The organism is Moraxella nasicaprae (assembly GCF_025643275.1).
Classification (GTDB): domain Bacteria; phylum Pseudomonadota; class Gammaproteobacteria; order Pseudomonadales; family Moraxellaceae; genus Moraxella; species Moraxella nasicaprae.
Map to the genome: position 1 here is coordinate 230,686 of NZ_CP089977.1, position 115,343 is coordinate 346,028.

A 115,343-nucleotide genomic window follows, 5' to 3' on the forward strand; every position below is an offset into this window, starting at 1 on the left:
CAAAGACCAACTAGACTTAATGCAAAAACAAAGTGAATTAAGTGCAAAACAAGGTTTGGAAATATGGGGAAAGCCCTTAAATACAATTCATATAGATAGCGACAAAGCAGGAAAAGGTTATTTTTTGCGACACCGCTTTTTAATGAGACGAGAGCATACAGGTTTATTATTTCAATGCTTTTTCTATAAAACAGATAAAGACGATTGGCAATTTCATACAATAAACTGGAACGACCAACCTTATCTATTTTTTGATAATAGAAGCACCAATTAGTTATATTTTTAACCCCAACCCTAGCTAGGAGTTTTTTATGAGTAATATCCCAAGCGATTTAAAATATGTTGCCAGCCACGAATGGCTAAAACTTGAAGATGACGGTATCATCACCGTTGGTATCACTGACCACGCCCAAGATTTGCTTGGCGATGTGGTCTTTGTGGAATTGCCAGAAGTCGGTCGCACCGTATCTGCTGACGAAGAGATTGCCGTTGTTGAAAGCGTCAAGGCAGCCTCTGATGTCTATGCCCCAATCGCAGGCGAAATCGTTGAAATCAACGAAGAGCTGGTGGACAGCCCAGAGCTTGCCAATGAAGACCCTTATGGCAAAGCGTGGTTCTTTAAAATCAAGCCAGAAAATGCGTCTGACTATGACGGCTTGATGAGTGCTGATGAGTACGAGGGTAGTTTGTAATCTGACAAAAAATAGCGTAGGTTTGTGGTAAATTTACGCTATTTTTACAAAAAATAAAATGGACCCAAAAGTTTTACAGCATTTTATCAAAAAACACTTTGCCAATATCAATGCCGAAGATTTTGTTAAAATTTACTATCGCAATGCGGACGATGTAACCTGCCGTATCTTAGTTTTGGATAAAGACAAAAATATTATCCAAGATGAAATTTGTGAATACAATTCAAATGGAAAGCATATTGCTGATATTGTATTTGCACCAGACCACACCACCATTATTGGTATGCGTCAATATACAGAAAATGGTTTTAAAGACTTTCGTAGAATTGACAACAAATTAGCTTTAATGCAAACCCAAACAAACGAATGGCTTGAACCAGACAAAAAAGCAAAGGTAAGTTTTTATAATGCAAATGGCGATTTAGTTTATTATGATATTTTTGAGAAAGATGATGATTGCGGTATGGTCATTATGGGTTCTTTTGACAAAAATGGCACACAATTTTTTTGGGACAATTCGCCTGATGAAGTAAAATTGTTGCAAAGTTATTCTGATTACTAATTTTTTATCTAAGGACAAAATATGAGTTTTAATACTTTCTCCGACCTATTTTACGAAAACGCTTTCGTACACCGTCATCTGGGCAATGACCAATCTGCCCAAGACAAAATGCTAAAAACCGTTGGGGCAAATAGCCTTGATGAGTTTGTGGACAGCGTGGTGCCGTCATCGGTGCGTTTAAATAAAGATTTGGACTTACCGCCTGCGATGAGTGAGCATAACGCCCTAGCCAAACTTCGTCAAATGGCGGACAACATCACCGTTGCCAAAAGCTATATCGGACAAGGCTACTCGCCCACTCGCTTACCTGCGGTCATACAGCGTAATGTGCTAGAAAATCCCGGTTGGTACACCGCCTACACGCCTTATCAAGCCGAAATTGCCCAAGGGCGTTTGGAAGCCTTGCTTAATTTTCAGCAAGTGTGCATTGACCTAACCGGAATGGACTTAGCAGGGGCAAGCCTTTTGGACGAAGGCACAGCAGCAGCTGAGGCAATGGCAATGGCACAGCGGTGCAGTAAATCCAAATCCAGTCAGTTCTTTGTGGACAGTCGCACCTATCCGCAGACCCTTGATGTCATCAACACTCGTGCCAAATATTTTGGCTTTGAGGTCGTGGTCGGCGACTTTGACACCGCCAAAACTGGCGAGTATTTTGGGGCGTATTTTCAATATGTCGGTAAAGATGGCGATGTTGCCGACTTGACCGAAGTTATCAATGCCGTTAAAGCCAAAGGGGCGTATGCCATTGTCGGGGCGGACATTATGAGCCTTGTGCTACTTAAATCCCCTGCCGATATGGGAGCGGACATTGCCTTGGGTAGCACTCAGCGTTTTGGCATTCCAATGGGCTTTGGTGGCCCGCACGCAGCCTACTTTGCCTTTAAAGACAAGGACAAACGCCAAGCCCCTGGACGTATTATCGGTGTCAGTAAAGACGCACAAGGTGGCACGGCTCTTAGAATGGCACTACAAACTCGTGAACAGCATATCCGCCGTGAAAAGGCAAATTCTAACATTTGTACTTCACAAGTGCTACTTGCCAACCTAGCAGGTATGTATGCCGTCTATCACGGTGCAGAAGGCTTAAAGCGTATCGCCAGTCGTATTCACGCTTTGGCGGTGGCGTTCGCTAAATCATTTGAAAAAGCACCACAATTAGGTATAAAAGTTGTTCATAATGTATTTTTTGATACAGTTTTAATCAAATTTGATAATGATGAGATTGCAGACCAAACATTTGAACAAGCCAAGTCAAAAGGTTACAATCTTTATAGACACGATGCGTTTCGCATTTCAGTTTCATTTCACGAATTAAGTGATGAGACTGATTTTAAAGAATTGTGTGAAATTTTTAGAACTATTGGTTCTTTGGATAAAGTGGAAAATGTTTTGGGCGACTTAAACCGCACCGATGAGATTTTAACACACCCAACCTTTAACAGCTATCACACCGAACATCAGATGTTACGCTACCTTAAATCTTTGGAAGACAAAGATTTGGCGATGAACCGCTCAATGATTTCGCTGGGTTCTTGCACAATGAAACTAAACGCCACCAGCGAGATGTTGCCGATTACTTGGAATGAGTTTGCAAATGTACACCCATTTGCCCCAAGTGAAGACACCAAAGGCTATATTGAGATGATTAAAAGCCTACAAGAGCAGTTAAAAGCAATCACAGGCTTTGACGAAATTTCAATGCAACCAAACTCTGGGGCAAGCGGTGAATACGCAGGACTTCTTGCCATTCGCCGTTATCACGAAAGCCGAAATGATAATGACCGCACGGTCTGCCTAATCCCCCGCTCGGCACACGGCACCAACCCTGCGACCGCTCAGATGATGGGAATGCAAGTGGTGGTGGTTGCCACAGACGAGCTTGGCAATGTGGACATTGACGATTTAAAAGCCAAATGTGAACAGCATAGCGATAAACTTGGGGCGTTGATGATTACTTATCCGTCCACGCACGGCGTGTTTGAAGAAGGTATCAGAGACATTTGCGACCTTATCCACAAACACGGTGGACAGGTGTATATGGACGGAGCGAATATGAACGCCCAAGTCGCCCTAATGCGTCCTGCTGATGTGGGGGCGGATGTTTTGCATATGAATTTACACAAGACATTTTGCATTCCACACGGTGGTGGCGGGCCGGGTATGGGTCCGATTGGCTTAAAGTCGCACCTTGCCCCATTCATCGCAAGCCATACGGTCAATCCTGTATTTAATGCTCAATCTGGTCAAGGGGCGGTATCGTCCGCCCCCTATGGCTCGGCAAGCATTTTGCCAATCTCGTGGATGTACATCACGATGATGGGGCGTGATGGTTTGCTTTCTGCGACCAAGCAGGCTCTTTTGAACGCCAACTATGTGGCAACCAGCTTGAAAGATGACTATCCTGTGCTATACACAGGCAAAAACGGACGAGTGGCACACGAGTGTATCATTGACATTCGCCCCCTAAAAGAAGAAACAGGCATCACAGAGACCGACATTGCCAAGCGTTTGATGGATTATGGTTTTCACGCACCGACAATGAGTTTCCCTGTGGCTGGTACGCTGATGATTGAGCCAACCGAGTCTGAAAGCATTGATGAGCTTGACCGCTTTATTTCTGCCTTAAAACAAATCAAACAAGAAGCGTTAAAGGTCAAAGCAGGGGCGGACGGTTGGACAGCCGATAACAACCCGCTGGTAAACGCTCCGCACACCCAAAGCGTGATTGTGGGCGAGTGGGACAGACCGTATAGCCGTGAAGTTGGGGCGTTCCCCTTGCCTTATGTCAAGGCTCATAAGTTTTGGCCTTCGGTTGGGCGAGTGGACGATGTCTATGGCGATAAGAATTTGATTTGTTCTTGTCCTAGTATTGATAATTATGAGTAAGCGTTACTTGTGATTTGAAATAAAAAAATGCCGTCAATTTGTAAGGGTTGGCGGTGTTTTTTATTATATATCAATAGAACTTTAAAATTATACTCAATTCAACTCAAAATAAGACATCAGCCCACCTTCAATACTCTCAAACTTTGACAGATGACTTCTAAGCCATCTCTTAATAGTTGCCCAAGTGTGTTCTATGGGGTTTAGGTTAGGTGAATAAGGTGGGAGTGGCAAGATAACATGTTTGCATGTTGTGTTATTAGCAAGTACCTGTAACTGCTTCATTCTATGAAATCTTGCATTATCTAAGATGATGATACAAGGTCTACCTGTTTGCTTGGCGTGGTTGTCAAGGCTAGGTAGAAGCATTTGTTCAAACCAAGTTTCAAATAAGTTGCTTACCATTGTGTTTTGATAGATAAGTGGAGCAATCAAGTTTTTGGCTTTGTTACCAATTTGTCCAGCAACCAATGATATGCGTTGATAATATTTACCACTCACCTTATCATAGACTTTTTGACCCTTTAAACTTCTGGCGTGGGTGCGGTGTAGGTAAGTGTCAATACCAGTTTCATCTACATAAACAAGCTCGTAGTCTTGTATGCTTTGTAACTGTTTTAGCCTGTCTTGATAGTCTTTGATTTTGTTTGGGTCTTGTTCTTTGTAACTTGTGGTCTTTTTTTATGGGTAATACCAAGAGAGCGTAAAGCATAAAAGATGGTACTTGTACCACAATTAAAAACTTCAGCAATTTCATACAAGTAAGCATCAGGGTTTTGCTCTACATAAGTTTTAAGCTTATTTCTGTCCACTTTAACACCACGATTGCCACCACTTTGACAGGACAAATCACCTTGTTCTTGTTTTTTAATCCAAGCATACAAGGTGCTTCTTGAAATGTTGTAAGCAGTACAAACTGTGCTAATATTACCACACTGCTCTAAGTAGGCTAAGGCCTTTTGTTTAAGTTCTATTGAATATGCCATAATAGCGATATTTTAGCATAGATTTGTAGGGTTTTAAAGTGAATTTAGTATATATACCCAACGAACCTAAAAATTACCACAAGCCGTAGGTGCGTATAACGCACCGTTTTTTGTCTAGGATATTTAATGGTGCGTGTTACGTACCTTACTTCCAAAACTGATTTTGTGGCAATTTTGCGGTTCTTTAACTATACCACAAATTTATTTTTGGCGTAGGGCGTGCTGATCACGCCCAATCATAGACCCCACCAAAGGGCGTGTGCAACACACCCCTGCAATTTGTGGCAAAAATCGTATTCGGTTGGTATATATCGCCACTACTCCATTTCACTGACACCAAAATTGGACAACAAATAACACTTATCACATTTAAAATCATACCTATCGTGCAATGGTTCTTTTAATAACCATTCGCCCCCACATTTTGGACATTTGCGATTTTTTTCATTGGACAAAATATAATATTGATATAGGTCATAATAAACAGGTTTGCCTAATTTTTCTTTTAAAATTTGACAAATCTCCAAACCCTGTTTGGATAATTCAGAATTAACATCGCTCATTTGGGTTAATGCCCATTGTTCGCCAACAACGCAACGCATTTGCAGACTGTCGCAATCTTGAAAATCTTTTTGCCAACAAATCAGATTATAATAATTTTCATTATCTTGGTTGGTTTTTGGCAAATAATGAATGGGAATGGGTTGAAATTCAAAACTTCTAATGGGCGACTCATTGGTATAACAGTGCGTGGTTAAAATAAGAGCATTTGTTTCATTTAGCTTGGCAATATCCAAACTTTCAAACTCTTTACCCAAAATTTCTATTTTTAAATCATTAGGATTTAATTTTGATAAAGTTTTCTTGATAGAAATATTATGATGCCTCTCATCTAAACTGTCGTTATTAAAAATATTAACAATCACACAAAGACAATCATTTTCTATAAAATTGGGATGTGTGCGACAATCAGCAATTTGACCATTTTGAACAAAAGCCACAATCAATCCATACAAAATATCATCGGCATTGTCTTGATGATTATCATAATCAATTTTGGCACAAAGTTTTAGGGATAATTTGGCGGTGTACATTTTATATTCCCATGATAATTTTAAAATCAGCGTTGCGGTATAAATTCTATGGTTGGTAAATGAGCTTTTGTACCATTGTGTTTATGATAATATTCCAATAAACTTTTTAATAGGATTAAAAAATCATTGGCTTTATCTTGATTGGTGCCAAAATCCTGCACAGTAAATTGTTTTTTCTTGTAAAATACCTTATCATCGCCATAAATCAAATATTCAATCACCACCAAATAATAACAATAATTACCCCTGCCTACTTGGACCGCTTCAATATAGCTATGATAAATGTCTTTAAAATAGATGAGTTGAATGCGGTGATGGTTGAGGTTAAAAGGACTTCTTTTAATAACGGTGATTTTTTCATCATCAATCAATACATCTTTTAAGTTATTTTTATGTTGATAAAACATTAAAATGGTAAAAGATAATAATGCAGTAAACAGTATTAAATCCCAAAGTCTTGTATCAGATAATAATAACAGCAAACAAAACACTGTAATAATCATCAATAAAATCACAGCAATGGTGCTAATTATCACAAAAAATTTTGAATGTTGTTTGCCTATTGGTAAAGTTAAATTGGCAATGTCATCATCAGTTAATAATTCATTCGCCCAAATATCATCGCCTATAATTTTGGCAATATCCAAATGAATGTCTGCAACTCGCCCTGTCATATTGGGCGGAATGGGGGCTGTGTGGCGAATGGGGTTATTGATGGTATTCATAGGAAAATTACTATGGTGGTCTTTGATAATATTAGTTAATTTTACTCATCATCAAGTGATGGCATTCTTATGAACAATGAACTTTCATCAGAGTGTATCATCATTCATTCCCATGGTATAAAAAATAAACCCCATAATCTTGGGGTTTATTTACAGTCAAGTCTTATTCATCATTGGCTGAGTTAATGCGTTTGATGTTTTTATTAACCGTAGTGGCATCGCCATCAACCGTTGTACCGCCAAATGAGCTTTTTCCAAATGGCGAACCACCAAATGGCGAGCCTTGCCCAAACGGATTTTGACCACCAAATGGACTGCCACCGCCCATTTGTCGTGCCATCATTTGCATCATCTTATCTTGATTTTTTAAGGCATAATTTTTGGCGGCATTGGTCAGTTTGGTTTGTACCATAGGCAACATTAGCACCGCAGCAATAAGGTCGGTCAAAACACCAGGCAGTAGCAGTAAAATGCCTGCAATGCCTAATGCCACAGATTTGGTGATGGTGCGTTCAGCTGGCTGATTGGCAGGATTGGGAATCACACCATTTTGCATTGCCTTGACTTGCTGTGCCATTGGATTGAGCGTACCAGCGGCTTTTTTAATCATGCCAATACCAATGACCGCCGCCACAATAAACCAAAAAAATACATACCAGCCACTGACAAACTGGGCAATCAGATACCAAAGAAGCATCTCGATGATGAACCAAATTAAAGCAATGCCAACAACAGCACCCATAACTTTTTCCTTAAAATATACCTACAAGCAATTAAAAATGCGTTATACTATCAAACTATTTGGGCAAAAGGCAAATTTTCAAGTCCAAAAATACAAAAGCACACGATTTAGCATAAAATAGTACAAATATGACACTTATCATCGGCATCGATCCAGGCTCTCGCATGACAGGCTATGGCATCATTCATACACAAGGCGATAAAATCAGCTACCTAGATGCAGGCACGATTCGCACCAATAGTGCCAATATCAGCGAACGCATTGCTCAGATTTTTGGTGGCGTAACTCGCATTGTTAAGCACTATCAAAAATATAGTGACACACCCATGCACGCCGCCATTGAGCAGGTTTTTATGGCATCAAATCCAGACTCCGCCCTCAAACTAGGGCAAGCCCGAGGGGCAGCCATTGCCGCCCTAACCGCTTTGGATTTAAGCGTTTCCGAATACACTGCACGACAAATTAAACAGGCGGTCTGCGGTTATGGTGCTGCTGATAAAGAACAGGTCAGTGCGATGGTTTGTCGCATTTTATCACTGCAAGTCACGCCACAAGCAGATGCAGCGGACGGTTTAGCCTGTGCCATTTGTCATGCTCATTCTAGTCATTCCATGCACAAACTGCTGGGCAATACCGCCCTACTGGGTCGCAGCAGTAGCAAGAAAAAAGGTCGCTGGCGGTTGGCTGATGATGATTTGTTGCTATTTAAAAACAAACATCAGACCAATGATGAATAACAAATCCATCAAGTCAGTCCAAACCAACATCGAAGACAAAAAACGGAGCAGTTTCCACCACTCCGTTTTTTATCACTTAACCAATTCTGTCTCCACCGCCATGTCAAACAAATACACAGGCTCGTGATGTGGTTTTGGGTGGTTAAACGCCTTAATGCGTATGATTTGGCGTAAACTGCTGTCGTGCTGATAACCCTCAATCTGTCCATAAAAGTTTCGCCATGCCCCAGCCCCTGTTTTGATACCAAGCTCATCATAATGCACATTACGCACCCGCAAACACTGCTGATTATGACCTTGTTTATCCACACAATAGACGGTCTGTGGCTGAATCTCCCAAAATAGCAAGACAGGGTCGCCAAATTTGGCGGTGGGTGTCAGCTTACCCTGCCAAGTCAAAATCTCAACACCATTTGTCTGAGTTAGGGTTGCTGTTTCGCCATGACTGTCCTTAGTGATGGTTAGGACGCTATTTTGTAATCTTTGATGGAATTTATTTTCAATACTGCTTAGGTCATCACAAAACATCTGCGTGGACATCATGGCACCAAGCGTTAATTTTCCCTGCGTGAGCTGATAATCGCCCGCATAGGTATTACAACCCAAAGAATAAGAGATGTTTTGTTCATCAAATCTTAATATCGATTGTTTTTGATTGATGACCGATGAAAGAGTCTGAATATCCGCCCCTTGTTTTTGTGCCTTGACCAAAACCCATTCATAATCCATCAAGGTCTGAATATCTGCCAACATCGCTTGACTGCTGATATCGTGTTTGGTTTGCACGACTTGACTGGATTTTTGTCCATCTTGAATTGCTCCGCTGACACTATCGCCAACCTGATGGCAAGCACTAAATGACATACTGGCAATCAGCGAACTGGCAAGCAACAAAAAGATTGACTTGGGAACAAGCGTATCAGATTTAGCAGGTCTATGCAGATGATTCATGGGAATTGGGTGTCAATTTATTGGGCAAAATGTTATGATGGCAAACCGCAGGCTGTACAATTAACGCACTCGTCAGCCAATGCCACTATTAAAAAAACTAAATCAATTTATTGGTAATTATTGTAGCATTTTTTCCCATGAAAAAGCTGGTAGTTTTGTATGCTTTGTTCATCAACTTGTGATGTTTTGTAACTGTATTGCTGATTTTTTAAACAAAAAAATTGATTAAATTTTCTTAATAAATTATCCACTAGGCAAGCTGTTATTATTTTGCTACAATGGCGGATTAGTTTTTTATCAGATGACATCATGAACGAAACAAATCACCCAATGCCCTTACAACGCCATTTCACCCCCAAAACCCTCAATGAATTGGGTTTGATTGGCAGCAGTCTGAACATCAGTCTTAGCTATCAAGAAACCATCATCGCCAAAAGCGGTATGCAAAAACTGCTAAGCAAACTTCCCTTGATGGATAAATCACCCACCACCTCCATGGATTTGGATTTAAGCTGTTTGTTATTTGACATTAATCATCAGTTTATGGAGGCGATTTGGTATGGACGATTAAGAAATGACAACCAGAGCATTCGCCACAGCGGAGATGCCTTATTAGGTGCGAAAAATTTCGAACAAAGCCTGATTAGCCAAGAGGAGATTCGTCTGCGTCCTGATGAGTTTGACCCTGCCACCCATCATCTGATTTTTGTGCTATCTAGCCATCATCGCCAATCTGTTCATCTTGCCAATAAAGGTGTTGTACAGCTTAGCGATAACGAAAACAACATCGCTGATAGTGTGGCACTCAGTGACCTGCCAGAATCACAAGCGTTTATTTTATGGCATCTGCACAAACACGAACAAGACTGGCAAGTCATCGCACCCATGCAGCCCATAACAACTGATTTTGTTCGTGCTGATGGCATTGAACAGCTTGCTTGGAACATTAAGCAGTATTTACACAACGCCTCAAATCGCTGGTAAACTCATACCAAATCACGCTTTTGCCATCATCTGCCCACTATTTTTATTTGATGAGATGATGCTTAGATAAACCATACTTGAACCAATTCGACCAAATAGCCCAATAAAAAAACCCGCCTAGATAGACGGGTTTTTTTGTGTGGCATCTGCGATTAGAATTTGTATTCTAGACCGCCACCGATGCCAGCACTACGAACTTCGGTTTTGGTTTCGCCAGAACCAGTTTCGTTATTTAGGTAAGCACCGTAGATGTGACCTGTGGTTGCTTTGTTGAATGCGTATTTACCACCAACAACCAAGCGTTGCGTGTCAGCATCTTTAACGCCTTCTACATCAGACACGACATCAACTTGGGTGTATGCAGTCCATGGAGTTTGGGTTTTTAGCTGACCGCTAACAGTAAAGGCATTTTCTTTACCAGCTGCATATTTGCCGTGTTGATACAACGCACCAATGGTTGCTGCTGGGGTTGCGTCAAATGCACCACTCACACGAGTGAATTGATTGTTTTTGCCAGCACGGATATAAGATGCACCAGCACGGAATGGTTGATTTTCTGGCTCGTACTGAACAGCCACACCGAACGCATCACGACCCAAAGTATCTGTTGTATCATTTTCATCTAGGGTGTACATGGCAGATGCAGTGATGCCATTATAAGTAGGTGCTACATAAGCAAAAGTGTTGTTAGCACGAGGAGAGTCGAATGACGCTAGAACATTGTCACCGCCCAATACTGCACCGTCTGTCACATTAGCATAGTCCACACGACCATCGATGGCACTTAGACGACCAGCCAATAGTGTACCGTATTGCTTATTGCTCACACCCAAGTAAGTGTCACGAGAACGGAAGTTTTTATCTTGGTCAGCATCAACATCAATGCCGTATTCTAGTTGATAAACCAAATCAGTATTGCCAGTTAGAGCTTCTGAACCTTTAAAGCCAATGCGAGAAGCATTTGAGTTTAGCGTAAAACGACCATCTTCACGCTCGCCACCTTTGACCTTGCTGGTGTTTACATCTAGGGTAAGGAATGCTTTACCATATACAGTTGGTGCAGCTTGTGCAGCAGTAACAGATAGTGCTGCGATAGCAGTTGCTAAAACTAATTTTTTCATGGGTTTCTCCACTCTAAATAGGCATAATGCCCTACAAGATAACTTGTCACTCATCATCTGGCTATAAATCAAAAAATGATTGTTTGCGTAAGATGATTGGCCTTTTTTAAATTCAATCACAGCAATAACACAAAATTACAGGAAAGTTGCAAATGATTGACAAACTTCATTGTTGTGTCCAATAGCATACCAAGTTTGAAATATTTTGCAATACCTTTTTTGATAAAAATCATCAAAATTCAAGTAAAAAAATAATTTTATTATATAAATCAATCAGTTATGATATTTTATTTTTTGATAAAATTTTAATAAATTTAACCAAAAATGTTCTTCATGCGTGCTGACAAATTGATTTTTTGACAAAATTACATTATTTGTTACATCTTTTCATCGCCAAAAACTTGACTTTTTATCAATCACAGATAAGAGAATTGATGAATTTTTACACAAAATATTACCCTTTTATGTCTATATTTTATCAAATATTGCTCAAAAAAATCATTTGCCATCAGCAGCTTCACGGCATCGATGCGGCTGATGGTTTGTCCGCCACATCAGATAGTATGATGTTTGTCAGTCGTGATGTCATCAATAGACTTTGGTAAATTATTTCATGGCAGACTTTGCTATTTTATGATTTAGCCCATCAAAATTTTATGCTATACTTAGCTCCATCATCAAACCCATCAAGACAACCAATATCCATCTAATTCATTGATTTTAAAGAGTGTTTTTATGAATCAAGCCAGCGATATTTTGCCAGAAGACGACCTAAAAGTCATCACCACCAATGCTCGTGCCAAGACCGACATTAGTCATATCCATGAGTTTTTGGGCTGTCAAACCTCAACCAAATGGCTGGAAGTTGCCAAAAAGAACCTACCCCTACTCATGCAAGACCACGCTAACTGTGAGAAAAAAGCGGCTGGCACAGCAATGAACCTGATTTTTCGCTATGAATTTCATCGAGATTTGCAAGAAAGTTTGGCACAGCTGGTGCGTGAAGAAATGTTACACTACGAGCAAGTCATTACTTTGATGAAAGAGCGAGGCATTGATTGGTTCCATTTGCCAGCAGGTCGATATGCCAAAGGATTATTAAAACACAAACGCACCTTTGAGCCTGCGGCAATGGTTGATGTACTGATTATTGGTGCATTCATTGAAGCTCGCTCATGCGAACGCTTTTCGGCATTGGCAGAAGTGATTGATGACGAAAAACTGGCACGATATTATAAATATTTATTAAAATCAGAAAGTCGTCATTATGAAGACTATATCCGTTTGGCTCGCTCGATTTGTGACGAGGACATCGATGCACGAGTGGCGTTTTTTCGTGAAGTTGAAAAAGAACTGATTGACAGTCCTGATGATGAATTACGATTCCATAGTGGTGTACCAACATTTAGCTAAACATCAAAGCCCAATTTATTGGGCTTTTTTATGGATTGAGCGATTGTCTTATACTAATTTTATGATAGAATCTAGCACAAATTGAATGACAATAACCATCTGATGACTGATTGAGAGGTGCATGGTGAGGCGTTTGACTCTGGCTGATTATCTATTTTTTGCTCTTGACCGTGCAAAACAGCCCATGCATTTGGCGGGTGTTTGTTTTTTTGAATTACCAACCAATGCCCCTGATGATTTTGTTAAACATCTACTCAAAGACATTGACGATGCTCGCCTGCCCAATTTTCCTTTTGACCAAAAACGCCATCAATGGATTTTTTGGCAAAATATCGAAGAATTTAACCCCCAAGAACATTGCCATTATCATCGCTTGCACACGGGTGATGATTTGGAACTGATGACACTTATCTCATCTTTACATGGCGAAAAACTCAATAAAAACAATCCATTATGGTCGCTACACCTGATTGATAATCTTAATCCCAATCCCCAAAATCAGGCTCGCCGATTCGTACTGTACCTAAAAATGCATCATGCTTTGGTTGATGGTGTGGCAGCCTTGCGTCTATTTCAACGCTCATTGTCATCATCGCCTGATGATAAAAATGACTTACCTCCTTGGGCAAAAATCGTCAAAAAACGCAAAGCCAGTTTTGCCAAACATCGCCTACCTTTGAGTCAATTGCTCAAAAGCCAATGGCAAGGCATCGCTCCTGTGGCTCGTCAGCTGGTGCAAGATGTCAAAGATTATTGGCACAAAGACACTCGTTTTATCAGTAGTCTGACCGCCCCTAAAAGCATACTCAATCAACGCATCAGCGACCAAAGATTTTTTGGATTATATACCGCCCAAAAGCAACGATTTGTTCAAATCGCTCAGCGATTTGGTGTCAGCACCAATGACGCTATTTTGGCAGTATGTGGCGATGCACTACGCCGCTATCTGACCGAACAGGGTCATTTGCCAAGCCAATCATTGATTGCTTTTGTGCCAATCTCACTTCGCACCAACGACACCAGTTTTGGCAATCAGATTTCTTTTGTGCCTGCCAATCTAGGGACATATCATCAAGATGCTCAAACTCGCCTGCAACAAGTCCATCAAAGCATGGAATACAACAAAAATAAACTTGCTCAGTTTGGTTTTGGTGAGTCGCTAAGCTATTTAGCAGTCAATTATCTATGGGCAGGCATCAATCTGGCATCGGGCATCTACCCACAAAAACAAGCCTTTAATCTGGTGATTTCCAATGTGCCAGGTGATGATGAGCCTCTGTATCTTAATGGGGCAAAACTGACGGCAATGTATCCAGCCTCCGTGCTGTTTGATGGGCAAGCACTTAATATCAGCTTTTGTAACTATCAAAATACACTAGATTTTGGCATCATCGCCTGCCCCATCGCCCTGCCCAACATTGAAACACTGCCAACCCACCTAGAACAAGCATTGGTGCATTATGAGCAATTATCATGAGCATCAATACTGCCAAGAGAAAAACCACTTTCCAAAGAAAGTGGTTTTTTAGGAGAAACTATGAACAAAATCAATGATAATAAAGTAATCACGCACTCAATGCCAAAGGCTCAGCATTACCTTGTGATAACTTTGCCAATACCGCCAAAATCATCTCGGTAGTAATCGGCTTTTCTTTGCCTTTTGACAAAATATTCATCACGGCAGCTGGGGTCTTTTGGGTTGCTTGCATGGTCGTTATCCTTATTACAAAGTCATCGGTAATGCACCAAAGCACATCTTTTGACTCATCAATCTATGTGAGTTAGTATAGCCTAAGCACCCCATCTGCACAACCAAAAATCATCAATTTCACCCCATAAAGTGTAAACACTTGTTTCATTTTTGACATCTTTTGTCATACATTTTCAAGCTGTAACAAATCAGCTCAAAACAAAAAACCAGCCAAACAATGACTGGTTTTGACTGGTTTTGCTCAATCTTGGCATATTAGCCAATCAAAGCATTTTCCCAAGTAGGAATGACGGTCTGCATTAGTGGCTTTAATAATTTCATGTTGCAAGCAAAAATAGAGCCTGTGTGCATGGCATTATTTGCACCCTTATGGTCAACCACCACACCACGAGCCTCATTCACAATCAATTCGCCAGCAGCAATATCCCAAGGCTTGATGCTCATCTCAAAATAACCATCAAAACGCCCTGCCGCCACATAACATAGGTCAAGTGCCGCTGAACCCAAGCGACGAACCTGACCGCCATTTTCACAGATGGCTTGTAAGCTGGCAAAATGCTGACGAGCAAAACTGGTGCGTACGCCATCAATCATGCGTTCATAAGGATGTCCTGTGGTAAACAAACCGCCTGAGATGGTCTTGCGGTCGCTGACGGTCAATCGACGCTGATTCATCAATGCACCCTTGCCACGACTGGCAGAAAACAGCTCATCACGCACAGGGTCGTAAACTACGCCATGTTCGGTTACGCCATTTTTTTGGGCGGCGATGGAAACACAAAAATGTGGCACACCATGCACAAAATTTTGAGTGCCATCAATTGGGTCAATCACCCAGCACCACTCAGCATCATGCCCCTTGCCTTCTTGCAAGCCAAATTCTTCGCCCAGATAAGAATGATTTGGATAGCTTTCTTTTAGGGTAGCAATGGTCAGCTCTTCGGCATAACGGTCAATTTGTGTTACCAAACCGTCCAAACCTTTTGACTCCACTGCCAAATCTAGGCGGTGGCGGTTTTGGTGGGCTTTTAAAATCTCACGACCTACTTTTTGGGCAGCTTGTGCCGCCATGACAACCATCGGTTCCATAATTCACCTTGCAAATATTTTTTGGTTAAATAGCGATTTTGTATTCATCATACAAAAAGAAGTGTCATTATATCCTAAAATTGGATTCTTCGCCATCAGTTATCAGCAGATTTTTTGGTCAGCTGATTTAGGCGATGTAAAATACCTGCTTGATTCAGACCGCACTGGGCAAGCTGCTCAGCATGACTGGCATGAGCAATGAATGTATCTTCAATGCCAATATTAGTTATCTTACCTGCATAGCCTACCTTGACCAGATACTCATTCACTGCCGAACCTGCACCGCCTGTGATTTGGTGTTCTTCAACCGTGATAAACCGTGTCACTCCCTGACGAATGAGCGTATCGATAAGCTGGCTGTCCAGCGGTTTAACCCAACGCATGTCCACCACCGTCATCGGTATATGGTTTTGCTTGATAAAATCTTGACTGGCTGCCAATGCGTCATGCAAACGGGTACCAAAAGCCAGTACAGCAAATTTATCATCTGCCAGTTGTTCAAAGTCATCTGTCTGCCAGACCACGCTTGCTTGTCCGATGGCAAAATGCTCATCATCACAGCCGACAACCCTACCCACACCTTCGCCACGAGGATAACGCACCGCTGCTGTGCCTTGATGGCGATAACAAGTGTTTAGCAGTTGATGGCATTCATGCTCATCGCTTGGTGTGGCAATGATGACATTGGGAATACAGCGTAAATATGCCAAATCAAACACACCTGCGTGTGTCGCTCCATCTTCGCCTACCAGCCCTGCTCTATCAATGGCAAAAGTCACATCAAGATTTTGTAATGCCACATCGTGAATGAACTGGTCATAGCCACGCTGTAAGAAGGTGGAATAAATCGCCACCACGGGCTTGATACGACCGCTGGTTGCCATACCTGCCGCCAAAGTCACGGCGTGCTGCTCAGCAATCGCCACATCAAAAAAACGCTGCGGATAGGCTTTGGCATATTCAACCATGCCAGAACCCTCTGCCATGGCAGGTGTAATGGCAACCAGCATATCATCACTGCTGGCGGTGTGCATGAGCCAATCGCCAAATACTTGGGAATATTTTTTCTTAGGAGTAGTGACGGTATGAGCTTTATCAGATGATGAATCCGCCTTGGGCAGCTTGCCAATCGCATGATAGCCAATGGGGTCGGCTTCGGCTGGCAAAAATCCCTTACCCTTGACCGTATGCACATGCACCAACACCGCTCCTGTCAGATTTTTGGCTCGTTCAAGCACGGTCATCAGCTTGGGTAAATCATGCCCATCAAACGGCCCAAGATAAGTAAAGCCAATCGCTTTAAATAGATTATCAGCAAATAATTTATCGCCAATCTTTTCGGCAATCTTATCAGGTAAAGGCGATAGTGGCGTACCACTAAAAATCTCACCCAATTTTTCGCCAATCTTGCTAGGCAGACGGCTTGATACATCTTCTAAGGCCTCATTAGCCATGTGCAAATAGTGGCGAATGCGACGGTCATCAGTCGAAATGTCTCGCTTGGTCATCAAGATATTGCCATGCTTGTCAATATCCATCGCCAACCCTCGTTGCCATAACTTTGCCAAATGACGACTAAATCCACCGATTGCCTGTGAAATTGACATGTCATTATCGTTCAGCACCACCAATAAATCAGCGTTTTGCTGAACGGCGTCATTCATCGCCTCAAACGCCATGCCACCTGTCATCGCACCATCGCCAATCACTGCCGCTACTTTGCGAGATTCGCCAAGCAGTCTAGACGCCAAGCTCATGCCCAACGCTGCTGAAATTGATGTGGACGAATGCCCCACCCCAAAAGTATCATACTCGCTTTCGCTGCACTCTGGAAAAGCGGTCAAACCTCCTTTTGAGCGAATGCTGGGTAATTGCTCACGGCGACCTGTTAGCACTTTATGCGCATAGGCTTGATGCCCAACATCCCACACCAGCTTATCATAAGGCGTATCTAGGACTGTATGCAACGCCACTGTCAATTCAACCACGCCCAAATTCGCCCCAAAATGTCCACCACTCACCCCTGTTGAATACAACAGATAAGCTCGCAGTTCATCGGCAAGCTGTAATAGCTGATGTTGGGATAACTGCTTTAAATCAGCAGGTGACGCCACCGTGTCCAAAATTGGCGTATCAGGACGCACGGTTGGCAGCTCTTGAAAGACTTTGGCTTGATGGGAAAGGTTGGTGTTCTGGGCTAAATCTGGCATGATTACTTGTCTTTTTCCAATAAAATAATAGCGGTGCATTTCATCATCGATGATAGTGTGGCATAATATGCACACAATGAACTAAATCACTATTTTACAAGATAGGTTGTATTTTTGCTAGAAAAACGCCATATATTATTGTCAAATTTGCGTAAATTTTCTTGCACACTCATCATCAATCATTAAAAAAACACCTTAGGGGGCATATTTGTACCAATTCATCACCAAAGCCAACCTGCCTACCATGCATGGCGAATTTGAAATTCATATTTTTGAAAACGAAGACAAACAAGAACATGTTTTATTAACCAAAGGTTTGCCAAATCACGACAACGACACCATACCGCTGATTCGCATTCACTCTGAATGCCTAACTGGCGATGCCTTTGGCTCATTAAAATGCGATTGCGGCCCTCAGCTGAATGCTGCCATGCAAGCCATCAATGCTCATGGCTGTGGGGCGATACTGTATCTACGCCAAGAAGGTCGTGGCATTGGATTGACCAATAAAATTCGTGCCTACGCTCTACAAGACCAAGGGCATGACACCCTAGAAGCCAATCTGCTGCTTGGACTGCCAGCCGATGCTCGCACTTATGAAATGTGCGAAGTGATGCTAAAATCGGTCGGTATCAAACAAGCTCGCCTTTTGACAAATAATCCCAATAAAGTCAAAGGTCTGACCGACATGGGCATTGACATCATCGAACGAGTGCCACTCATCGTTGGTGTCAATCCACACAATCAAGACTACCTAAATGTCAAAGGTCAAAAGATGAGCCATCACATCAGCCAGCAGGATTTAGACCATTAACTTGTTTGTTCTAGCTTAATATCAGGAGAAAATATGCACAGCACCGCCAAATTTGACGAACGCATCGCCCAAGTTCGTGCATTTTTATTGGAGTTGCAGACCAATATCATCACCGCCCTAGAACGCCAGGAGTCTTTGGGAGGTGTTGATGGCAAAAGTGACACCAAATTCATCAAAGATGAATGGCAACGCCCAGAAGGCGGTGGCGGTATCTCTTGCGTACTTCATGATGGTAAGGTCATCGAAAAAGCAGGCGTGATGTTTAGTCATATTCACATCAATCAAATGCCAGCGTCCGCCACCACCAGACACCCTCAGTTGGCAGGAGCCAAAGCTCAGGCATTGGGTGTATCGTTGGTTGTTCACCCAAAAAACCCACATGTTCCCACCAGTCACGCCAATGTCCGACTGTTTGTTGCCACGCCCGATGATGGTAGCGAGCCGATTTGGTGGTTTGGCGGTGGTTTTGACTTGACACCATTTTATCCTGTGCTTGATGATGTCAAGCATTGGCATCAAGTGGCATTTGATGTCTGTCAGCCTTTTGGCGATGGGGTGTATGACCAGTACAAAGCATGGTGTGATGAATATTTTTATCTAAAACATCGTGGCGAGTGTCGTGGTGTGGGCGGGCTGTTCTATGATGATGTCAATACCGCCAGCACAGGGTGGGATTTTGAGCAATGTTTTGACTTCATGCAAGCGGTCGGTCAAGGCTATATTGACGGCATTATCCCCATCTTTGCCAAGCGTCAAAACACCCCTTACACTGCCGAACAACGAGACTTTCAGCTGTACCGACGAGGTCGTTATGTAGAATACAATCTGGTGTATGACCGTGGCACGCTGTTTGGTTTGCAGTCCAATGGTCGCACCGAATCCATCTTGGTAAGTATGCCACCACTAGCGGCCTGGGAGTATCGTTTTGAACCCAAGATTGGCACACCAGAGCATGAACTGACCGATTTTTATCTAAAACCAAAAGACTGGCTGTCTTTATCATCATAATCGCCCAATCAAGAAAACCGCTCACGCCTTACATGGGCGGTTTTTTGTCTGTTCATCATATGATTAACCCTCTTTTTGATTGATTTTTTTAACAATGTCGATATTGGTTAATCCAATGTCATTTAACAAACACATAAAAATCATGCCACAATGTCATCAAAACAAAACCACACCATCATCATTTTTCATAGTTGATAAAACCAACAACACCAAACATCACAACTTAGCAACCTAAGCCCGCCTGCTGTCATTGTAATATTATGATTGGATTTGAGTATAAACTGTTAAATTTGTTTTAATTTGGTTAAAAAATGGGCTTTTTATCCATTTTTTAGCTAAAATAGTTCTTCATACTTATCCGACCATCATCGTGATGATGTGTTAATGAACTTCTAGCCACTCCAATCGAGGAAGCCATGAAACTAACTAAATTTATCCTAGCAGCCACCCTATCAAGCCTTGCCTTGGTTGGTTGCACCAAGAATGAAACCACCGCCAGCGAATCTACCAGCATTAAAGCTCGTCAAGATTTGATGCAAGATTGGCGTGGGGCAAATGAAGCCATGAAAGGCATGATGGAAAATCCTGCAAGCTTTGATGCTGCCACTTTCAAAGAGCGTGCCGACAGCATTGCCAATAGCACCGCTGAGATGTGGAAGCACTTTGAGGGTGATGCCAACAAAGGTGGACAAGCACAAGATACAGTTTGGACAGACGCTGCTGCCTTTAAAGCAGAAGTTGACAAATTTAATGCCGCTGCTGCTGAATTATCCGCTGCTGCTGCCAATGCAAAAAGCCACAGCGATGTTGAAGCACAATTTGGTGCTATGGCAAGCACTTGCGGTTCATGCCACAAACAATTTAAAAAATAATCCAATCCAAAAAAACACCAGCAATCTTGTTGGTGTTTTTTTATTAACGCCCAAAAAACCACCAATAATATCAACTTTCTATCAATATTTGCGACAAAATTACAGACTTAGACCAATTTTTTTGCTACACTTAGACTTATTTTGTTTTATCAAAGATTTTGGTCGCATGGTCGCACTTTCTCAGCTTTTACCCACACAGTTTGTGCTGTATGCCGATGATGGCTACGCAAGCCATGTGGTGCGTCTTTTGCTTGAAGAAAAGCAGCTGGAATACGAACTGATGTTCATCGATGATGACCGTCCTGATGAGTTGGCAGAACTCAATCCTTATCGCACCCTACCCGTGCTTGCCAATCGTGATGTTGCCTTGTATGAAATGAATATCATCTTTGAATACCTAGAAGAACGCCATCAGATGCCAAAATTATTGCCGCACACCCCAAAAGAGCGTGCCTTAGCACGAACTTTGGCATGGCGACTACAACAAGATTGGCTGACCAACGCTTATACTCTATTGACCCACCCAGACAGTTTTGATGTACAGGCGGCAGAGAATGCCAAAAAATCTTTATCCGATTCTTTGATTACGCTATCGCCTTTATTCGGACGACAAGAGTTTTTCTTATCCGATGAATTTGGCTGGTGTGATGTGCTGATTTTGCCGTTACTTTGGCGATTGCCACAGATGGGTATTACCCTACCCACCCATCTATGCCGACCACTCATCGATTATCAAAACAGGCTATTTAAACGACCAAGTTTCATCAAAAGCATTGCTTTAACCATTTGATTTTTAAGGAAATATAATGACAGCCCCAAAACGCCCTTATTTTGTTCGTGCCATGCATGAGTGGCTAGAAGACAATCATTTGACCGCTTATCTGATGGTTGATGCCACACACCCTGACTTGGTCGCCCCCATTCAATACGCCCAAGATGGTCGCTTGGTGCTGGCGGCTTCATATCAAGCCACTCACGCCCTGCATATTGATAATGATAGCATTAGTTTTGCTGCTCGTTTTGGCGGTGTCTCACAAGATGTCTGGATTCCCATGTCAGCCTTGATGGGTATTTATGCCAAAGAAGAGCCTGAGCATGGACTATTTTTTGACCCAAACGAATACGCCGATGTCACGCCTGCCAGCCAAGAAGAAAAACCTGCCAATAAAGGCGGATTGCGTTTGGTGGATTAAGTTTCATTTTCCCACAAAAGCCGTCCAATGCGTTGTGTTTTTGGATGACTTTTTTGATATAATAAACCGTTTTATGTTGGCATGCCCACCCAAAGTATCATGATGGGGATTGATTTGCCAGTTTTTGCTAGTTTATTTTGAGGTTTTCATGAGTTCTAATCGCAAAATTCTTGTCACCAGTGCCTTGCCTTATGCCAACGGCCCGATTCATCTGGGGCATTTGGTGGAATATATCCAAACCGATATCTGGGTTCGTGCCATGAAAGCGATGGGACATACCGTAACTTATGTCTGTGCTGATGATGCACACGGTACAGCCATCATGCTAAAAGCCCAAGATAATGGCATTACCCCAGAAGAACAAATCGCCAATGTCAAGGCATTGCACGAAAAAGACTTTGCAGGATTTGGTATTGGTTTTGATAATTATCACTCCACACACAGTCCTGAAAATGAGCAGTTTTCTAGCCAAATTTACACCAGTCTTGAACAAGGTGGCTACATTTTTACCAAAGATGTAGAACAACTGTTTGACACCCAAAAAGGTCTATTTCTGGCTGACCGTTTTGTCAAGGGCGAATGTCCAGAATGTCACGCCCAAGACCAATATGGCGATAACTGCGAGGTATGTAGCAGTACCTATAACGCCACACAGCTCATCAACCCTTATTCCACACTCAGCGACTCCACCCCTGTGGTCAAATCATCAAAACACTACTTTTTTGATTTGCCCAAATTTGATGATTTTCTAAAATCATGGACCAAAGGCGATGGTCGTCTGCAATCTGCCATTTACAACAAACTCTCCGAATGGTTCGAGGCAGGTCTTGCTCCTTGGGATATTAGCCGTGACGCTCCTTATTTTGGTTTTAAAATTCCTAATACACCTGCTGGCGAGCCTGACAAATATTTTTATGTTTGGCTGGACGCACCCGTAGGCTACATGGCAAGCTTTAAAAATCTTTGCGATAAAACTGGCATGGATTTTGATGAATACTGGCGTAAAGATTCAAGCACTGAATTGTACCATTTCATCGGTAAGGACATTGTTTATTTTCACGCCTTGTTCTGGCCAGCCATGCTCGAAGGTGCTGGATTTCGCACACCAACCGCCATCAATGCACACGGATTTTTGACGGTGAATGGCGAGAAGATGAGTAAATCTCGTGGTACTTTCATCAAGGCAGAAACTTATCTTAACCATCTAAATCCTGAATATCTGCGTTATTATTTTGCCAGCAAATTGTCTGCAAGCGTTGAAGACATCAATCTTGACCTTGATGATTTTATGCAAAAAGTCAATTCCGACCTTGTGGGTAAAGTGGTCAATATCGCCAGCCGTTGTGCAGGTTTTATCCACAAAAACAATGCTGGTGTATTGGCAGATACACTCAGTGAACCAGCATTGATTCAAGAGATTATCGATGCTGGCGATGAGATTGCCAAAGCCTATGAGGCTCGTGAATTTGGGCGTGCCACTCGATTAATCATGGCGTGTGCTGACAAAGCCAATGAATACATTGACCTACATAAACCTTGGGCATTAAACAAAGAAGGCAAAACCGAACAAGTGCAAGCAGTTTGTACGGTGGCATTAAATATTTTCCATAAATTAGTGATTTATTTATCGCCCATTTTGCCAACCTTAACCAGCCAAGCTCGCACTTTTCTTAATGTAGATAACCTAAACTTTGCCAGCCGTCATCAGCATCTAACCGCTCATGCCATCAATGCCTTTGTGCCTTTGATGAGTCGTGTTGAAAAAGACAAAGTTGATGCCATGGTTCATGATTCCAAAGAAAATCTGGTCAACCAACCAGCCGCCTCTACAACCAATAAAGCGAGCAAAACCCAAGCGGTTAGCCAAAATGACACCACCATCAGTATTGATGATTTTGCCAAAGTAACCATGAAAGTGGCTCATGTCATTGAATGCAATGCCGTTGAAGGTGCTGATAAACTGCTACAATTCACCCTAGATGTTGGCGAAGAGCATACTCGCAATGTGTTTAGTGGCATTGCCAAATTCTACAAACCAGAAATGCTGACTGGCAAAAAAGTTGTCTGCGTCACCAACCTAGCACCACGCAAGATGAAATTTGGCGTTTCAGAAGGCATGATTTTATCTGCCGAAAAAGACGGACAGCTCACCGTCATTACCCTGCCTGATTCTATGCCAGTCGGTGCGACTTTGGCATGATGATTTGCCCTGCTTAGGCGGGGCTTTTTGTTATTTTATGAGAAAAATCATACACTTGGATATGGATGCTTTTTTTGCCAGTATTGAGCAAAGAGACAATCCTGCCTATCAAAACAAACCTCTCATCGTTGGTGGCAATCCCAACGGTCGTGGCGTGGTTGCAGCCGCCAGCTACGAAGCAAGACGCTTTGGCATTCGCTCAGCCATGAGCTGTTTTGAGGCCAAGCAACGCTGTCCAGAGGCGATTTTTGTACCACCAAGATTTGAGACTTATCGTGCCGTCAGCGAACAAATTCAAGAAATCATGGCACAGCTTAGCCCCATCATCGAGCCTGTCTCGCTAGATGAGGCGTATCTTGATGTTAGTCATCAAGACAACCATCAAGGCTCAGCAACTCTGATGGCAGTATGGCTCAAAGATGAAATCTATCGACAGACCCATCTGACGGCATCGGCAGGCATTTCATATAATAAAATGCTTGCCAAAATTGCCTCTGACATCAACAAACCCAATGGCATCACCCTTATACCACCCAATCATGCCCAAGCCCTGATTGACGCCTTGCCCATTGAAAAGTTTCATGGCATTGGCAAGGCAAGTGCTTTAAAATTACATCAAGCAAATATTTATCACGGTCTGCAACTTCGCCAAACTCCTATTGAACATCTGGTTGCAATGTTTGGCAATAAACGGGGTAAATTCTATCATCAAATCGCTCATGGCATTGACGAACGAGAAGTAAAAGCCACCCGAATACGAAAATCGATTGGCTCGGAAACCACCTTTGCTGAAAATCTACAACAGACTGAGGTGCTGCTTGATAAAATCTTTCAACAAAATCAAGAGGCTTTTGAGATTTTACAACACAAACAATTTCAAGCCCACACCATTACTCTAAAAATCAAATACGCTGATTTTAGCATCATTACTCGCAGTCATTCGCTCAAAACTCCTTTTAAAGATGCTCATCACAGTTTTTTGTGGCTCAAAAAATTGTTCGAACAAGTCCCCAAAGAAAAACCAATCCGACTGGTCGGTGTGACTTTTTCTAATTTTAGCAAACATGCCCCTAAGCAGCCCAGCTTATTTGATGAGCTGTCTGTCTAGATGGTTTGTGCCAAATTAACAACTCGTTGATGGCAATAAATGGGCTGAGCAATGCTTATAATGCTTAAATTGACACCAAAATAAACACATCATTACCAAGCCTATTTTGTGGTTCGACAAGCTCACTTTGAGCAAAAAACCTTTGTCTGGTTTTGAATAGAATTGACTATATTAACCAAAGGGCATGAACACCATCATTGATAAGCCACCCAATAAAATAATCGCCCATCATCTGCCATGATGAGCAATCGCTTTGGATAACCCTGCCAAGTATCATGCAAACACCCTAATGCTGGCGATTTTTTTGAAAAAACATCATCAAAATAATCACCAATAGGTACACGCCCTGCCCAAATACGCCCTGCACACTTGGATAAAACCCCAACCACTCAACACTAGGTAAATCAATGATGGTGCGTGGCAAATGATTGGTTAATTGCAATGCCAAAATACTCACGCCCAAAATCTTAAAACCAAGCACATAAATGGTCACTGTCAAAATTTTAAAGAGCATGGGAATGGGTAATTTGACAGAAGTTTTTAGTAAAATTACCGCCACAATCGCCAAAATCAATAGTGTCAAACCAATACCAAGGATAAAATCTTTCATCAAAATGTTTGGCAAAATCCCCACATAAAACAAAATCGTCTCCGCTCCCTCACGAAATACTGACAAAAAAGCAAGTAAAAACAATGAGATAAAACTACCTGTACTCATCGCTTTACCAAGATTTTGTTTAATATAGGCATTCCACGCCCTAGTGGACGACTTAGAATGTAGCCATGCCCCCACGCCAATCATCATCGCTACTGCCACGATACCAACCACGCCCTCCAACGCTTCACGATTTGCTCCACCTGTCAGCTGTGGAAAAAGACCGTACAAAGCAACCGCCCCCAGTACACTACCCACCAGCCCCAAACTTACGCCAGCATAAATCCATTTTTTGGCTGCTCTTTGACCGCTGGCATTTAATGCCGTGATGAGTGCCACCACAATGAGCAATGCCTCCAAACCCTCACGAAGCAAAATCAGCATGCTATCTAGCGAAGTGTAGCGTGCAGCAGGATTGATGGCTTGTAACTCTTTGATGATATTGGTTAATTTTTCTTGGCTTGCCGTATCGCCTTTTGCCATAATGATGGGAATTTGGCTTTCGATTTGGGTGTATAAGGCAGGATTTCGGGTAGAAACTTCGCCCTCAAACACCACCCAACTCTGGATAAATTGCCCAATCTTACCCTGAGCGTCTGCTACTTTGCCTGCCTGCAAATCATCAAGACCGCCTTGCAATAGCCTAATGCCATACGCCAAATCAATGCTTTCATCTGCCTGTACACGCATTGGCTTGCCCAGCACATAGCCATCAATCGCCTCTTTTAGCGTGGCAAATTGACTATCCATTTGAGCAAGATTTTGGGTCTCGATTGCCACACGAAGCAGAGCCATCGCTGTTTCAATCGCTCCATAATGCCCTTTTTGCGTGTTTCGCACCACTCGTTCATTAGCAACCCAAATGCGGTTAAACGCATCATAAGCAAGGCGTAAATTATCCACATCGCCATCGCCTCTAAATCGCTCAATCGCCTTAGCTAAATCATCTAAGGCAGGCTTAACCTTCTGAGCAAAACGCTCATTTGCCTGTGTATAATCCACAGGATTTTGTGCTTTTTCAAGTGTATATAAAGCGGTGGAAAGATTGCCCAGATGTTCATCGGTGGGGTTTTGTAACGCTGTTTGAAAAGCTGACAACACCGATTGTCTTAATGCGTGATGCTGACCGTCAATATTAAGTACATCAAATGCCTTGTAGCTTTTTTGCAGTTCGCTGCTTGCCTGACTTATCTGTCCATCTTTAACCAGACTCATCGCATCAGAAATACTGATAAAAATAGGGCTAAAATTAACCTTTTGTGATTGAGCGGTTTGTTTTGGCAAACTGGCTTGAACAGATGGGCTGACTTGCCGCTGATTGAGCGTGTTATCGCTGGCAAATACTGGATTAACCAGCAATAAAGGCAAGGATAATCCCAGCCGCCATAATATTTTATTACTTTTTTTCATCATTGATACCACAAACCTAAAACATTAAAACATGAACGCAAATCAGCACATCATCAGCCGCATGAATATATTTAAATCATCATCTTAAAAGATGATTAAATCATTCAAACAATGCTTGCCCCAAATAACCACCTTCGCTGACACCGCCAAAACACGCAAAAATCCCAGAGCCAATGTGTGTGGTGTATTCAGTCATCTTATCGACATTGCCAAAAGCAGATTGAATGGCACTAAACTGCATTGGTGTCTTTTGGAAACTGATGAACAAAAGTCCTGCATCAAATTGCCCACGCACAATACCACTACTATACGAATAAGAACGACGCAATAGCTGCAATCCTGTGCGTTTGGCAAGCCCTGCATGAGAGTCTTCGCCAAGCAAATAGTGACCTTTCTCATCTTTGCCATGCACATCAAGGGTGGCAAATTCATCACTTTGCCCAATCCCTGCCCCACTCTCACGATGTCTACCAAAAGTATCTTCCTGCCCCTGCAAAGAAGTTCTATCCCAAGTTTCAAGATGCATCTGAATCAGGCGAACCACCAAATACGACCCGTTTTTGAATGCCCCTTGGTCAATCCATAGCCATTTGTTGGCATCTTTTAGAGTTTCTTTATTTGCCGTGCCGTCTTTGAAAGCAAATAGATTGCGAGGAGTGTGGCTACTCTCATCGTAGGCATTATAGCCTGATTGCGACCATTTCATGGTAATTGTTGAGCGAGCCTGACGCACCAGCTGACGCACAGCATGAAAAGCAACCTGAGGGTCATCAGCACAGGCTTGTATGCAGATGTCGCCTCCTGATAATTCAGGGCGAATCTGGTCTCGTGGGAATTTTGGCAACTCTGCAAATTCGGGTGGTGCTTTATGTGTCAAATTTAGCTTCGCTAAAAACGAAGGACTTACCCCAAAAGTCAAGGTCAAACCATACGCCCCCAAACTATCCGCCTCGCCTGTGTCAGTCGGTGGCAAATGTGGGTTTTTATCATAAGGCTTGATATTTTCCCCACGCATCAATCTGGCGGCATATTCCGTCCAATCTTTGAACATTTGCTTGATTTCATCAAGGTTGGTGCTATGCAAATCCATCACCAAAAAATAAGCATGTCTTTGAGCAGGTGTCACAATACCCGATTGGTGCTGACCATAAAATTCATGGGTCAAATCCGCCAAAGGCTGTTTGCCATTCGCATCAGGACTTGATGTCGCCACAGTCTCGCTGGCTTTTTGGGTGCAAGCCCCAAGTGTCGCCACACCCAGCAAACTGGCGGTTTTTAAAAATGTTCTGCGATTTTGCATAAAAAACTCCCAATTCCTAGTGAATAGATGACCACTCATCATCTTGATTCATCTAACATTATCCAGCTCATCCATCCCAAGCCTAAAAATATCATGAATCTGCGATGATTTGTCCGACCATCATTCAATTTTTTTAAGTTTTATTTTGCTTTTAATATAGATAATATTAAAAATATAAAAAACAAAAAGCACCAATCTTCATCGGTGCTTTTTGCATGGCTTACTGCATAACAATGCCCATTTGTGATAGTGGCTCGCCCAGTTTATTGACGCTTTCGGCAAGCTGAGCGATTTCTTCTTTGGTTAATTGGTCATAAGCCTTGTAGTCTTTATCGCCCACTTTTTGCCGATTAAGCAAGGCGTAAACATCGGCAAATTTGGCTTTTAAATCCGCCACTAATTGTGGATTTTTGCTTTCTAGTTTTGGGGTGAGGATTTGGAAAATCTTATCCGCTCCCTCAATATTGGCACGAAAATCATACAGGTCGGTTTTTGAGAAAATCTCTTCTTCGCCTGTGATTTTGCTGGTGGTGACTTCATTCAACAAATCCACCGAACCTTGAATCATCAACTCAGGCGTTACTTCGGCGGTTGGGATTTTGGCTTTTAGCTCTTTGACATCGCTTAGCAGTTTGTCAGCAAGCTCTTCGGTGCCTTTGGTGGTGTTTTGTGTCCATAGAATTTTTTCGATGGTATGAAAACCTGTCCACACCTCGCCTGCCTCAAGGTCAGCCTCACGATTATCAATGCGTGGGTCAAGGTCGCCAAAACTCTCAGCAATCGGCTCTGAACGCTCAAAATACATTCTCGCCAAAGGATACAATGCTTTTGCTTCGTCCGTCTTGCCCTCTTTAAGCAAGGCAACAAACTTTTCGGTATCGACAACTAATGCGTCAATCTGAGTTTGTACCCATGCTTTATATTCAGCCGTTTCTTTGCTAAGGTCTGCTGTGGCAGCTTGCTCGGTGGTGGTCTGAGCAGCTTGCTCGGTAGCTTCTGATTGTGCTGGTTTGGTTTCTTGTGCAGGCTTATCACACGCTGTCAAAAACAAGCAAGAAGACACAGCCACTGCCAATAACGAAAGTTGTAATTTCATAAAATATCCTTAGTAATAATGAAAAAGCAATGTCATTATAAACTTAATAATAGTAATTATCAATATCAATCATCAATTTTTATCAATGACGCCATCTGGCAAACTTTTTTATTTAGCAATGTATCACACATCAGCAATATTTGATTGGAATTTTTAATCAGATTTTCATGAAATATCTTAAAAAATCTCAAATAAAGAAAAAGTATTCATCACCGCAAAAGTTGAGCCAACATAAACGCTTATCGCTTTTTTGGACTGTCTTGATGATAAAAACTTGGTTTTATAAAAAAATCACCAAATCCATCGCCAATCCTTACACCTTAATGACATCAAAATCGTTTGCCAATATCAACCGCCCATCATAGACCGACTCCACCTCCGTGCGTATGTGTCCCATATTTGGTGACGGATTATCAGGTTCATCAAACAAAGCAAATCTGGCACTAAAATGCGTCAAAATCAACATCGGCACATTTGCTTGACTGGCAAATTGACCCACCTGCAATGCACTGCTATGCATCGGGTCGATGATTCCTTTATCCAAGATTTTTTGCTTAATCTGTGCCGTATAGGTCGCTTCATGCACCAAGGCTTTTGCTCCCACCACCATGCTATCAAGCAAATTTGGTTCATCATTATCGCCTGCGATGACGATTTTATTTGTGATGACTTTGTCGTCTCGCAGTTCATCGACCGACCAAGTGCCGTACGCCCCAAGCTCAACCATCTTATCTTGGCAATGCAAAATCTTGCCCCAAAGTCGATTTTCAATGCCCAATTGTGTCAATTTTTGGGTATGAAGTTGTCGCTGATGATGGTACTGTGTGATGGCAAAGGCATAACTTTCACAGCGGTGGCGTAACGGCGTGGTACAAATACCAAGCCACCAATGCGAATCTAGGCGAATGAGGTATTCATCAGGCAAATCTTCTATATATTGCCAAGTGATTGGGTAACTTAGGGTCAGTTGTGTTAGCTCAATCAATGACTGCATCAAGACATGGATTACTTTGGGTGCAATGATGGTTAGTGGCTGCTTTCGTCCATGCATGGCAAGCGATGCCAGCAAACCAGGCAAACCGTAACAATGGTCGCCATGCACATGCGTGATTAAAATGGCGATTAAATTTTTTGGTCGCAGTTTGGTGTTCATGAGCTGATGCTGGGTCGCCTCCCCGCAATCCACCAATATCCAAGGCGTGTCTTTTCCCAGAGCTTGTTGCCTACCAAGTAATGACACCGCCAGTGCTGAGACATTACGATGGCGAGTTGGCACGCCACTTGATGTGCCTAAAAATTGAAGTTGATATGAATGTGGTTGGCTCATTATCATCACTCTTTGCATATTTATGGGCAAAAATCAGACTGATTGATTTGCTTATTGGTTTGATACCATCATCATAATGAGGCTGATGTTTGGTAAGGTTTGATAAAATTAAAAAACGAACAAAAATTCTCATCTTTGTTCGTTTTTTCGCATGATTGATGATGGACAATCAATTAAGCATTATCAAAACGCTTTTGAGCTTCGTCCCAATTCACCACATCCCAAAACGCCTTGATGTAGTCTGGGCGTTTGTTTTGATATTTTAGGTAGTAGGCATGCTCCCACACATCAAGACCGATGATTGGTGTACCTTCACAGCCAGCCACCGCTTGACCCATCAATGGGCTGTCTTGGTTGGCGGTTGAAACCACAGCAAGTTTGTCGCCTTGTTTAACCAGCCACGCCCAGCCTGAACCAAAACGAGTTGCCGCTGCCTTTTCAAAGGCTTCTTGGAATGCTTCCACTGAGCCAAAATCACGCACGATGGCATCTTTTAGCGAACCGCCAAGCGTTGTGCCAGTTTTTAGAATGCTCCAAAATAGGCTGTGATTAGCGTGTCCACCTGCGTTGTTACGCACCGCTGTTTGCTTGTCGGCTGGCAGTTTGTCAAGGTTGGCGATGACTTCTTCTGCTGGCTTGTCCGCCCACTCAGTACCTTCTAGGGCAGCGTTAGCGTTATTCACATAGGCTTGATGATGACGGCTGTGATGAATTTCCATCGTTTCTTTATCAAAATGCGGTTCTAGTGCATCATAGGCATAGCCTAGCTCTGGTAATGTAAATGCCATAATAATATCCTTTGATTAGTGAATGATAGACCAAATGCAGTCTGCCTACTAATATAGTGATAAAGCGGTATAATTTCAAGATGATTTTTTGGTGCTGATGAAAAAAATGTGTTTTATTAACCAAATCATCACTTTGTTTGATGGCTATGCTCCCCAAAATTGCCATGCACAGCTTAATGCAATCAGCACAAACATCACTCTTCCCACGATGGCATTATGTCTAAATGCCTTAAAACAATTAAGTCGTTCACGGGTTTTGATGAGGCGGTATTGATAATTCATCATCAATATGAATGGCAGCAAACAAATCACTAAATAAAGATTTAACAAATCATGCAATAAAAACATCATGATTGCCAAAAATAGCCCTTGCAATGCCATGATAAAATGCACATCATTTTTGCCAAACCATGTTTCAAATAAAATGGCGGTGGATTTTACCCCAATCTTAATATCATCGTCCTTATCACACATGGCATATTGGGTATCATACGCCACCGTCCAGCATATATAGGCAATAAAGGTTAGCCAGCCTGTTATCCCAACCTCTCCAATGCCTGTATTGATACCGCCCATCTGACTATTGACCGCCACAAATGCCATTGGCACCGCCCACCCAAAAGCCGCCGCCAATACCACTTGGGGCAAATGGGTATAGCGTTTCATAAACGGATAAATAAAAGCAAGAATGACCGCAATTAACGACCAATAAAAAACTTGTATCGGTAAAAATAATAACAAACACGCCGACAACAATGCCAAGCCCACAAAAGTAAATACCGCCGTTTTGGCTTTTAAGCGTCCATCTGCTAAGGGGCGACCCTTTGTCCGCTTAACTTTTCCATCTACTTTACGGTCAGCAAAATCATTAATCGCACAACCAGCGGAACGCATTAAAAACGCCCCCAATGAGAATATCACAACAAGTTTAAGGCTGGGCAATTTGCCATATTGACCACTTGCCAAAAACAATGCCCAAAGCGTTGGATAAAGTAATAATTCTGTACCCACAGGTTTATCAAGGCGAATCAGTTCACACCAAGCAATCAATTTTTCTTTGGCGGTCATTGGGGTGTGGGTTAAATGGTTTTTCATAATTAAAAAATATTACTTATTTTTTGCCAAATGATGTACTTCTACTGCTTCGGTTAGTCTTAGTTAGCCATATACATCAAATCTGATGACTTCATTATTAAAACTTTGATTGGGTGATTTATCGGCAAAATTAGGAGCAGACAAGGGGCGTTTAATCACCAGTTTATCGCACTTTGCTATGGCGGTATTAAAAAGTTTTAATTCATCATCGCTATTTGGCGGATTAACCATCAAATGCAAAATTTGCATATTTTTATTAACCGCCCCCTTGTAGCTGTCATTGGGAAACATTGGGTCAAGGTAGATTAAATCATGTTTGACACCATCATTGATAATCTTATTACTGTCGCCAAAGACAATCGTAATTCTCTCCATCAGTTTTTGCCAATTTTTATGTTGGCTCATTTTTATTTTTTCAAATATGAGCATTAAAAAGACAATGGGATTTTGTTCAATGAATGTTACCCTTGCCCCTGTACTTGCCAATATCAATCCATCAATGCCAAATCCTGCCGTGCCGTCAATCACACTCATTTCTTTATTTAATTTACACGCCTTTAATAACAGTTCATTATTTTTCCCAGAAGAGACAATGCGTTGTTGTAGGCTTTGCCAATTTAGGCAAGTTTTAATCAGCTCATTATCAATCATTTGAGATAACATTAAACTTTGTTTATCAAAAAATACAATGGGCAAATGATTGTCCAAACTGATATTTTTTAAAAGTTTATTATCAATCTTTGGTACTGTGATAACAGTTAAATCAATGGGTAGCTGATATTGATTGATAACTTCATTGATAATCTTATCATCATTATGGATTGATAAAAAACACGCCTTCATCAATTAACCCTCTATGGCATAACCAAAACCAAAAAAAGCAATTAAAACAATAATCCCTGTAACAATTCTTAAATAAGCAAAAATCATAAAGTCTTTTTTACTAACCCACGCTACCATAAAGCGAATGCAAATTAACGCAATGATAAACGAAGTCATAAAACCGACACCCAATATCGCCCAATCATTCGCTGTTTGCATTGCCTCTTTGTGTTTAATAAGCCCAAGTAATGCCGCCCCCATAATCACAGGAATGCCCAAAAAGAATGAAAACTCCGTGCCAGCCGTGCGAGAAGTGCCAAATAATAACGCCCCAATAATGGTCGCTCCAGAACGAGAAGTGCCGGGGATTAGGGCAAGGCATTGTGCCAAACCGATTTTAATGGCGGTTTTAAAATCGATTTGTTCGGCGGTTTGAGCGATAATGGGGCGTTTTGTTTTTTCGGCATAAATAATAAGCACCGCACCGACAATCAGCATAATTGCCACCACCACAGGGTGAAATAATTTTTCGGTAATAAAATCTTCAAATAACAAACCAATGACCATGACAGGCAAAGTAGCAATGATGAGCGATAATCCTAATTGACGGGGTTTTTCTAATCCTTGTGCCTTACCTGTTAATAAACCCATTAAGGCATTCCAAAGTCTGCCCCAATAATCATACACTACTGCAAGCATTGCCCCCATTTGAATGACGACAATAAACAAAGCCGCTTTTTCTTTTGTCCAAAAGTTCATCAAATCTGCCGACAAAATCAAATAGCCCGTACTAGAAATCGGCAAAAACTCGGTAATGCCCTCAACAACGCCCATAATAAAGGCTTTGATAAATAATAAAATGTCCAAGTTAAATGACCTTAATGTGTTTTAATTAAAAATTTGATAGGGTTTTTAATATTTGGGCGAATTACAATTCGCCCCTACGGTTCATTGGTAAGGTGCGTAATAGGCACCTTACGATTGATTTAAATTTTCTTTTTCTTGAATGTTTTTAAAAAATTCTTTGGCTTCCTCCCAAACATCATCGCTAATTTCAGGATAATCATCAACTTCTCGCCAAAATTCTCCACCCCATTTTAATTCAAGATAAACACCAACAATCATTAAAACAAGCATTGAAATTCCAAGAAATAATTTAATCATTTGCTTTTCCCCTGCTCTGCCAAAGTTTTCCAAGCATTATGGCGTAAATAGACAGGTAAGGCATTTTGGGCAGTAACACCGCCATTGGTTAAATATTCTGCATACGCCATTTTGCCAATATCACAAGCAGTCGGATTTAAGTCAATTAACTGACCGTCTGTTTTGATAAATTGACCGCCATTACCGATAATAAAATCAGCCTTTATTTCATTATCATAAGGCAATAAGGCTTCATCGCCAATTTGGGTTAATTTATCATTTTCAATTTGATAAAAACAGGCATAAACTTCATTTTGGCGAGCGTCAATACAACTGGCAATCACAGCATTATCAGAAATGCTATTTTGCATAACAAAGGTATTGGCAAGCGTTTTTAGACTTGATACCCTCACACAAGGCAAATCAAGGGCGAACGATAAAGCCTGCACCACCGCCGTATTGATACGAATACCGCTAAATGCTCCCGGCCCTCGATTAAAGGCAAGCACATCAACATCATCAAGCGTCATCTGATGCTGGCTGAGCAGATTATCAATGATTGGCAATATGGTTTCGGTTTGTCCACGATTGCCCAAAATCGTTGTTTCGCCAATCACACCATCATTATTTAACAGTGCCACCGAGCATTGTTCAAAAACAGTATCTAATGCCAATAATATTGCCACACGCCACGCCTTTTTTAAATCATTACTTTAAAATCAATATACTAAAATACAACAACACCCAATGGTGTCTTGGGTGTTGTACCAGATACGCCATCAAAAACGCTTTTTAAAGTTTGGAGGTAACTGACTGCCCAGCTCTTGCATTTTTTTCTGCATTTCTTCCATGCTGGGCATTTCGTTGGGATTTAGCCCTAAATCTTGCATGGACTGCCTCATTTGAGCCATGTCTGGTGCAGCATCTTGACCACCCTTACCGCCAAACAAAGGACCTGACGCCATGCCACGAGTCAGACCTTGTACTGCTTTCATCATTTTGCCCAGACCCTCGGGACGACTAATCATCTTCATCATGCGAGCCATCTGCTTGTGCTGTTTGAGCAGGCGGTTCACATCTTGGATTTGTTTACCTGAACCTGCGGCAATACGGCGTTTACGGCTTGGTGTGATTTTATCAGGATTTTGGCGTTCAAAAGGCGTCATCGAATGGATTAAGGCTTCCATTTCCTTAACCTTTTCCTCAGGCTTTGCCTCTTCCATCGCTTTTTGGATATCAGCACCGCCTAAGCCTGGCATTTTATCCAAAAATCCAGCCATGCCACCCAAATTTTTCATTTGTTGGAATTGGTTGAGCAAATCTTCAAGGTCAAACTCCCCACCCTTTTGGATTTTTTTCGCCATGCGTTCGGCTTGCTCACGGTCGATTTTTGCCTCAACCTCTTCAACCAGCGACAACACATCGCCCATGCCCAAAATACGCTGAGCGATACGCTCTGGGTGGAACAGCTCCAACGCTTCTAATTTTTCGCCACGACCCAAAAATTTGATGGGTTTGCCTGTAATGGCTCGTACTGATAAGGCAGCACCACCTCGTGCATCGCCATCGGTTTTGGTCAAAATCACGCCTGTCAAAGGCAAAGCATCATTAAAGGCTTTGGCGGTATTGGCAGCGTCTTGACCTGTCATACTATCAACCACAAACAAAGTTTCCACAGGATTGACAGCGGCAGCAAGCGATTTGATTTCGTCCATCATCTCATCATCAATGTGCAAACGACCTGCGGTATCGATGATTAAAATATCTTGGTATTGTAATTTAGCCTCGTTAATCGCACGATGGGCGATGTCTAACGGCTTTTCGTCAGGGCTTGATGGCACAAAACTTGCCTTAACCTGCATTGCCACCTGTTCAAGCTGCTTAATCGCTGCTGGACGGTACACATCGGCAGAAACCAGCATGACTTTTTTGTTATGTTTTTCTTGCAAAAATTTGGCAAGTTTACCTGCGGTTGTGGTTTTACCAGCACCTTGCAGACCAGCCAATAAATACACCATGGGTGGCTTGCCTGTCATTTCCAGCGACTGATTGGCAGCACCCATCATTTCTGACAATTCGTCATAGACGATTTTAACAAAGGCTTGACCTGGTGCCAGCTCTTTTAGCACCTCTTGACCCAAAGCCTGTTCTTTGACTTTGGCAACAAAATCCCGAGCCACAGGCAAGGCAACATCCGCCTCCAATAGTGCCATACGCACTTCACGCAGTGTGTCTTTGATGTTGTCTTCGGTCAGTTGACCTGTGCCTGCAATATTACGCAGACTGCCAGAAAGTCGTTCGGTTAGAGTATCAAACATAAGCGTTCCGTTAAAATTTAATCATAATCAATGATGGCAATGAATGTAGCTAACTGGCATCAAATACACCCATCAACTCAAAGCTCCAATCATCAATATCGTTACCAATATTGGCAAAAATCTATGCAATATCCACCATGATATCATCAAGCCATTCTTATTGTGCGTAAGTCTAGCATTGATTAAAGCCATTTGCAACGAATGAAGAACATTATCCCAAAAAATCAAGCCTTTATCATCTTATCTTGCTTACCATTCATTTTTTATGCCTTAAAAATTTATCTTAATTTGATTTGATGGATTGCCTTGGCTAATCCTTAATGATATTACGGCTAAAATTAACCGTATTTGCCCCCAGTACGATGTTAATTGCTAATGCCATCATATTTCCTTTGGGTAATAAAAAACCCACCGATGAGGGCGGGTTTGGTCAATGAGTTTGGTTAGGCTGTGATAAAGGGTTGTAATTTTTTTAAACCCGATGTATCAGCTCTTAGAATCGCCTGCCTCCCATCTCCTGCTTTTAATGCAAGATAGTGGTAGGTTTTATCATCTGGTGCTGTGAGCAACCCAAGTGCCAATGTACTCAGCCCCAATCCAACCGATCCAGTTAAAGCAACCCCAGTCGCTACAACGGTTCCGACCTGATGAATGCCCCCAAGTAGCGATTGAGCGGTTTCTGTTTTATCAAGTAGATGTAGCGTTGTTCCTGGCTGATTAAGGATAATTTCTGCATTTCCTGAAAACAGCCCACGCTTTTTCGGAAAAATCAGTGCAGGAGGTAGGTGATTATTCCGTACAATCATGGGCATATTCTTGTCAAAATCATTGGACTCAAAGACTGTTATCATAACCATTTAATGCTATTTGCATTGCTTATTCATTCCATTTTGATTATAAAATTAAACAAATCCAAAAACAAGTATTATTCAATCCTTCGCTCCAAGCCCTGCAATCAGCCGTGCCATACACGCATCAAGTTCAGCTTGTCGCTCTGCTTGATACTACTCAACAATGTTAATTGCTAATGCCATCATATTTCCTTTGGGTAATAAAAAACCCACCGATAAAGGTGGGTTTTGTAAATCATGTTGTGATTTAAGAAATGTATTTTAAAAACTGCTGATATTTTTTCTTATCAAGCTGCACAACAGCAGATTTGCCATCAGTAAATTCAATATGAGTAACATAAACATCTTTGGTGTGGTTTGGTAATTTGCTGCCAAACCACAATGCCGCAAGTGCAGGAAAGACACCTGCACCAAACAGCATTGCTCCCACAGTCATGCTTAATGCACCATTTTGAACTGAATTTGCCAAGGTTTTTACTTTGTCAGTATCAACCAGTTCAAATTTTTTTACTTGGGTGGATAAATTATATACTTGGCTTTTGTTTGTTTCTTTATCGGTCATGGCAAAGAAACGACCAGTTGAAGCCCCGCCATAAAGCACAAAATCATCAGAATGCAATATCTTGATACCAAACATAGCAAATCCCATCAGCAAAGATTGTCTGTACCATACTAAGTTATCCTAAAATTCAAGCAAGGGCAAGCAAATGCCTAATGCAAATAATACTGTTTTTTGGCACGGTGCTTATCAAGGAATGCCAAAACTTGCTTGCGTCGTTCAGCAAAAGGCATTAAGCTGCCTGCTGCTTGTTCATTCTCGGAAGTTGGCAAGGTCTTTTCGTTTCTGACACAATAAATTCTGTCATTGACATATATTCAAAATGACATTAGAATATATGTCAATAATCAATCTTAAAAAAGGTACTATTTTATGTCATATTTGAATACCACCGAACTACTTCAAAATCAAGACACTTGGAAACGCTCACAAGTACGCCTGCCCAACAGCCTTTATCAAGTGGTTGCCAAATATGCAGAAGAGCAAAGTATGTCTTTAAATACTGCCATCATTCATCTTTTGGACATAGCTTTGGTTGAAGCCAACGCCAAAAAGCAAGCTCTAAACAACCAATCAGAGTCATAAAACAAGCGGGTGTTTTTGCCTGTTTTATGGACTGTTGGTAAATTTACACTTGCTTTGCCTGATGCTTGGCAAACATCGCCATCAGAGCTTCGGCATCTTTTTGGGCTTGCACTTGTGCCTTATGCCGTTCGTACTCTTCACGCATTTCATCGGTCATGGGGTTTGGGTCAATGGGCAAAAAGTCGCTGATGGACACCCCGTCATTACCCAGCTTGGCATACAATAGATGGGCGGTCTGAATGTCCTGACGAAAGCCGCCGAAGGGGTCTAGGCGGTCGTAGGCTTGCCATTCGATGAGTTCATTATAAGACAGCTCATCTTCAAGCTCGCCTACGGTGCGCTCTAATCAATGATGTATATTGACCGTTTGTGATTGATTCATCAGCCTTGCTTTTGTTAATTATTCATATTTATCTTGTATTTTGACTATTCATCAGTTCAAATCTATGATAAATTAGCAAGCATTTCCATTAACATTGCACCATGCCCATTAACTTAATCACCCAAATGTGTGCTGATGAGCTTGATGGCAATAAAAGAGGTTTGTGTGCTGATTGTTTTTTTGATGACCACCATCATCTATTCCACCAGCAGTGTGTATCTGACACATACACTACTGCAAAAAACTACCCCAAATAAGTTTGGGTTACTGGGTTTCTTGATACTCGGTGTGTGCTTGCACGGTTATCTACTATATCCACAAATAATGACTTTACATGGCTTAAACTTCAACCTGTTTAACACATTGAGCCTAACCAGTCTGTTTTTTGTGATTTTTTATGTGCTATTTGGATTGTATCGCCCCATTTTAAGTTTAGGGATTTTGGCAGTACCCATCGCACTGGCTGGTGTTAGCACAGGTTATTTTGGCAAGGCAAGTTACCAACCGATTGCCAGCCTTAATATCGGCTTGCAGCTTCACATTTTGTTATCGTTTGCCGCTTACTGCGTTTTATTGATGGCAGCCGTGCAGGGTTTTATCCTAAAATTACAAATCAAAGAACTAAAACACCAAACCATTCATCGCTTTTGGGTCAGTCGTCTGCCTGCCTTGCAAAGTATGGAAGGTCTGCTGTTTGATATGATTTTGATGGGCTTTGTCATTTTAAGCATTGCACTTGGTTTTGGATTTGTGGCAACCTATGACATCTTAGACCAGCACATCGCCCATAAAATGTTTTTTAGCTTGGCAAGTTGGGTTGTGTTTGGCATTTTGATTGCAGGGCATTATCTGCATGGCTGGCGTGGTAAGCGTGCGGCAAATTTCACCATTTATGGTTTTATCTTACTTGCCATCGGTTTTGTGGGTTCAAAGGCGGTGCTGGAATTGATTTTGTAGGTTGATGCTTTATTTGATGGCAGACGCTTCATCAATTTGCACAAAAAACAACAAAATATTGCCAGCATCGATTGATTTATCAGAAAAAGCCATAAAAAATAGCTTTATTTTTTCACAAATTCGCAGATTTCCTACTTGAAATCTGCCATCATATCTCCATTTATTAGCTTATGCTTATCTTTCCCAATTGTAGCTTTTTGTAGCCAAAGGGATTTTTACTGGTTTTCTGGCATTGAATGTTATAGAATGCCTGCAACTTTCACTAAGTTTTTAATGAAATTATGAAAAATTTAACCACAAAGTTCTCGCTAAGCATCTTGGCAATGACACTGACCGCTCAGGCTTTTGCCGAAGTAAAAACCACCATCATGCCAGCAGGCGGTGTCACTGTGACCGTCCAGCCAAGCACCCAAGGTAGCGAGAAGTTCACCCAAACCACCCAAAGCACAACTTATGCCAAAAGTGGGACTTTTTATAACGCCAATAACAATCAGACCAATTATAGCTCATCAGCATTTAGCTCTTACTCAACAGAAAACTACTCCAACTATTCATCATATAGTGGCAGTGCCAGCAGAGACAGCTACGACCATCTCATTCGTGACGCCGCAGCTCGTCATGGCGTTGACCCTGCGTTAATCAAAGCCATCATTCACACCGAATCAACCTTTGACCCTTATGCCAGATCTCGTGTTGGTGCAGCAGGTCTAATGCAACTGATGCCTGCCACCGCTCGTGAAATGGGCGTCTGGGATGTGTACGATCCTGCTCAAAATATTGATGGTGGCACCAAATATTTAGCATTTTTACAACGCCAGTTTAGCAACCAAAATCATGTGATTGCTGCCTATAACGCAGGCCCTGGCAATGTACGCAAGTATGGCGGTATTCCACCATTTCGTGAAACTCGCAACTATGTCCAAAAAGTCAATGACCGCTATAATAACATTTATAGCCTAGATGCCAGCCTGTATTCTGGCTCAGGTCGTTATTCAAATCTGGCGATGAACACACCAGTTGGTGGTACGACCGTTACCCAAACCAGCAAGGTCATCAGTTCATCAGGGGTTAATTTTGCCGCACCACAAAACCCAAGCGTGAATTACACTGATGGTCGAGTGTTTATTTCGAGCAACCCTTAATGTCCATCATTTAGACTTTGTTAATTTTTTGTGAAAATATGGGCAAAATTGGTCATTTCTGATTGGTTTTGCCTTTTATTTTGACAAATCGCCCAAAAATAATAGACACATTCTTCGTATTACCTACCCGCCAAGACCAAACCGCTTGGTCGGTTTTTTTAAAAGGAATCCCTATCTATGATGCGAATTGGTTTATTTCTACTGACCAACCTAGCTGTAATTATTGTATGTAGCATCGCTTTTGCTGTGTTATCGTCAGTTTTTGGTTTAGGCAGTGTTCATGCAGGTGGTGGTCTTAACTACGCCAGTCTGATTGTGATGTGCTTTGTCTGGGGCATGGTTGGCTCGCTGATTTCATTGTTCATGTCAAAATGGTTGGCAAAGAAATCCACAGGTACTGTTGTGATTGAAACGCCACGCAATGCCACCGAACAATGGCTGGTTGATACCGTTGCCAAACAAGCCCGTGCGGTTAATATCGGCATGCCAGAAGTTGGTATTTTTGACAATCCTCAGCCAAATGCCTTTGCCACAGGCTGGAATAAAAACAACTCATTGGTTGCTGTCTCAACAGGACTGCTACACACCATGACCGCTGATGAAGTAGAAGCGGTACTGGCTCATGAGATTGGTCATGTCGCCAATGGCGATATGGTAACTTTGGCACTAATTCAGGGTGTGGTCAATGCCTTTGTGATGTTCTTTGCACGCATCATTGGTAACTTTGTTGATCGTACAATATTTCGTAATGAAGACGATGCTCCTGGCATTGGTTATTTTGTGACCAGCATCGTGATGGATATTTTGCTGGGCATGCTGGCTTCTGCCATCGTAATGTGGTTCTCTCGCCGTCGTGAGTTTCGTGCTGATGAAATGGGGGCAAAACTTGCCAGCCGTGATAAAATGATTAGTGCTTTGAACGCTTTACGCCCTGCCGAAAGCCGCCCTGATACCATGCCAGAAGGCATGAGAGCCTTTGCCATCTCATCAGGTCAATCACAAGGATTTAGTATTGCCAGCCTGTTTCGCAGTCACCCAACACTAGATGACCGCATTGCAGCCTTGCAAAAATTACCACAAAACTGATTGAACAAACCCAAAAAATCCATCAATGAGTTGATGGGTTTTTTAATTTTTAATGCTTAACACTCACTCCCTTTATCTGTTATACTATACTGACAACCCAATGAATGAAAATTGACAAGGATTGGACAATGCGTCATTTATTTGCCACTACATTGCTATTTACCGCCCTATTGCTTGGTACAACTGCTCACGCAAGTGACCCCAAACCTGAACAATGGCTGTATCAAGATTCGCCTTACGATAAAATCAATGGAAAAAATTTATTTCAAACCACCGCCATACGCAATATTACAAACAAATTACCGTCCAGTACAGCAGGCGTCATCAAAAGAGCCAGAATGTCACAAGATGTCATTTTGCAAAGTAAAGTTCTTTATGTGCAGATTTGGGATAAAAATGAAACAGATACGACAGTTCATTTATTTTATCACATCAAAAATGGGAAGTTTTGGGCATATCATCAACAGCAGGATAACTCCATCAGATGTTATGCAAACAACCATGATGATATGACAAACTTTGAATTAGCAAACTTAGATTATATCCCCACCTCACAATGCAAAAAGTATAAAACAAAAAACCACCGCTCATGGTGGTTTTTTTATATATCAACTGACCTTAAATGATATTTCCCCCGCCTCATCAAGCAGCACCGACACTTGACCGCCGTCAGCCAATTCGCCAAACAGTATCATAGATGCCAATGGTTTTTTGAGTTTATCTTGAATCAGTCTTGCCATAGGTCTAGCACCCATCAAACGGTCATAGCCATGCTTGGCAAGATATTCACGAGCTGTTTTATCCACCGTCAAAACGACATTTTTGGCAAGCAGCATCTCTTGTAATTCACTGACAAATTTATCCACCACAAAATCCATCACCATGGGCGATAATGGTTCAAAATTAACCATCGCATCAAGCCGATTGCGAAACTCTGGCGTAAAGGTGCGTTTAATCGCTTCGCCATTGTCGTGCTGATGATTTTGTTCGGTAAAACCCATTGATTGACGGCTGATGCTATCCGCCCCAACATTACTGGTCATGATGAGTATGACTTGACGAAACGACACCGTACGACCATTATTATCGGTGAGCATGCCGTTATCCATCACTTGTAATAACAGGTTAAAAACATCAGGGTGAGCCTTTTCCAATTCATCAAGCAACAAGACGCAATGAGGAAACTGCTGAATTTTTTCAGTCAATAAGCCACCTTGATCATAGCCGACATAACCTGGCGGAGCACCAATGAGTCGTGATGCGGTGTGCGATTCCATGTATTCTGACATATCAAAACGCACAAACTCCACACCAAGCATGAACGCCAGTTGTTTGGCAAGCTCCGTTTTGCCCACACCTGTCGGACCTGTGAACAAAAATGAGCCAATCGGTTTATTGGGATTGCCAAGCCCTGCTTTGGATAGCTTGATGGTGTCGCTCAATACCTCAACCGCCCTATCTTGCCCAAAGATGACTTGTTTGAGCTGATGTTCTAATTGGGCAAGCTGTTGTTTGTCATCACTGGCGATGCTTGATGGTGGAATACGAGCCATCTTGGCAATGATGGTTTCAATCAAAGTACTATCCACCATTTGCTCATCTTTGGGATTAAGACGCAAATAAGCACCTGCTTCATCAATCACATCAATCGCTTTATCGGGTAAAAAACGCTCATGCAAATGCTTGACTGACAGCTTGACTGCCGTCTCTATCGCTTCATCGGTGTAAGTAACCTGATGAAAATTCTCATAATATTTTTTTAGACCCTGCAAAATCTGTATCGCCTCTGCCACCGATGGTTCTTTGACATCGATTTTTTGGAAGCGTCTGGATAAGGCGTGATCCTTTTCAAAAAGCTGTCGATATTCAACAAAAGTTGTCGAACCGATACATCGCAACTCGCCACGAGATAAAGCAGGCTTAATCAGATTGGAAACATCGACATTACCATCGTTGGACGCACCTGCCCCAATCATCATATGAATCTCGTCAATGAATAAAATGACATCAGGCTTATTTTTTAGAATATCCAATAAATTTTTAATTCTTTTTTCAAAGTCGCCACGAAATTTAGTCCCCGCCACCAAAGAGCCAATATCTAAGCTATAAATCGTGGTCTGTGCCAGCAGGCTTGGGACTTGCTGATGAACGATTTTCCACGCCAGCCCTTCAACAATGGCGGTTTTACCAACACCAGCATCACCCACAAACAATGGATTGTTTTTGCGACGACGGCATAAAATTTGTATCGCTCGCTCAATCTCATCATCACGCCCCACCAAAGGGTCAATCTTGCCAAGCTGGACTTGTTCGTTAAGATTGGTGGTGTAGGCGGTCAAAGGATTGATTTTTGTTTCTTGTGCCACATCATCTTGGGTGAGTTTCTCAGTAAACTCTTGTCTATCTAGCTGAGAAATGGTTTTGGTCAGCATCAAGATATCCAGCCCCAAATCCTGCAAAAGCTGATTGGCAAAGCAATCAGATTCTTTGAAAATCGCCACCAACACATCGCTGGGTGCGACTAATTTTTGGGTTTGGCTTGCTTGTACTTGATAAATTGCCCGCTGTATGATTCTCTGCACACTCTTGGTTGGTTTGGGATTAACATTTTCTTTACTGATGAGATAATCTTGAAAATAATTGGTCAGATGCTCTTTGATTTTTTCTTGCTCAATCTGACATTCTTTGAGCACCAAAGATACTTTGTCATCATCAAGCAAATGCCACAGCAAATGTTCGCTGGTCATGAGCGAATGCCCAAGTCTTTGGGCATGGTCAAGAGCAGATTGATGAATTGCTGAAAACTCTGGACTAAACACAACTTATTCCTTAATGCTTATCATGCTGGTTCGATGGTGGTTAAAAGTGGATAATTTTCCTCTTCGGCAAGCAAATCTACTTCCTCAACCTTCATCTCAGCAATCTCAAATGGCAATGTTGCCACCACCGCTCTGCCTGTTTGATGCACCTTCATCATCAGCTGGTAAGCCTGCTCAGTATTATGCTCAAAAATATCCATCAGCACATACATTACAAACTCCATCGTGGTGTAATTATCGTTGTGCATCACGACCGCATACATAGACGGACGGCGAACCTGTGTCTGCACTTGACTTGTCACCGCCACATCGCTGTCGGTATCATGCTCTGCCATTGCTTGTGTTTGATTACAAAAAATTGATTGAATATAAAACATGACTCATCATTCATCAAAATAAAAAGCTGCAAGCATGCCCAAGACACACTTACAGCTCATCAAAACCCAAAGATTATTTGTCGTTTTTGACGATTGGGCGGTTGCTGGTATTCGGCATTTCGGACAGTGATGTTGGTGCATCAGAGACGATTTTACCGATTTGCCAGTTGTATAATTGTTGTACTTTTTGCGTGCCAGCAGTCAGCTCCAACTTCATCTGCTTAGGTTCAAAACCCTCTGGCATCACGAAACGACCACGAATATTTGCCACGCCCTTGATGTCGTAGCTTGATGGTTCAAGCGGAATCTCCACCATGTTGGTTGAGTTAAGCAGGGTTAATTTTGGAATCATTTTGACCGCTTGTCCTGAAATATCAATCATCGCCACATCAAAACGATACTCAAAAGTATTTTGTGGCAAAGAGATAATCTCTGATGCGATGATGTTTAATGCCACGCCACCCTGTTCTGCCACCGATGACTTTAACAGTTCATTGACTTGTTCAAGCTGCAAATTGGTTGTCTTTAAATCTTCAATCTGAGTACGCAAATTATCCAGATTAGACATACTGACATCACGCTCCTGATTGGCAGTGGCAATGTCTTGTTTTAGTTTGGTGTTTTCTTCAATCAAAGCACTGGTATCAGCACTAACAGCGGCTGGTCTGTTCTCGTCTGCACTATGCACACCTTGACGATAACCAAACTTGTAGCCAATGACTGCCACAACCAAAGAAGCAAAAATCAACGCCAATAAGAACAACGCCAAAATCTGACCTATTGCCCCGCGCTGATTGCGTAAATGATGAGAATGAATTGTTGGCATAAAAAACCCAATTGATATAAATATTTCAATCCCACTATTATAGCAATTTTATGCAAAAAATAGGATATTTTTTGTTAAAAAAACGAAAATAGTACAATAATTCTCATTTTCACCAATAGAAAATGGATATTTTAATGGTACTGACCGACATCAAGCCTAATACAACAAGCATTGATTGAGCATCGCAAGCATTAAACCCCCCCAAAAAATATCAGGGGGTCATATTTTTTATAATTGATATTCATGCACCGCATCAATAAAGGCTTTGGCATGGTCTGGATTCGACCATTGCGTGATGCCATGTCCAAAATTGGCGATGTATCCTGTCTTGTCAAGCACATACGCATCATCAAGCATTCGCTCAACCTCTTGCTTGATACTTTGTGGACTGCCATAAATGGTGGCGGGGTCTAGGTTGCCTTGCAGGGCTTTTTTGGCATTTAGAGCATGCAAAGTATGTCGTGCCTTATCCAGTGGCATCGTCCAATCCAGACCCAATACATCAGCCTGACTGTCTGCCTGAATATCTAGCCACAAACCACCACCTTTGGTAAACAGCACCACAGGAATGCTTGGGTGCTTTTGTTTTAAGGCAGCGACAATCTGACGATTGTAAGCATGGCTAAACTTGGCAAATTGACGATGTCCCAATGCCCCACCCCAACTGTCAAAAATCTGCACAATCTGAGCACCAGCAAGGATTTGTGCGTCCAGATAATCAATCACTGCCTCGCTAATCTTGCCCAATAAAGCATGCAGCAGTTCTGGTGTTTGATACATCATTTGCTTGGTGTGACGAAATTCACGACTAGAACCGCCCTCAACCATATAGGTTGCCAAAGTCCAAGGCGAACCTGAAAAACCAAACAGCGGCACTTGTCCATTTAGTGCCATGCGAATGCTACTGACCGCTTTCATCACATAGTCAAGCGATGAATTCATGTCAATTTTTGGTAGATTGGCAATGTCTTGTTCGCTACGCACCGTCTTAGATAGCTTAGGACCTTCGCCAGCTTCAAAATACAAACCCAAATCAAAAGCATCTGGAATGGTCAAAATATCACTAAACAAAATCGCTGCATCAAGCTCAAAACGACGCAACGGCTGCAAGGTCACCTCTGTTGCTTTATCGGTGTCTTTGCATAGACTTAGAAAGTCGCCCGCCAATGCTCGCACTTCTTTGTATTCTGGTAAATAGCGACCTGCCTGTCTCATCATCCAAACAGGCGTGGTGTCCACTGGCTCAAAAGCGATAGCACGCAACAAGCGATCATTTTTTAGGGCTGGAAATTGCTGGTTTGTCATCACAAAACTCTCAATCTGTTCACAAAATCAATATGGTGCGTACTCGACCGCCACATCATAATCATCTTCGTCAAAATCGTCCTCATCGTCCACGATGCCCTCTCTTTGAGCTTTACGCATCGCACGATAAGCCTCTTTTTGGATTTCGGTATTATGACGCACTTCTTCTTCAAGACGGCAGAATCTGGCAGCTCGTTCATTGGCAAATTCTGGGTCTTCAAGCTCTCGCTCTTGCTCTTCTTCGATGGCACTCATTAGATGAAATTTGACCGCTTCTACACCATCGCCTGTCAATGTTGAAGTGCGAAACACCTCGCCTGTCCAGCCCAAGCGTGCAATGATGTCATTACAAACTTCATCTTGCTCCTCATCGTGCAGTTGGTCGATTTTATTTAATACCAAAATCTGTGGCAACTGTGATAATTCATGAGAAAACTTGGCAAGCTCATTAAGAATAATCTTGGCATTGTCCACAGGGTCGCTGCCATCAATCGGCTGCACATCAATGATGTGTAGCAAACGGCGAGTACGAGCCACATGTTTTAAAAACCGAATGCCCAAGCCTGCCCCATCAGATGCACCCTCAATCAAGCCTGGAATATCTGCCATCACAAAGGATTGGTGCGTACCCACATCGACCACACCCAAGTTAGGCACAAGCGTGGTAAATGGATAATCAGCCACTTTTGGGCGTGCTGCTGACACTTGGCGAATAAAAGTTGATTTACCTGCGTTAGGCAAGCCAATCAATCCCACATCAGCCACCACTTTAAGTTCTAGTTTGATGTTTTTCATCTCGCCAGCAAAACCTGGTGTTGCTTTTCTTGGGGCTTGGTTTGTGCTGGATTTAAAGCGAGTATTACCAAATCCACCATCCCCACCTTTGGCAATCAAGATTTTTTGACCTTTTTGGGTTAAATCGCCAATCACCAAATCAAGGTCGGTATCAATGATGGTTGTGCCAATCGGTACAGACAAATAGACATCATCTGCCCCTTTACCTGAGCAGTTTTTACTACCACCATTCTCGCCTCGCTTGGCTTCAAATTTACGAGTATAACGATAGTCCACCAAAGTATTGGTGTTATCATCAGCAATGGCGTAAATATCGCCACCTTTGCCGCCATCGCCACCATCAGGACCACCTTTGGGGACAAATTTTTCACGGCGAAAACTGACAATACCATTACCACCATCGCCTGCTTTAACGCTAATCACCGCCTCATCAATAAAACGCATAATCTATTTACTCTAAATTTTGATTAAATTATCGTCTATTGTAGCACAGTTTTTGAATTTGCACGAGATGGCAATGACATTGATAAAATTCAGGTTACCGCAGTTAATCTATTACCCAAACAAACCTTAGAAAATACCTTTAAAAATACTATGACCCTAATGATGGGCGTGGTGCTCCAATTTCCACGATGGCACGCTTGGCATTGCCTTTGGTGCAAGGGGGAGTGGTTGGGCTTCTGCTCATTATGAGCGTGGCGAACAGGTTATTAACCTTACTAAAACAAGGGGTGCTGGCTCTCTGGCACATGAATGGTGGCACGCCCTAGACCACTATATGAAAAATGGCGATGACCTACTAACACGCCATTTAAACGCCAACAGCACCGCACGACACCAAGAGCTTATCGCCTCAGTCCGTGAATTAGTTAAAGATATTCACAAATCGGAATTATACAGCCGCTCGCTCAAAGCAGACGCATACCGCAGTCAGCCCTACTTTGCAACCGATGTGGAAATGACCGCTAGGGCATTTGAAGGACATATCCAACACACCCTATCTAAAATGGGGATTAAAAATGATTTCTTGGTAAATATCAAAGCTGAAAAAGACTGGCAAAAGAACTTGGACGCTTATCCCTACCCCAAAGCGGAAGAATTAGAACCACTTGGTAAGGCGTATAATGCCGTTTTTGACACACTCAAAGAAGTGGATAAAGAATTTATACCAACTCACTATGAGCCTGAACAGATTATCCACGCTGATACTTTGGCTGTTACAGAAGCTGAAAAGACAAAAGAAAACCAGCCTTTTGCATTGGATGCACAAAATCAGGACAATACTTACTCAAACAGTATTGATAACGCCATACAAGGCAAGCCACTAGAGAGTGCCAAAATTTGGGTGGGTAGAACGCCACAAGTTTTGCAAATGCTAGGGGTGCAAGATTTGCCTGTGTATATTCATAGAAAAACCGTATTAAAAGACGCTATCAGAAAACACAATATAACCGCAGATGATATAAAAGCAATTCCAAGTCAGCTTGAAAGACCTATTGCGGTAATGAAATCAGCACAGACATCCAGTAATCCAAACGCTTATTTGGTTCTGACTGAACTGATCGAAAAAGAAAATGGGAAAGATAAGCCTGTTATTGCTGTCTTGTCTGTCGCTCAAAAAGAAGACAGTATAGAAATTAATTCAGTATATGGCAGAAGACAAAGCCAAATTGAAAGAGACTTGAATAATGTGCTGTATTGGGATAGCAAAAAAGGTCAACAATTTATTGATAGCTTCGGGTATCAATTACCCCCCTCGCTATCTAATGCCGACCTTTTGCATCATTATAAAACAGAGAAAGATTTAAGTCAATATATTTTGAAAGCAAATCTTGACAAAGATTACCATGCTAAAATTATTGAGGATAATGTTAAAAAAATCTTGCAGGATTATACAAAAGATATTATTAGATTTAATTCCAGCATTGACAAAGTAATTGGTGGCAGTTACGGGCGTGGCTATGTACCTATGGGAAGAACACCTGATGTGCTGAAAATCTTGGGTGTGCCTGATACAAAGGTTAGAATAAAGGAACAACACCTTGAAAAGGTAATGGCAATCCATCTTGGCATTCCTGATGGTAAATACGAAACGCCACACAATGTAACGCCTGACACTTTGCGAAAAATCCCAAGTGAGATACACAATCCAATTGCTGTATTTAAATCTTCCACAAGGGATAATTCTTATTTGACTTTAACAGAACAGCATGAGCAAAAAGCAACCACTGGTGAAAATTCGCCAATCGCTGTGATTTTCAATGTCAATGCTGGCAAAGATGAAATTGATATTATCAATATTGGCAGCATCTATGGGCGTTCACAAAATCAGCTTGTCAAAGATTTTACAGAAAATTTACTGTATATCAATACAGAAAAAGGTCAGAAATTTCTGAATACCGAAAGGCTTCAATTGCCGTGGGATTTTACATCAGATACTTCTAACCTTTCCCAAGATTATAAAACAGAGAAAGATTTAAGTCAATATATTTTGCAAGCAAATCTTGACAAAGAACGCATCGAGCAATTTTTACAAATTGCCACAGAAATCCAAGCCAAGATTGATAACGCTCCAAATAAAGAGCTGTCTGCATTTGCACAGGTTATCTATGAAGATATTCAAAGCGTCCATGATAAGGCTCAAAAAGAAACAGCCCCAACCTTTGATGAATTGGAAATTGCCAAGCGGCATCTTGAAGGACTAAATTATTCTTTTGAAAAAAAATAGCACCTATTATCAATTTGGCGGGCTAATCAATTATGCCAAAATGTCCATTTATCACGAAATCGATCGCCAAGACTGGCAGAAAGTCGATGATGTGCAGGTATCGTATGACAGCATCCAAGATGAAGCCAGTCATCTGTATTCTATCAAAATCAATGGTAAAACCTATGAATTATCCAGCCAAGATATTAAACAAAGAAATTTTGATGCAATTAAAGCTGACTTAGGATATGTGGTGCATAAACAACATGATGAATATCTACAAAAAATTGCAGACCAAATCTTAGAGCATGAACAAATTATCCGCGCTGACACGCTGGCAGTTATTGGTGCTGAAAAGACAAAGGAAAGTTTAGAGCCAATTATGGAAAACCAAGAAAACAATCCCCTTAATATTATTGCCAAAGATTTTAGCGATGACCCAGCCTCCAAAGAAGTACAAGATAGAGTTATGGCGTTAGCTAAACAGCACCCACAAGAACTAATTAAAATTTATACAGAAATGAGTTCTACTTTTAACGGTCGCTATATCGCTTCTGATATGATGAAAGAAGTGTTTGAGGATTTTAATCGATCGCCAGCTCATCGCAACCAATTTAATAACGCCGTACACAATTCGGCAGCCACATTATCCGCCTTACATTTTGAGCAAATGATTAACGAGCCAGTTATAGATGGACGTGATACAGTCGTATTTTTAACAGGTAGCCCAGGGGCTGGTAAAACTTCATCGGTAATGAATAATGACGGCTTAGATGAAACAACCAAAGTAGTTTTTGAAGGGCAACTAGCCAATGCTCATATTAGTAATGCACCCATACAAAAAATACAACAAGCCTTAGATAACAATTTAAAAGTTAAAATTGTTGCGGTTAATCCATTGCCTGAACAAGCCTTAGAAAACACCTTTAAAAGATACTATGATCCCAATGATGGGCGTGGTGCTCCAATATCTACAATGGCACGCATCCAAGGCAATACTTATGACGGCTTAAAAGCCATACATGATAAGTTTGGTGATAAAGTAGAATTGCATATCGTTGATAAACCAGACGGTAACAAAAACACTATAAAATATACTGGCTGGCAACATTTAGATGTGCTAAAATCACAAGGTGCAGAAGCTGAAATTGCAAAGCGACTGGAAAATCATCTTATCAACCACTATTCACAGGGAAAAATTAATTATGAATGCTTCAAACAATCAGCAGGTTCAGATGAACGAGCAAAACAACTCATTTCAAGCTTGGATAGATCGCACCATCGAGGGACACAAGAGAATGGCAACAGACGAGAAATTTCGTCAGGAAGTCGCCAAGAAAGCCACACCCAGCAGGGAAGAAGTTCAAGCCCTGTTAGCCAAGCACATACCCACATTACAAACAGCCAAACCAAACCTAATTTAAGCACTCAAAACACCTATATCAACTGCCCCTATACCGAGAAAGACCAAGCCAAATCACTAGGGGCAAAATGGGACAATACCAATAAGTCTTGGTATGTACCAGCAGGTCTTGATTTAAATAAATTTGAAAAATGGCTGACTTCTGAACAAGAGAAAAACACGAAAACACCAACCAATCAACAAAACAAAATCTACCTATACACCACCCCTGAAGACATCCAACAACTGCAAGAGCTAAAAGCTCAGGGCGTGGTTGCTTTTGATATTACACATAAAGTTTGGTATGCCAAAGAAGCTGACAATCCAGCTGTAAAACAATGGCTAAATAGACCAAACATCCCCACTCCACAAGAGTCATTTGCAGAATACCTTAAAGCCAATGGTATTGCTGTTGTTGGTGAACACCCTATTTTAGATGGTAGAGCTCACCGTATTAGCAATAAAGGTTTAGCTGATAAAAAACACGCCCTATTGAGCGTGTTTTTGTTAGAACAAGTTGGTTTAGTAGCGGATACCTGCCATCTCTTCGGTAACACGGATAACCTGTGTGCTATAACCCATCTCATTATCATACCACACATACAAAGTGGCACGATTATCAGTAGCGATGGTGGCTTTGGCATCAAAAATAGCCACTTTCTCAGAACCCACAAAATCAGTCGATACCGCTTCTGGCGAGTCTGAATAATCAATCTGCTCTTGCCATTGCAAACTTTGGCTGGCTTGCTTGATGAACGCATTCAAGGCTTCGGCTGAACCAACTGCTTTTTCGAAGTTTAGGTTTAAAATCGCCAAAGACACATTTGGTGTTGGTACACGAATGGCGTTGCCAGACAGCTTACCTTTTAGCTCAGGAATGGCTTTTGCCACCGCAGAAGCTGCACCTGTGCTGGTCATAACCATGTTTAGTGGTGCAGCACGACCACGACGGTCTGCTTTATGATGGTTGTCCACCAGATTTTGGTCATTGGTAAAGGCGTGCACCGTTTCCATATGACCGTTGATGATGCCATACTCATCGTGTAGCACTTTTAGGGTTGGTGTGATGGCGTTAGTGGTACAGCTTGCTGCTGATACGATGGTGTCATCGCCAATGGTTTGATGGTTCACGCCATACACGATGTTTTTCACTTCGCCTTTGGCTGGGGCGGTCAATAATACTTTTGCCACACCTTTGCTTGCCAAATGCTTGCCTAGACCTGCTTCATCTTTCCATTTGCCTGTGTTGTCAATCACAATGGCGTTATTGATGCCATAAGCTGTATAATCCACTTCACTTGGGTCGGCGGCATAAATCATTTGGATAAAGCGACCATTAGCGATGATACCATTATTGGCTTCATCAACGCTCACACTGCCATCAAACCAGCCGTGTACTGAGTCTCTTTCTAACAAACTGGCACGCTTGGCAAGGTCGCCTTCACCTGCTGGACGCACGACAATTGCTTTTAGCTGCAAGCCAGTTTCAGAGGCTGGGCGACTCATCAATAGGCGTGCCAAAATACGACCGATACGACCAAAACCATACAACACCACATCAGTAGCTGGTGCAACACCCGCCTTAAAATCAGCTGCTGTCTTGCCAGCCTTAACCGCCTGACCCAAATCGATACGGGCGGTGCTAATGCCTGATTCAACCAATGCTTGGGCAAGTTTTAGCGTGTCAGCAATCGCCACACCGTGCATATCATGCAATGCCAAAATTTGAGCCACTGATAATGCCACACGCTGACCAAAAAATGAGATTTGCACTTCTTTGGCAGCCAACAAGCTCAATGCGGCAATCAACGCAGCAGCATCTGTTTCTTGAACCTTACGGCTTGATAGATGATTGGCAAAAACTGTCATAAGATTTTCCTTTATTTTATGAGTGGAACACAAAAGTAACGCCTAACTTTTTCAAATTGTAAATCAAAAATTGCATTTTGGCAATCGTAATTCATTTGAAAAATATACATATTTTTTATATGAATATATAAATCAGACAGCCCACCGTCCATCATCTTTTATCATGCGTGTGCCCGCTCATCTGCCAACCAAGTCAAAATTGCCGCATTGGCCTCTGGCAACGCATCTTGACTGGCTAACAAGGTATCTTTTGACAGCCACAGCAACGCCTGTCCTTCTTGTCCCACTTGGCGATTGGCAAAAGCTGCATATTGCTCATCATTCATCATCGCTTGACAAATATGCAATCGCACGGATTTGTCATCATAATGATGCTCAATCTCCCCCATAAAAACCAGCTGGTCGGTTTTTAAAGATAGACCCAACTCCTCCATGACCTCTCGAATCACAGCATCAAAAAATGACTCGCCTGCGTCTATCTTACCACCAACAAATTCCAGTTTACCACCTTGATGTTGATGCAATGCACGCCTTGCCAATAAAAATTCATCGCCATATCGCAAGACCGCCACCGCCACTTCGATGATTTTTTTGTCAAAATTGACTGCATGCTGGGTTTGATTTATACCGTTTATCATAAAAAATATACCGTTTATCTAAAAGTTGACCAATTTTATCAAATTTTGCATTTTGTATTTGCAATCTTTGAAAAATTTGCTATCATAACAACAAATGATAATTATTATTGTTTAGTAACAAGTATCATTCTAGCAAACAAGATACCAGCCAAACAATCATTATCATTTTCTTGCGTCCATAGACGCAGTGTGTTCATTTAAAGTTTTAGTTTAAGCCAATGCGGCTCGGGAAAAAACCCGTTACCCGCCAACAGAAGGAAAATCGCCATGACTATGACCATCGCTCGCTATTTTAGCAACCGTGATAGTGTTCGTTTGCCAACACTATACTCTCAAAATCTATTTGCGATGACCAAGGAAGTAAGAATTGAACACCAAGGGGAGGAGTATCGCCTTCGCCTAACTCGCAACAATCGCTTGATTTTAACCAAGTGATTCATGGATTTTATCTCTTAATTTCTCCAAAGCCAAAAAGCACCGTCATCATCTGGCGGTGCTTTTTGGTATCGATAAAACAAGCCTGACATCATCAATGAAAGATTAAAACTTCCAGCGATAGATGACATCAACCAAATTTTCGGTCGCACTGGTTGCCTCGATGAACACTCGGCGAGTCAGTTGATAACGCATCGACAGTGATGATTCAGCATTAAACACCCCAATGCCATAGCGAATGTACAAATCAGGTGTGATATAGCCTGTCACATTCACATTGGTGTCAGAAGCACTGCCTGATGCGTCAAGTGTCAAACTTTGTAGTCCCAATGCTTGTCCAATCTGATTGGTCAAATTGCGAGTGCCTGACAAGCCAAAACTTAGCCCTGCTGCTGCCAACTGATTGGTGACCTGTGAGCGAAAACCCTGCTCGGTAATCTGAGCGTCTGCTGACTGGCTTAATCGACCCGTCACCAAGGCATTCATTGCTTGCTGCTCAGTCAATCCTGCGTCATTAAATACCGTAATCACAGGGCTAGATGCCGTACCACGAATACGCACCCCAATGGTCTGACCTTCGATTTGTTTTTCGCCCTCGATGGATAATTGTGGGTTGAGCAAATCTCGATTGAAGCGAATTTGAGCATAATTTAGCTCCAAATTCTGACCAATACCATCAATCTTGGTGCGTTCTGATACCTGAACAACACCACGAGCTTGCATCACGCCACGCCCCACTTGGGTTAGATGCAATGCACCTGCCAATGGTAATTTTGCCCCAAAACCACGAAATTCCACCTGATTGCCCAAATCAACACCGATATTGGCGTTAATACTCCAAGGCTCAACCACCGCCAAAATCTTATCCACATTGCCACCCAAACGACGGTCAAGTACCGATACATCTTCGGATTCGCCAACAATCTGAGCGGTTGTCTCAGGCGGACGCAAAATCGCCTGTGGAATACTGACCACGCCCTGAATATCCACATATTTTTGCATTGGACGGACAATAATTTCAAAATCAGGGTTGATTTTTGCAGTAACGATTGGCAGCTTATTAACTTCCAGCTCCTGACCTGTGATACTCATTTTTGCCTGAATGTCTTTTTGCCAATCAAGCTCGCCAGTCAGCACACCCCGACCTTGTCCAGCATCAAATTCGCCTGACAATAAGGCGTGATTGCCATCAATTTGGGCAGCTGCTTGGATATTTTGTAATGCCATCGGCACGCCTGCAATCGCCAAAGCACCATCTGACAAATTTGCCTGACCATGAAATAACGGCTGTCTGAGCGTACCGCCTAATTTACCAGCAACATCAATTTTGCCCGTCAAAGTTTGCAGACTTGGGAAAAATGGACGCAATACCGCCAAATTCATCTGACTAAGCATCAAATCGCCTGTGATTGGCTTGCTGTCCTGATAAGGATTTAGCGTGATGTCTGCATAACCAACCCCTGCCACACCCGCCACATCGGTATGAATCTGCAACCCAGCAGGCACGCTTTTGGCAAAAAATGACACTTGCTTATAAGGCATCTCCACATAGCCTGTATCATCTTGATTTAGCCCAATCCGTCCATCATCAGAATACAGCACCGCATCTACCGTAGGAGTTTTGCCTTGTTGCCATTGCACTTTGGCACGACCATTAAGCAATGAATACCACTGAATATCGCCAGGCAGTGCTGCCGAAAAAATCTGCGTATCTAGATTTTGGACGACCAGATTGACATTACCCTGATTTGGCGACAGCACCAAAGTGTCTTGTAGGCATAGTACGCCTTGACCATCATAGATATTTTTGCCAGTCTGCCAACAATGTGCAGCAAGCTGGACGCTATTATCATTAAGCCCATACGAAAACTCGGTCGGTTGTTTTTGGGCAAGCACACCAAACTTGCTTGATACACGACTATCTCTTAGTACACCACTGTATCGCATGGTTTTTTGGTGGAATGAACCTTGAACGGTGGTTTGTGCCTCAATGTCGGCATTTTTTGTGCTGGCGGTCAAAATATGATTATCCTGCGTACCTGCAAAGTCAATACGAGCTGACTTGATGACCTTGCCCATCACAATGATGTCACTGCCCTGCACCAACAACTGACTGACTTCATTGCCCAAATTGACAATTTTGCCAATCGCCTGAGCCTCTTGAACAACCAAACTTGGTGTACGAATCTGTGACAAATTCATGTCCACATACAAGGTTGGTAGTGCTTGACCGTCATTGATGATAATCAGACCACCTTGAATCACACCACGAGTTTTGTCAATAATCTGACCCAAATCAGTGATGTTAATGCTGGTGATGATTTGCTCATCATTGCCATGCATTTTTAGCTGATTATCGCCCAGCTTGATGTGCAGATTATCCGCTCGAATCGTATGAATGATGCTTTGTATCTGACGAGCATTGCGATCAAGCTGTCCACGCAACGCCAAAATGCCTTGTCTGGTATTGGCTTTGCTGGCGGATTTTTTTAGATTATCTAAATAAGCATTGATGTCTTTTGGTAACGACAGCTCGGCAATGAACAGCCCCTTTGCTGACATGGGCTGACCATTAAGCATACCCTGAATGTCCATCTTATCGATGATGATTTTTTGGTTATGCTCCTGCCAATGTCCACGACTATTTAGTACACCTGTTAATTGACTGTTTAAATTTTTAACAAATTTACCTGCATTAAATCCTGCCAATCGAGCCTGAATATCCCAAGCAACACCTTTGGATACATCTACCCAGCCTGACACCTGCAAATCACCTGCCACGCCTGTATGCTCAATTTTATCAATCACAAAATGATTATTTTTGCCTGTTGCGGTCAGTTTTAATTTACCCTCTGGTAGATTTTTATTGATGACATTGCCATCAAAATCAACGGATAGCTCGCTGATTTTATCCTGATAAAAACTACCTCGACTGCTGACATTGCCCGACACGACGGCAAGCAGGTGTTCATCATCAATGAACTTAGCGGTATTAAATTGATTGAGTGCCGCCTTAATATCCCAAGAAATCTCCCCCTTGGCATCAAGACTGGCTACACCCACAGTCTGTGCCGAAGCTGGTGAATGTATATCGCTGGCATCAAGATTAAATCGTGCTGACGCTGACTGCAATTTTTCGTTGCGATATACACCCGTACTCATGACATCGCCAGACATCAGCACTGCAAAACGCTGGTCATCAAGCAGTTTACTTGTGTTAAATTTATGAAGTTTTGCTTTAATATTCCAACCAATGCCATCTGTCAAATCCAGCTCACCTGTGGCTTGAATATCTCCATGCTTGCTGACCACATTACCCTGCTCAATGGTCAGTTTGGATAGATTACCGCTGGCACGAATGTCTAGGTTTGCCGTATCAAGCTGCGGGAACATGGACTGCTGTGTTTGACCTACAAAACTGGCAGAAAAATGCTGCAACTCATTGTTTTTTAGATGAAGGGTTGCCTCTGACTTACCCGCAATATGCACACTATGCCATTCATTATTTTGCTTGATGCGTGCAGATAAATCGCCATCACTTAGCTGCACTTCATGCACCATCACGCCTTTATCTTCACGCATTCTGCCTGTAGCAACCAGACGACCTGTCAGTTGCTCAATCGGTGTTTTATCATCGCCCAGATAAGCATTGGGCAGTAGTTTTTTGGTGTGCAGATTTGCTCGCCAAGTCAAAGGCTGATGCGTGGTGGCAAAATCAATCGAAGCCACGCCAGTCAAATCGCCCATCACCCCTTGATAATCAAGGTCTGTAATGTGAATGCGTTCGCCCTTATCAATGTTGGCGGTGAGTTGATAATGACCTTTTGGAGCGGCATGAAGCTCATCAATATCAGCCGTTGCTTGAATGTGAGTTTTGCCCTCTTCTAGGCGGATACTGACATTGCCAGCACGACTGTCAATCACATCAAGCTGTGGCACATGATGTCGTTTTAGATGTTGCCAATCGGCTTGGATTCGCCAAGGAGCATTGGCTTGATTTTGCTGCTGTGCCAAAGTTGCATTGATATGCTCGCCATCTTTTTGACGAAGTTTAAATTCAAACTTGGTATCGCCTGCTTTATTAAGCAGTTCGTAACGCATACTAAGGCTGCCGTCCAGATATTCGGGCAAATAAGCCTGATAATCGGCATACTCTGCTGGCATGACTTGGCGGATTTTAAATTTATCGCCTGTAATGTGTGCATCAAGCTCAAACTCATCAGACCATTGCATCTTGCCGTTGGCGGTCAGAACACCGCTTGGCGTGTGTGCCTGCAAAAATGGAATATCCATACCGCCATCACGCACGATACCACGACCACGATAACGACCCTGAGGAATATCCTTGCCCACAAGGTCAGTATCAATGCGAAGCTCAATGTCAGACACCACGCCATCGGCGATGATTTTACCCTTGCTAAGCGTGATGTGCTGTTCTTCGGCGTACGGCAAAACCACTTTGTCAAAATCAAGACTTGCGTGAAATGGCGAACCTTCGTCCAAACCCTGAGCCACAAATTCGCCCGCCACTTCATAGCCATTATAACGGCTAGCCACCTTACCCACAGTACGTTTTAGCGTACCGTCTGCCTTGACGGACAATCTGTCAAAATAGACTTTTTCTAATGCTAAAATATTGATGTCTGCATCTAGTTTTAGGGGATAATCTCCCGACAAATCAATCCAACCATTCGCTTGGCGAACATCTAGCACATCGCCATAATCAAGTTGAGTATCGCTGACTTGAACCTTAGAATCCGTCCAAGTTACTTTTTCGCCTTGAATGTTGTGCATTTCAAAAGGCGTACCGTCTTTTTGGGTATAATAAAGGTGCTTAATACTGACATTGTCTAGATATAGACTGACAGGTGTGGCGATGGTCGCATAATCAAACGGCTCGCCTGTGGGGGCTTTTTTATTATGGATTTTGATGGTGTTGATTTGTGGATTGACCAAATGCACCTGACGAGAAAAAATCGCTCGCCAGCCAAGCTGAACATACGCCTTATCCACATGAACCGTGATGTCTTCGCCAGCATCAATATCAATATCACTGACCCAGACACCATCTCGCAGATTGCCCTGCTGATAGTTTAGATGAATGCCCGTTTCGCTGACAATTTTGTCTAACAAAAATTGCGAACCACGCTGTGTGCCTGCCATATAAAATAGTAGCGACACCAACAAAATCATCGCCACCAATGCCGTCACCAGCAGACGAATCAAATAAATGAACCATTTAGGCTTATTTTGGGTAGGCGACGCCACATCCGTCTGGTGATGAGTCTGATGAGAATCTTGCCTAGCCATAACAATCAAGCCTTTTTGTGAATAACATTAATTTTATTTTTTAAAATATCGACGGTGTATCTTTGGGTAATCAATCGTCCGTCATTAAAACACAAATAAGTGCATTTATCAAAACTTTTTTAGAATGGTGTACCAATAAAAAAGTGCAACTTAATCTGCGTGTCTTGTTCTTTTAAGCCTGTGGCAACATCGACACGCACCTGCCCCACAGGAGATGCCCAGCGAATGCCCACGCCTGCACCCACTTTGGTTGGCGTGCTAAACTTCTTGTCATAAGCACCGCCCACATCGCCAAAGACCGCCAAGCGAAAATCCTTCATCAATTCATAATTGTACTCGACACTACCCACCGCCAATGCCTGACCACCTGTCAAGTAACCTTTATCAGATACAGGCGATAGACTGCCGTGATTATAGCCTCGCACGCTTTGGTCGCCTCCTGCAAAAAATCTCAGCTTATAAGGCACGGCATCAAAATCATTCGTCCAAATATAGCCTCCTTGCAAGCCAGCCACGACCTGATGAGCCCTATCCTTGCCGTAGGCATTATCCCCAAAACTATACACACCGCTCACACCTGCTTGAACGATGGCCATATCTGCATCACTGATGAGTTCTTTACTACCCACTTCCAAAGAATAATTTTGGCGATAGCCACGCAATGGATTGACCAAGTCATCAGCAACAGTCTTATGTAATGCAAATCCTGCCAATAAAGCCTCTTGGGTTGGCTTGCCATCTCGAAAATTGACGGGCAAATCCTGCCAAGTTGATGGGTCTGCTTTGGTTTCTAGCTCATCTAAGCGATAACGCAATGAATAACTGCGATTCCAGCCATTTTTATTGATGATATTACGACCAATGCCTTGTTCTAGCGTTCTGGTTGTCAGGTCAAATCCATTGGTTGATTTACCCACCACCTCCTCAAAATAGCTGAGACTGGCTTGCAATTTGTCATTGATGGGGTGACTAAGTGGTCTGCTGGCATACAGCTTAATACCTTTTTTATCTTCGGATAAGCGTACCTCTGCACCTGCCTGATAGCCATTGCGATTGATGAGATTATGTTCAAACTTGGTAATCAAGCGTGTGCCACTGTCCGACCCCCAACCCAGACCAATATGAGCATCACGAGGCTTATCAGACATCACAAAAATGTACAAAGGAACTTTTTTGTCCTCATAGACCGCTTGGGCGGTTTTTTTGCCAGCCAGTTCAGGCTTACTAACCCCTTCTGGCAAATCCAGCACATCTTTACTCTCATCTGGCAAGATGACTTTGGCAACATGCTTGATGGCATCACTGACCTTACCAAGTAGTGAGGTTGATTGATTTTGTGTCTGGTCAATCGGTAGCAGTCTATCATCAGGCAAATCATATAATCGCTGTGCTTTTTGGGCAACCAGATTGAGTTTGTCTTTGATGACCTCAGAAGCACTAAACTCAATCGGAGCAATGTCGGCCGTGATACCATCGCCCAGCTCAACCATCTGTGTTACGCTCTCTTTGGGCTTGTTGCTTTCATCAAATTCCACGCCTGCCACAGGATTTTTTTGAGGATAAATCGTCTCGGTATTAACGGCATTAAAATAGCCTGTCGCCAACAAACTGTTGGATAATTCTCGTACCGCCTGTCGATTATAAGCATCGCCCAGTTGAAAATTTAATAATTTTTTCAATAGTTTTGGCTTTACAGGCAACTTATCAGGGTCGGTGGTCAGCATACCCGTATCAGGGTCAATGGTAAAAAACACCACTTCATCAAACTGATATTGCACCCCTGTGTCATAAATCAAACTGACATCAGCAATATTGTCTGGCAAAACCACATCGACTGATTTGTTCAACCATTTTCCGTCCAAAAAACCCTGCTCACCACTGATGGTTTCGATGGCGGACTTACTGGCTTCATACTTGCCATGATGAAATACATCGCCTGCTTGTAAAACATTAGAATTAACCACAGCTTGATAATCGGCATTATTCTGCCCATCGCCACGCACTTCCAAGACACGGTTATCTACCTTGACAGGGTCGCCAAGCTGATGAATGATAAGATTGACTTCGCCTGCTTTTTGTTTTTGTAAACTAAAATCCACCGAATAATAACCCACTGCACGAGCAGCCGCCTGCACCGCTTGACGCATTCTGGGTAATGAACCATTAAAGTCAGTTACTGATTCTTGGGTGATGTCCTCCAAAGCGGCTTTCATGTTAGCGTATGGCTCTTGCATCAAAGTTTTGCGACTGATTTCTACCAGCTCATCGCCTTGTTGCTGACTGGCATGATAAAGACGGGCTTTTAGGCGTGGAACTTTGGCAACACCGTCATTAAACAAACGATTATACAGACGGCGAATCGCTCCATCGGTCTTTGGGGCATCATGCGTGATGGCTGGGAATGTCGCCATTTCTGCCGCTTGTATATCCAGCAAATATTCAGCAGGATTTAGATTTTCTTTGTCCAACGGTTGCACGGACATCTCTTGGGCAAGCTCTGTATCCAAGCCAACAGGAATCTTGTTTTCGTGCAAGCGTGAAATGATTTGCTCCTCAGGCAACCCATCTGTCTGTGTCTGCTCGCTACTTAAATCACTAAGCAAACGCTGCTCCAAATTGATGGCATTTCTGGCAGCGGTCAGATGTGCCTCAATCTGCTGAGGTGTTAATAACGCAATGTCATTATTTTGAACCGACTGGTCGGTTTTATTTGGCTCAGTTTTGTTCTGGGCGGTGGCGGTAGAAATCAAAACCGCCGAACACGCCAGCCATAAAGACGAACGCTTAAATGCTGGGCGTAGCATTTTTTTGAATTTCATAAGCACACCTGACCATCGTAATGCAAGCAAAGATACAATTTTTGCACAAAAAATAAAAAAACTTAAAAATAATACCTGTTATTATAGCAGACCCAAACGAAGTTTGATGACTTTTGTAAAAAATGTAACAAATTACACGCTCATCATTCAGTATGATAATAACCAACACTTTGTTTTTATTTAGACCATGACAGCCAAGCCATTGGCATTTTTATGATGATTTTTTATGGCAAGCCAACTCTCCTTATTCAAAAAACCTGCATTTAGCTCCATGTTTTTTACCCAGCTATTTGGGGCATTTAATGATAATATTTTTAAACAAGCACTTATTTTATTATTAACTTATTCAGCTGCTGCAAAACTTGACATGTCGGTCAGTCTGCTTAACAATCTGGCAGCAATGCTTTTTATTTTGCCGTATTTTTTATTTTCAGCATTGGCAGGACAGCTTGCAGATAAATACGAAAAATCTTGGCTAACTCGCCAGCTAAAACTGCTTGAAATCATCATCATGATTGTTGCCGCTGTTGGCTTTTTTTATGAGATTTATTGGCTACTGTTTGTGGCATTGTTTTTTATGGGGACGCAATCTACTTTCTTTGGCCCAATCAAATACGCCTATCTGCCAGAAGTGATGCACAAAGATGAACTGGTCGGTGCCAATGGTCTGTTTCAAAGCAGTACCAGCCTTGCGATTTTGGCAGGCATGATGTTGGCAGGTCTTTTGACCCAATTATACTTTGCTGAATACTGGCTGGCAGCGGTGACCATCATCGTGGCGTTATTTGGTTATTTGGCAGCCAGTGCCATTCCAAAAACCCAAAGCCACGCCAAAGACCTTGTCATTAACCATAACATCATCAGCACCAGCTGGGACATCATCAAGCACTTATACAGCTTACCTTTGCTATTTTTTATCATCATGGGTAATAGCTGGTATTGGTTTTATGGGGCGACTTTTTTGACCCAAACCCCAGAAGTCAGCAAAACCATCTTGCGTGGCGATGAGTCGGTGGTGATTTTTCTTTTAACTCTATTTTCGGTCGGTATCGCCATTGGCTCTGGTGTGTGTAAAATGTTCACCAAAAACCAAGTCAGCTTAAAACTTTTGCCCTTTGGCATTGCAGGTTTGACGATTTTTGCGGTTGCTCTTCATTACAGTTTGCTCCATGTACAAATACCAGCCAGTCAAATCGTCTATGGCATATCAGAATTGATGACTTTTGATGGTGTGTCATCGGTCTTTATTTTACTGTTTTTGTTAGGATTTGCAGGCGGTATCTATATCGTACCACTCTACACCTGCATGCAAGCCTATTCGCCCATCAGCCATCGCTCTCGCATTGTTGGGGCAAATAATATTTTTAATGCCTTATTTATGGTTGGCTCAGCGATATTTGCCATCGTGATTTTGACTGTCTTAAAGTTAAATTTGCCGCAACTGTTCTTGATTACAGGTATTCTTAATCTCATTCTTGGCGTGTTTTTTTACCATAAACTCAAACAACACGAAAACAGTTTGCCCATCAATGAAGGCAGTAACTTGTGATGAAAGCTGGCAAGTATTACAATATTGCAACATTTTCATCATCACTTTGTACAAAAAGATGACGATATTTTTTGGCAAATCTGTTATGATTTGACAAATTTTTTGGCACAATCATGTTAGTTGTATTTATTTAGGAATTTGTTATGAAAAAATTGACCGCTTTGGCAGCATTGACCGCCATCATCAGCCAAGCTGCTTACGCCAATACCCATCAGTCGCCTGCCATGCGTGGCGAGCTTACCCAAGCCATCGCACACCCAGCATCGGCAAACCTGCTTAGCACCAGCGTCAAAGGTCTGCCCGCACCAAGCGTATCAGTCAGTGAAGTCAAACACATTCCAACCGTACTCATTCCAGCCGATGCCGCTGGTACAACGATGATTGATGTAACCTTGATTGATGAATTTTTGGACGATGTTGCTCCAAATGCACGCCACTATCCACCAAACTTCCCAAGCCGTACCGCAGAATACTTGACCAGCGAAAACATCAAGCATCTATCTGATTGGATTGAGCCTTATGCCACCGCCGCCAATGCGTCATTTGATGTGGTATTGCGTGCCGCCAAAATCAATGGCATGGCTCGCAACCTAAATGTTGGCGACAGCTACACTTTGCGTGCTGGCAAACACATGGAGCAAGCCATCAAGCTACAACCAAATCACGCCGAAGCCAATTTCCTATATGGCATGATGATTTCAGAAGCTGGTGGTTTTAAGGAAGGTCGTAAATATTTGGATAAAGCCACCTCGCTAGGCTATACCGAAGCTGAGCAAAGCATCGCCCAAGCTGACCTGCTGAGCGACAACAAAACCGCTGCCCTAAAACGCCTGCGTGATTTGGCAGCTAAGCACCCAAATAATGCCCAAATCGCTGAGCAGGTGCGTATCGTTGAAGATGGTGGTTTTTATATTTGGAACATCAAAGACAGCAATATCCAAGTCAAACCAATCAAATAAGTTCCAATTTATACAAAGTCCGCACGGTGTCATGCTGTGCGGATTTTGACACATTGAATACATCAAGATTCATCAATACCTCATTTGCAGAGTTTTTCATCGTTCATCTCATTGATTATGCCAGTCAAACAATTTTTACCACAAGCCATCTTTTTGACCACTCTTACCCTGTCTTTGAATGCGTGTAGCGTGCTTGCTCCAAAACCCAAACAAAATGCCGCCAACCTACTACAACAAACCAGAAGTAGCATCATCACCAGTCATGAACTTAGTGCCACCAGCCAAGCCGCCATCTTATCATCAGGGTTTAGCCAAGAAAGCTGTTTATCAGAATTTGAGCATTGCTTACAAGGTGTTCAAAATTCGTTATTGATTGACGCACCAAACCGCCATCTGTTATCGGTATTGGCAGAACTGCATTATGCACATTCCTTAAAACTTGCCAGCCAGTCTGCCTGTCGTAGTGAGCTAGATAGATTACCCATTGATGAATATTATCACAACCAACCGCCAAGTCTTGATGAACTGGAACAAAAGTCACAAGCCAGCCAAGAATGCACCAGTCAATATCGACAAGCACTTTATCAGACGATTAAGCACAGTTATGCTTATCTGTTTTATGACAATCTAAACAATCATCATTCTGCCAGCAATATCGCCCAAGACAGTGATATTCGCACGCTTGATTTGTATCATCTGGCAAGCAATGATTTAATCAGTGAGATTTATCGTGATGACTTAGGTGCATTTGCCCACATTGCTCGCACGCAATACGACATTCGTCACGCCCCCATTGAGCCTTACTATCATCAAAAACAAATCAGCAAAATAACCACCATTGATGACAAGCAGCACACAACCATCAATGCCTTTATCGAAAATGATGATGACTACCTAAAACAACTGATGCGTGGCAATCAGCAGACCATCACTGATTTGGTTTCTGCGTATGATCCTAGATTATCTAAACTTGATGTCAATAGTCGTCGCTCTGGTATTGGGGTGAGCATGATTGGCTCGGTTGATGGGCGTTACACCATAGACAAACAAACCAGACAAGCCCTGCAACAAAATACTTGGCAACAAAGCCAAAATCCCAGCGACCGCATTCACACCATGGGACATCTACAAATCACCGCCATTGTAAAACCGACTGGTCGGACTGTATTAGAGGTTTTGGCAAGTGATACACTCAATATTCATCTATTTAACCCACAAAATCATCAGCAAGTAGAAATTTTGGGCAAAAGCTATCCGCTAAGTGCCAATTTTTCGGCAGGCTATGCGTTATGGTTGTCCGAAAACAAACTTAGTCAAGCCAGTCTGATTGGCATGCTTGCCAAGTCCAATCACGCCAGACTACCAGAACTTTTTATGCTAAAACCGTTCAATCCCAAACAAAAAGTCATCATTATGCTGCACGGTTTGGCATCAAGTCCTGCCACATGGGTAAATCTAACCAATACCCTATTATCCGACCCTGCATTGAACGAACAGTACCAAGTTTGGCAAATCGCTTATTCGACCAATTTGCCCATCTTGGAAAATCGTCATCAAATCCAGCAGCTCATCGAAACTGCCTTTGCCAATGCCGACCCATCAGGTCACGCCATCGCCAGTAAAGATGCGGTCATCATTGGGCATAGCATGGGTGGTGTCATCGCTCGGCTGATGCTCTCTGATGATGACCTAACCGTCAAATTAGGCGAATTGGGCGATAAAGCACAACAAGATTTGCTCAAAAAACTTCCCAAAGACCAAAGAATGGCAGTTGATGAACGGCTAAAATTACACGCATTACCACAAATTGGTACGGCGGTATTCATCTCAGCACCGTTTCGTGGCACAGACTATGCTGACCGCTGGTTTACTCGTGCCGCCAGACGCATCATTCATCTACCGCTTGATTTAACCCAAACCACAGGTGCTATCCTAAAAAACCTTGATGCAGGCAGCAATCAGCAAAATATCGGTGCTTTGTACTTGCAAAATGGTGCCAGCCAGCTCTCTGACCGTTCCTCATTCATGCAGCTGACCAAAGACATACGCATTCACCCAAAAGTACATTACCACACCATTGTTGGTGACCATCAAGGTATTCATGGTAAAGAAAACACGGTCAGTGACCATATTTCTGATGGCATTGTGCCGTATCTAAGCTCACACTTAGATGGTGCGACAAGCGAAACCATCATCACAGGCAGGCATAATATCCACGAAAACCCCAAAACCATTTTGCAATTACGCAAAATCCTGCATGCCCATTTAAACAAGAATACATCGCACACTCACTAAGCCAATAAAAAACCCCACCGTCTTTGGTTGGGGTTTTTGCTGATGGGCTTGAAATGCTTATGCTTTGCTATTTAGCACCGCAAAAATCTCATCACGCACCACATCGATGGATTTTGTACCATCAAATTGATGATAGCTTGGTGCATTTTCGCCAGACTGAGCAACTTCTTGATAATGACCAATCAGTGTGGCGGTCTGAGCATGATACACAGACAATCTGTCTCGCACCACTTCTTCTTTGTCATCATCTCGCTGCACCAAAGGTTCGCCTGTCACATCGTCCACACCCTCAGTCTTGGGCGGATTGTGAATGATGTGATAAGTGCGACCAGATGGTAGATGAGCTCGGCGACCAGACATACGGCTGACAATCTCATCATCAGGCACGCTGATTTCAACCACAAAATCAATGTCCACGCCAGCAGCTGATAATGCCTGAGCCTGTGGAATTGTGCGAGGGAAACCATCAAAAATACAACCATTGGCACAATCTGGCTGAGCAATACGCTCCTTGACCAAATTGATGATTAGGTCGTCAGAAACCAACTGACCTGCATCCATCACGCTCTTGGCAAGTTTACCAAGCTCTGTTCCTTCTTTGATGGCAGCACGAAGCATATCACCTGTGGAGATTTGTGGGATATTGAACTGTTTTGAAATCAGTTGAGCCTGTGTACCTTTGCCTGCACCAGGTGGACCTAACAAAATAATACGCATCATAATTTATTCTCCAAGATGATTATACCAAAAAACCCTGCAATGATGGTTCATCAAAATCCTCCCTGCACACCATCTCTCCATTACTCATCACAGACGACACTACTATAAAGCAGTCTGTCAAATTGTTCAAGTTATTTTGTATCAAATCCATATAAAAAACTCATCTTTCAACCAATACCTAAAAACTCATCACAAAAAAACACATCAACCAACTGATTGATGTGTTTTTAAATGAACCGTATTGCTAAGCAAAACCAACTAAGGAATGATTTGAGAAATCATCAAAGAGACTTGCTGGTCGTTCTTTTTTAGCACCACAGGATTAGCCGCCAAATCGCCTGACTGACTCATCGCATTGCCTGAGTGGCTGATACGAGCATTGACCACCAATGTCACGCCAGCATCACGCCCCATGCTCAGCGTACGATTTGGCATCATTGCATCAGCATCACTTAGCGTGACCGTAATCGCACCTGCTTTGATGTCACTGGCTGCCAAGCGTTTGACCGCATAAGGTGCACCGCCCGACTGCTCTGCCACTGACACAAATAGCGAATCATCAACCTTCATCTGTGCCAGTAAAGAAGGCTCGATGCCAACGGTAATCTTCACGCCTTGTGATGCCATTTGTTCTTGTTTGGCGATGTTTTGTGATAAATTATCCAAACTTGCCAATGCTTCGCTATGGTCACCAGAACGAGAAACAATGGACGAACGCAGTTTGGCAATCCACGCCTTTGCCATTGGATAATTACCCGCACGAGCCTCGCCCATCACCATCATCATCAATGCCCCTTCGTGATTTGGCGAGACGCTCAATACTTGGTTTAATACAGCACGAGCATTAGCATCTAGCTTACCCTCATTGGCAAAAAAGCTGGTCTGAGCATAGGTAATGGCAATCTCTTGATTGTCAGGTTCAAGACGGTTGGCACGAGCCAATGCCTCTAATGCCTGCGGTTTGGCATCAAGCATCATGAACAGCTCAGACAGTCTCATCCAACGATTGGCGTCATTGGCGTGCTGATGAACATTGGTCTGTATTGCAGAAATGAGTGCTGAGGAATTTTTTGCTGCCCATTCTGGCGGTGTGTCTAGCTTGCCTGTCAATAGGTCATCTGCCACCTGTCCCACGCTGTCTTGTGCAGCCCACAAGGTAAATACAGGCGTACGGTCAGCAGTGGTCAGATAAGCAATTGCCACCAGAATCGGAATCCACACCAGCACAATGATTCGCCCCTTGATGCCCACAGGCGTGTGCGTTTCTGCCACCGTTTGAGCATCAAGCAGTTGGCGTTTTAGTTCAATGGTCTGGGCTTTATAATGCTCATCATCAATCAGACCAGCTTGTTTATCGGCCTCCAATTCAGCAATGCGTTCGCCAAAAATCTGCACATTCACCGCCATCAACTGATTATCCTGCTGCCGTGCATGTCTTAGCCAAGGAAAAATAACCACTAATGACAACAAAAAAGTCAGCACCGCACACAGTGAAAAAAACAACAATAAACTTGGTGTCATGATGATTCCTTATTTTGTGTTTGTTGGTGTGTTGCCAAAATTTTGGCAATTTTTGCCTCTTCGCTGGCAGATAGCTCGTCAGTTGGCTCGTCAAACTTTTTGGCATTATGCCCACGAGATTTGTATAGCCAGCCTAGCAATAACATCAATAATAGCACTGGTGGAAAAAACCACAAAATCCAAGTCGATGGACGAATTGGCGGTTTATAACTGATGAAATCGCCATAGCGTTCAAACATATAATTGCGAATCTCGGTATCACTTCGACCCGCTTTAATCATTTCATAGGTTTGCTGCTTTAAATCTTGGGCGATGGGTGCGTCCGACCCTGCTAAATTTTGATTTTGGCATTTTGGACAACGCAACTCCTCAATCAAGGCACGATATCTGTTTTCTTGTTCAGGAGAATCAAATTGGTGCAAGTCAATACTGGCAGTCGCCGTCATCATCACTGCACTAAGCAGCATCGCCAAAATGGATTGATTGATGTTCATTTTATTCTCCCTGCTGGCACGCCGCTTGTTTGGCGGAAGTATCTAATGATTGATTTGCCAAAGCAGTCAAACAAGGCTGAATTTTTGCCTGCCAATTTGTATCATTGATTTCGCCAACGATGTGCTGATAAACCACACCATCAGTGCCAATAATAAAGCTCTCTGGTGCACCAGTTAGACCCAAATCAATGGCGTATTTGCCGTCCAAATCCTGCAAAGAATACAAAAATGGGTCTTTATAAGTGTTCAGATAAGATAAAGCATCGCTAAGCTCATCTTTATAATTCACACCAATCATTGGCACGCCTTGTTCGTGTAGTTTTAGCAAATATGGGTGTTCAATTTTACAAGTTGGACACCAAGAACCCCAAACATTGAGCAAAAACGGTACTTTTGGCAAATCCGCCTTAGTCATCGTGCGAGTGGTGTCAGACAATAATGGCAACTCATAAGCAGGCAACTGCTGATTGAGCAAGCGACTGGGAATGATGTCAGTTGATTTTCCCAATCGGAAAAAAAACATCACCACCAAGCCAATAAAGACCATCAATGGCACGACAAATAGCATTAAGCGTTTGGTTTGTTTGGTCATTTGTTAGTCCTTTTTGGTTGATGAAAAACGATAGCGTTTGTCAAGCATGGCAACCAATGCCCCAAAGCCCATCACAATCGCCCCAAGCCATAGCCAACGCACCATTGGCTTGACATAGACACGCACCGCCCAAGTGTTGTTATCCACCTTGCCATTGGCATCGGTGATTGGTTCGCCCAACGCCACATAGACTTCATTAAGCAGACTTGGACGAATACCCACTTCGGTCATCGGCATCATGCTCACGACATAATTGCGTTTTTCTGGATATAGATTGGCAATAATGTCATCGCCTTGATGCACCGAAATGGTGGCACGAGTTGAATCATAGTTTGAGCCTTTGATTTCATCAAAAGCGTGTAGATGAAAATCATAACCTTGCACATGTACGGTATCGCCCACCGTCATTGCCACATCTTTTTCTAGGCTAAAACTACTGGTTGCTGCCACACCCAACGCACAAATCAGCACGCCAATATGAGCCAGCTGCATACCATGATAGCTGGGTGTCAGTTTGGCAAGTCCCGACAATACAGAACCTTTGTGATGGCGAAGTTTGTCACGAATGTCCATCACAATAAACAGTAGCACCCAAGCAGATAATGCAGCCGTGATATAGATACTGTATTCAAAACCGCCATCTTCGGTCAATAGGCGAATCAGGTAGGTCATCACCGCACCCAGCACGCCTGCACTGATGGCAAAAGCAATTACTGTACTGGCAAATGGTCGGCTGTCGTATTTGTATCGCAATACTGCCCCAATACCCATAAACGCAAGCAATAGCCAGCTTAATGGCACAAATAAGGCATTAAAGTATGGAGGCCCAACCGACACCTGCCCCAATTTGAACGCATCGGCAATGATGGGATATAGCGTACCAAGCAGCACCACCAAAGTCGCCACCAATAAAATCATGTTATTGACCACCAGCACCGTTTCACGAGATTTTAGGCGATAGCTACTCTCTACGGTCAGCTTCCAGCCACGCAAGGCAAACATGAGCAGCCCCACGCCAATAACAATCGCCAAAATTGCCAGCACTGTCATACCACGCGTTGGGTCGGCAGCAAATGAATGCACTGAGGTAATCACCCCTGAACGCACCAAAAAAGTACCAAGCAGGCTTAGTGCAAACGAGAAAATGGCAAGCATGATTGTCCACGCCTTGAACACGCCTCGTTTTTCGGTAACGGCAAGTGAGTGCAACAAAGCGGTCGCAGCCAGCCACGGCATCAAAGAAGCGTTTTCGACAGGGTCCCAAAACCACCAGCCGCCCCAGCCAAGCTCATAATATGCCCACCAAGAACCCAAAGCGATACCCAAGGTCAAGAACATCCAAGCCGCCAGCGTCCACGGTCTGCTCCAACGAGTCCATACTGCGTCCAAACGCCCTGCCCATAACGCCGCCATACAAAATGCAAACGGTACCGCTAGACCCACATAGCCCATGTAGAGCATTGGCGGATGAAAAATCAAACCAGGGTCTTGCAATAATGGATTTAAATCCGTGCCATCAACAGGCAGGTTGGGCAACACTCGAACGAATGGCGATGAAGTAAAAATCAACATCGCAAGCATCATCACCTGAATCATCGCCAGTATGGACAACACTCTGGCACGAATATCTAGTGGCAGACCACGGCTAAATACTGACACCAGCATGCACCATGCCGCCAAAATCGTCATCCAAAGCAGTAGTGAGCCTTCATGCCCACCCCAAGTGGCGGACAGCTTATAATACCAAGGCAACAGACTGTTAGAATGGCTGGCAACATAAACCAAACTAAAATCATTGTACAAAAAGCCCGCAATCAATGCCAAAAACGACATCATCATCGCCAAAAATTGTGCGGTTGCTAGGCTTGGGGCAAGTTTTTGCCATTGTACTTGATGACGCATCACGCCAATCGCTGGCAAAATCGCTTGCAAAATCGCCAAAACGAACGCCAAGAGTAATGCAAAATACCCAAGTTCTGTAATTAACATAAAATACACTCATTAGGGTGCAAAATGCACAACCATAGATTTAGCTAACCTTATTATTATCCATATAAGTTGGCTAATCAATTTCTTTTTAAAAAAACACAACAATCAAATGCAACCAACCTGCCAAGAATCCTGTGATACCCCCCAATATAATTAGGGTGATTTCATCTTCTTGGAAAGCAGGTCTTAATAAATTCTGAAATTCTTTGGGGGTGAGTGCCTTGATACGACCTTCAAATAACCCAAAAATCTTACTGGCACGAGAAGTATTCAGCTTAGGGTCTCGGATTGGCACCATCGTAGCATCAATGGATTTATCCAAAATCGTGTCCTTAAAATCGTCCAATGCTCGCTCGTCCATACCCATTTTGAGCGTGGTTGATACCACAGGCGATTCTAACATTTCGTACAGATGTGATTTCATCACTTGGCGAGTTTTATCAGCACGATGCCCATACATCATCTCATTCATGATGTTTTCAAGCGTCACCAGCTCTTCGACAACAATTTGGGCAAACACACTAGATACCTCGTCTTGGCGTTTCATAAATCCACCTTGCCAAGAATAGCGATGCCAATGCGGCATCATTAAGCGAACTTTTTTGTTGTCATCATAGCAAAACACTCTGATGAACGGCACGATTTTTGGCTCAACAGGATTAAACACCATCCAAATGGCAATCCAGTTGGTCAACGCCCCCCAAATCATGGCAAAAAAAGGCACTGTCCAATGCTGAGGCACAAAATAAAAAATCGCCATTTGCAGCACGCCAAACCCAAAACCAATCAAGGCACTGATTTTCCAGATGAAATTGATTTCTTTTTTGCCCACTCGCAAAAACATATCAACCATCAGCTTGCGGTCGTTTTCCATTTTTTGCACAATCATCGCTTTCATATCGACCAACTCTTCGACATGATAGGTCAAATCCATCACCAGTGCTTTCATGACTTCGGGCAATTTGCCATGCACATGAGCATAAATACGGCGTTTGATGGCATACGGCATGTGCGTCCATAGCTGATACGAACGCTCCAACATAATCTCATCAATCAAACTTTCTAAGTTTTTATCGACCGTTGCTGTGATAAAATCCGCCATCTCTTCTGGCTCCATCGCTTGAAAAAACTCATCAAGCGAGCCAAGTTTGGAGAGCGTCTGATCGACAATCACGCCAGAAATTTTGCCAGCCTTAGCAGGCACAATTCCTTGCCAACCAAGACCCTGCAAGCCAAATGGCATATTTTTGATTTTAATCCCCCAAAAATGAATGGGGTAAAATAACATTTCTAACGCCATCCACACATGAGCCCAAGTAACAAATGCCGTTACAGGCGGAATGGTTAGCATTGCAATAAACTCTGGGTGCTGGGCAAGTGCTTGCCAAACAGATGAAAACATGAGTGCAACCGTTTTTTGTTGTGAATGACTGGCAATACGGCAAATTTGCCAATATACATTAGGATAACAATTTTACCACAAAAGCCTTATCTCGCCCAATCTTGCCAAACAACATGTCGATTTGTTACAAAACTTCATCAGTTAAGCAAGTATTGTGCAATCAAGCAGTCCATCAAGCGATGAGAGATTTGTCAAAAAAATCTTTGCGTGCTTTTTTTGCTAAATCGACCGATTTGTTCATCAATTTTTTTGGCGGCATTAAGATAGTGTTCGCCCACCGCTTGCGTTTGTATGGTTTTTGGTGTGCCTTTATCCATCTGTTCACGAATACTGGCAACCAAAGGCAGCTTACCCAATAGCGGTACTTGATATTCTTGGCTCATCATCTGACCACCACCTGACCCAAAAATCTCTTCGCTATGTCCACAATGAGAACACACATGCACCGCCATATTTTCTAACACACCCAAAATTGGAATGTCGGTTTTGATGAACATTTCAATGCCTTTTTGGGCATCAAGTAACGCAATGTGCTGTGGTGTTGTCACAATCACCGCACCTGTGACAGGGATTTTTTGTGCCATAGATAGCTGAATATCGCCTGTACCAGGTGGCATGTCGATGAGTAGATAATCAAGCATGGGCCAGTTGGTTTGACCATATAGCTGCATCAATGCACCCACCGCCTTAATGCCACGCCACGCCACAGGAGTTTGTTCGCCATCAAGCAAATTACCGATTGACAACATGGCGATACCGTCAGCGTCTATTGGGACAAATTGCTCGTTTTCCACCAGTGGTTTTTGTCCTGACACACCAAGCATGGCAGGAATAGAAGGTCCATAAATATCTGCATCTAAGATACCGACCTTTTTGCCTAATTGTTGTAGGCTTAATGCCAAATTGACCGTCGTGGTGGATTTGCCCACACCGCCCTTGCCTGAGGCGATGGCAATGATGTGTTTGATGCGTGGGTGTGCGGTCAGCTCGCTTTGTTTTGGGGCGGGTTTGCTGGGTTTATCCGCCTTGTTCTCAGCTTTGGGTAGCGTACTAGGCTGATAAGACTGCACCACAGAATCGCTGGGTGTTGATGTCTTTGTTTGTTGCTTGGTTGAGGCGGTCACAATCACATTAAGATTAACTTCATCAATGCCCAAAGTGTGCAGTTTGCTTTGCAATGCTTGATATTGTCGTTCCAACTCTGCCGTGTCATCATCTTCTTGAATACGCATTTGCATCTCGACCACACGGTCTTGAACGCTCAGCTTTTCAACAAACAAACCAAACGACTGACCATAAAGCGTCATCTGGTTAATGATGGCGCTAATCTGCTCTTCTTTGGGTTTGTTTTTTTTAAATGGATTAAACATGGTCTGACTCGCCAAATTTTATTTATTATGTTGGTTATTATAAAATCAAATTAAGTGCTTATCCATTACTATTTTTTAATTTCTACAAGTAATTTTGCCAATCGTCATACTTATTCAGTCAAGTCTGCTCCATTTGTTCTCATTTTAAGCTAGTGAAAAGTACGGTTTTTTGCTAAAATAACCGCTTTATCACTGGTTAAGCGATTATTTTTTATGCAACCATCAGACACGCCTTTATCGGTCAATGATTATGACTATCATCTGCCAGATGAGCTGATTGCTCGCCACCCATTATCCAGCCGTAGTGCCTCTCGCCTACTATATATCAATGCTGCTGGTATTCATCAAGACAAAGTCTTTACCGACATCATAGACTTGTTTGAAGCAGGCGATTTGCTGGTGCTAAACGACACCAAAGTCATGAAAGCTCGCCTGTATGGTCAAAAATCGACTGGCGGTGCGATAGAAATGCTGGTTGAACGACTGCTAGATGGCGATGGCGTGTATCAACATCGTGCTTTATGCCACATCAAATCCAGTCGCTCGCCCAAAGCTGGTCAGACGCTACATCTGGCTGATGGCAATATGCACGCCACCGTTTTGGGTCGTCAGGACAATCTATTTTTGGTCAATTTTGACAATCCAATATTGCCAGACCTAGACCGTTATGGACAGATGCCCATTCCGCCTTATTTTGAACGACAAGCAGATGACACAGATGACGAACGCTACCAGACGGTTTTTCACGACCCCAACAAAAGTGCCAGTGTCGCTGCCCCAACCGCCAGTTTGCATTTTGACGACCAATTATTAACCGCCTTGCAAAATAAAGGGGTGCAAATTTCATTTGTAACTTTGCATGTCGGGGCTGGCACTTTTGCCCCTGTCAAAACAGAAGACCTGCGTGAACACATCATGCACGCCGAATACGCTCATTTGCCACAGCAAACTGCTCAGCTCATCAATCAAACCAAAGCAGCTGGCAAGCGTGTCATCGCTGTTGGCACGACCGTTACTCGCACCTTAGAAACCGCCAACTTGCATCGCATTGACGGACAGCTAACATCATACCAAGGGGATACTGATATTTTTATTTATCCTCCCTATCAATTTGGCGTGGTAGATTGCTTGATTACCAATTTTCATCTACCGAAATCCACGCTACTGATGCTGGTATCAGCATTTGCAGGCGTTGATGTCATCAAACAAGCCTATCAACACGCCATCGCACAAAAATATCGTTTTTTTAGTTATGGCGATGCAATGTTTTTGGAAAAATCAAATCGTTAAACCATCGTTTATTTTTTAATTCAATCATCGGAATATCAATGAAATTTACCTTACACAACACAGACAATGGCAACAACCACGCCCGTCGTGGTACAGTTCATCTGGTTCATGGCGATGTACAAACACCTGCTTTTATGCCTGTGGGCACTTATGGTACGGTCAAAGGCATGCTACCAAGAGACATTCATGGCATTGGTGCAGACATTATTTTGGGCAACACTTTTCATCTATGGCTGCGTCCTGGTATGGAGGTCATCAAGCAGTTTGGTGGATTACATCAATTCATCAATTGGGACAAGCCTATCTTGACCGATTCTGGTGGTTTTCAGGTATTTAGCTTGGGAGCAATGCGAAAAATCAGCGAAGAAGGTGTGGCATTTCGCTCGCCTGTGGACGGTGCCAAAGTCTTTTTGTCGCCAGAAACCTCCATGCAAATCCAAAATGACCTAAACTCCGACATCGTGATGCAGTTTGATGAATGCACCCCCTATCCTGCCACCCACCAAGAAGCCCAGCAATCATTGGAGCTATCTTTGCGTTGGGGTGAACGCTGCATCAATGAACACCAAAAACTTGGCAACAAGAACGCTCTGTTTGGTATCGTACAAGGCAGCATGTACGAAGATTTGCGTATGCAGTCACTTAAAGGCTTGCTGGATATGCCATTTGATGGCTATGCCATTGGCGGTCTGTCTGTTGGCGAGCCAAAAGATGAGATGATTGGCGTGCTAAACTACCTGCCCAATCGCATGCCATCAGACAAACCACGCTATCTGATGGGCGTGGGCAAGCCTGCCGACATCGTGGAGGCGGTGCGTCGTGGCGTGGATATGTTTGACTGCGTGATGCCAACTCGTAACGCTCGCAATGGTCATTATTTTGTGACAGGCAATGCCGAAAACAAAGGTGTGGTACGCATCAAAAATAGCCAATACCGCCACGACCTATCCCCACTTGATGAGCATTGCGATTGTTACACCTGTCAAAATTTTAGCCGTGCTTATCTGTATCATCTGCACAAATGTGGAGAAATGCTGTCCGCTCAACTTGCCACCATTCATAATCTTCGCTATTACCAACGCCTCATGGCTGATATTCGCCACGCCATTGAGCAAGGTCAATTTGATGAATTTGTTGAAAAATTTTATGCTAATTGGGGTTTGCCTGTGCCAGCATATCATAAAGACGACTACTAAGTCGCCAAACCCATCAAAAAACCCATCTTGCATCAGCTACTGGTGCAAGATTTTTTTTGCACTCAATGATAACCGCTGACTGCATTGAGCAAGCTAGGGTTTGTAATAAGATATAGTCAATTCTATTCAAAACCAGACAAAGGTTTTTTTGCTCAAAGTGAGCTTGCCTACCCATAACGAAAAATCCGCCCACAGGCAAGCTTGGGGCGAACGGTTTTGCTGTATAGTTTTGATATGAATTAAGTGTACAAACCATCTTACTTTATACAGGGACTGATATGATGACAGATGTCTTGCCATCAATCCGTGCAACATCAATCAAAACACTTATCCATCAATCAAAAAAAACAAAACATCATCAAATGCCTATATTTCAGCATATTTAAAAGGCTTACTATTTAATATTGATTTTAAATATTAGTAATATTATATCAACAAATATCTACATGTATCGCAACTCATAAAAAAACACGCCATATCTAAATAGAAAATGGCGTGTTTTTCATTCATGATTTATCAATCATCTGGTACCTGATTTATGTCAATATCAGGATTTTTTACCAAATGAATGGCAGATAAAATAAGACCACCCCAAACGGCAACGATGGCAACAATCATCACAATTAATGCTGTTGTATTCATTAACATACTCCTTTTATTCGTGGTGAGTTTTATCACCCTTGACGAGCGAAAACACCACAGAGACGATGATAAAGAGAGCGACCACTCCCCAGCCAAAGATGTTGATTACAACAGCAGGATAGTCACCATAACCTTCGCTTAGAAGAGATTGTAGTGATAGCACCAATGCCACAATTAACGACAGTGGTGTGATAATCGTCAGCATAAATGACCAACCAGCACCCACTTTAAAGCTAGAAATTGCATTGATATGATTAATCAGTTTTGGTAATACACCACGATTAAACCAAGAAACCCAGATGATTGATAGGATTGCACCGACAACCACGCCGATATTATTAGCAAAATGGTCAATCACATCAACAAAGGTAATAGCATTGTAAGTACCAAACATCGCTATCGAAATCACTGCGGATACACCGCCAACAATCGTGACTGCTTTATTTTTTGACCAACCAAACTTATCTTGAACCGCTGATACTGGCACTTGTAGGATAGATACCATTGAGGTAAGACCAGCCACAAAAAGAGAGCCAAAGAACAAAATACCGATGATACCACCTGCATCACCCATCGTAGAGATGATTTTTGGAAAAGCAACAAACGCCAAGCCAATACCGCCTTTGACCACCTCTGACACTGGTACGCCAGAAGCCTGAGCCATAAAGCCCAGCACCGAAAAAATACCAATACCAGCCAGCAGCTCAAACGATGAATTGGCAAAACCCACCACCAAACCTGAACCTGTCAGGTTGGCATTGCGATTTAGGTAAGAGGCATAAGTCACCATAATACCAAAGCCAATCGACATAGAGAAAAATACATGTCCATAAGCGGCAAGCCATACTTTTGGATCTGCCATTTTTTCCCAATTTGGGGCAAAGAAGGTGTTAAGCCCTTCGGCAGCACCTGGCAACATTACTGCACGCACCACCAGCACCGCAAACATCACCACCAACAGTGGGATAAAGATACGGTTGGCCAACTCAACCCCTTTACGGATACCGCCATACAAAATAAACAGCACAATCGCCCAAACAGCAATCAACCCAATCAATAAATGTGGTGCATAGCCAAAGGTAAGTTCGCTGGCATTTTGTAGGTAATTATTAAAGAAAAATCCTTCGGTGTCCTCGCCCCATTGTTGCCCAAAAGCAAATAGCGTATAATTGCCCGCCCAACTTAAAACAGAAGCATAATAAATACCAATAATACTACATACCGCCACCTGCCACCAGCCAATCCCTTCGGCAGATTTAATCATACGGCGATACGCAGTTGGTGGTGCTCCTTTATATTTTTGCCCTGCAACATAGTCCAAAAACAGCAATGGAAAACCCGCTGTCATCAGAGCAATCAGATACGGAATAAAAAACGCACCACCACCATTTTCATAAGACACATAAGGGAAACGCCAAATATTTCCCAAGCCAACAGCCGAACCAATGGCTGCCAAAATAAAGCCAGAGCGTGCTGACCAACTCTCTCGTTGTGCCGACATAGCTTTCTCCTATCAATCCACCGCCACTTTTGTGGTTATTCTTATCACAATCATGTGGCGATTCGGTTATCTTTTGTGCTTAATCCACCAGAACATATCATGGTTTAAGCACCCCAAACACTCTTAATCATGGCATCACTCATCACATCATGGACAATCGCCCCATGTGCCTTTAAGCCATAATCAATATTTGTTAAAAAATTTAGCCCATCTGACACCATCAGTCTATTTCATGATGGATTTCATAAATGATAATTATTCCTAAAAGTTAAATTATTGATAACTATAATTTATGATATAAGCAAAATTTAAAACCAAAATGATAGTTTGAATTAAGATGCCAAAAAAGTCAAATTTTTTGCACAAAAAAAGCCCATCATCAATACGATGTGGGCAAATTTTGGCAAAATCTACCAAATCAGCGAACTAAACCTCGTTCGCTTTTTTGGATAGATTGAATGAGTAGCTCGATTTTTGGTTCATCTTTTGCCAATGTTTGCAGTTTCTCCACCGCCTCATCACGCAATAAACCAGAACGAAACACCACCTTGTAGGCTTCATCAATGGCATTGATGGTTTCTTTACTCCAACCCTTGCGACGCATACCCTCTTTGTTCAGACCGTGTGTTTTGGCAGGATTACCAGAAACCGTCACAAAAGCCGCCACATCTTTTAAAATCAGGCTCGCTCCACCAATCATGCTATAATCATCGATACGACAAAACTGATGGATACCAGACTGACCGCCAATGATGACATGGTTACCAATATGGCTATGTCCTGCCACACCCACATTATTGGCAAGCACATTATAATCCCCCACCACGCAATCGTGTGCCAAATGCACATTAACCATGAATAGATTATGACTGCCAATTTTGGTTAGTCCATTGTCTTGACTGGTACCACGATGAAAAGTACACGCCTCACGAATGCGATTGTAATCACCAATCTCCAAGAAAGTCTCTTCGCCTGCGTATTTTAAATCCTGAGGATTTTCGCCAATACTGGCAAATTGATAAATCTCGTTATGCTGACCAATGCTGGTGTTTTCGCCGATAATCACATGGCTACGAAGTACCGTACCTGCACCGATTTTGCTATTTTTACCCACGATGCAATATGGTCCAATCTGGGCGGTTGGGTCGATGATGGCGGTTGGGTCGATGATGGCGGTTGAGTGAATGCTCATAAGTTGCTCCAATATTGCTTATCCATACCAAGAACTTAGGCGTTCATGCCATCAACTTTTTGACGAGCAATCATAATTTCAGCACTGCACGCCAGCTGTCCATCAACATGAGCGGTGCAGGCAAATTTATAAATATCTCGTTTATTCATGATGGTTTTTGAGCGAATAACCAACTGATCGCCAGGCGTGACCAATTTTTTGAAACGCACTTTATCCACACCAGCAAACAAATACAAATAGCCATCTTCGGAAGTCTGCCCTGCACTGATGAATCCTAGAATACCAGAAAGCTGTGCCATCGCCTCGACCATCAGCACGCCAGGCATGATGGGATTGTCAGGAAAATGACCGTTGAATAACTCTTCATTGATACTGATGTTCTTATAGCCTGTAATCCATTCATCAGGACGACAAGCAGTAACACGGTCAATCAACATAAAAGGATAGCGATGAGGCAGATAGTGTTTAAGCTGGTCATATTGCATTGGCAAGGCAACACCACGCTCAGCCAACTGCTGAATATCTGTCTCATTGAGCAGTTCATAATCAATCAAAGATACTGACATAGATTTTTCTTCCGATTAGATTCTTAATATTATTTTTCGCCCATTTGACGAAAACGCACCGCTGCTCTTCGCCAGTTTGCTGATGGCATCGCTGCTGTGCCAGATGAATAACTGCCCGCCTCTTTAATGCTATTAGTTACCATCGTCATGCCGGTAATCGTTACACCATCGGCAATTTGAATATGCCCAGAAATACCGACCGCACCACCGATAATGCAGTTTTTGCCAATCACGGTACTGCCTGCAATACCAACCTTAGCAGCAATGGCTGTACCCGAGCCAATCTGTACATTGTGAGCAATCTGCACCAGATTATCAATGATTACATCACTGCCGATCACGGTATCCTCGACCGCCCCACGGTCAATGCAGGTATTACTACCAATACGGCTGTCATCACCAATGACAACACGACCAAGCTGAGCGATGCGTTGCCATTTGACTCCGCCCTCCACATAAGGAGCAAAACCAAATCCTTCTGAACCAATGCTGGCATGGCTGTGGATACGTACTCTTTGACCAATCAGACAATCATGAGCAATCATGACCTGTGCATCAATAAAGCTGTCTTGACCAATATGCGTACCTGCACCAACATGACTGCCCACGCCGACAAAAACACCATCGCCAAGCACCACATCAGCTCCAATGACGGCATAAGCACCAATGGCGACATTCTTACCAATCTTAGCCGTCTCATCAATGATGGCGGTTGGGTGGATTGCTTGATGAGGTCTGCGAACAAAAAGTGTGCTGATGCAAGCATGTGCCAAATACGCATCTTTGACAATGATTGCAAGGCTGTTTTTTGGCAATATCTGAAGTGCTTCTTCAAAAAACTTTTGAGAAATCAGCACTACACCTGCTTGCGTATTGGCAAGCTGCGGCAAATATTTTGATTGTGCCAAAAACGCCACTTGATTCGCTGTGGCACTACTTAAACTGCCCACACCTGATACAGATAGGGTTTTACCTGTCAGTTCATCAAGATTGGCAATCGTTTGACGACAAGCGATTGCCTCCAATAAAGTGTGTAATGCTATCATTAAAAGACACTACCAATTTGGAACTGTACTTTATCGGTCTTGTCATTTTCTTTTGCACCAAAGGTTTTGGCATAGCTTAGTGACAACGGTCCAATCGCCGTGTACCAAGTAATACCAGCACCTGCACTATAACGCAAACGGTTGTCGTTTTGTAGTAGCTGTGCCTGACCTGATAGATTTGGGTCTAGCTCCGACAAATCGATGTACTTATCGGTCGCTCCTGTGGTATCAAACACCTGTCCACCTTCGGCAAACAATACGGGACGAACTTGACTGGTCCAGTCGCCCTTAAATGGCAGCGGTAAAATCAATTCAGCACCAAAGGTGGCGATGGCATTACCACCGACCACTTCGCCACGACCCACACCACCGTTAAGCATCGTTGTGGCGGTTGCCAATGTTTCTTTTTGGTCATCGCTCAGTGTACCACCTGAGTTTTGGTATGCTTCTAGCGATGCTTTTGCACGAGCAGCATTGACAATGTTGGTTACCGCACGAGATTGTGGGCCTAGACTTGATTGGTCGTAGCCACGCACCGAGCCATAGCCGCCTGCGTAGAAGTTTTCATAAAATGGCAAATTATTACCATAACCCAAACGAGCATAACCACGCAAAATGGTGTCTTTAATCAAAGGCTTGTAAATATTACCTTGATAGACTGCTTTTTGATAAGTTTTATCGCCAAAACCTAGCGTCAAGTCCACCGTGTGACTCATGCCAGAAGTTGGGAATACTGGCTTATCTAGGCTTGAATAGCTCCAACCAAGCAAGGCATTATAGGTATTGTATTTTTTCTCAAAACCATCAATGGCAAAAATTGGATTGTCAGGATTCACGCTGTTTTCATAAAAACCGCTATGCACCTTACCGCCATCTTTGACCAGCTCATAGGCATTATTTAGACCCATATAGCGACCACCACGCACCTTGATGCTGTCTAGGTTAATACCGCCACTGATGCGTTGATTTTCATCAATCGGATAGCTATAAGTCAAATTACCGCCATAAGAGTCTAGTACATAGTTACTGATGTTTTTGCTGTCATATTTGGTTTTACGATAGTAACCACCAATGGTCTGCGATACACCATTGACCGTAAAATATGGGTCGGTTAGACTCAGGCTATAAGCATCTCTGGTTTCTGAGCGAGAAAAACCAGCCGACATACGATTACCTGTTCCCATAAAGTTATTTTGAGAAAGGTCAAACTGGAAGGTCACACCGCCACTTTGTGAATAACCTGCCGAAATGGTCGATGAACCTGATGGCTGCTCTTCTACGACAAAATTGACATCAATTTGGTCTGGTGCATTTGGCACAGGCTGTGTATCTACGATGACATTTTTAAAGAAACCTGTACGCATCAGACGCACACGAGACAACTGGATTTTTTGGTTAGATGCCAATGCTCCTTCCAGCTGACGCATTTCACGGCGTAGCACTTCATCTTTGGTCTTATGGTTGCCCGAAAAATTGATGCGACGCACATAGACAGGACGTACAGGGTCAATGTGATACTCGATATCGACCGTGCGAGTCTTGTCATTGATGATGCTGATTGGGCGAATTTGGGCATAATAATAGCCATCATCGCCAAACTTGCTGGCGATGGCAGAATTGGTCTCATCCAGCTTGCTTTGGGTGTAAGTATCGCCTTCGCCAAACTTCACCAAGTCACGCAGTTCATTTTCAGGATAAGTCAAATTACCTGCAAAACTAACTTTACCAAACTGATATTGCTCGCCTTCGGTAATGGCAACTTCGATGAATACTTTCTCTTTTTCTTCATCGATATTTAAGGTTGCATCATCAATATTAAATCGCACAAAACCATTATTTAGATATTTGGCACGCAGTTTTTCGACACTGGCAGTCAGCTTTTCTTGGGTGTAACGGTCAGCACGAGATAATGGATTGATCGTTTTGTCCTTGACAACAAACTCTCGTTTTAGCTCTTCGGTATCAAAATGTTTATTGCCAATGATGTTGATGTCGGTTACTCTGGCTCGCTTGCCTTCCACAAACTCCAAATCCAGCTTGACACGATTGCCATCAAGCTCAGTTTGCTTAGCACGAATTTGGGTATTATAGTAGCCTTGCGAAGCATACTGGTTAATCAGCTCGCTCTCGATTGCCTTGATGCTTGGTTGTTTTAGCACACCGCCCTTGACCAAGCCACTTGATTTTAGACCTTGCTCCAAGGCATCTTTTGGAATCAAACGGTTGCCAGTAAAATTTAGCTCGGCAATCGTTGGGTATTCACTCACACGAAATAAGACACGGTCGCCATTAACATCAGCTTGCACATCAGAAAAATGACCTGTGGCGTACAACGCACGAATGCTTTGTGCCAACTGTTCATCACTGACTGCTTGTCCCAAGCGAATCGGCAACACCGTCTGCAAGCTTTCAATCGTAACACGCTGCAAGCCTGTGATGGCAATATCATTGGCAACAAAAGTCTGAGCCTGTGCTTGACTCATCATCACCATCGACACCGCCGCCGCAATCGATGTTGCAGCAAAACCAGAAAAAGTAGAATTACGCATAAGTTTATCCAAACTATTTTTAATACATTATCTTGTTAGAAAAACTTGATTATAGATGTCATTATTGGCAAAATAAAATCAAAAATCTCTACCAAATAAAGACTGATTGATAATCAAGTACAATCATTGGTGATAAAGGTAAGCTAAAAACGCTTTTTTGGCAAGTCCTAAACGCAAATTTTGTGAAAATTCGCCAAATTTTTTGATAAAAGTTACCAATTAGCCAAAAATTCTCATCACATCGTTACTTATTGCAAGTGCCATGAAACAAAATAGCATGAGTGCACCAATCTTTAATGCGTTCATTTGCATGGACTGCGGCATTGGCTTACCCGCCACCAGCTCATAAGTATAAAACACCAAATGCCCGCCATCAAGCACAGGAATGGGGAGTAGGTTTAGCACCGCCAGCGACAAACTCAATAGGGCAGCGGTCGATAATACTTGTTGCCAGCCAATCTCAAAACTATTTTTGGACACTTCGGCAATCGCAATCGGTCCTGACAGATGCTCCAAACCAATCAAGCCCATCATCATCTTTTTGATTGAACCAAGCGTCATCATCGCCAAATCATAAGTTTTGCCCAATGCCTTGTCAAACGCCTGACTTGGTGTATGCTTAATCATCATTCGATACTGGGCAGGAATAGCAGTGTCTGGGTCATACGCCACTTGTACACCAATTTGACCGATTTTTTTGCCATCTTTATCCATGACTGCATTGGGCAGCACTCGAACATCAAGCACTTGATTGGCTCTCTGCACAGAAAACACCAAAAATTCATCTGGGCTTTGGCGGATAATCTTTGCCACTTCCTGCCAGCTATTGACTTGTATTTGGTTGATGCTTAACACCTTATCGCCAGTTTTTAGACCCATCACATCCGCTGCACCTTTTGGCACAACCTGCCCAATCACGGGTGCTAACATTGGCTGATAAGGCAACACACCAAAATCACTCAGAGGGTCTTGCTGCGTGTGTTTGGCGTGTTGCATGAACGAAGTGATGGCAACAGGAATGGTTTGGCTGACTGATTTTGTGTTGTCTTGCTCATGAAGCACGCCGACATTAACCACGCCAGTCTCGCCCATACGGTCACCAAGTGCATACGCCACTTCTTCCCAAGTCTGCACAGGCTTACCATCAATGTGCGTGATTTTATCACCCAGCGTCAAATGACTGGCGGCCGCAGGTGAATCTGGTAGTAGCTGACCAATTTTGGTGTTTAACTGCTCACTGGGCTGTAAAAACAGCACAAAAAATAAAGCAATGGCAATCAAAAAATTCATCACAGGCCCTGCGATGACGATGGCGATTTTTTTGAGTGGATGGGCATTGTTAAAAGCTAGATGTTTCTCACTCTCGGCAACTTCGCCCTCTCGCTCGTCCAGCATTTTGACATAACCGCCCAAAGGCAGAGCAGATATACGATAATCAATGCCTGTTTTTTTGGAAGTCCAACCAAACAGGCGTGGGCCCATGCCAATAGAATAAGTCAAAACCTTCACCCCACACAAACGAGCAATAATATAATGCCCCCATTCATGCAAAGCAATCAGTGGCGTCAAAACACAAACCGCCGCCAAAAACATAAGTAATGCGTTCATCATTTCTTAAATATTTTAAAATCAAATTTTCTCAATAGGCTGATACATTTTGGCAAATTTTAAAACATTGGGTGTATTTTCTATCGTCATTGGATAAACAACTGCACAACATAAATTACCATTCAAAATTGTACTCTCGAATGCCAAATGACAATTTAACAAACTTATTTTGCAAACTCTTATTGCTCAATTTATCCATTTCATCAAAGATAATCAATCATCAATTGAGCAATTTTTCTAACCCTTTTATCCAAATCCAAAATATCCACCAACTTCTCAAAACTTGTTGTTAATTCATTTGCCAATTCATCAAACGCCAAACACTTTTCTACCACCACCGCAATGTCGGTCAATTTAATTTTGCCTTTTAAAAATGCCTCCACCGCCACTTCATTGGCGGCATTTAAAATAATACACGCCCCATTGCCAAGTTTCATTGCTTGTTTGGCAAGGGCTAGGCAAGCAAATTTTTTCTCATCAGGCTTAATAAATTCCAATTTTGCCATTTCAAATAAATTCAAAGGCTTAACGCCACTTGCCAGACGGTTTGGGTACGCCAAAGCATAGCCAATCGGCGTTTTCATATCAGGCGTGCCACATTGTGCCAAAAACGAGCCGTCCACATATTCCACCAAGGAATGCACCACGCTTTGTGGATGAATGGCGACCGCCACCTGCTCCACGCCCACGCCAAACAAATGACAGGCCTCAATCAGCTCCAAGCCCTTATTCATCATCGTGTTGGAGTCCACCGTGATTTTTTGCCCCATTGACCAGTTGGGGTGATTGACCGCCTGTGCGACACTTGCCGTACGCATTTCGTCATAAGATTTGTGCAAAAACGCCCCACCGCTGGCAGTTAGCCAGAGTTTACGAATGCCAAAATTTTTGCTATTTATCAAGGTATTATCGCCCTGTACCGCCTGTGGCAAACATTGAAAAATGGCGTTATGCTCGCTGTCAATCGGCAAAATGGTCGCCCCTGTCTCTTTGGCGGTTTTCATCACCAAATCGCCCGCCATTACAAGGCTTTCTTTATTGGCAAGCAAGACTTTTTTGCCCGCCTTGACCGCCAACAAAGTAGAGCTAAGCCCTGCCCCACCGACAATGGCACACACCACCGTATCGGCTTTGTCGTGGCTTGCGATAAAATCCAAGCCCTCGCTTGACTTTAACACTTGCGTGGCTAAGTTTAATGCACGCATTTTATGATAAAATTCATCAAAATACGCATCGCCAATGACCGCAAATACTGGGTTAAATTCTTGACAAATCTCCAAAAGCCTTTGCACATTAGAAAAGCCAGAAACAGCAAATAAACGGTAACTGTCTAAATGCAGACGAATCAAATCAAGGGTGCTGGCACCGATAGAGCCTGTGGCACCCAATAAAGTAATATGGTTAATTGAAGTCATTAAAATAATCGTCTAATCTTTAAAGGTTAATAGCTGGTATTATAACCCAAACTTTTACAATACTTGGTATGCTCAAAATACTCACTCATCGCCTGAGCATCGTTTTTGTTTGGGTATGGGGTTTGGTGCTGGCAATTTTTATCAAATCGCCTAATGCCATTTTGATTAACACTTGGTAAGGATTGACTGGCACACGCAGTCAAACACAACGCCATCATTGCCAAATAGACACTTTTCATTGTGTTACTCCTAATTGAATTAAAAATGGACTTTGATATTTTACCAAGAATATTATCTTAAACACCCTATCAATTGATAAACACAAAAAGAGTATCAACCACCAAACAACTGATAAGCCATCACAAAATGCGGTGTAAATTTTATGCCAAGCCAATCACAAATTAATATCCCAAAGGCAAAAATAGGCGTTGCCGAAAGCAAACTGTCAATCCTATCTAGCACCCCACCGTGTCCGGGTAAAATCGTGCCAGAGTCCTTAACTCCTGCTCGTCTCTTTAACATTGATTCAAACAAATCGCCAAGCACACTGACACCAACCACAACTGCCGACAACGCCAAAAACACCAAAAGCGTTGCCATATCCAGCCCCAAATACAGCCCCACGCCGACCGCCACAAGGCTTGCCGTTGCCACACCACCATAAAGCCCTTCTAGCGATTTGTTGGGCGAGACATTGGGGGCAAGTTTGGTTTTGCCAAACTTTCGCCCAACAAAATACGCCCCACTATCAGCACACCACACCAGCACAAAGACATACAAAAGCCACCATGCCGACAACTGCCACAGGGCATACATGGCGGTAATGGCGGATACCAAAATGATGACTCCCATCGTCCATAGGCGTTTGCCGTACCAGTTTTCTTTGGCAGGATAATCCTTGACCCACTTGGCGGCAAGTACCCACACAGGCACCGACAAACCCCACCATACCGCCCACGACTGTGGCACAAAAATACTCACAAGGGTAATGATAAGCACCAACGCCACAAACCAATGAGCCTTGTCTCGTCTTTTGGGCATCAGTTTTGTCCATTCGTGTGAGGCAATCAGCACACCCAATGTCAAAAGCGGTAAAAAGAAAAAAGGCTGACGGCTGACAAACATTGCCGTGCCGACAATGATGACAAGGATAATTGCGGTTTTAATTCGTTGCCACATTTAAGGGGTTCCAGTTTAATTAAAAATAGTATTAAAAAAATGCTAGATTATTTATTCATACCATTTACGGCAAATATAACATTTTCCGCTTTGATTATCCATTTGACAAATTAAATCGTCCCAAACTGCTCTGTCATAATCATCTACCGAAAAATTATCACGATTATCAAGTGCTTTACTATAAGAAACAAAAGTTAATGAGCTATCAAATTCATTAAAATTCACATTATCTTTTGCTCAGTTTTCTATATATTGACAATCTATTCTGGTAAAAACGGTATGTTTAACAATAAAAGCATTTTTCTTTATGGCGATTTAAATCATCTAAATATTTGGCGTGATAAATTTGATTGGGATTTTTTAAAACATAAACCAAAATTACCACACCTAATATAATAAGCCAAACAAATATTCTAGTTAAAAATTTTTAATATTTTTTAAAGATTGATTTCAATATTTTCAATCCTTAATTTCATAAGCAAGGGAGTGCAATCATGGCGATTTTTTGAAGCACCGACCATCACAGTGACACAAGTGACTGCTTAGAATTTGACTATACTTAGATGCTTTTAGCAATGATGCCAATCGAAAAGTCACTCTCCTTTTGCCACTTGTTCAGAAGTTTTGCCAAATCTTCGTTCACGACTGGCGAAACTCTCCATCATGCTTTGCAATTCATCAGGCGTAAAATCAGGCCATAAAGTTTTGGTAAAAAACAGCTCAGCGTAGGCACTTTGCCATAGCAAAAAGTTTGAAATACGATACTCGCCACCTGTACGAATGAGCATATCCACAGCTGGTAAATCAGCCAGCTCAACACAACCACCGAGCATATTGGCATCTATCTTATCTGCATTGAGTGTGCCAGCTTGCACCTGCTTTGCCAAAGTCTTAGCTGCCTGAGCAATGTCCCATTGACCACCATAACTGATGGCAATCACCAAAGTCATCGCATCAAAATGTGCGGTTCTGTCTTCGGCATCACGCATCAAGTCCGCCAACTCCTCAGACAACAAACTTCTATCGCCAATAAAACGCAACCGAATGCGGTATTTGTCCATTCGAGGCATTTGCTCATGAATGCTTTGGGCAAGCAGTCGCATCAATAGTGCCACCTCCTCAGGTGGTCTTGCCCAATTTTCAGACGAAAAAGCAAATACCGTCAAAACCTGCACACCACAAGCCAAACAATGCTCAACGATAGGGTCAAGTGCATTTTTGCCAGCAATATGCCCCGCCCCCATTGCCATTTGGTGCTGCTTACCATAGCGATTATTACCATCCATAATGATGGCAATGTGTTTTGGAGCATGGGGCATGGTTGGCGATGTGATTGGCGAGGTTGTCATGATGGTTTATCAAATCTTTTATGGTTTAAACAAAAAAAGGGCTGGTAGATGTTAGTATTTTAATCACGCTAAACAAACAACCAACCCAAACTGATGATGGTGGATTAAACTTCCATCAACTCATTTTCTTTCTTTTCAAGGCGTGCGTCAATCGCTGCAATGAATTTATCCGTCAATTTTTGAATTTCATCAGAAGCACGGCGTTCATCATCTTCTGAAATTTCTTTTTCTTTTAGCAAATCTTTGATGTCGCCAAGCATATCACGACGGATATTACGCACAGACACACGGGCAGATTCTGCATCGCCACGAGCGATTTTTTGCATATCACGACGAGTTTCTTCGGTCAATGCTGGCATTGGCACACGAATCACATCGGCAGTCATTGGATTTAGACCCAAGTCCGCTTCACGAATCGCCTTATCCACCGCCTGCACCATTGAGCGGTCAAAAGGCTGAACCAGTAGGGTTCGGCTGTCTTCGACATTGATGCTTGCCACTTGATTTAGTGGTGTGTCAGAACCATAGTAGCTAACCATAACACCAGACAATACACCAGGGTGAGCTCGACCAGTACGCAACTTGGCAAATGCACCTTCAAGGGCTTCTAGGGTTTTGTTCATGCGGGCTTCGCCGTCTTTTTTGATGTCGTTAATCATCTTTTATCCTTTAAAATATCTAAATAATAAAACTAATTTTTATCAATGATAAACACGAGTGCCTTCATCTTCGCCCATCACCACATTTAATAAGGCGTTTGGCTTATTCATATCAAATACCTGTAATGGTACATTGTGCTCACGGCACAAAGCAATGGCGGTCAAATCCATCACACCCAGTTTCTTTTCTAGCACTTCATCAAAACTTAGGCTATCAAATTTGACAGCGTCATCATTGGTAGTTGGGTCTTTATCATACACGCCATCAACTTTGGTGGCTTTTAGGATAAGTCCTGCCTCAATCTCGATGCCACGCAAGCAAGCAGCTGTATCAGTGGTAAAAAATGGATTGCCCGTGCCAGCCACAAAGATACAAACTTCGCCATTATTTAGATGGCGAATGGCATCACGGCTAGAATAAGACTCAACCACCGTATCGATGGCAATCGCTGACATTAGGCGGGTTTTGATGTTGCGGCGTACCAACGCATCACGCATTGCAAGCCCATTCATGACTGTGGCAAGCATGCCCATCTGGTCGCCCGTCACACGCCCAACCAAACCCTCTTGTTGTAACTGACTGCCACGATACAAGTTACCACCACCGACCACGATACCAACCTGCACGCCCAAACCACACAGATGAGCGATGGATAAACTCATTTGGTCTAATACAGAGGCATCAATGCCCATGCCTCGACCGCCTGCCAACGCTTCGCCAGAAAGTTTTAGTAGAATGCGTGAAAATTTTGGATTTTTATCAGACATACCGCCCCCAAATCATCATTGATATAAAGCCTTAGATAAATTGTCCTGATTGTAGCATATTTGATGGCATTTTGATAGTTTTTCTTGAAATTCATCTTGATTGATGGTGCCATCACTTAACAAGCAAGCCCACCAGTCATCATCATACATCAGTAACGCATTTGCAAAAAAACACCCGCACTAAGACGGGTGTTATTGATATGTCAATCAGTTATTTAAGCAAATTTTTGATGACACCCATCAAGCCACGAGTGATGGCACGGGTTGCTTGTTTGTTAATCTGACTGCCCAAGGCGTCAGCGGCATTATATGCCACGCCTTGCCCTGCTTTTTTGCGACCGCCTGTCAAACCACCAATAAACCCATCTAAGGCACTTGGCTCACTTTTGGCTTGTGGCTGACTGCTTGCCTGTGTCTGTTGCTGAATGGCAGCTTGCTCAGCTTGTGCCAAGGCTTCCTGTTCAGCTTTTTGCAACGCTTCAAATGCAGAATAATTATCCACCATGTCTTTATAAACACGGTACAAAACATCGCTTTGATAATGCGATTGACGCTCTGCATCGTTAAGCGGTGCTAGCTGTGATGATGGTGGCAAAATGTAAGCTCGCTCTACCACGCTTGGCATGCCTTTATCGTCCAAGAATGATACCAAAGCCTCGCCCACGCCCAGCTCGCTAATGGCACTTGCCACATCAAGTTTGTCATTGCTACGGAAAGTCTCTGCCGCAGCCTTGACCGCCTTTTGGTCTTTTGGCGTGAAGGCTCTTAAAGCGTGCTGAATGCGATTGCCCAACTGACCCAAAATCGCATCTGGCAAATCCAAAGGGTTTTGGGTCACAAAATACACACCCACGCCTTTTGAGCGAATCAGACGCACCACCTGTTCGATTTGTTTGGTTAAGGCAGACGGCATGCCATCAAATAATAGGTGTGCCTCATCAAAAAACAGCACAAATTTTGGCTTATCCAAATCGCCCACTTCTGGGAAAGTCTCAAAAATCTCCGCCAAGAACCACAACAAGAACGCCCCATATAAGCGTGGCGAACGCATCAATTTATCAGAATTTAGGATATTGATGACCCCTTGCGAGCCAATCGTCTGCACCCAATCCTCCAAATTCAGTGATGGCTCGCCAAAAAAGGTGTCGCCTCCTTCGCTTTCAAGTTGTAGTAATTGACGCTGAATCGCACCGATACTGGCAGCAGAAACATTGCCATACTGTGTGCGAAATTCTTTGGCATTGTCCGACACAAAACTGAGCATACTGCGTAAATCTTTTAAATCCAAGATATGCCAACCACGATCGTCCGCCACTTTAAAGACCAGATTAAGCAGCCCCTCTTGGGTGTCATTCAAATCCATCAGGCGAGCCAACAGACTGCTACCAAGCTGAGAGATAGTCACACGCACAGGAATGCCTGTTTCGCCATACACGTCCCAAAAACGCACAGGAAATCCGCTCAAATAACTATTATCCAGACCAAATTGGCTCATTCTTTCGCCAACCTTACTGCTTGCCTCGCCTGCCTGCACAATGCCTGACAAATCACCTTTGACATCTGCCAAAAACACTGGCACGCCTGCCTGACTAAAACTTTCTGCCATTTTTCGCAAACTGATGGTCTTACCCGTACCTGTCGCCCCTGCAATCAAACCGTGTCGGTTTGCCATTTTGGCGATGATTGCCAAATCTTGCTGACCATCAATACTTTTGGCGATATTAAATGCTGACATCATTTTTCCTATTATGATAAACCAAAAAAGTATGTTTATTATACGCACATTACCAAGCTCTGCCCATGTTATTTTTGTAAATTTGGCGAAAATTTGCGATAATATTTTGGCTATTTTTTATGACATGGGAATGATTGATTATGCGTAAATTACTTATTATTGTACTACTGGTACTACTGGCGTTGGTTGGTTATTTTATTGCATCGCCTTACTTGACACTCAACAACATCAAAAATGCTGCCCAAAATAAAGACATCGATACCATCAGTACCTATGTGGATTTTCCCAGTGTCCGCAGTGGTATCAAAGAACAGCTAAAATCAGAACTTAGCAAAGACATTGACCTTACCCAAAAAGACACCAATAACTTTGAAACCTTAGGGGCAATGATGGCGATTGGCATGATTGATGGCTTGGTAGATACCATGATTACCCCTAATAATCTTGGCGTATTACTTGAAGGTAAGGATTTTGCCAAACAACTTAGCCAAGCAAATGACACTTTGGCAAACCATGATGACAATCAATCAGCAAGTAATGCTTTGGACAAAGACTGGCAAATCGACACCGCCTATCAATCCACCAATCAGTTTGTGGTGAACATCACCAACCCAGACAACGGCAAACAAGCCCAAGCCATTTTGCAGCGAGATGGACTGTTTGGCTGGAAAGTGGTCAAGCTCAACCTTCCGCTAGACAATCTAAAATAACCCAACAAAAAACCCCTTGAAATCCAAGGGGTTTTGTCTCTTTGTACGCATCATTTGATGCCATATTTTGCCAATAAAGCGTCCAGCTTTGGCTCCCGACCACGAAACGCCACATACAGCTGCATTGGTGATTTTGAGCCACCATTCGCCAAAATCGTGTCCTGCAACCGTTTGCCAATCACAGGGTTTAGCACGCCCTCCTCTTGGAACTTGGCAAAACCATCATTGGCAAGTAATTCTGACCACAGATAGCTATAATAGCCCGCCGCATAACCACCTGAGAAAATATGGCTAAAATAATTGGGGCGACGCACAAAATCGGGCAAAGGCATGACACCCACCTGCTTGGTTGTATCCAGATAGACTTGGTTGGCGTATCCCTCTTTTGAGCCTGCCACATAATCAGTATGAATCTTCATGTCAAATAAGGCAAATTCAAGCTGACGACTTAGATTAAATGCCCCTTGATAATTTTGAGCCGCAATCAATTTATCCAGCAATTCGCTTGGTAGAGGCTTGCCTGTCTGATAATGCGATGAGATGAGTGGCAGGCTATGCTTATCATAGGTAAAACCTTCCATCAACTGACTTGGTACTTCTACTGCGTCCCATGGTACACCATTTAGCCCTGTCACACCCTGCACTTCCATCTGAGTTAGCATCAAATGCAAGCCATGTCCAAACTCATGAAATAATGTATTGGCTTCACTGTGCAGCAGTAGCGATGGCTGACCTTCGGCTGGTTTGCGAAAATTGCACACCAAAGTCGCCACAGGGATTTGGATTGAGCCATCAGCTCGGCGAATACGATCAACTGCCGTACTCATCCATGCACCGCCTCGCTTATTTTCACGCGTGTACAAATCCAAATAAAACGATGCTGAATGCTTGCCCATTGCATCATAAATGTCATAAAAACGCACCGATTCGTCCCAGACATCTGCCTTCGATTGTTTGATGGTAATGCCAAATAATCGTTTGGCAATCTCAAACAAACCTGATAACACTTTGGTTTCTGGGAAGTATTCACGCAGTGCTTCTTCGTCAAAATCATACAAGGCATTTTTTTGTTTTTCGCTATAATAAGCGATGTCCCAAGCATTGATTTTGTCCACATGATAATGCTGTTTGGCAAAGTCAGTCAGCTCTTTGATTTGCTCCTGAGCCTGACTGCGACTGCGATTGGCAAGCCCTATCAAGAAGTCTAGCACCTGTTTTGGTGAGTCTGCCATCTTGGTTGCCAAGGAATATTCGGCATAATTATTAAATCCAAGCAGCTGTGCCATTTTTAATCTTAATTCTAAGATTTCTTGCACCACAGGGTTGTTGTTCCACTTGCCAGCATTGACGCCATTTTCAGAGGCACGAGTGGCAGACGCTTCATAAATCTCCTGACGCAAAGCAGCATCGTCAGCATAAGTAATCACCGCCATATAACTTGGAATATCAAGTCCAATGCGATAGCCCTCTTCGCCCTTATTTTCGGCAGCTTGTTTGGCACTTGCCAGAGCAGACTCATTTAAACCTTTTAGAGCATCTTTGCTGACAGTCTTGCTCCAACCGTTCGTTGCATCTAGAACATTGTTGCTATAAGTGGTTGATAATTCAGATAATTTTGCATTGATTTTTGCCAATTCCTCTTGCTTATCTTTTGGCAAATCAATTCCCGATAAACGGAAATTTAGCAAAATATCATCAATCGCCTTTTGCTGTGGCACAGAATAACTGGCAAACTCTAAGGATTGTTTAAGCTTGCTTGTGGCATCAAATAATCCTTTGTGCATGCCACGCCAAGTATAAAAATCGGTCAATTTGGTGCGTGCATCATTATATGCCTGACGCAAATCGTCATCATTACGCAAAGAGTGCAGATTGCCCACCGCCGCCCAAGCGCGCTCGATTTTATCGTCCATCAATGCCATGGGTTCATAAAAATTTTGCCAAGTGGGTGCTGATTGGCTGGCGATTTGTTCAATCAACTGCTTGGATTGTTCAAACAAAAACTCCATCGCAGGCACGATGTGGCTGGGCTTGATGCGTGAGTATTTTGGCAAGGCAGAAAAATCAAGCAATGGATTGTCCGCCAACGACTCAGGAATGAGCAATGTGTTATCCGATAAAGTCGCCCAAGAAAAACTTGGCATGCCAATGGTACTCAATGCAGCCACACCCAATGAACCAGATAAAAATTGACGACGCTTCATAAAAACTCCTTGCGTATTATGATTAAGAAACAATGATTCCGTTTTACTGACATAAGACGATGACAGCGTTTTTATCTTAGCATAGTTTTTGGGCAGCTGCCAGTTGTTTTATGATTGTCGATATTGCTCCAATAAAGCCATCTTGTCATCATCATTGACCGACAAAGCATAAACCCATGCCGTCATACAACCACCATCATCACACTCTACCGTAACCAATTGGCGAGTATAGCCATCACCCTCAAAGTCGTCCAATGCCTGCCAATGCTCCGATAAATGTGGTGATGAAAACAAAAATCCCTCAATCCATGCACCAGCATCGTCAAGAATGACCGCAGGATAACCCTGAGTCGCTCCCCAGCCCATCGGAATTAAAGTACCACGAATACGCCCAGCGGTAAATTGACCGCCAATGTTGGTTAACCAATGGCTGTTGCTGCGATTTGGGGCAAGCGTGCCATATACAAAAAGATGATGAATGTCAGACATGAAGCGTTTTTCCTTAATAAGAGAATAATTAGTGAAAATGACTGTTTATCGCACAAAAGTTTTTTATTTTTTAAAAAGCAAGGCAAGACAAAAAGCACAGCTGATTGGATAAATTTTGCACCTTTTAATGGCATTTAAGATTATCGTGCTTAACTTGGCAACTGGCTATTTTTGTACCTATAATGCTCAACAACCGAATAAAAACATCATATTGCATGAAGAAAAGACGATTGTATCATAGATTTATTCAAATCAGGTATCACAAGACAACCATCTGCTGACAAAAAATCAATTTCAGCAAAAAGCCACTTTTATTCTTTGGTTAAAGAATGAAAAAAATAAGCGATTTTGTCTTGTTAATGCCACTCAAATGCTTTTTTATTGATGGCACAACCCTCACACCACATCAATGAAAAAAACACCCACCAAAGTGAGTGTTTTTTTGAAGATTATCGAGCTGATTGGGTTGGCTGAGCGATATTAGGCACTGGCTCTGGGGCTGGTTGGGCGATTTTTGGTTGTTCATCGCTTTCAACCACCTTAGATTCAATGACAATCGGTTCTGACGATTGACTTTGATTTGCCAGATTTGCCGTACGCATTGCGTTTTTTTGCGTTTCAAATTCAGCAATTTGGTCAGCCGTCAGGCTAGCACCACCACCCAACGCTTGATATAGCTGGACTTGGCTGAGTGCTTTTTGTAGCTCCAACTGCAAAATCCCCTGCTGATTGGCAAACAAGGTACGCTCTGCATCAAGCACATTAAGATAATTATCCAAACCTGCACGGAATCTGGCGTGTGCGATATTATAGGTTTGTTGATAATTTTTTTGTAGCTTGTATTGCGATTCTAATTGATGACCAAGGGTTGCACGCACAGCCAGCACATCAGCCACTTCTTTAAAGGCGGTTTGAATTGCCTTTTCATAAGAGACCAAAGCACTCTTTTGAGCGATTTGTGCCATTTCATAATTAGCACGGCGATTGCCTGCGTCAAAAATTGGCAGACTAATGCTTGGTCCTAATGACCAGCCCAATGCACTACTGCTAATCAAATCACTCAAACTACTACTGCCCAAGCCTACGCTGGTGGACAGCGAGATTGATGGGAAGTAAGCAGCACGAGCCACATTGATGTTCGCACCAGCCGCTTTTAGAGCGTGTTCTGCTTGAACAATATCAGGACGATAATACAGCAATTCGCTAGGCAATCCTGTGCTAAACAGCGTTTGTGTCGTGATGTTGTTCACCGCCATTTCTGGCAAAAGCTGATTTGGCACAGGTGTGCCAAGTAATAACTGCAAGGCATTGCGAGCTTGCAAGATACCAGTGTCAGCTGAATAGATTGCCAGCTTGGCAGCTTCCAGTGAGCTTTCAGCTTGCAGGCTTGGCGACTTAGAGTCAATGCCTGCACTAAAACGACGCTGAGTAATCATCAGCGAATGCTCACGAGTTTTTAGCGTTTCAACCGCTAATTGTCTTTGAGCAAGTGCGTAGCTTAGATTGACATACGCCTGCGCCACCGCAGAAATCAAAGAAATCTGCACCGAATCTTTGGCGGCGTTGGTTGCCAAAAAGTTGTGCAATGCCTGTTCTTTTTGACTGGCAACCTTACCCCACAAATCAAGCTCATAGCTTGACATGGCAAGATTGACATTGTAGCCTGCCATCGAATTGGCATCGCCTGAACGAGCCGAACGAGTCGCTCCGCCAGCCAGACCCACTCTTGGTAGGTCGGCTGAATCAGTGATTTGATATTGTGCTTTGGCACTTTGAATGGCAAGCAAGGCTTTTTGTAAATCCTTGTTGTTTTCCAAAGCCAGCTCAATCAATGATTTTAGCTTAGGGTCAGCATAAAACTCCTGCCAACGCATTGAGGCAACACTGGGTGCCTCAGCAACGCTGATGGTCTCATTATCAAGCACAGGATAGCTGCTGTCCAAAGCAACATTTGGCACTGCCAAAATTGGCGTACTGGTGTCCAGCTTCTTTGGAATACTGCTGCACGCAGCCATCGCAAGGCTCAATGCTGATAGCGTCAATGTACGCAACATTTGATTTGTTTTCATTGAATCAGTCCTTATATTGAGCGGTGGCGGTTTTGGTGGTCGCCTTGTACGGGAAGATGGTACGAATCCACACATAGAACATTGGGATAAAGAATACACCCAGCAAGGTTGCTGAAATTACCCCACCCACAACGCTTGTACCAACCGCATTTTGGCTGCCTGAGCCAGCACCTGTCGCCAGATACAATGGCACAACACCCATACCAAAGGCAAGCGATGTCATGATAATCGGACGCAAACGCATACGAGCCGCCATCATCACAGATTCTTTCAAAGATTTACCAGACTCTTGTAATTCTTTGGCAAACTCAATAATCAAAATGGCGTTCTTGGCAGACAGACCTACGACCGTCAATAGACCAACCTGTAAGTACACATCATTTGCCAAACCTTTAAATGCCGTTAATAGCACTGCACCCAAGACACCCAGCGGAATAACCAACAGCACCGAGAATGGCACAGACCAGCTTTCGTACAATGCCGCCAAGCACAAGAATACCACTAGGATTGATAAGGCATACAATAGCGGTGCTTGACCGCCCGATAATTTTTCTTGAAGTGACAAACCTGTCCATTCATAGCTGATACCATCAGGCAGCTGAGCAACCAGATTTTCCATCGCAGCCATCGCCTCACCCGTACTCTTACCTGGTGCTGCTCCGCCTGTTAATGCCATAGATGACAAGCCGTTATAACGGGTCAGGCTTGGACTACCGTACTCCCAACGACTAGACGCAAACGCATTTAGGCTAACCATCTCGCCTGCGTTATTGCGTACATACCATTTGCCAATATCTTCTGGTACGACACGGCTATCTGGATTGCCTTGCATATAGACTTTTTTGATACGACCACGGTCGATGAAGTCATTCACATAGCTACCGCCCCATGCTTGTGCCAATGTGGCATTGATGGCTGAGATTGATACGCCATAAGCAGAGGCTTGTTCTTGATTGATGTCCACTTTTAGCTTAGGAGAATCCTCCTGACCGTTTGGACGAATAGATGCAATGGCTGGGTCTTGCATTGCCATACCCATCAACATATTGCGAGCTTCTAGCAATTTTTCATGCCCCACGCCGCCAGCATCTTGTAACTGCAATTCAAAACCACTGGCGTTACCAAAACCTTGAATGGCTGGTGGTGCCATTGGGAAAATCAAACTGGCCTCTGGAATCATCATATTTAGTGCCATTGCACGACCAGCAATCGCTTGGGCGGAATTTTCCTTACCAGTACGAGCCTCCCAATCTTTTAGCTTCACGAATGCCATACCAGCATTTTGACCACTACCCATAAAGCTAAAACCAGAAATGGTAAATACCGATTCGATATTTTTCTCTTCTTGGCTTTGGTAGTAACCAGCCAGCTTGTCCATCACTTGATTGGTTTGATTAAGCGTTGAGCCAGGTGGTAGTTGCACCAAAGTCATCACAGAACCTTGGTCTTCTTCTGGCACGAACGAGCTTGGCAATTTCATAAAGACAAAGCCCATGCCACCAACGATGAGTGCATAAACCAACAAATACACCAATTTGGCAGAATAAGTCTTGCCCACAAAACTTTCGTATTTTTGACTGGCTTTATAAAACGCACGGTTAAACCAACCAAAAAAGCCTTTTTGGCTATGAATATCATGATGCTTTTTGCGTTTTAGAATGGTGGCACAAAGTGCAGGTGTGAACACCAAAGCAATCACGGCTGACAACATCATACTGGTAATCAAAGTTACCGCAAACTGACGATAAATTACCCCTGTTGAACCGCCAAAGAAAATCATCGGTACAAAGACTACTGACAGAATCAACGCAATACCAATGATGACTCGGGTAATCTCGCCCATCGATTGTATGGTTGCGTCAAACACTGAGATATCAGCATTTTCTTCTAAGATACGCTCCACATTCTCCACGACAACAATAGCATCATCGACAAGCAAACCAATGGCAAGCACCATCGCAAACATCGTCAAAATATTGATGCTATAACCAAGCAAACCAAGCACAGCAAAAGTACCCAAAATAACCACAGGTACTGCCAAAGTTGGAATGATGGTGGCACGCCAGTTTTGTAGGAACAAGAACATGACTAGGAAAACCAGCACCACCGCCTCAATCAGCGTCTTGACCACTTGCGTGATTGACAAACGTACAAATGGCGTGGTGTCATAAGGCACAAACATACTTAGACCCTGAGGGAAATTGTGAGACAACTGATTTAATCTTGCCTCAACCGCCTCACGAGTTTCCAAGGCATTTGCACCAGGTGACAGCATGATTGCCACACCAGAAGCTGCCTTGCCATTATACTGAGCTCTAAATTGATAGTTTTCACTACCCACTTCCACATCAGCCACATCGCCAATGCGAACTTTTGCCCCTGATGCGTCTGTTTTTAGAAGAATGTTTTTAAACTCTTCGGCAGTTTGCATATAGCTTTGAACACTAACGGTGGCATTGATAACCGCACGATCTTGCTTGGTTGGTAGTGTTGCCAACTGACCTGCTGACACCTGCACATTTTGTGCTTGGATAGCAGTGGAAACATCGGCTGGTACTAAACCATAAGCACGCAGTTTTTGAGGGTCAAGCCAAATTCGCATCGCATAAGGCTCACCAAACACATTGATACTACCCACACCTTCAACACGGCTTAGCGGATCAACAATATTGGTGTTAATATAGTCAGCGATGTCGGTTTGGTCCATCTTACCATCTTCTGATGAAAAACCTGCCACCATCAAAAAGTCACTAGACGACTTTTGAACAGTCACACCCATTCTTTGTACCATTTCTGGTAATGAACTGGTGGCTGATTGTAGCTTGTTTTGGACTTGAACCTGAGCAGTATCAGGGTCTGTACCATTTTCAAAAGTCAAGGTCACAGAAGCAGTACCTGTTGATGACGAATTTGATGACATATACATCAAACCGTCCAAGCCTTTCATCTGTTGTTCAATGACTTGGGTAACAGAGTTTTCAATGGTCTCAGCATCTGCACCAGGATAAACGGCATTGACAGAGATGGTCGGTGGGGCAATCTGTGGGTATTGCTCAATCGGCAAACCACGAATGGATAAAATACCCACCAACATAATCAAAATGGCAATCACCCATGCAAAAATGGGTCTTTGAATAAAATAACGAACCATATCTCACCCTTGCCAATTATTGCTGTGCTGGCTGATTTTCAGCCTGCTCTTGTGGGCGAGCCATTGGTACAGCTTGTTTGGCTGCTGGCTCAGTTCGTTGTTGTGCTTGTGGAGCAGGAGCCGCTGGGGCTGCCTGTGCAGGAGCGACTGGGGCAGCACCTGCTGATGCGTTTGCCTCCAAACTGGCTGGCGGCAACTCTTTGACATCAACCTCTTGGTCTGGTTTGACTTTTGCCCCGCCAATCACCACCACACGGTCGCCATTGGCAATGCCACTGGTTACAATCCAGTTGCCATTATAAGTGCCAGCCGTTTGAACATTTCGCACTTCGATTTTGTTTTGGGCATTAACCACATAAAGCTGGGTTTCGCCTTTTGGTGTACGCATGATTGCTGTTTGTGGTAATAAAGCAGCACTATGCACCACTGACTGAATCAAACGAGCATTGACATACATACCTGGTACCAACACTTCGTTTGGGTTTGGAAATACTGCACGCAAGGTCATTGCCCCTGTCGCTTTATCCACTTTGGCGTCCGCCAATGTCAAACGACCAATCATCGGATAAGTCTGACCATCTTCTAGCACAAGCTGAACTTCGGCACTGCCACGACCTGCTTTGCCAGATTCGATTTGCTCACGCAAACGCAACATCTCAGTCGATGATTGGCTGATGTCCACAAACACCTGATTGGTGCGAGTGATGGTCACCAGTGGTGTTGCCTGATTTGCCGCCACTAACGCACCTGCGGTTACTGCTGAAATGCCTGCATAGCCACTGATTGGTGCTTTGACGATGGTGCGATTTAAATCCAGCGTACTGGCATCAAGATTTGCCTTAGCACTATCAACTGATGACATTGCCCCTTGAATGGACGAATCCGCCTGAGCCACAGCTGCACGAGCCGCCTCAACGCCCGCCTCTGCGGTACGCACTGCGGTTACCGCTTGGTCGTATTGCTGACGAGAAATCGCTTCTACTTCTAGCAAACCATCAAGACGAGCCAAGTCTGCTTTTGCTTGTTTTAGCTGAGCTTCTTGGGCAAGTAGATTTGCCTGCGATGAGGCTTTGGCAGCTTGGGCATTTTGGACAGCTGACTGAGCATTTTGAATGGCTGCCTCACCTGCACGAATTTGGCTGGTATAGCTATCCACATTGATGCGATACAAAGGCTGACCTGCTTGCACATAACTGCCTTCACGGAATAGCACTTCATCAATGATGCCTGTCACCTGTGGGCGTACATCAGAACTTTCGATAGCCGCCACACGACCTGAGAAGGTCTGAATCACAGGCACAGGTTGCAGATTGATGGTTTGCACATTGACCACAGCTTTTGGCATTTGTTGTTGTGCCGCTGCCGCCGCTTGTGCCGCCTGTTCATCTTTGCCACAGGCGGACAATCCAGCAACCATACCTGCCATCACAGATGCCATCATGACTGCTTGTAATTTTAGTTTCATAATTTACCTATGTATTAGTTTGCGTTGATACAGATAAAAATGATTTTATTAAATTTTAAGGCTTTGACTGCTCAATCTTTGACAATCAATTCAAGCAAAACCTTAAAACCCAAAAATCTGATTGACAGCTCAGTAATAAAACAACTTCATCATGATGTCCATCAATCATGCGTTTAACCATTGACACACTTTTGATATATCAATCAACCAAAATTTGATTATAAATTTTAATATTTTTATTCATCAATTTTGGTGTACGATTGCTAACACAAAAATAAAATGGCTAACAGACTATTATACTGAAAAATCCCAAAAAATAAGTAATTTTTTTTACTCCATCGTCCACAAAAATCACTTGATTTATCAGAAAAATTGTGTACAAAGTACGCACGAAAAACATTTTTTGAATTTTTTTTATAAAATTGAAAAAAATGCTTGTATTTTTGAAATTTTTTGGTAATATATCGCACATTGATTGGCTGGATGGCAGAGTGGTCATGCAGCGGACTGCAACTCCGTGTACGCCGGTTCGATTCCGACTCCAGCCTCCAATTCTTTGCCCGGGTGGTGAAATTGGTAGACACAAGGGATTTAAAATCCCTCGCTCTTTTGAGCGTGCCGGTTCAAGTCCGGCCCCGGGCACCACCTATTAAAGCCTTGATGATTCAAGGCTTTTTTATTTGCACCAAATAATCCCTCCACCATCAAGCTCATCATCTTATGACATGAGCGAAGCAATATCTCTGACATCATCAATCATCAGTACGCCATCATCAATCATCATAAAAGCAATATCCACCTGTTTGTACCGCATTGTAAATGACTCATTGCAGTGCGTCTGACGATAAGCAGGTCTTGGGTCTTGGGCAATGAGTGATTTGATGATTTTAATATCCGCCCAATCAAGATGACCCATCTGACAAAATTGCTCAAACAAGGCTTGTGCTGCCTGCGTCATAAAAACAGGTTTGATGACTGGCGTGTCAATCTGCTCACTGCTTGCCGTCTGAATACTATCTGCAAAAGGCAGGTACGGCTTGACATCAACGATGGGCGTGCCGTCCGCCATGTCTGCTCCAATAATGTGCAACCTTGCCAATCCATCAACCACCTGCACGCCAGCAAGCTGCACCACTGACAACCCAAGCTGAGATGGTCTGTACATACTGCGAGTGGCAAACACACCCATTTTGGCATTACCGCCCAAGCGTGGCGGTCTGACTTGCGGACGAAAATTGGCTTGCTCACGATTATGATGAAACTGCCACATCACCCATAGATGGCTGTATCGCTCAATGCCCACAAATGCAGCTGGCGTACCAAATGGCGACTCAAATTCGATGGTGCTTGGTACATCGACCAGATTGGGCTGTCTAGGAATACCAAATTTTTCACTCAATGGCGAGCGATGATAAGCAATGATGGGTAATTGTAAAAAATTCATGACAACCTAATCTTTTGTTCGTGTTGTTCTAATCAAAGCAAAACATATGAGCGTGGCATTATACCACACCCCATCCATGAAAATACGCAATGATTATGGCGAACCGTTCTCATTTATGCTAAAATGATGGGTACTTATTCCAAAAATACCCTAACACATTTTGCCAAGCATCGCTATGATAGGTCAGATTTTTTGCGATTGCTTGTGATGAGGATTTTTATGTCAAAATTCATTACCGAAACCGTTACCTATGTTCATCATTGGAATGACAGCCTATTTACCATCAAGACCACTCGTGGCGACAGCTTGCGTTTTCGCAATGGCGAATTTGCCATGATTGGCATCATGGTGGACGGCAAGCCGTTGGCTCGTGCCTACTCCATCGCCAGCCCAAACTGGGCAGAAGAATTGGAATTTTTTTCCATCAAAGTGCCAGATGGCCCACTAACCTCTCGCTTGCAGCATATTCAAGTTGGTGATGAACTCTTAATCAGCAAAAAACCCACAGGCACACTGGTGCTAGATGATTTGCTGCCTGGTAAGCATCTGTACATGCTGGCAACTGGTACAGGGCTTGCACCATTTTTGTCATTATGCCGAGACCCAGAAGTCTATGAACGCTTTGATAAAGTGATTTTGGTACATGGCGTGCGTCATGTTGATGATTTGGCGTATCGTGATTTCTTTGAAAACGAGCTGCCTAATGACGAGATTTTTGGCGAGTGGGTGCGTGAAAAATTCATCTATTACCCGACCGTCACTCGTGATGAATTTAAAAATACAGGTCGTGTGACAGACTTGCTTAAATCGGGCAAGCTGTTTGAAGATATTGGACTACCACCCATCAATAAAGACGATGACCGTGTGATGATTTGTGGTAGCATGGCGATGAATGCAGACACCGCCGCCATCTTGGACGAGTTTGGCTTGACTGTATCGCCACGAATGGGTGAGCCTGCTGACTATGTGGTCGAAAGAGCCTTTGTTGGCTAATCTTCTTTAAAAACAAAAATTGGGTCAATATTGACCCAATTTTTTTGCAATTCATCATTTATTTGGCATGGATTTGATGAGCAAGCTCCTTAGCAAGTGCTGCCAGCTCATCATGATTTGCCATCTTGTTTGGGGCTGGATCTCGACTGATGTTATAAAGGTTGGTTGGAATTAGGTGCAAGTGATAATGAAACACCGACTGCCCAATACTGCTTCCATTTAGTTGCAATGCAACCGACCCCTCTACACCCAATACTTTTTGCTGAGCTTTCATCACTTTTTGGGCAGTGGCAAGCACAGCAGCACCGTAGTCTAGTGGCAAATCAGCAAGATTGACCGCTTTGCATTTAGGAATCACCAGCACATGCCCTCGTGTGTCAGGCATGATATCCATGAATGCCAAAGTCATCTCATCTTCATACACTCTATGGCAGGGAATTTCTCCACGCAAAATCTTGGAAAAAATGTTGTTGTCGTCATAAATTTGACTCATTGGATTCTCCATCAATCATTACAAAAACGCATTTTATTTTAACACGGTTTTTGTGTTATAGTAGTATTTTTTGGGTTCAAGGCAATCTTAATGACAAGCGAACAGACATCACTGATTTTACAAGAATTATTAACCGATGAATCCATCGCTTTTCGTGTGCATAATGTCAAAATCAGCAAGCTATCTGATGAGGTGGACTTGCCACAGATGTTTTTGGCTCATTATAGCAGTCTGGACGAAGAGATTCGAGCCAGTACGCCACTGAGCGACCAACTACTTCGCCATATCAATCAAATGATGAATGCCAATCAAGCCAGCACACTACTAGGCTTACCAGCTGGAACCGTTCGCCCTGCTCATCACATCAAAATCAACGGCACGGCAGTCATCGCCCATCATGATTTATCCATTGCTTTACACCTGTCATTCACCAATACCGCCAAATCCAGCCAAGCGGTCTATGGGCAAGATGTCAGAGCCTTGATTGAAACACAAGCCAATGCTTGGCAATTTGCTGGCAATGTCAATCTACTACACAAATCAAGCAAACACACACTCATCAGTCAGGATTTGCACGACCAGCAATTAACCATCAAGCCTAGTGATGGCTATATTCGCCTACCCAACAGCCACGCCCTTGCCACAACGCACACGCTCAATACCTTAAAACACACCACACCATCACAACTGACCCACCTACAACAAGCCATCATCGAAAAAATCATGGCAACTTTCGATGAACAGCAAGAAATGAACGGTTAGTATTGGTGGTCATTTTTTATAAAATATTTTTATGATTATCATAATAAAATAAACTTAAAATGATACATGACGCCCTTTTTAAATATGCTAAAATAGGTTCGTCATAGCCAGTTATTACTAGCCCAATCTTAAATAATCAGGAAAAAATATTATGCCAACTTACCGCTCCAAAACTTCTACATCAGGTCGCAATATGGCAGGTGCTCGTGCCTTGTGGCGTGCCACAGGTATGACCGATGAGGATTTTAATAAGCCCATCATCGCCATTGCCAACTCCTTTACCCAGTTTGTGCCTGGACACGTGCATTTAAAGGATTTAGGGCAACTGGTCGCTCGTGAGATTGAAAAAGCAGGTGGTGTCGCCAAAGAGTTTAACACCATTGCTGTAGATGACGGCATTGCAATGGGGCATAGTGGTATGCTTTACAGCTTGCCAAGCCGTGATTTGATTGCCGACAGCGTAGAATATATGGTTAATGCCCATTGTGCGGACGCACTTGTATGTATTTCCAACTGCGATAAAATCACCCCTGGTATGCTGATGGCGGCTTTACGCTTAAACATTCCCACCATTTTTGTCTCTGGCGGGCCGATGGAGGCTGGTAAGGTCTTGGCAAGTGAGCTTGCGGACGGACATACCACGCACGAGACCGTAACTTCTGATGACGGCAAAAAAGTGCGAAAGTTGGATTTGGTGGACGCAATGATTGATGCAGCGGACGACCTTATCAGTGATGAAGATGTGGCTAGCGTGGAACGCTCGGCTTGCCCCACTTGTGGCAGTTGTTCTGGTATGTTTACCGCCAATTCTATGAACTGCTTAACCGAAGCCTTAGGCTTGTCTTTACCTGCTAACGGTTCACTCTTAGCCACGCACGCCAAGCGAAAAGAGCTGTTTTTACAGGCAGGCAGAATGATTGTTGAGCTTGCCAAACGCCATTATGAAGGCGATGATTATAGCGTTTTGCCAAGAAGTATCGCCACCAAGTCGGCTTTTGAAAATGCAATGAGCCTTGACATTGCAATGGGCGGTAGCACCAATACCATTTTACACCTTTTGGCGGCTGCACACGAGGCAGGCGTGGACTTTAAAATGGCGGACATTGACCGTCTGTCTCGCTCTGTACCGTGCCTATCCAAAGTCGCCCCTGCGACGCAAAAATACCATATGGAAGATGTCCACCGTGCAGGGGGGGTAATGGGGATTTTGGCAGAATTAGACCGAGCAGGACTGCTGACGACCGATGTACCAACCGTGCATTCCCCCACCTTGAAAGACGCTCTTGCCAAATGGGATATTATGAATCCTGACAATGTCGAGGCAAGAAACCTTTATATCGCCGCCCCTGCTGGCATTCGCACCACGCAAGCATTTAGCCAAAACCGTGAATGGTCAAATCTTGATGTCAATCGTGAATCTGGCTGTATTCGTAGTAAAGAATTTGCGTACAGTCAAGACGGTGGCTTGGCAGTGCTGTTTGGCAACATTGCCGAGCGTGGCTGTGTGGTTAAGACGGCAGGCGTGGACGAAAGTATCCTTAAATTTACAGGGCGAGCCAGAGTCTTTGAAAGCCAAGACAGTGCGGTGGAGGCAATCCTTGCCGACCAAATTGTCGCAGGCGACATTGTCATCATCCGCTATGAAGGCCCCAAAGGCGGGCCAGGTATGCAAGAAATGCTCTATCCGACTTCTTATTTAAAATCAAAGGGTTTGGGTAAGGCGTGTGCGTTGCTCACAGACGGCAGATTTAGCGGTGGCACATCAGGGCTGTCTATCGGACACGCAAGCCCAGAGGCGGCAGAAGGTGGTAATATTGCCTTGGTGGAAGAGTTTGATACCATTATCATTGACATTCCAAACCGCTCTATCCACCTAGATGTTACGGACGATGAGTTAAACGCACGCCGTGAAGCGATGAACGCAAAAGGCAAACAAGCGTGGAAACCTGTCAATCGTAAGCGTGAGGTTAGCCAAGCCCTACGAGCCTATGCAGCCCTGACCACCAGTGCCGATACAGGGGCGGTCAGAGATGTGAGCCAAGTAGAATAAATCTGATAAAAGCCGTTATTTTAACGGCTTTTTTATAAATCTTTTAACCCATTCGGAGTAGATATGCACACACTTTACACCAATGCCACCACGCCTTATGGCAGAATCATTCTTTTGGTCGCCAAGTTATATCAAGTTGATTTGGAACTAAAATCAGTTGCACCCTTTGAACTACCAACAGAACTTACTAAGCTCAATCCTTTTAGCCAAGTGCCGACTTTGCTGCTGGATAATGGCGATGTGATTACTGAAACACCGCTAATTTTACAAGCCATTGCACCCCAGCTTTATGCCGACAATCCAGAATACAATCTACCCAAGCTGGCAAAAGCCTTAGGTATTTTGTTTCAGGGTGTGCGAGCAATCTCACTGACCAGATTGGCAGATGGCGACAGTAACAGCCACCCATTTATTGCTCGCTCTTGCCAACTGCTAAAAAATACCCTGCCCGACTTACCTGTGCTAAATGCAGACAGTCCGCATTGGGGAGATAAGATTTTGATGGCAGCATTGGCTTGGATTGAGTTTCGCTTGCCAGAAGTTTATGCCACGCTAAGTGATGACAATAAACAAGCGGTCGCAGAATTTTCCCAAACAGAGCTGATGCAAAAAACCAGCCCACAAGCCCTAGAACAACTACCAAGTCATATTAGCCAGCTTTAATCCACTAATCACACCAATAAAAAATCTCTCTTTATGAGAGATTTTTTATTGAACAACTTAACCCATCATTCAGGCTTGAAGCTGTCTTTTAGACCGACAATCTGATTAAAGACTGGCTTGTCGCTGGTATGTTCAACAAAGTCAGCCACAAAGTAGCTTTCTCGCTCAAACTGAAAACGCTCGCCTGCCACAGCTTTTGCCAAATCTGGTTCGACTACCGCCTGACAGATGGTCAAAGAATTGGGATTTAGGTGCTGTTTAATCCAAATCGTATCCGCATCATCGCCATCTGTTGCTGCTGGCAAATCAGCAATCTCATCATCTTCAAGCAATAGATGTTCATACAAACGAACCGTTGCAGGCACACCATGCGTTGCCGATACCCAATGAATCACGCCTTTAACCTTGCGACCTTCTGGATTGTTACCCAAAGTCTTTTCGTCAATGCTAGCAATCAGCTCAACCACTTCGCCCTGCTCATTTAGGATGTGCTCATCAATTTTAAGCACATAACTATTACGAAGACGAATCTCTGGATTTTCTGGCGATAGACGCTTATAACCTGCTGGCGGATTGATTTGATAATCTGCTTGGTCGATATAAATGGTCTTGGTAAATGGAATCTGTCTATTGCCCAAATCCAAATTTGGGTGCTTAGGCTGACTTAGCCATAGTACACCATCGGTTAGCGTGGCAACGGTTTTTTCAGATTTTAAGGCATCAAAATTCGCCACCGCTTCATCAAAATTTTTGATGGTCACTTTTAATGGTCTTAGTACCGCCATGCCACGAGCAGTATTGTCTTCTAGCGATTTACGCACGCTAAATTCCAGCATACGAAAATCCACCAAACCATCAGATTTGGTAATACCCACTCGCTCACAAAAATCTTTTAGACCTTCTGGCGTATAGCCACGACGACGCATACCTGCCACCGTTGGCATTCTTGGGTCATCCCAACCTGTGACCACACCCATCTCCACCAAGCGTTTTAGTTTGCGTTTTGAAGTGAGCGTGTGGTCGATGTTCAAACGACTAAATTCATATTGGTGGGGCGGATTGTCAAAACCAACTTTCTCAACCACCCAATCATAAAATGGACGATGGTCCTCAAATTCAAGTGTACACAACGAATGCGTAATACCCTCCAAAGCATCAGACAAAGGGTGTGCATAATCATACATTGGATAAATGCACCATTTATCGCCTGTCTGATGATGATGAGCATGCATCACACGATAAATGACAGGGTCTCGCATATTGATGTTAGGGTGCGTCATATCAATCTTGGCACGCAACACCGCCTGACCTTCGGCAAACTCGCCTGCACGCATCTTTTCAAATAACGCCAAATTTTCAGCCACGCTATGATTGCGATAAGGCGAATCCTTACCCACCTCCCAAGAAGTGCCACGATTGGCTTTAAGTTCCTCAGGGCTTTGTAAATCAACATAGGCATCGCCTTGTTCGATGAGCTGTACCGCCCACGCATACAACTGGTCAAAATAGCCAGAAGCATAACGCACCTCGCCCTGCCAATCAAAACCCAGCCACTGAACATCTGCTTTGATGCTATCAACATAATCTTGTTTTTCGGCAGTTGGGTTTGTATCGTCAAATCGCAAATTACACGCACCGCCAAATTCTCCTGCCACACCAAAATTTAGGCAAATTGATTTTACATGCCCGATATGTAGATAGCCATTTGGCTCTGGTGGAAAACGGGTCAAGATACTTTGGTGTTTGCCAGATTGTAAATCTTCACGAATGATGGTACGAATAAAATCATTTTTTTCGGTGGTGGTAGAAATGTCGCTCATTTGGCTTAATCCATATTCTTTCGTCATAAATTATCCAATTCTAACATAACAGACTGACAACGCAAGAATTTTTTACCTGTTGGTACTAATTTTCTTTATCCTTGTTAAAGTTGTGCTATAATGCTTGCAATACTCACGCCAAATCCATTTATTTTTGGTATTTGGCAAACATTATCAGACCTATTTATTGTGTTAATTTTAAGGAAATCGTTATGGATTTACCAATCGTACAGCTTGAAACCACCGCTGGCAATATCGTGCTTGAACTAAACAGCGAAAAAGCACCATTGACCGTTGCCAACTTCATCGATTATGTTGAGTCAGGTCATTATGATGGTACTATTTTTCACCGTGTGATTGATGGCTTTATGATTCAAGGCGGTGGCATGACTGCTGACATGAGCGAAAAAAATACTGGCACGCCAATCAAAAATGAAGCGGATAACGGTCTTGCCAACAAAACTGGCACGATTGCCATGGCTCGTACCTCTGACCCACACTCTGCTACTGCTCAATTTTTCATCAATGTCAAAGACAATGATTTTCTAAACTATTCAAGCCCAACACCACAAGGTTGGGGCTATGCCGTATTCGGTCAGGTCATCGAGGGCATGGATGTTGTTAATCAAATCAAAGGCGTGCCAACAGGTCGTTTTGGCTATCACGCTGATGTGCCAACAACACCAATCGTCATCAATACCGCCAAAGTCGTCAAGAAATAATGCCTAGTGTTGATTATTTTTTGACCAAAAAACCGTCTGACATTCAGGCGGTTTTTGTTAGCGATTTACATCTATCTGCCCAAACAGACGCATTTAACCGTGCTTTTGTTCATCTGCTGACGGATTTGTCGCACCTGCCTCATCTTAATGCAGTCTATATTTTAGGCGATTGGCTTGATGGCTGGATTGGCGATGATGATTATTTATCACTGGATTCTGCCCAAAAAAACACCCATTGGCTGACACCTATTTTGACCGCCCTAACCGCTCTGAGCCAAAAAAATATCGCCATCTATGTCATGTGTGGCAATCGAGATTTTGCCATCAGTCAAAAATTATGCGATATTTTTCATGGTACATTGATTAAAGAACCTTATCAATTAACCACCAAGCACCACACCATTCGCCTAGAACATGGCGATGCTCTATGCACTGACGATAAGTCCTATCAACGCTATCGCAGCATCATTCGCAATCGTATCATATTACAGATTTTGCTCATGCTGCCATTGTCATACAGACGCAAAATCGCTGGCAACATCAAACAACAATCCCATCAAGACAAACAAAAAAAATCCAGCAATATCATGGATGTCAATCCAAAAACCGTCCAAGATGCCCTACAACATTGTGATGTGTTATTACACGGTCATACGCATCGCCCTGCCATACACACCCATGAAAATAAAACCAGAATCGTACTGGGCGACTGGCGATTAACCGACCAAAAAGTATCTGCACACATCGTGATGATGATTGATGACGAGCTTCATTTGGCAGAATTTCACGCATAAAAAAATCCGTTT

The 115,343-nt window shown here is 43.0% G+C and carries 97 protein-coding genes, 2 tRNA genes and 1 pseudogene (1 of these 100 running past the window's edge); 38 read left to right on the forward strand and 62 right to left on the reverse strand.

All coding sequences use genetic code 11. The annotated features are described in order from the left end of the window. From LU297_RS00975 to gcvP, 4 genes are all read left to right on the forward strand, one after another. Positions 1-274 carry the 3' portion of a hypothetical protein gene (locus tag LU297_RS00975; protein WP_263076560.1) on the forward strand. The gene continues 230 nt to the left of window position 1, outside the view, so the window shows 274 of its 504 coding nt (coding positions 231-504); the start codon falls outside the window, past its left edge; its stop codon occupies positions 272-274. A 37-nt stretch (positions 275-311) separates the two neighbouring features. Then, positions 312-692: a glycine cleavage system protein GcvH gene (gene gcvH, locus LU297_RS00980; protein WP_263076561.1), complete on the forward strand. Its 381-nt coding sequence runs from the start codon at positions 312-314 to the stop codon at positions 690-692. A 175-nt stretch (positions 693-867) separates the two neighbouring features. Beyond that, on the forward strand, positions 868-1,254 hold the full coding sequence (locus tag LU297_RS00985; protein WP_263076562.1) for a hypothetical protein: 387 nt from the start codon (positions 868-870) through the stop codon (positions 1,252-1,254). A gap of 21 nt (positions 1,255-1,275) precedes the next feature. Beyond that, the gene (gene gcvP, locus LU297_RS00990) at positions 1,276-4,143 is read left to right on the forward strand and encodes an aminomethyl-transferring glycine dehydrogenase (protein WP_263076563.1); all 2,868 of its coding nucleotides are present in this window, start codon (positions 1,276-1,278) and stop codon (positions 4,141-4,143) included. A 93-nt stretch (positions 4,144-4,236) separates the two neighbouring features. Here gcvP and LU297_RS10015 read toward each other — a convergent pair whose 3' ends face one another. The 5 genes from LU297_RS10015 to LU297_RS01010 form a co-directional block, all read right to left on the reverse strand. Next, entirely contained in the window at positions 4,237-4,782 is a 546-nt protein-coding gene (locus LU297_RS10015; protein ID WP_349773723.1) for a transposase, read from the reverse strand. Further along, positions 4,758-5,126, reverse strand: a complete 369-nt coding sequence (locus tag LU297_RS10020) for an IS630 transposase-related protein (RefSeq protein ID WP_115007331.1) — start codon at positions 5,124-5,126, stop codon at positions 4,758-4,760. Before LU297_RS10020 ends, LU297_RS10015 begins: the two co-directional genes overlap by 25 nt. Before the next feature lie 317 nt (positions 5,127-5,443). Beyond that, complete coding sequence (locus LU297_RS01000) at positions 5,444-6,220, reverse strand: Zn-ribbon-containing protein (protein ID WP_263076564.1); 777 nt, start codon at positions 6,218-6,220, stop codon at positions 5,444-5,446. Between the two features lie 26 nt (positions 6,221-6,246). Continuing rightward, the gene (locus tag LU297_RS01005) at positions 6,247-6,867 is read right to left on the reverse strand and encodes a hypothetical protein (RefSeq protein WP_263076565.1); all 621 of its coding nucleotides are present in this window, start codon (positions 6,865-6,867) and stop codon (positions 6,247-6,249) included. A 241-nt stretch (positions 6,868-7,108) separates the two neighbouring features. After that, positions 7,109-7,687: an FxsA family protein gene (locus LU297_RS01010; RefSeq protein ID WP_263076566.1), complete on the reverse strand. Its 579-nt coding sequence runs from the start codon at positions 7,685-7,687 to the stop codon at positions 7,109-7,111. A gap of 128 nt (positions 7,688-7,815) precedes the next feature. Here LU297_RS01010 and ruvC point away from each other — a divergent pair, with 128 nt between their 5' ends. Continuing rightward, positions 7,816-8,424 carry a crossover junction endodeoxyribonuclease RuvC gene (gene ruvC, locus LU297_RS01015; protein WP_263076567.1) on the forward strand — a complete coding sequence of 203 codons (609 nt, stop codon included), beginning with the start codon at positions 7,816-7,818 and terminating at the stop codon, positions 8,422-8,424. 72 nt (positions 8,425-8,496) lie between these two features. Here the strand turns inward: ruvC and LU297_RS01020 are convergent, their stop codons facing one another. Then, positions 8,497-9,375: an META domain-containing protein gene (locus LU297_RS01020; protein ID WP_263076568.1), complete on the reverse strand. Its 879-nt coding sequence runs from the start codon at positions 9,373-9,375 to the stop codon at positions 8,497-8,499. A 309-nt stretch (positions 9,376-9,684) separates the two neighbouring features. Between LU297_RS01020 and LU297_RS01025 the strand changes: the two genes are divergently transcribed. Continuing rightward, on the forward strand, positions 9,685-10,359 hold the full coding sequence (locus tag LU297_RS01025) for a TerD family protein (protein ID WP_263076569.1): 675 nt from the start codon (positions 9,685-9,687) through the stop codon (positions 10,357-10,359). Positions 10,360-10,511: 152 nt separating this feature from the next. On the opposite strand, the gene LU297_RS01030 is transcribed toward LU297_RS01025, so the two are convergent. Next, complete coding sequence (locus tag LU297_RS01030) at positions 10,512-11,480, reverse strand: porin (protein ID WP_263076570.1); 969 nt, start codon at positions 11,478-11,480, stop codon at positions 10,512-10,514. 464 nt (positions 11,481-11,944) lie between these two features. Here LU297_RS01030 and LU297_RS01035 point away from each other — a divergent pair, with 464 nt between their 5' ends. The 3 genes from LU297_RS01035 to LU297_RS01045 all read left to right on the forward strand — a co-directional run bounded on the left by LU297_RS01035 (position 11,945) and on the right by LU297_RS01045 (position 14,370). Then, positions 11,945-12,085: a hypothetical protein gene (locus tag LU297_RS01035; protein WP_263076571.1), complete on the forward strand. Its 141-nt coding sequence runs from the start codon at positions 11,945-11,947 to the stop codon at positions 12,083-12,085. Positions 12,086-12,215: 130 nt separating this feature from the next. After that, the gene (locus tag LU297_RS01040) at positions 12,216-12,893 is read left to right on the forward strand and encodes a MiaE family protein (RefSeq protein WP_263076572.1); all 678 of its coding nucleotides are present in this window, start codon (positions 12,216-12,218) and stop codon (positions 12,891-12,893) included. A gap of 124 nt (positions 12,894-13,017) precedes the next feature. Then, positions 13,018-14,370: a wax ester/triacylglycerol synthase family O-acyltransferase gene (locus tag LU297_RS01045; protein WP_263076573.1), complete on the forward strand. Its 1,353-nt coding sequence runs from the start codon at positions 13,018-13,020 to the stop codon at positions 14,368-14,370. An 88-nt stretch (positions 14,371-14,458) separates the two neighbouring features. On the opposite strand, the gene LU297_RS01050 is transcribed toward LU297_RS01045, so the two are convergent. The 3 genes from LU297_RS01050 to LU297_RS01060 all read right to left on the reverse strand — a co-directional run bounded on the left by LU297_RS01050 (position 14,459) and on the right by LU297_RS01060 (position 17,903). After that, a complete protein-coding gene (locus LU297_RS01050; RefSeq protein ID WP_263076574.1) occupies positions 14,459-14,602 on the reverse strand; it encodes a hypothetical protein in 144 nt (47 codons plus the stop codon). Between the two features lie 257 nt (positions 14,603-14,859). Next, complete coding sequence (locus LU297_RS01055) at positions 14,860-15,693, reverse strand: inositol monophosphatase family protein (RefSeq protein WP_263076575.1); 834 nt, start codon at positions 15,691-15,693, stop codon at positions 14,860-14,862. 95 nt (positions 15,694-15,788) lie between these two features. Then, a complete protein-coding gene (locus tag LU297_RS01060; RefSeq protein ID WP_263076576.1) occupies positions 15,789-17,903 on the reverse strand; it encodes a 1-deoxy-D-xylulose-5-phosphate synthase in 2,115 nt (704 codons plus the stop codon). A 208-nt stretch (positions 17,904-18,111) separates the two neighbouring features. On the opposite strand from LU297_RS01060, the gene ribA reads away from it, so the two are divergent. The 7 genes from ribA to dinB all read left to right on the forward strand — a co-directional run bounded on the left by ribA (position 18,112) and on the right by dinB (position 25,098). Next, a complete protein-coding gene (gene ribA / locus LU297_RS01065; protein ID WP_263076577.1) occupies positions 18,112-18,717 on the forward strand; it encodes a GTP cyclohydrolase II in 606 nt (201 codons plus the stop codon). 33 nt (positions 18,718-18,750) lie between these two features. After that, positions 18,751-19,725 (forward strand): oxygen-dependent coproporphyrinogen oxidase, encoded by a 975-nt coding sequence (gene hemF, locus LU297_RS01070; RefSeq protein ID WP_263076578.1) that lies wholly within the window; start codon positions 18,751-18,753, stop codon positions 19,723-19,725. Between the two features lie 416 nt (positions 19,726-20,141). Continuing rightward, positions 20,142-20,597: a c-type cytochrome gene (locus LU297_RS01075; protein WP_263076579.1), complete on the forward strand. Its 456-nt coding sequence runs from the start codon at positions 20,142-20,144 to the stop codon at positions 20,595-20,597. 166 nt (positions 20,598-20,763) lie between these two features. Further along, positions 20,764-21,387, forward strand: a complete 624-nt coding sequence (locus LU297_RS01080) for a glutathione S-transferase N-terminal domain-containing protein (RefSeq protein WP_263076580.1) — start codon at positions 20,764-20,766, stop codon at positions 21,385-21,387. 16 nt (positions 21,388-21,403) lie between these two features. After that, entirely contained in the window at positions 21,404-21,790 is a 387-nt protein-coding gene (locus tag LU297_RS01085; RefSeq protein WP_263076581.1) for a ClpXP protease specificity-enhancing factor SspB, read from the forward strand. Positions 21,791-21,938: 148 nt separating this feature from the next. Continuing rightward, the gene (gene metG / locus LU297_RS01090) at positions 21,939-23,990 is read left to right on the forward strand and encodes a methionine--tRNA ligase (RefSeq protein WP_263076582.1); all 2,052 of its coding nucleotides are present in this window, start codon (positions 21,939-21,941) and stop codon (positions 23,988-23,990) included. 37 nt (positions 23,991-24,027) lie between these two features. After that, positions 24,028-25,098, forward strand: a complete 1,071-nt coding sequence (dinB, locus tag LU297_RS01095) for a DNA polymerase IV (protein ID WP_263076583.1) — start codon at positions 24,028-24,030, stop codon at positions 25,096-25,098. Between the two features lie 286 nt (positions 25,099-25,384). On the opposite strand, the gene LU297_RS01100 is transcribed toward dinB, so the two are convergent. The 13 genes from LU297_RS01100 to LU297_RS01160 form a co-directional block, all read right to left on the reverse strand. After that, positions 25,385-27,163, reverse strand: a complete 1,779-nt coding sequence (locus tag LU297_RS01100) for an FTR1 family iron permease (protein WP_263076584.1) — start codon at positions 27,161-27,163, stop codon at positions 25,385-25,387. Positions 27,164-27,263: 100 nt separating this feature from the next. Next, the gene (locus tag LU297_RS01105) at positions 27,264-28,463 is read right to left on the reverse strand and encodes a Dyp-type peroxidase (protein ID WP_263076585.1); all 1,200 of its coding nucleotides are present in this window, start codon (positions 28,461-28,463) and stop codon (positions 27,264-27,266) included. Between the two features lie 220 nt (positions 28,464-28,683). Continuing rightward, positions 28,684-29,559, reverse strand: coding sequence for an iron uptake system protein EfeO (efeO, locus tag LU297_RS01110; protein WP_263076586.1), 876 nt, complete (start codon positions 29,557-29,559; stop codon positions 28,684-28,686). 313 nt (positions 29,560-29,872) lie between these two features. Then, complete coding sequence (locus LU297_RS01115) at positions 29,873-30,886, reverse strand: ribonuclease Z (protein ID WP_263076587.1); 1,014 nt, start codon at positions 30,884-30,886, stop codon at positions 29,873-29,875. A gap of 173 nt (positions 30,887-31,059) precedes the next feature. Next, the gene (sodA, locus tag LU297_RS01120; protein WP_263076588.1) at positions 31,060-31,674 is read right to left on the reverse strand and encodes a superoxide dismutase [Mn]; all 615 of its coding nucleotides are present in this window, start codon (positions 31,672-31,674) and stop codon (positions 31,060-31,062) included. A 144-nt stretch (positions 31,675-31,818) separates the two neighbouring features. Continuing rightward, a complete protein-coding gene (gene ubiA / locus LU297_RS01125; RefSeq protein ID WP_263076589.1) occupies positions 31,819-32,769 on the reverse strand; it encodes a 4-hydroxybenzoate octaprenyltransferase in 951 nt (316 codons plus the stop codon). 63 nt (positions 32,770-32,832) lie between these two features. Continuing rightward, positions 32,833-33,612 carry a class I SAM-dependent methyltransferase gene (locus tag LU297_RS01130; RefSeq protein ID WP_263077297.1) on the reverse strand — a complete coding sequence of 260 codons (780 nt, stop codon included), beginning with the start codon at positions 33,610-33,612 and terminating at the stop codon, positions 32,833-32,835. A 3-nt stretch (positions 33,613-33,615) separates the two neighbouring features. Beyond that, positions 33,616-34,458, reverse strand: coding sequence for an undecaprenyl-diphosphate phosphatase (locus tag LU297_RS01135; RefSeq protein ID WP_263076590.1), 843 nt, complete (start codon positions 34,456-34,458; stop codon positions 33,616-33,618). Between the two features lie 108 nt (positions 34,459-34,566). Then, positions 34,567-34,755: a hypothetical protein gene (locus LU297_RS01140; protein ID WP_263076591.1), complete on the reverse strand. Its 189-nt coding sequence runs from the start codon at positions 34,753-34,755 to the stop codon at positions 34,567-34,569. Further along, positions 34,752-35,420: a tRNA (adenosine(37)-N6)-threonylcarbamoyltransferase complex dimerization subunit type 1 TsaB gene (tsaB, locus tag LU297_RS01145; protein WP_263076592.1), complete on the reverse strand. Its 669-nt coding sequence runs from the start codon at positions 35,418-35,420 to the stop codon at positions 34,752-34,754. The genes LU297_RS01140 and tsaB overlap by 4 nt, the downstream gene beginning before the upstream one ends. Before the next feature lie 93 nt (positions 35,421-35,513). Further along, positions 35,514-37,052: a signal recognition particle protein gene (gene ffh / locus LU297_RS01150; protein ID WP_263076593.1), complete on the reverse strand. Its 1,539-nt coding sequence runs from the start codon at positions 37,050-37,052 to the stop codon at positions 35,514-35,516. Between the two features lie 443 nt (positions 37,053-37,495). Further along, the gene (locus tag LU297_RS01155) at positions 37,496-37,903 is read right to left on the reverse strand and encodes a hypothetical protein (protein ID WP_263076594.1); all 408 of its coding nucleotides are present in this window, start codon (positions 37,901-37,903) and stop codon (positions 37,496-37,498) included. A gap of 247 nt (positions 37,904-38,150) precedes the next feature. Continuing rightward, positions 38,151-38,540 (reverse strand): hypothetical protein, encoded by a 390-nt coding sequence (locus tag LU297_RS01160; protein ID WP_263076595.1) that lies wholly within the window; start codon positions 38,538-38,540, stop codon positions 38,151-38,153. 294 nt (positions 38,541-38,834) lie between these two features. Here LU297_RS01160 and LU297_RS01165 point away from each other — a divergent pair, with 294 nt between their 5' ends. Beyond that, entirely contained in the window at positions 38,835-39,047 is a 213-nt protein-coding gene (locus LU297_RS01165; RefSeq protein WP_263076596.1) for a hypothetical protein, read from the forward strand. Between the two features lie 43 nt (positions 39,048-39,090). Here LU297_RS01165 and LU297_RS01170 read toward each other — a convergent pair whose 3' ends face one another. Continuing rightward, on the reverse strand, positions 39,091-39,360 hold the full coding sequence (locus LU297_RS01170) for a phage tail assembly protein T (protein WP_349773724.1): 270 nt from the start codon (positions 39,358-39,360) through the stop codon (positions 39,091-39,093). A 234-nt stretch (positions 39,361-39,594) separates the two neighbouring features. Here LU297_RS01170 and LU297_RS01175 point away from each other — a divergent pair, with 234 nt between their 5' ends. From LU297_RS01175 to LU297_RS01190, 4 genes are all read left to right on the forward strand, one after another. Then, a complete protein-coding gene (locus tag LU297_RS01175; protein WP_263076597.1) occupies positions 39,595-40,386 on the forward strand; it encodes a cytochrome C assembly family protein in 792 nt (263 codons plus the stop codon). 281 nt (positions 40,387-40,667) lie between these two features. Continuing rightward, positions 40,668-41,528 (forward strand): lytic transglycosylase domain-containing protein, encoded by an 861-nt coding sequence (locus tag LU297_RS10025; RefSeq protein ID WP_285894529.1) that lies wholly within the window; start codon positions 40,668-40,670, stop codon positions 41,526-41,528. 177 nt (positions 41,529-41,705) lie between these two features. Beyond that, the gene (gene htpX, locus LU297_RS01185) at positions 41,706-42,614 is read left to right on the forward strand and encodes a protease HtpX (RefSeq protein ID WP_263076599.1); all 909 of its coding nucleotides are present in this window, start codon (positions 41,706-41,708) and stop codon (positions 42,612-42,614) included. A gap of 128 nt (positions 42,615-42,742) precedes the next feature. Continuing rightward, complete coding sequence (locus tag LU297_RS01190; RefSeq protein WP_263076600.1) at positions 42,743-43,240, forward strand: hypothetical protein; 498 nt, start codon at positions 42,743-42,745, stop codon at positions 43,238-43,240. On the opposite strand, the gene clpA is transcribed toward LU297_RS01190, so the two are convergent. The 5 genes from clpA to cgtA form a co-directional block, all read right to left on the reverse strand. Then, positions 43,223-45,433: an ATP-dependent Clp protease ATP-binding subunit ClpA gene (clpA, locus tag LU297_RS01195; RefSeq protein ID WP_263076601.1), complete on the reverse strand. Its 2,211-nt coding sequence runs from the start codon at positions 45,431-45,433 to the stop codon at positions 43,223-43,225. The two genes, LU297_RS01190 and clpA, sit on opposite strands and share 18 nt — an antisense overlap. Before the next feature lie 20 nt (positions 45,434-45,453). Further along, positions 45,454-45,810, reverse strand: a complete 357-nt coding sequence (locus tag LU297_RS01200) for an ATP-dependent Clp protease adaptor ClpS (RefSeq protein WP_263076602.1) — start codon at positions 45,808-45,810, stop codon at positions 45,454-45,456. 73 nt (positions 45,811-45,883) lie between these two features. Beyond that, positions 45,884-46,636, reverse strand: a complete 753-nt coding sequence (locus tag LU297_RS01205; RefSeq protein ID WP_263076603.1) for a hypothetical protein — start codon at positions 46,634-46,636, stop codon at positions 45,884-45,886. Between the two features lie 228 nt (positions 46,637-46,864). Next, a complete protein-coding gene (hemE, locus tag LU297_RS01210; RefSeq protein WP_263076604.1) occupies positions 46,865-47,941 on the reverse strand; it encodes a uroporphyrinogen decarboxylase in 1,077 nt (358 codons plus the stop codon). Positions 47,942-47,968: 27 nt separating this feature from the next. Then, positions 47,969-49,180: an Obg family GTPase CgtA gene (gene cgtA / locus LU297_RS01215; RefSeq protein WP_263076605.1), complete on the reverse strand. Its 1,212-nt coding sequence runs from the start codon at positions 49,178-49,180 to the stop codon at positions 47,969-47,971. Positions 49,181-49,514: 334 nt separating this feature from the next. On the opposite strand from cgtA, the gene LU297_RS01220 reads away from it, so the two are divergent. Both LU297_RS01220 and LU297_RS01225 read left to right on the forward strand, forming a co-directional pair. After that, a complete protein-coding gene (locus LU297_RS01220; RefSeq protein WP_263076606.1) occupies positions 49,515-51,464 on the forward strand; it encodes a MuF-C-terminal domain-containing protein in 1,950 nt (649 codons plus the stop codon). 955 nt (positions 51,465-52,419) lie between these two features. Continuing rightward, positions 52,420-52,992, forward strand: a pseudogene (locus LU297_RS01225) (DUF5710 domain-containing protein); the annotation flags it as partial. A 375-nt stretch (positions 52,993-53,367) separates the two neighbouring features. Here LU297_RS01225 and LU297_RS01230 read toward each other — a convergent pair. Next, complete coding sequence (locus LU297_RS01230; RefSeq protein WP_263076607.1) at positions 53,368-54,714, reverse strand: glyceraldehyde-3-phosphate dehydrogenase; 1,347 nt, start codon at positions 54,712-54,714, stop codon at positions 53,368-53,370. A 161-nt stretch (positions 54,715-54,875) separates the two neighbouring features. Next, positions 54,876-55,352: an NUDIX domain-containing protein gene (locus tag LU297_RS01235; protein ID WP_263076608.1), complete on the reverse strand. Its 477-nt coding sequence runs from the start codon at positions 55,350-55,352 to the stop codon at positions 54,876-54,878. A 273-nt stretch (positions 55,353-55,625) separates the two neighbouring features. Between LU297_RS01235 and hemP the strand changes: the two genes are divergently transcribed. Continuing rightward, positions 55,626-55,787 carry a hemin uptake protein HemP gene (gene hemP / locus LU297_RS01240; protein WP_263077299.1) on the forward strand — a complete coding sequence of 54 codons (162 nt, stop codon included), beginning with the start codon at positions 55,626-55,628 and terminating at the stop codon, positions 55,785-55,787. Positions 55,788-55,892: 105 nt separating this feature from the next. Here hemP and LU297_RS01245 read toward each other — a convergent pair whose 3' ends face one another. Then, the gene (locus LU297_RS01245; RefSeq protein WP_263076609.1) at positions 55,893-61,097 is read right to left on the reverse strand and encodes a translocation/assembly module TamB domain-containing protein; all 5,205 of its coding nucleotides are present in this window, start codon (positions 61,095-61,097) and stop codon (positions 55,893-55,895) included. Between the two features lie 119 nt (positions 61,098-61,216). Further along, entirely contained in the window at positions 61,217-63,916 is a 2,700-nt protein-coding gene (locus tag LU297_RS01250) for an autotransporter assembly complex protein TamA (RefSeq protein ID WP_263076610.1), read from the reverse strand. A gap of 226 nt (positions 63,917-64,142) precedes the next feature. Here LU297_RS01250 and LU297_RS01255 point away from each other — a divergent pair, with 226 nt between their 5' ends. The 3 genes from LU297_RS01255 to LU297_RS01265 all read left to right on the forward strand — a co-directional run bounded on the left by LU297_RS01255 (position 64,143) and on the right by LU297_RS01265 (position 68,719). Further along, the gene (locus tag LU297_RS01255) at positions 64,143-65,465 is read left to right on the forward strand and encodes an MFS transporter (protein ID WP_263076611.1); all 1,323 of its coding nucleotides are present in this window, start codon (positions 64,143-64,145) and stop codon (positions 65,463-65,465) included. A 143-nt stretch (positions 65,466-65,608) separates the two neighbouring features. Further along, positions 65,609-66,424 carry a tetratricopeptide repeat protein gene (locus LU297_RS01260; RefSeq protein ID WP_263076612.1) on the forward strand — a complete coding sequence of 272 codons (816 nt, stop codon included), beginning with the start codon at positions 65,609-65,611 and terminating at the stop codon, positions 66,422-66,424. A gap of 117 nt (positions 66,425-66,541) precedes the next feature. Continuing rightward, positions 66,542-68,719 (forward strand): esterase/lipase family protein, encoded by a 2,178-nt coding sequence (locus LU297_RS01265; RefSeq protein ID WP_263076613.1) that lies wholly within the window; start codon positions 66,542-66,544, stop codon positions 68,717-68,719. 57 nt (positions 68,720-68,776) lie between these two features. Here the strand turns inward: LU297_RS01265 and adk are convergent, their stop codons facing one another. From adk to LU297_RS01300, 7 genes are all read right to left on the reverse strand, one after another. Continuing rightward, complete coding sequence (gene adk, locus LU297_RS01270; RefSeq protein WP_263077300.1) at positions 68,777-69,436, reverse strand: adenylate kinase; 660 nt, start codon at positions 69,434-69,436, stop codon at positions 68,777-68,779. A gap of 261 nt (positions 69,437-69,697) precedes the next feature. Then, on the reverse strand, positions 69,698-70,960 hold the full coding sequence (gene ccmI / locus LU297_RS01275; RefSeq protein WP_263076614.1) for a c-type cytochrome biogenesis protein CcmI: 1,263 nt from the start codon (positions 70,958-70,960) through the stop codon (positions 69,698-69,700). Further along, positions 70,957-71,454: a cytochrome c-type biogenesis protein gene (locus tag LU297_RS01280; RefSeq protein ID WP_263076615.1), complete on the reverse strand. Its 498-nt coding sequence runs from the start codon at positions 71,452-71,454 to the stop codon at positions 70,957-70,959. The genes ccmI and LU297_RS01280 overlap by 4 nt, the downstream gene beginning before the upstream one ends. 1 nt (position 71,455) lies before the next feature. After that, positions 71,456-72,046, reverse strand: coding sequence for a DsbE family thiol:disulfide interchange protein (locus LU297_RS01285; protein WP_263076616.1), 591 nt, complete (start codon positions 72,044-72,046; stop codon positions 71,456-71,458). A 3-nt stretch (positions 72,047-72,049) separates the two neighbouring features. After that, a complete protein-coding gene (locus LU297_RS01290) occupies positions 72,050-74,035 on the reverse strand; it encodes a heme lyase CcmF/NrfE family subunit (RefSeq protein WP_263076617.1) in 1,986 nt (661 codons plus the stop codon). Positions 74,036-74,123: 88 nt separating this feature from the next. Beyond that, positions 74,124-75,437 carry a DUF445 domain-containing protein gene (locus LU297_RS01295; RefSeq protein ID WP_263076618.1) on the reverse strand — a complete coding sequence of 438 codons (1,314 nt, stop codon included), beginning with the start codon at positions 75,435-75,437 and terminating at the stop codon, positions 74,124-74,126. 191 nt (positions 75,438-75,628) lie between these two features. Continuing rightward, on the reverse strand, positions 75,629-76,807 hold the full coding sequence (locus LU297_RS01300) for an Mrp/NBP35 family ATP-binding protein (RefSeq protein ID WP_263076619.1): 1,179 nt from the start codon (positions 76,805-76,807) through the stop codon (positions 75,629-75,631). Between the two features lie 213 nt (positions 76,808-77,020). On the opposite strand from LU297_RS01300, the gene queA reads away from it, so the two are divergent. Together queA and tgt are read left to right on the forward strand one after the other, a co-directional pair. Further along, entirely contained in the window at positions 77,021-78,097 is a 1,077-nt protein-coding gene (gene queA / locus LU297_RS01305) for a tRNA preQ1(34) S-adenosylmethionine ribosyltransferase-isomerase QueA (protein WP_263076620.1), read from the forward strand. 38 nt (positions 78,098-78,135) lie between these two features. Then, a complete protein-coding gene (tgt, locus tag LU297_RS01310; protein ID WP_263076621.1) occupies positions 78,136-79,293 on the forward strand; it encodes a tRNA guanosine(34) transglycosylase Tgt in 1,158 nt (385 codons plus the stop codon). Between the two features lie 516 nt (positions 79,294-79,809). Here the strand turns inward: tgt and LU297_RS01315 are convergent. From LU297_RS01315 to LU297_RS01380, 14 genes are all read right to left on the reverse strand, one after another. Beyond that, positions 79,810-79,935 (reverse strand): methionine/alanine import family NSS transporter small subunit, encoded by a 126-nt coding sequence (locus LU297_RS01315; RefSeq protein WP_263076622.1) that lies wholly within the window; start codon positions 79,933-79,935, stop codon positions 79,810-79,812. Positions 79,936-79,948: 13 nt separating this feature from the next. After that, positions 79,949-81,436 carry a sodium-dependent transporter gene (locus tag LU297_RS01320; protein WP_263076623.1) on the reverse strand — a complete coding sequence of 496 codons (1,488 nt, stop codon included), beginning with the start codon at positions 81,434-81,436 and terminating at the stop codon, positions 79,949-79,951. Positions 81,437-81,854: 418 nt separating this feature from the next. After that, the gene (gene lpxA, locus LU297_RS01325; protein WP_263076624.1) at positions 81,855-82,628 is read right to left on the reverse strand and encodes an acyl-ACP--UDP-N-acetylglucosamine O-acyltransferase; all 774 of its coding nucleotides are present in this window, start codon (positions 82,626-82,628) and stop codon (positions 81,855-81,857) included. A gap of 35 nt (positions 82,629-82,663) precedes the next feature. Further along, positions 82,664-83,194: a 3-hydroxyacyl-ACP dehydratase FabZ gene (gene fabZ / locus LU297_RS01330; RefSeq protein ID WP_263076625.1), complete on the reverse strand. Its 531-nt coding sequence runs from the start codon at positions 83,192-83,194 to the stop codon at positions 82,664-82,666. A 29-nt stretch (positions 83,195-83,223) separates the two neighbouring features. After that, complete coding sequence (gene lpxD / locus LU297_RS01335) at positions 83,224-84,240, reverse strand: UDP-3-O-(3-hydroxymyristoyl)glucosamine N-acyltransferase (RefSeq protein WP_263076626.1); 1,017 nt, start codon at positions 84,238-84,240, stop codon at positions 83,224-83,226. Further along, positions 84,240-86,789: an outer membrane protein assembly factor BamA gene (bamA, locus tag LU297_RS01340; RefSeq protein ID WP_263076627.1), complete on the reverse strand. Its 2,550-nt coding sequence runs from the start codon at positions 86,787-86,789 to the stop codon at positions 84,240-84,242. The genes lpxD and bamA overlap by 1 nt, the downstream gene beginning before the upstream one ends. Positions 86,790-87,008: 219 nt before the next feature. Continuing rightward, positions 87,009-88,397 carry an RIP metalloprotease RseP gene (rseP, locus tag LU297_RS01345; RefSeq protein WP_263076628.1) on the reverse strand — a complete coding sequence of 463 codons (1,389 nt, stop codon included), beginning with the start codon at positions 88,395-88,397 and terminating at the stop codon, positions 87,009-87,011. 203 nt (positions 88,398-88,600) lie between these two features. After that, entirely contained in the window at positions 88,601-89,812 is a 1,212-nt protein-coding gene (gene dxr, locus LU297_RS01350; RefSeq protein WP_263076629.1) for a 1-deoxy-D-xylulose-5-phosphate reductoisomerase, read from the reverse strand. Positions 89,813-89,838: 26 nt separating this feature from the next. Continuing rightward, the gene (locus tag LU297_RS01355) at positions 89,839-90,051 is read right to left on the reverse strand and encodes a hypothetical protein (RefSeq protein ID WP_263076630.1); all 213 of its coding nucleotides are present in this window, start codon (positions 90,049-90,051) and stop codon (positions 89,839-89,841) included. Between the two features lie 94 nt (positions 90,052-90,145). Further along, complete coding sequence (locus tag LU297_RS01360; protein WP_263076631.1) at positions 90,146-90,991, reverse strand: phosphatidate cytidylyltransferase; 846 nt, start codon at positions 90,989-90,991, stop codon at positions 90,146-90,148. Between the two features lie 593 nt (positions 90,992-91,584). Then, complete coding sequence (gene uppS / locus LU297_RS01365) at positions 91,585-92,325, reverse strand: polyprenyl diphosphate synthase (RefSeq protein WP_432806273.1); 741 nt, start codon at positions 92,323-92,325, stop codon at positions 91,585-91,587. A 119-nt stretch (positions 92,326-92,444) separates the two neighbouring features. Next, complete coding sequence (frr, locus tag LU297_RS01370) at positions 92,445-92,999, reverse strand: ribosome recycling factor (RefSeq protein WP_263076633.1); 555 nt, start codon at positions 92,997-92,999, stop codon at positions 92,445-92,447. Positions 93,000-93,041: 42 nt separating this feature from the next. Then, a complete protein-coding gene (gene pyrH / locus LU297_RS01375; RefSeq protein ID WP_263076634.1) occupies positions 93,042-93,767 on the reverse strand; it encodes a UMP kinase in 726 nt (241 codons plus the stop codon). A 211-nt stretch (positions 93,768-93,978) separates the two neighbouring features. Continuing rightward, positions 93,979-95,505: a helicase HerA-like domain-containing protein gene (locus tag LU297_RS01380; RefSeq protein WP_432806262.1), complete on the reverse strand. Its 1,527-nt coding sequence runs from the start codon at positions 95,503-95,505 to the stop codon at positions 93,979-93,981. A gap of 137 nt (positions 95,506-95,642) precedes the next feature. Here LU297_RS01380 and LU297_RS01385 point away from each other — a divergent pair, with 137 nt between their 5' ends. Then, positions 95,643-96,212, forward strand: coding sequence for a DUF2939 domain-containing protein (locus LU297_RS01385; protein WP_263076636.1), 570 nt, complete (start codon positions 95,643-95,645; stop codon positions 96,210-96,212). A 50-nt stretch (positions 96,213-96,262) separates the two neighbouring features. Here LU297_RS01385 and LU297_RS01390 read toward each other — a convergent pair whose 3' ends face one another. From LU297_RS01390 to LU297_RS01410, 5 genes are all read right to left on the reverse strand, one after another. Then, a complete protein-coding gene (locus tag LU297_RS01390) occupies positions 96,263-98,416 on the reverse strand; it encodes a M3 family metallopeptidase (protein WP_263076637.1) in 2,154 nt (717 codons plus the stop codon). A gap of 108 nt (positions 98,417-98,524) precedes the next feature. Then, positions 98,525-98,905: a gamma-glutamylcyclotransferase family protein gene (locus tag LU297_RS01395; RefSeq protein WP_263076638.1), complete on the reverse strand. Its 381-nt coding sequence runs from the start codon at positions 98,903-98,905 to the stop codon at positions 98,525-98,527. A gap of 449 nt (positions 98,906-99,354) precedes the next feature. Then, positions 99,355-100,974, reverse strand: a complete 1,620-nt coding sequence (locus tag LU297_RS01400; protein ID WP_263076639.1) for an efflux transporter outer membrane subunit — start codon at positions 100,972-100,974, stop codon at positions 99,355-99,357. A gap of 4 nt (positions 100,975-100,978) precedes the next feature. Beyond that, complete coding sequence (locus LU297_RS01405) at positions 100,979-104,125, reverse strand: efflux RND transporter permease subunit (RefSeq protein ID WP_263076640.1); 3,147 nt, start codon at positions 104,123-104,125, stop codon at positions 100,979-100,981. 16 nt (positions 104,126-104,141) lie between these two features. Beyond that, entirely contained in the window at positions 104,142-105,542 is a 1,401-nt protein-coding gene (locus LU297_RS01410; RefSeq protein ID WP_432806274.1) for an efflux RND transporter periplasmic adaptor subunit, read from the reverse strand. A gap of 525 nt (positions 105,543-106,067) precedes the next feature. Here LU297_RS01410 and LU297_RS01415 point away from each other — a divergent pair. Together LU297_RS01415 and LU297_RS01420 are read left to right on the forward strand one after the other, a co-directional pair. Further along, positions 106,068-106,141: transfer RNA gene (locus LU297_RS01415), tRNA-Cys, on the forward strand. Between the two features lie 7 nt (positions 106,142-106,148). Then, positions 106,149-106,235, forward strand: a tRNA-Leu gene (locus LU297_RS01420). A 73-nt stretch (positions 106,236-106,308) separates the two neighbouring features. Here LU297_RS01420 and tsaA read toward each other — a convergent pair. Further along, a complete protein-coding gene (gene tsaA, locus LU297_RS01425; protein WP_263076642.1) occupies positions 106,309-107,034 on the reverse strand; it encodes a tRNA (N6-threonylcarbamoyladenosine(37)-N6)-methyltransferase TrmO in 726 nt (241 codons plus the stop codon). Between the two features lie 219 nt (positions 107,035-107,253). Between tsaA and LU297_RS01430 the strand changes: the two genes are divergently transcribed. Continuing rightward, on the forward strand, positions 107,254-108,027 hold the full coding sequence (locus tag LU297_RS01430; protein ID WP_263076643.1) for a ferredoxin--NADP reductase: 774 nt from the start codon (positions 107,254-107,256) through the stop codon (positions 108,025-108,027). Between the two features lie 58 nt (positions 108,028-108,085). Here LU297_RS01430 and LU297_RS01435 read toward each other — a convergent pair whose 3' ends face one another. Beyond that, positions 108,086-108,520 carry an HIT family protein gene (locus LU297_RS01435; RefSeq protein WP_263076644.1) on the reverse strand — a complete coding sequence of 145 codons (435 nt, stop codon included), beginning with the start codon at positions 108,518-108,520 and terminating at the stop codon, positions 108,086-108,088. A 90-nt stretch (positions 108,521-108,610) separates the two neighbouring features. On the opposite strand from LU297_RS01435, the gene LU297_RS01440 reads away from it, so the two are divergent. From LU297_RS01440 to LU297_RS01450, 3 genes are all read left to right on the forward strand, one after another. Then, a complete protein-coding gene (locus tag LU297_RS01440; RefSeq protein WP_263076645.1) occupies positions 108,611-109,282 on the forward strand; it encodes a hypothetical protein in 672 nt (223 codons plus the stop codon). Positions 109,283-109,433: 151 nt separating this feature from the next. Further along, a complete protein-coding gene (gene ilvD, locus LU297_RS01445) occupies positions 109,434-111,332 on the forward strand; it encodes a dihydroxy-acid dehydratase (RefSeq protein ID WP_263076646.1) in 1,899 nt (632 codons plus the stop codon). Positions 111,333-111,395: 63 nt separating this feature from the next. Further along, positions 111,396-111,995 (forward strand): glutathione S-transferase family protein, encoded by a 600-nt coding sequence (locus LU297_RS01450; protein ID WP_263076647.1) that lies wholly within the window; start codon positions 111,396-111,398, stop codon positions 111,993-111,995. Between the two features lie 65 nt (positions 111,996-112,060). Here LU297_RS01450 and LU297_RS01455 read toward each other — a convergent pair whose 3' ends face one another. Beyond that, positions 112,061-113,806 carry a glutamine--tRNA ligase/YqeY domain fusion protein gene (locus tag LU297_RS01455; protein WP_263077301.1) on the reverse strand — a complete coding sequence of 582 codons (1,746 nt, stop codon included), beginning with the start codon at positions 113,804-113,806 and terminating at the stop codon, positions 112,061-112,063. A 221-nt stretch (positions 113,807-114,027) separates the two neighbouring features. Here LU297_RS01455 and LU297_RS01460 point away from each other — a divergent pair, with 221 nt between their 5' ends. Beyond that, positions 114,028-114,537 (forward strand): peptidylprolyl isomerase, encoded by a 510-nt coding sequence (locus LU297_RS01460; protein ID WP_263076648.1) that lies wholly within the window; start codon positions 114,028-114,030, stop codon positions 114,535-114,537. Continuing rightward, on the forward strand, positions 114,537-115,331 hold the full coding sequence (locus LU297_RS01465) for a UDP-2,3-diacylglucosamine diphosphatase (RefSeq protein ID WP_263076649.1): 795 nt from the start codon (positions 114,537-114,539) through the stop codon (positions 115,329-115,331). The genes LU297_RS01460 and LU297_RS01465 overlap by 1 nt, the downstream gene beginning before the upstream one ends. Positions 115,332-115,343: the final 12 nt, after the last annotated feature.

Bases quoted from the DNA above. Each gene is read 5' to 3' on its own strand.
- hemF (WP_263076578.1), top strand. From the start codon at position 18,751: ATGCACAGCACCGCCAAATTTGACGAACGCATCGCCCAAGTTCGTGCA.
- adk (WP_263077300.1), bottom strand. From the start codon at position 69,436: ATGCGTATTATTTTGTTAGGTCCACCTGGTGCAGGCAAAGGTACACAG.
- LU297_RS01030 (WP_263076570.1), bottom strand. From the start codon at position 11,480: ATGAAAAAATTAGTTTTAGCAACTGCTATCGCAGCACTATCTGTTACT.
- fabZ (WP_263076625.1), bottom strand. From the start codon at position 83,194: ATGTCAGTATCTTTGATTGATTATGAACTGCTCAATGAGACAGATATT.
- LU297_RS01020 (WP_263076568.1), bottom strand. From the start codon at position 9,375: ATGAATCATCTGCATAGACCTGCTAAATCTGATACGCTTGTTCCCAAG.
- LU297_RS01410 (WP_432806274.1), bottom strand. From the start codon at position 105,542: ATGGTTGCTGGATTGTCCGCCTGTGGCAAAGATGAACAGGCGGCACAA.
- LU297_RS01025 (WP_263076569.1), top strand. From the start codon at position 9,685: ATGAACGAAACAAATCACCCAATGCCCTTACAACGCCATTTCACCCCC.
- LU297_RS01205 (WP_263076603.1), bottom strand. From the start codon at position 46,636: ATGCCAACAATTCATTCTCATCATTTACGCAATCAGCGCGGGGCAATA.
- LU297_RS10020 (WP_115007331.1), bottom strand. From the start codon at position 5,126: ATGGCATATTCAATAGAACTTAAACAAAAGGCCTTAGCCTACTTAGAG.
- tsaA (WP_263076642.1), bottom strand. From the start codon at position 107,034: ATGAATTTTTTACAATTACCCATCATTGCTTATCATCGCTCGCCATTG.
- LU297_RS01460 (WP_263076648.1), top strand. From the start codon at position 114,028: ATGGATTTACCAATCGTACAGCTTGAAACCACCGCTGGCAATATCGTG.
- dinB (WP_263076583.1), top strand. From the start codon at position 24,028: ATGAGAAAAATCATACACTTGGATATGGATGCTTTTTTTGCCAGTATT.
- LU297_RS01190 (WP_263076600.1), top strand. From the start codon at position 42,743: ATGCGTCATTTATTTGCCACTACATTGCTATTTACCGCCCTATTGCTT.
- LU297_RS01395 (WP_263076638.1), bottom strand. From the start codon at position 98,905: ATGTCTGACATTCATCATCTTTTTGTATATGGCACGCTTGCCCCAAAT.
- LU297_RS01085 (WP_263076581.1), top strand. From the start codon at position 21,404: ATGACAGCCCCAAAACGCCCTTATTTTGTTCGTGCCATGCATGAGTGG.
- lpxA (WP_263076624.1), bottom strand. From the start codon at position 82,628: ATGAGCATTCACTCAACCGCCATCATCGACCCAACCGCCATCATCGAC.
- LU297_RS01050 (WP_263076574.1), bottom strand. From the start codon at position 14,602: ATGCAAGCAACCCAAAAGACCCCAGCTGCCGTGATGAATATTTTGTCA.
- LU297_RS01465 (WP_263076649.1), top strand. From the start codon at position 114,537: ATGCCTAGTGTTGATTATTTTTTGACCAAAAAACCGTCTGACATTCAG.
- frr (WP_263076633.1), bottom strand. From the start codon at position 92,999: ATGATTAACGACATCAAAAAAGACGGCGAAGCCCGCATGAACAAAACC.
- htpX (WP_263076599.1), top strand. From the start codon at position 41,706: ATGATGCGAATTGGTTTATTTCTACTGACCAACCTAGCTGTAATTATT.
- LU297_RS01115 (WP_263076587.1), bottom strand. From the start codon at position 30,886: ATGAGCCAACCACATTCATATCAACTTCAATTTTTAGGCACATCAAGT.
- ilvD (WP_263076646.1), top strand. From the start codon at position 109,434: ATGCCAACTTACCGCTCCAAAACTTCTACATCAGGTCGCAATATGGCA.
- LU297_RS01080 (WP_263076580.1), top strand. From the start codon at position 20,764: ATGGTCGCACTTTCTCAGCTTTTACCCACACAGTTTGTGCTGTATGCC.
- cgtA (WP_263076605.1), bottom strand. From the start codon at position 49,180: ATGCGTTTTATTGATGAGGCGGTGATTAGCGTTAAAGCAGGCGATGGT.
- bamA (WP_263076627.1), bottom strand. From the start codon at position 86,789: ATGCGTAATTCTACTTTTTCTGGTTTTGCTGCAACATCGATTGCGGCG.
- LU297_RS01430 (WP_263076643.1), top strand. From the start codon at position 107,254: ATGTCAAAATTCATTACCGAAACCGTTACCTATGTTCATCATTGGAAT.
- LU297_RS10025 (WP_285894529.1), top strand. From the start codon at position 40,668: ATGAAAAATTTAACCACAAAGTTCTCGCTAAGCATCTTGGCAATGACA.
- sodA (WP_263076588.1), bottom strand. From the start codon at position 31,674: ATGGCATTTACATTACCAGAGCTAGGCTATGCCTATGATGCACTAGAA.
- ffh (WP_263076593.1), bottom strand. From the start codon at position 37,052: ATGTTTGATACTCTAACCGAACGACTTTCTGGCAGTCTGCGTAATATT.
- hemE (WP_263076604.1), bottom strand. From the start codon at position 47,941: ATGACAAACCAGCAATTTCCAGCCCTAAAAAATGATCGCTTGTTGCGT.
- LU297_RS01295 (WP_263076618.1), bottom strand. From the start codon at position 75,437: ATGTTTTCATCTGTTTGGCAAGCACTTGCCCAGCACCCAGAGTTTATT.
- rseP (WP_263076628.1), bottom strand. From the start codon at position 88,397: ATGAACGCATTACTTATGTTTTTGGCGGCGGTTTGTGTTTTGACGCCA.
- LU297_RS01140 (WP_263076591.1), bottom strand. From the start codon at position 34,755: ATGATTAAATTATTTCTTGGAATTTCAATGCTTGTTTTAATGATTGTT.
- LU297_RS01130 (WP_263077297.1), bottom strand. From the start codon at position 33,612: ATGAAGGCGTGTTTTTTATCAATCCATAATGATGATAAGATTATCAAT.
- queA (WP_263076620.1), top strand. From the start codon at position 77,021: ATGCAACCATCAGACACGCCTTTATCGGTCAATGATTATGACTATCAT.
- LU297_RS01320 (WP_263076623.1), bottom strand. From the start codon at position 81,436: ATGTCGGCACAACGAGAGAGTTGGTCAGCACGCTCTGGCTTTATTTTG.
- LU297_RS01075 (WP_263076579.1), top strand. From the start codon at position 20,142: ATGAAACTAACTAAATTTATCCTAGCAGCCACCCTATCAAGCCTTGCC.
- ruvC (WP_263076567.1), top strand. From the start codon at position 7,816: ATGACACTTATCATCGGCATCGATCCAGGCTCTCGCATGACAGGCTAT.
- LU297_RS01040 (WP_263076572.1), top strand. From the start codon at position 12,216: ATGAATCAAGCCAGCGATATTTTGCCAGAAGACGACCTAAAAGTCATC.
- metG (WP_263076582.1), top strand. From the start codon at position 21,939: ATGAGTTCTAATCGCAAAATTCTTGTCACCAGTGCCTTGCCTTATGCC.
- LU297_RS01265 (WP_263076613.1), top strand. From the start codon at position 66,542: ATGCCAGTCAAACAATTTTTACCACAAGCCATCTTTTTGACCACTCTT.
- LU297_RS01290 (WP_263076617.1), bottom strand. From the start codon at position 74,035: ATGTTAATTACAGAACTTGGGTATTTTGCATTACTCTTGGCGTTCGTT.
- tgt (WP_263076621.1), top strand. From the start codon at position 78,136: ATGAAATTTACCTTACACAACACAGACAATGGCAACAACCACGCCCGT.
- LU297_RS01230 (WP_263076607.1), bottom strand. From the start codon at position 54,714: ATGACAGTTTTTGCCAATCATCTATCAAGCCGTAAGGTTCAAGAAACA.
- LU297_RS01255 (WP_263076611.1), top strand. From the start codon at position 64,143: ATGGCAAGCCAACTCTCCTTATTCAAAAAACCTGCATTTAGCTCCATG.
- LU297_RS01100 (WP_263076584.1), bottom strand. From the start codon at position 27,163: ATGAAAAAAAGTAATAAAATATTATGGCGGCTGGGATTATCCTTGCCT.
- LU297_RS01450 (WP_263076647.1), top strand. From the start codon at position 111,396: ATGCACACACTTTACACCAATGCCACCACGCCTTATGGCAGAATCATT.
- LU297_RS01405 (WP_263076640.1), bottom strand. From the start codon at position 104,125: ATGGTTCGTTATTTTATTCAAAGACCCATTTTTGCATGGGTGATTGCC.
- LU297_RS01285 (WP_263076616.1), bottom strand. From the start codon at position 72,046: ATGACCAAACAAACCAAACGCTTAATGCTATTTGTCGTGCCATTGATG.
- LU297_RS01010 (WP_263076566.1), bottom strand. From the start codon at position 7,687: ATGGGTGCTGTTGTTGGCATTGCTTTAATTTGGTTCATCATCGAGATG.
- dxr (WP_263076629.1), bottom strand. From the start codon at position 89,812: ATGACTTCAATTAACCATATTACTTTATTGGGTGCCACAGGCTCTATC.
- LU297_RS01380 (WP_432806262.1), bottom strand. From the start codon at position 95,505: ATGATGTCAGCATTTAATATCGCCAAAAGTATTGATGGTCAGCAAGAT.
- LU297_RS01105 (WP_263076585.1), bottom strand. From the start codon at position 28,463: ATGCAAAATCGCAGAACATTTTTAAAAACCGCCAGTTTGCTGGGTGTG.
- LU297_RS01035 (WP_263076571.1), top strand. From the start codon at position 11,945: ATGTCTATATTTTATCAAATATTGCTCAAAAAAATCATTTGCCATCAG.
- LU297_RS01235 (WP_263076608.1), bottom strand. From the start codon at position 55,352: ATGATAAACGGTATAAATCAAACCCAGCATGCAGTCAATTTTGACAAA.
- LU297_RS01315 (WP_263076622.1), bottom strand. From the start codon at position 79,935: ATGAATACAACAGCATTAATTGTGATGATTGTTGCCATCGTTGCCGTT.
- hemP (WP_263077299.1), top strand. From the start codon at position 55,626: ATGACCATCGCTCGCTATTTTAGCAACCGTGATAGTGTTCGTTTGCCA.
- pyrH (WP_263076634.1), bottom strand. From the start codon at position 93,767: ATGTCTGATAAAAATCCAAAATTTTCACGCATTCTACTAAAACTTTCT.
- LU297_RS01390 (WP_263076637.1), bottom strand. From the start codon at position 98,416: ATGAAGCGTCGTCAATTTTTATCTGGTTCATTGGGTGTGGCTGCATTG.
- LU297_RS01055 (WP_263076575.1), bottom strand. From the start codon at position 15,693: ATGGAACCGATGGTTGTCATGGCGGCACAAGCTGCCCAAAAAGTAGGT.
- LU297_RS01000 (WP_263076564.1), bottom strand. From the start codon at position 6,220: ATGTACACCGCCAAATTATCCCTAAAACTTTGTGCCAAAATTGATTAT.
- LU297_RS01260 (WP_263076612.1), top strand. From the start codon at position 65,609: ATGAAAAAATTGACCGCTTTGGCAGCATTGACCGCCATCATCAGCCAA.
- LU297_RS01355 (WP_263076630.1), bottom strand. From the start codon at position 90,051: ATGAAAAGTGTCTATTTGGCAATGATGGCGTTGTGTTTGACTGCGTGT.
- LU297_RS01165 (WP_263076596.1), top strand. From the start codon at position 38,835: ATGTCATATTTGAATACCACCGAACTACTTCAAAATCAAGACACTTGG.
- LU297_RS01400 (WP_263076639.1), bottom strand. From the start codon at position 100,974: ATGAAAACAAATCAAATGTTGCGTACATTGACGCTATCAGCATTGAGC.
- lpxD (WP_263076626.1), bottom strand. From the start codon at position 84,240: ATGATAGCATTACACACTTTATTGGAGGCAATCGCTTGTCGTCAAACG.
- ubiA (WP_263076589.1), bottom strand. From the start codon at position 32,769: ATGAAAAACCATTTAACCCACACCCCAATGACCGCCAAAGAAAAATTG.
- LU297_RS01160 (WP_263076595.1), bottom strand. From the start codon at position 38,540: ATGTTTGGTATCAAGATATTGCATTCTGATGATTTTGTGCTTTATGGC.
- LU297_RS01280 (WP_263076615.1), bottom strand. From the start codon at position 71,454: ATGAACATCAATCAATCCATTTTGGCGATGCTGCTTAGTGCAGTGATG.
- LU297_RS01435 (WP_263076644.1), bottom strand. From the start codon at position 108,520: ATGAGTCAAATTTATGACGACAACAACATTTTTTCCAAGATTTTGCGT.
- gcvP (WP_263076563.1), top strand. From the start codon at position 1,276: ATGAGTTTTAATACTTTCTCCGACCTATTTTACGAAAACGCTTTCGTA.
- LU297_RS01300 (WP_263076619.1), bottom strand. From the start codon at position 76,807: ATGTTTAATCCATTTAAAAAAAACAAACCCAAAGAAGAGCAGATTAGC.
- LU297_RS01440 (WP_263076645.1), top strand. From the start codon at position 108,611: ATGACAAGCGAACAGACATCACTGATTTTACAAGAATTATTAACCGAT.
- LU297_RS01220 (WP_263076606.1), top strand. From the start codon at position 49,515: ATGAAAAATGGCGATGACCTACTAACACGCCATTTAAACGCCAACAGC.
- LU297_RS01060 (WP_263076576.1), bottom strand. From the start codon at position 17,903: ATGCCAGATTTAGCCCAGAACACCAACCTTTCCCATCAAGCCAAAGTC.
- LU297_RS01245 (WP_263076609.1), bottom strand. From the start codon at position 61,097: ATGGCTAGGCAAGATTCTCATCAGACTCATCACCAGACGGATGTGGCG.
- gcvH (WP_263076561.1), top strand. From the start codon at position 312: ATGAGTAATATCCCAAGCGATTTAAAATATGTTGCCAGCCACGAATGG.
- LU297_RS01155 (WP_263076594.1), bottom strand. From the start codon at position 37,903: ATGATAACAGTCTTTGAGTCCAATGATTTTGACAAGAATATGCCCATG.
- LU297_RS01385 (WP_263076636.1), top strand. From the start codon at position 95,643: ATGCGTAAATTACTTATTATTGTACTACTGGTACTACTGGCGTTGGTT.
- LU297_RS01200 (WP_263076602.1), bottom strand. From the start codon at position 45,810: ATGTTTTATATTCAATCAATTTTTTGTAATCAAACACAAGCAATGGCA.
- LU297_RS01250 (WP_263076610.1), bottom strand. From the start codon at position 63,916: ATGAAATTCAAAAAAATGCTACGCCCAGCATTTAAGCGTTCGTCTTTA.
- LU297_RS01360 (WP_263076631.1), bottom strand. From the start codon at position 90,991: ATGTGGCAACGAATTAAAACCGCAATTATCCTTGTCATCATTGTCGGC.
- ccmI (WP_263076614.1), bottom strand. From the start codon at position 70,960: ATGACACCAAGTTTATTGTTGTTTTTTTCACTGTGTGCGGTGCTGACT.
- efeO (WP_263076586.1), bottom strand. From the start codon at position 29,559: ATGAAATTACAACTTTCGTTATTGGCAGTGGCTGTGTCTTCTTGCTTG.